This window comes from Pseudomonas sp. FG35, assembly GCF_057809295.1.
Genome location: NZ_JBMDJR010000009.1, coordinates 1 through 110,825, shown reverse-complemented (window position 1 = coordinate 110,825; position 110,825 = coordinate 1). Strand labels below are relative to the sequence as shown.

The window sequence follows — 110,825 nt, the reverse complement described above, 5'->3', positions numbered from 1 at the left end:
CGGCTGCATCCACATGACCATCCAGACCGCCGTGCTGATCGAAACCCTGGTTGCCCTGGGTGCCGAAGTACGCTGGTCGTCCTGCAACATTTTCTCGACTCAGGACCAGGCCGCTGCTTCCATCGCCGCTGCCGGCATCCCGGTTTTCGCCTGGAAAGGCGAAACTGAAGAAGAGTACGAGTGGTGCCTGGAGCAGACCATCCTGAAAGATGGCCAGCCATGGGACGCCAACATGATCCTCGACGACGGCGGCGACCTGACCGAGCTGCTGCACAAGAAATACCCACAGGTTCTGGACCGCGTCCACGGCGTGACCGAAGAAACCACCACCGGCGTGCACCGTCTGCTGGACATGCTGGCCAAGGGCGAGCTGAAAATCCCGGCCATCAACGTCAACGACTCGGTGACCAAGTCCAAGAACGACAACAAGTACGGCTGCCGTCACAGCCTGAACGATGCGATCAAGCGTGGTACCGACCACCTGCTGTCCGGCAAGCAAGCGCTGGTCATCGGTTACGGTGACGTGGGCAAGGGTTCGGCCCAGTCCCTGCGTCAGGAAGGCATGATCGTCAAAGTCTCCGAAGTCGACCCGATCTGCGCCATGCAAGCCTGCATGGACGGTTTCGAACTGGTTTCGCCGTTCATCGACGGTATCAACGACGGCACCGAAGCGAGCATCGACAAAGCGCTGCTGGGCAAGATCGACCTGATCGTGACCACCACCGGTAACGTCAACGTTTGCGACGCAAACATGCTCAAAGCCCTGAAGAAGCGCGCCGTTGTCTGCAACATCGGTCACTTCGACAATGAAATCGACACCGCTTTCATGCGCAAGAACTGGGCATGGGAAGAGGTGAAGCCACAGGTACACAAGATCCACCGTACCGGCGCTGGCTCGTTCGATCCACAGAACGACGACTACCTGATCCTGCTGGCCGAAGGCCGTCTGGTGAACCTGGGCAACGCTACCGGTCACCCAAGCCGCATCATGGACGGTTCGTTCGCCAACCAGGTTCTGGCGCAGATCTTCCTGTTCGGCCAGAAGTACGCCGACCTGTCGCCAGCCCAGAAAGCCGAGCGCCTGACCGTTGAAGTACTGCCGAAGAAACTCGACGAAGAAGTGGCCCTGGAAATGGTTCGCGGCTTCGGCGGCGTGGTCACTCAACTGACCAAGCAACAGGCTGACTACATCGGCGTGACCGTCGAAGGTCCGTTCAAGCCACACGCTTACCGCTACTAAGAGCAGCTGCGAGCTTCAAGCTTCAAGCGGCAAGCAAGGCCACAAGCCGGGCTTGCCGCGCGAAGCCCGAAAGCTCTGCCCCTATTTGTCAAAACAGTGTCAGGCCGCAAGCTTCAGGCACAAGAGACCAGCGCACCTCCGCTGCTCTTGCAGCTTGAAGCTTGCAGCTTGTAGCTGGAGGTCCCCTCCATGTCCCAAGACCGTCGCTACAGCTTCGAGTTCTTCCCGACCAAGACCGATGCTGGGCATGAAAAACTGCTCGCCACTGCCCGTCAGCTGGCCACCTATAAGCCTGACTTCTTTTCCTGCACCTACGGCGCTGGCGGTTCGACCCGTGACCGCACGCTGAACACCGTTCTGCAGCTGGAAAGCGAAGTCAAAATCCCCGCCGCACCGCACCTGTCGTGCGTCGGCGACAGCAAGGACGACCTGCGCGGCCTGCTGAACGAGTACAAGGCCGCCGGCATCAAGCGCATCGTCGCCCTGCGCGGTGACCTGCCGTCCGGCATGGGCATGACCAGCGGCGAGCTGCGTCACGCCAATGAACTGGTTGAATTCATTCGTGAAGAAACCGGCAATCATTTCCACATCGAAGTCGCCGCCTACCCGGAGATGCATCCGCAAGCGCGCAACTACGAAGACGATCTCGCCAACTTCGTGCGCAAGGCCCGTGCCGGCGCCGACAGCGCGATCACCCAGTACTTCTTCAACGCCGACAGCTACTTCTACTTCGTCGACCGTTTGCAGGCGCTGGGCGTGGACATTCCGGTGGTACCGGGGATCATGCCGATCACCAACTACAGCAAACTCGCGCGCTTCTCCGATGCCTGCGGTGCGGAAATCCCGCGCTGGATCCGCAAGCAGCTGGAAGCCTACGGCGATGACAGCCAAAGCATTCAGCGCTTTGGCGAACAAGTCGTCACGGAAATGTGCGAACGCCTGCTGCAAGGCGGCGCGCCCGGCCTGCACTTCTATTCCATGAACCAGGCCGAACCAAGCCTGGCGATCTGGAACAACCTGAAGCTGCCGCGCTAAAAAGACGTAAACGCAGAACCCGAAGATCGCAGCCACGACGGCGCCTACAGCGCTTTCGCCGCTGCGATCTTTTGCTTTTAACGCCCGAAACAGAGCTTCTGCGGCCAGTTTCTGGCTCTTTCCGGTTTCTCGTCGTAATCTCAAGCCATGCCTTTGATCACGCAGTTATTCGCCGTGCTGGTTTTTGCTTGCCTGAGCTTTGCCGCTCGGGGCGAGAAGCTGCGTATCGTCACCGAGCCGTGGGCGCCGTACGTCTATGAACAAGACGGCAAGAACCTCGGCCTGGACTACGAAACCACCGCCATCGTGTTCAAGCGTTTGGGCATCGAAGTCGAATGGCAGTTTTTGCCATGGAAACGCTGCCTGTCGATGCTCGAAACCGGTCAGGCCGACGGCGCGCTGGACATCTTCCACAGCGACGAACGCGACGCCACCCTGCTCTACCCGAGCGAACCGTTGTCGGACGTCGAATTCGTGATGTTCTATGCCAACGACCGCCCGCACCCTTTTCGCAGCCTCGAAGACCTCAAGGGTCTGACCATCGGCACCTCACCGGGCTATCTGTACAGCCCCGATTTTCGCGAATCGACCTTGTTCACTCGGGAACCGGCCCCGACCCACGAAGCCAATTTCGGCAAACTGGTGCGCGGGCGCATCGACCTGCTGATCACCGATCGCCGCGTGGGTCAGCATTTGCTCGATGAACTGGGCATTCGCGACAAGATTACTGAGAACCCGACCGTCATCAGCCGCCAGAGCCAGTTTCTGGCCGTGCGGCGCAACGCCGGGATGGATTTGCTGGTGCAGCGCTTCGGTGCCGAACTGAAGCGTTTCAAGCGCGAACCGGCCTATGCCGAGCTCAGCGCCCGCTACGGCGCGGCCCCCGCCCTGACGGCGCCGCTGGGCAACGCCACCGCCAGCGGCAAAACCGTTGAGCAGCAGGAAAGCGGCGCGCAGTGATTGCTCTGTTATACTCCGGCGTTCCCGCCAGGCTCACGCCCGGACGCCCGGAACCGTAACAGGCCTCCCGACCCGCTACAGCGCAGCTTTTCAGCCCGCGCGAGCGCTCCGGACGTGCCTTCGGAACCGCAGCAGGACCGGACGGGATTGCGTCCTCTCAAACGCCATTCGCGCCAGGCAAGACTCCCATTGGGCCAAGCCCTAACTAAAACAGGATTACTCATGTCCTTTGCTTCCCTCGGTCTCTCCGAGGCTTTGGTCCGCGCTATCGAAGACGCGGGCTATACCGAGCCTACTCCGGTGCAACAGCGGGCCATTCCCGCCGTGTTGCAAGGTCGCGACCTGATGGTTGCGGCACAGACAGGTACCGGTAAAACCGGCGGTTTCGCCCTTCCGATCCTGGAGCGGCTGTTCCCCAACGGCCACCCGGACAAGTCCCAGCGTCACGGCCCGCGCCAGCCGCGCGTGCTGGTCTTGACCCCGACCCGCGAACTCGCGGCCCAGGTTCACGACAGCTTCAAGATCTACGCCCGTGACCTGAAATTCGTCAGCGCGTGCATCTTCGGCGGCGTCGGCATGAATCCGCAGGTTCAGGCCATGTCCCGTGGCGTTGACGTGCTGGTGGCGTGCCCCGGTCGTCTGCTCGACCTGTGCGGCCAGGGCAGTGTCGATCTGTCCCATGTCGAAATCCTCGTGCTCGACGAAGCCGACCGCATGCTCGACATGGGCTTCGTCCACGACGTGAAGAAAGTCCTCGCCCGTCTGCCGGCCAAGCGCCAGAACCTGCTGTTCTCGGCGACCTTCTCCAAAGACATCACGGATCTTGCCGGCAAACTGCTGCACAACCCGGAACGCATCGAAGTGACGCCGCCGAACACCACGGTCGAGCGCATCGAACAACGCGTCTTCCGTCTGCCAGCCAGCCACAAGCGTGCACTGCTGGCCCACCTGATCACCGCTGGCGCGTGGGAACAGGTGCTGGTGTTCACCCGCACCAAGCACGGCGCCAACCGTCTGGCCGAGTACCTGGACAAACACGGCCTGCCGGCTGTGGCGATCCACGGCAACAAGAGCCAGAACGCCCGCACCAAAGCCCTGGCCGACTTCAAGGCCGGTGAAGTGCGCATTCTGGTTGCCACCGACATCGCGGCACGCGGTCTGGACATCGACCAGTTGCCACACGTGGTCAACTTCGAACTGCCGAACGTCGATGAAGACTACGTCCACCGTATCGGCCGTACCGGCCGGGCCGGTCGTTCGGGCGAGGCGATCTCGCTGGTCGCACCGGACGAAGAAAAACTGCTGAAAAGCATCGAGCGCATGACCAAGCAGAAAATCGCCGACGGCGACCTGATGGGCTTCGATGCCAGTACCATCGAGGCCGAGAAGCCTGAAGTTCGCGAGCGTCCGGACATGCGCAACCCGCGCAATGCCCGCGGCCCACGCGGTGACGGCCCGAATGGCGGCGGCGGTGGCGGCGGTCGTAAAGACAAAGGCAAAGACAAGGGCAAGGAAAAACCGGCCGGCGAACGTGGCGAGCGTCCAGCCCGTCAACAGAAGCCGCGCGAAGGCACCCCGGCCCGCGAACAACGCCAGCCAAGCCAGCCGCCACGCGCCGCTGCTGACCGTGCTCCGGACGAATTCCTCGACGACGATATCGATAACTTCGGTAACCGCGTCGACTACGTGCCGAAGCAGGCTCCGGCCGGTGGTCGCAACCGTCGTCCAGGCGCTCCGGCGCAAGGCGCAGGTTCAGGCGCACCCCGCGGCGGTCAGTCGCAAGGTCGCCAGAACGGCCCGCGTAACAGCAACGGTTCGAGCACCGGCACGCCGCCAGGCAAGCGCAGCGGCCCACGCAACGGTGCACCGCGTGACGGCCAGGGTCGTCGCGATGAAAACTCGCGCAACCGCCGCCCGGCCCGTGATGATCAGCAACGCGCTGAACCGGCCGTGCAGAACCCGCGCAGCAGCGGGCCGAAGATCATGCACAAGGAATCGAAAGCCGACCGCTTCCCGACCCCTGAGCAGCTGGATCAACTGCCAAGCCGCCCACGCGGTGAAAAACCGGCCTTACTGACCCGCAATCGCTGATTTTTCCACTGCAATGAAAAATGCCCCGGCCTGAAAACCGGGGCATTTTTTGTGCGCCGCTGAAACGAAAGTGGCGGCAGGCAATAAAAAACGCCCCCGGTCGCAAGACCGGGGGCGTTTTTGTGTGTCAGGCGAAAATTACTTCGCTTTGACGCCTTCAAACGAAATGTACAGGTCGACGTTGTCGGACTGTGGACCCAGGTCCATCATCTTGCCGAAATCAGAGCGCTTGATGCTGGTGGTGCCTTCGAAGCCAGCACGGTAGCCGCCCCATGGATCCTTGCCTTCACCCAGGAAAGTGGCCTTGACCACGATCGGCTTGGTCACGCCGTGCAGGGTCAGGTCACCGGTCACGTCGGCAGTGTCTTTGCCAGCGGCGTTCTTGCCGGTGGATTTGACGCTGGTGGAAACGAACTTGGCGTCGGCGAACTTGCCTACGTCCAGGAAGTCTTTGCTGGAGATGTGTTTGTCACGCTCGGCGTGGTTGGTGAACACGCTGGCGGTTTTCACGTCGAACTCGATCTTGCTGTCTTCAGGCTTGGCAGCGTCGAAGCTGAACTTGCCGCTGATGTCCTTGAAGGTACCGGTGATGTAGCTGTAGCCCAGGTGGCTGATCTTGAAGTCGACGAAGGCGTGCTGGCCTTCTTTGTCGACTACGTAGTCAGCGGCCATCACGTTGGCGGACAGGACGGCAGAGCCGATTGCCAGAGCGGCCAGAGTCTTTTTCAACATGCTTTGTTTTCCTTTGGAGTCGAGGTTGAACATCAGGCTTTGCGTCCCAGCATTCGTGTCAGGGTCGCATCACGATCGATAAAGTGGTGCTTCAATGCTGCCAACGCATGAAGGCCGGAAAAAATTACCAGCGCCCATGCCAGGTACAGATGAATCACACCGGCGGTATCTGCCTGATCCGGTAGTCCGGAAACCAGTGCAGGAACTTCAAACAGGCCAAACACCGGAATCCCGACACCGTCTGCGGTGGAAATCAGGTAACCGGCAATCATCACGGCGAACAGCGCAAGGTAGAGAAACCCATGGCCGAACTTGGCGCCGATGCGGGTCATGCGGCTGTAGCTCTGGAGCGTTGGCGGCGGTGGGCTGACAAAGCGCCACAACACCCGCAACACCATCACAGCCAACAGCACCAGACCGATGCTCTTGTGCAGATCCGGCGCGTCTTTGCGCCAGGTGCTGTAGTAATCCAGCCCCACCATCCACAGACCGAGCGCAAACAGCCCGAAGACCGCCAGCGCCACACCCCAGTGCATGAAGATGCTGACCCAACCGTAGCGCGAAGAAGAGTTACGTAGCTGCATTGCCCAAATCCTGTGAGAACTGCGAACCAAGACTAGCGAGTTATCTATCGAATTAAAGCGGAAAATTTCGCTTTGAAATATCGAGAAATACGATCAAGAGTCTTGAACAGGGGAGTTAAGGAAAGATTAAAGACAAAAGTGTGACTGGAGGTTAGCTGAGAGGTCTTCAAATTTCAGTGCCCGCATTGATCCCATCGCGAGCCTGCTCGCGATGGCGATCTTTCAGGCAAAAAAAAGCGCGGCCTGAAAGCCGCGCTTTTTCATTCACCGCAAAGCCTTACTGCGCTTTGGTCTCGGTGGTTGCCGCCGGTTTGGCCGCTGGCTTCTTCGCCGGTTCAGCTTTTTTCGCCGCCGGTTTGGCCGGAGCTTTTTTCGCTTCGGTCTTCGCCGCCGGTTTCTTCGCTGCTGGCTTGACTGCCGCTTTCTTCGCCGGCTCGGCTTTTACCGGAGCTGCTGGCTTCGGTGCTTCCACCGGGGCTGGCGCAGGGGCCGGAGTCGGTGCAGGCGCTGGGGCGGCTGGAGCGGGTGCCGGCTCTGGCGCTTTCACTGGCTCTGGCTTCTTGTCGTCGTCCGAACCGCCGAACAGGTTGGTGAAGAAGTTGCCTTTCTTCGCCGCCACGCCCGCACCCGCACCCGCCGCTGCGGCGGTGGCCGCTGCCGGGCCGACCTTGACCGGTTCGAAGGATTTGCCCGCCGCCAGGTCTTCAACCTGACTGGCTGCACGCTGACCGGTGCGCAGTGCGCCTTCCAGCGTGCCCGGGTACAAGGTGTCGGTGTGTTCGCCGGCAAACGCTATGCGTTGCAGCGGACGCTCCCACAGACGCCAGTATTTGCTGATCTGGCCAGGGCCGAAGGCCAGGTAAGAACCGCCGGTCGATGGATCGGTGCTGTAGCGACGGATTTCATAGCCGGTGAACGAGCCACGGGCCTGTGGATAAAACGCGTGCAGACGGATCAGCACCTGATCGACCATCTGCTTGTCGCCGAAGGCCTGCATGACGCGGGCGTTGTCGCCGGACAGGTTGATCACCACGTTCGCGCCGCCCTTCAGGGCTGGCTCGATCCACAACATGCCAAGACCGGTGTTGCTATAGATCTCGCCGGACATCCGCGCCTTGCTTTCCCACACCGGCGTCTTGAACTTCAGCATGATCTGGTCACGCCAGCCGTAGTTGGTGCCCTTGATCGCAGCCAGGTGCTGGGCGTCCAGCGCCGGAGTCAGCTGGATCTTGTTGAGGGCGCGCAACGGCACCGCCAGCACAACGTAATCGGCCTGGTAGCCAACGCTGCCGACCTTGACGGTCACGCCGTCCTTGTCCTGGGTGATGGCAGATACTGGCGAGTTGGTCTTGATGGTTTTCAGCTGTTTGACGAAGGCCTGAGCCAGCACCGGGCTGCCACCGACCAGACGCGAAGCGCGCAGGTCACGGTCGGACACGCCGCGATACACCCGGCTCTGCTGTGCGAAGTACAGCAGCGACAGGCGCGAAGGCTCGTCGTAGTGGGTGCGGATGTCCTGGTTGATCAGCTGACGTGCGGTGGCCGGCAGGTTCTGCTTGTCGAGCCAGCTCGAGACGTTGATCTGGTCCAGGGCGTGCAGGGTGTTGGTCGCGGCCGGGTTCTGCGGATCGTCGATCGAGCGCGCCAGATCGTCACGGGTTTTCTCGTAGCGCTTCAGCGCTTCGGCCGTGGCAGGTTGTTTGGTGGTCAGGTCGGCGGCGGAGAAATACTCGCCATCGATCAGGTAACCCGGGGTCCGAACGAATTCAGGCGCCGGCGTGGTGCTCAGCTTGAACGTCGAAACGTACTTGTTCAGCACCGGTTGAGTCTTGTCGTTGCCGATCCACTCGCTGGTGGCCATGCCCGAGCGACCGCCCAGGCTCGGCTTGGCTTCCAGCAGCGTGACCTGCCAGCCCTTGTTCTGCAGTTCGTAAGCCGCCGTCAGGCCCGACAGGCCGCCGCCGATCACGATTGCGGTTTTATCCTTGGCCAGCGCCGTAACGCTGAACAGCCCCAACACCACCAGCGCACAGGCGCGCAGCCAACCGACAGACATTCAGCGAACTCCGGAAAAACACGTAGGAAAATGCAGTTTTGCGGGTCAGACGACCCAAAGAACCGCGAAGAATACGTCAGCCATCAAAACGCCGCCAGCGACGTCTATCGGCCCATACAAAGTAGCTCAATCGACACAATGGGTTGTTCCGGCGCGACGCATTGCATAGGCTTGCGCGATTGTTTGCCCGCGCCTGACGCGAGCCGCCTCGAGGAGACTGAACATGGGCCTGAACAACCAGTGGATGCAACGCGATCTCGCGGTGCTGTGGCATCCCTGTACCCAGATGAAAGACCACGAACAGCTGCCGCTGATCCCGATCAAGCGCGGTGAAGGCGTCTGGCTGGAAGACTTCGAAGGCAAGCGTTATCTGGACGCGGTCAGCTCCTGGTGGGTCAACGTGTTCGGCCACGCCAACCCACGCATCAATCAGCGCATCAAGGATCAGGTCGATCAGCTGGAACACGTGATTCTGGCCGGTTTCAGCCATCAGCCAGTGATCGAGCTGTCCGAACGGCTGGTGAAGATGACGCCGGAAGGCCTGAACCGGGTGTTCTACGCCGATAACGGTTCGTCCTGCATCGAAGTCGCGCTGAAAATGAGCTTTCACTACTGGCTCAACCGCGGCCAGCCGAACAAGAAGCGCTTCGTCACCCTGACCAACAGCTACCACGGCGAAACCATGGCGGCGATGGCGGTCGGTGACGTGCCATTGTTCACCGAAACCTACAAAGCCCTGCTGATGGACACCATCAAGGTGCCGAGCCCGGATTGCTACCTGCGCCCGCAGGGCATGAGCTGGGAAGAGCATTCGCGCAACATGTTCGCGGCCATGGAACAGACGCTGGCGGAAAATCATGACAGCGTCGCGGCCGTGATCGTCGAGCCACTGATCCAGGGCGCCGGCGGCATGCGCATGTACCACCCGGTCTATCTCAAGCTGCTGCGCGAAGCCTGCGACCGTTACGGTGTGCACCTGATCCACGACGAAATCGCCGTCGGCTTCGGCCGCACCGGAACGATGTTCGCCTGCGAACAGGCCGGCATCCGCCCGGACTTCCTGTGCCTGTCGAAAGCCCTGACTGGCGGTTATCTGCCGTTGGCCACGTGCCTGACCACCGACGAGGTGTACAGCGCGTTCTACGACGATTACCCGACCCTGCGTGCGTTCCTGCATTCGCACAGCTACACCGGCAACCCGCTGGCGTGTGCGGCGGCGTTGGCGACCCTGGATATTTTCGAACAGGACAACGTGATCGAGAACAACCGGGCGCTGGCTCAACGCATGGCCTCGGCGACGGCGCATCTGGTGGATCATGCGAATGTTTCGGAAGTCCGTCAGACCGGCATGGTGCTGGCGATCGAGATGGTCAAGGACAAAGCCACGAAAGAGGCCTATCCGTGGCAGGAACGTCGCGGGTTGAAGGTGTTCCAGCATGCGCTGGAGCGCGGCGCGTTGCTGCGCCCGTTGGGCAGCGTGGTGTATTTCCTGCCGCCGTACGTGATCACCCCGGAGCAGATCGACTTCCTCGCCGAAGTCGCCAGCGAAGGCATCGACATTGCTACCCGCGACAGCGTCAGCGTGGCGGTGCCGAAAGATTTCCATCCCGGGTTCCGCGATCCGGGCTAAGCATCACTCGCCACAACAGCGATCCTGATCCAATTTTCTAGAGAACCACCATGAGACTGTCCCGCTTCTTTATCGACGCCCCGCTCAGCACCGGCGAACACGAACTGCCGGAAGCCCAGGCGCATTACATCAGCCGCGTGCTGCGCATGGCCGAGGGCGATGCGGTGCAGTTGTTCGACGGTTCAGGCCACGAGTTTCGCGGCTCCCTGGTGGAAGTCGGCAAGAAACGCGTGGTGGTGCAGATCGACGAGCAGTTCGCCGGTCAGGTCGAATCGCCGCTGAAGATCCACCTCGGCCAGGGCCTGTCCCGCGGCGAACGGATGGACTGGGCAATCCAGAAAGCCACCGAACTGGGCGTGACTGAAATCACCCCGATCTTCAGCGAGCGCTGCGAAGTCCGGCTCAAGGACGAACGCGCCGACAAACGCCTGCTGCACTGGCGCCAAGTGGCGATCAGCGCTTGCGAGCAATGCGGTCGCTCGCGAGTGCCAGTGATTCATCCACCGGTGCTGCTGGCCGACTGGCTGAAGCAGACCGAAGCCGAACTGAAACTGGTGCTGCACCCGGTGGCCGAGCCGCTGGTCAGCCATGCAAAACCATCGACCCTGGCGTTCCTGATCGGCCCGGAAGGCGGTTTGTCCGACGCCGAAGTCGAGCAAGCCAAGGCCGGCGGCTTCCACGCCGCCCGCCTCGGCCCGCGCGTGCTGCGCACCGAAACTGCGCCGGTTGTGGCGCTGGCGGTGGCGCAGCAACTGTGGGGTGATTTCTAACCCGTCACTGCACCGGATCACTGGTTGGTCTGGCGATGATTGCCTTGAGTTCGCGGGTCATCGGGAACTCAAGGTTCAGGCCCTTCGGCGGGATCGGCTGTTCGAACCACTTGCGGTAGATCCCGTTGATCTCCCCCGAGCTGTACAGGTCGGCCAGCACACCGTTGACCAGCGCGAGAAATTGCGGATCATCCTTGCGCACCATGCAGCTGTAGATTTCCCGCGATTGCTCCTCCCCCACCACGACCCAGTTATGCGGGTCGCGCGCCTTGGCCCGCTCGCCGTAAAGCAGCGCATCGTCCATGTAGAACGCCGCCGCGCGCCCTGATTGCAGCATCTGGAACGCCTCGCCGTGATCCTTGGCGCTGATCACGAACATGTTCAGTTTGTGGTCAAGGTTGTAGCTCTTCAGATAACGCTCGTTGGTGGTGCCGGCGGTGGTCACCACGTTCTTGCCACGCAGGTCATCGAAGCTTTGGATGCCGCTGTCCCTGGCGGTCAGCAACTGCCCTTTGACGTAGATGAAACCGTAGGAGAACGCGACCTGCTTCTGCCGTTCGGCGGTCACCCCGGTGGAGCCGCATTCAAGGTCGACCGTGCCGTTCTGCACCAGGGGAATCCGCGTCTGCGACGTCACCAGGTTGTACTTCACCTTCAGCTCCGGCAACGCCAGTTGCTGCTTGATACGCTCGACGATCTTGTCCGCCAGTTCCACCGAATACCCCATTGGCTGGCCGGTGTGATCGCCCACATACGAGAACGGCACCGACGCATCGCGATAACCCAGGGTGATGCTGTTGGCGCTGGCGACCTTGCCGAGCGTACCGGTCAGCGGCACTTCACTGGCCTGCGCCTGAGCGCCGAAAACCAGCGCCAGAGTGCAGCCGAGCAACGTGATTTTTTGCATTGTTATTCTCCGTTGTGGGTGGGGTGTTTTAGCAGAAACCGTCACGCCGCACGGGGATTGAACCCGTGCAGATCAATGGATGTGCGCTGCTCGCCAATCAGCTCGCTGAGCAACTGCCCGCTGCCGCAGGCCAGGGTGAAACCCAGCGCGCCGTGGCCGAGGTTGAGCCACAGGTTGCGATACGCCGTGGCGCCCAGCAGCGGAACGCCGGTGGGCGTGGCCGGGCGCATGCCGGCCCATTCGACGGCCGCATCGTAGTCGCCTGCGTCGGGAAAGGTGCCGCGGGCCTGACGTTTGATCAGCGCCAGCCGCTCGGGATCCACCGCCGGGTCGAAACCGACGATGTCGACCATCGCCGCCACGCGCAGTTGTTCGCCGATACGCGCGTAGACGATCTTGCGGTCGTAGTCGGTGATGCTCACGTCCGGCGCCCGATGCTCGCTGCCGATCGGCACGGTCAGGCTGTAGCCCTTCAGCGGGTACAACGGCAGGCGCAGGCCGGGCAGCGCCAGCAACGGGCTGCGATGGCCGGCGGCGATCACCAGTTGTTCGACCGGCAGGGTTTCGTCGCCAAGTTCAATGGCCGTGACCGCGCCGTGGTTGTGGCGAATGCCGGTGACTGCCTGCCCAAGGCGAAACTCGCAGCGACCCGACGCCTTCAATCGCGCCGCCAGCTGCTGGCAGAAGCCGTGACAGTCGCCGACTTCTTCATCCGGCGTGTAGATCGCGCCCACAAACGGCGCATCGGCCAGTGCCGGTTCCAGTCGTGCACATTCGGTGGCGGACAACACCTGTTGTTGCTGCGGATCGGCCAGACCGTTGCGTGCATGCTCGAAGCTGGCGGCATTGCGGAAGGTCACCAGTTTGCCGTTGCGCCGCCAATTGAAACCGACCAGTCCGTCGTCTTCGCGCCAGCGTTTCAGTGTGCTCTGGCTGAACAGCGCCAGACGCAACAGATGCGCGGCGTTTTCGCGGTTGACCGAGGTGCGGCACGCGGCGAGAAACGAGGCCATCCAGCGCCATTGCGCCGGGTCCAGGCGCGGGCGCAGCTTGAGCGGTGAGTCGCCGCGCAGCATCCAGCCGATTGCCTGCAACGGCACGCCGGCATCGGCCAGCGGCGCAACGTAGCGGTAGGACAACTGGCCGCCGTTGGCGAAGCTGGTTTCGCTGCCCAGCGACTGCCGCGCCTCGACCACCGTCACCTCGAAGCCGTCGCGCACCAGCGCCCAGGCCGTTGCCAGCCCGATCACGCCGCCGCCGATGATGCACACACGCTGAGCCATGTCCGTCCTTAATCGTTCTTGAAGATGAGGCCGAGGTTAGGGTGAGGTGACAGGCGCCGAACAATGAATAAAGATGCCAGACCTATAAACAAAGGTTATGGAATCGTCATGCGCCTTCGTCATATCGAGATTTTCCAGGCCATTCGCCAGACGGGCTCGGTCAGCGCCGCTGCGCAGTTGCTGCACGTCTCGCAACCGGCGGTGACCAAGGTGCTGCAGCACGCCGAGCAGCAGCTGGGCTTTCCGTTGTTTCTGCGGGTGCGCGGCAAGTTGCAGGCGACCCCGGAAGCGCTGGAACTGGAGCGCGAAGTCGATAAGGTCACCGAAAGCCTGCAAGGCGTGCGGCGTCTGGCCCAGAGCCTGCGCCGCGCACCCGGTCACAGCCTGCGGATCGGCGCGACCCCGGCGCTTGCGCTGTCGTTGCTGCCGCCGGCGATCCAGCAGTGGACAGCGCAGTTCCCGGACATCGCCTGCGAACTGTCGAGCGCCCACAGCCGCGAGCTGATGCAGAACCTGCTGATGCGCGAAGTGGACGTGGCCCTGACGTTACAGTTGCCGGATCATCCTGGGCTGAAGGCCCAGGCATTGGCCTCGGGGGTTCTGGTGGCATTGGCGCCGAGAGGTTATTGGCCGGAGGAAGATGCCGGTCAGCCGTTGCCGCTGATGGCGTTGGCCGGGGCGCCGCTGATCGGGCTGTCCAGTGCCGATCCGCTGGCCGCCCGCCTCGATAGTTATCTTGAAGCGGTCGAACCGCCGCCGCGTGTGCGGATTGCCGTGCAGACGTATTCGCTGGCGCGGGCGATGGTGGAATCCGGAGCTGGCGTGGCGGTAATCGATCCGTTCACCGCGCTGGGTGCCTCATCGGCCACCACCTCTATCCGCCCTCTCGCCCCGCCGCTACCGATCACGCTGTACGCCGTGACCCGCGCCACTGAACCTTTGCCGCACACCCTGAATGATTTGCTGCAGATCTTCAGTCAGCGCGCCCGGGAACAACTCGACCGACTGATGCGCCCTTAAAGGACATAAAACAGAATCGCCACAAAGTGCAGCAAGCTTCCGGCGATCACGAATAGATGCCAGATCCCATGGGCATGCCGCAACCGATGGTCGAGGGCAAAAAAGATGATCCCCACGGTGTACAGCACGCCGCCCGACGCCAGCCAGGCAAACCCCGCCGTCCCCAGCGCCGCGATCAACGGTTTGACCGCCACCAGCACGATCCAGCCCATCACCGCGTAGATCACGATCGACAGGATCCGCGCCTCCGAGCGCGGCTTGATCTCCTGCAGGATGCCGATCAGCGCCAGCCCCCAGACAATCCCGAACAACGTCCAGCCCCACGGCCCGCGCAAAGTCACCAGGCAGAACGGCGTGTAACTGCCGGCGATCAGCAAGTAGATCGAAAAGTGATCGACCTTCTTCATGATCGCTTTCTTGCGCCCGCGCACGCTGTGGTACACGGTGGATGCGCTGTAGAGCACCAGCAACGTAAAGGCATAAATCGCCACGCTGACAATCTTCCACGGGCTGCCGTCGAGGCTGGCAATCACCAGCATCCAGACGCCTCCGACAAACGCCGCCACCGCCCCGACCAGATGCGTCCAGGCGTTCAGTTTTTCTCCGTGATACATGTGTCGCACACCTCGATTTCATTTACCGCAGCGCGCAAGGCTCGGGCCTTGAGCGTAAAAGCGCAATGTTTCCGTTCAACACGGGCAGGCACCTGTCCTGATATTTGGGCACAATCGAGCGATACCAAGAAGAGTCCGCGCCATGCTGATCGACGAAGAATTGACCCTGAAGAAACTCGAGGTGTTCCTCGCCTTCATGCGTACCGGCAACCTCGCCCGGGCCGCCGCCGAGCTGCAGACCAGCAACGTCAGCGTGCACCGCGCGATCCATTCGCTGGAAAGCGCCCTGCGCTGTCCGCTGTTCAAGCACGAAGGGCGCAACCTGACGCCGCTGGAAAGCGCCTACGTGCTCGAGGAGCGGGCGCAGAAGCTGATTCAGGACGTGGTCGAAAGCGTACGCCTGACCCGCGAAGCCGCCGGGTTCTCGGCTGAACGCTTCAAGCTCGGCTCGCTGTATTCGCTGACGGTGAAAACCGTGCCGCAGCTGATCATGGGCCTGAAGATCCGCCGCAGCGAACTCAATATCGACCTGATCCTCGGCTCGAACATCGACCTGCTCTACAAGCTGAAAAACATGGAAGTCGACGCGATCCTGGTGTCGCTGGACGAAACCGTCAACGACCCGGACTGCGAGCAGATTCCGCTGTTTTCCGACGACATCTTCCTCGCCACCCCGGCGGATTCGCGTTTCGCGCAGCGCAGCGAAGTGGACCTGGCCGAGGTGCGCGACGAAACCTTCATCACCCTGACCCAAGGCTTCGCCACTCATCAGGACGGTATTCGGGTGTTCAGGCAGGCGGGGTTCGAGCCGAAGGTGGCGATGCAGGTCAACGACATCTTCACCCTGCTGAGCATGGTCAGCTCCGGGGTCGGTTATGCGTTGCTGCCGGGGAGGATTGCGGCGGTGTACGAGAACCGGGTGAAGCTGATTCCGTTGCAGGAGAAATACCGGTTGCAGCAGCACATCGGGGTGGTGTTTTTGAAGGCTAAAGAGCGGGATCCGAATCTGCTGGCGTTGTTGGCGGAGTGTCGGATGTATGCCAATCGCCAGTCCACCTAACGATCGTTCCCACGCTCAGCGTGGGAACGAGCTTCAGAACCTAGCCAACGATTCCGCGAACAATGAAGAACAGCAGCGAAGGCCCAAGCAGGCAGCCAAGCCCAGTGTGGAAGGTCGCGGTCAACGCCCCATAAGGCACCAACCGCCGATCCGTCGCCGCCAGCCCCGCCGTCACGCCACTCACGGTCCCGGCCAGCCCGCCAAACACCATCGCCGAGCGCGGGTTATCCAGGCCCATCCAGCGCGCCGCCACCGGCGTGCCGACCATCACCAGAATCGCCTTGATCAATCCGGTGGCAATCGACAGCGCCATCACATCCGACGTCGCGCCAATCGCTGCACCAGTCACTGGCCCGACGATGTAAGTCACCGCACCGGCGCCGATGGTGGTCATGCTCACCGCATCGCGATAACCGAACGCGTAGGCCATGCAAGCACCGACAATGAACGGCAGGATCGTGCCCAGCAGCAGCGCAATCACGCCGATCATCCCGGCCTTCTTCGCCTCGGTCGCCTGCACTTCAAACGCCGTGGCAACGATCGCGAAATCCCGCAGCATCGCGCCGCCCATCAGGCCGATGCCGGAGAACAGCGTCAGGTCCGCCAGGCCTTTCTGCCCGCCCGTCATCGTCCCGCCGACCCAGGCCAGCACCAGACCGATGACGATGGCAATCGCCGAGCCGTGAATCCGCCCGAAGGTCAGGCGTTTGGAGAGAATCACCGAAACCCACATGATCACGCCGACGAAGGCGAACGCGGTGATCAGACCGTTGTGTTCCAGACCTTTTTCAATGAGATCCCACATATCAGCGACCTCCTACAGGTGTGCCGACCGGAGAGATTTCCGTCGGCTCGTCGGGCAACGGTTCGCCCTTGTGGGTACGGCTGATCAGGGCAATCGTGCAGCCACAGACCACCACCGAACCGATCGCCGCCAGCACCGCCACCGGGCCACCGTGCAGGGCGGTGACGACGTTTTGTTGCGCGGCCATCGCCACCACCACCGGAATGTACATGGCGCCCCAGAAGCCGACGCCCATCTCGCAATCCTTGGTCATGCCGCCGCGCTTCTGCATCCACAACCGTGCGCAGATCAACAGGATCATGGCGATGCCGACCCCGCCGACGTTGGATTTGACGCCCAGAAGTACACCGAGCATGTCACCCATGATCACCCCTGCCAGCGTACAGATCGCCAGCAGCGCCACACCGTAAATAATCATTGTTGTAGTCCTCAAAGTGCATCGTCGAATGTTGTTTTTGTTGTTCGAAGCCTGAGTCGGTGGTCTAGGGTCGTCGGCCCTCCTCTTCACGCAACAGCGCCTGCAAGGTGTCGAGCCGGGCACTGTCGAAGGCAGCGACAGTCCCCTGTTCAAACACCCGGCGCGCCAGCCCGGTCAGCACCGCACCGGGCGGCAGTTCGATCTGTAAACGTACGCCGCGCTCGTAAGCGCTTTGCACGGTGCCGCGCCAGTCCACCACGCGGCACATGTTGAAGGCGAGATCGTCGCGCAGCGCTTCTACCTGGGTCACAGGCCTGGCGCGACTGCCGCTCAGGTAAGCGATTTTTGGTGATTTCAGTTCAACCCTGGTGAACGCTTCGGCGAGGGTTTGCGCGGGTTCATCCAGCAACGGGCAGTGCGACGGCACGCTGACCGCCAGCCGTTTTGCCAGACCGGCGCCACGAGCGCGTGCCAACTCGGCGACCGCTTGCATCGCCTTGTCGCTGCCGGCAATCACCACCTGGTTATCGGCGTTGATGTTGGCCAGGTATACCGGCGTTTCTGCGCCATGCACCTGCGCCAGCAGCGTTTCGACGGTGGATAATTGCAGGCCGATGATCGCGGTCATGCCGAAGCCCTGTGGATAAGCCTGCTGCATCAGCTCGCCGCGCAGGCTGACCAGATGCAGCGCATCGCTGAAGCTCAAGGCTCCGGCAACCACCGCTGCCGGGTAGGCACCGATGGACAGGCCGGCGACGTAGTCCGCTGTGAGTCCGTCCTGCAACAATCGCCGCGAGGCTGCGACCCCTGCGATCAACAGACAGAGCTGAACCGCCCGCGTGCTGCGCAACGCTTCGCTGGAATCCAACTGCAAGACATCTTCACCGAGGCTGTCGCTGGCCTCGATCAGCGTTTCCCGAGGCAAACGCTGAAGCATGCCGGGCTGTTGCGCGCCCTGACCGGGAAACACCAGCAGACTGCTCACGCTGCCTGCTCCTGCGGGTTCCACGGATCAGACACCAGACAGGCTTCACGGGCATTTTTCAACAGCACCCGCGAAGCGTTCCCGGCCCATTCGCGCAGGGCGACGGCACCGAACGGCGTCTGCAATTGCAGATCGACCCGGCAGATCGCCTGTTCAAAATACGCCACCAGTTTGCGCGCCTGGTTACGGGTGATGAGTTGCGGTGTACGCAGAATCAAGTCGAGATCGCTGCGCTCGTGCATTGCCGTAAATCCACTGGCCAGCTCAAACCCGACACTGCCACTGACACCCCAGGTCCAACCGCAATCATCGAGCACCGGCCGCAATTGCCGCAGCGCCTGCATGACCGGCAGATCACGCGCGCTCTCGACCTGACAAAGCGCTTCCGGGCTGACCCGGCAAGCAATCGAATCGACAGACATAAACGCCGCCAGCCGCTGCTCGCGAAACCGACCGCGCACGCCCACCGCCACGCATCCGTCTTCACTCAACGCCCGCCGCACCACCACCGGTTGCCCGGCAGCCAGCGAATCAATCGCCCACTGCGGCGCATCCGCCGGCAACTGCGCCGGCGTCATGCCCCACAGCAGGTCGTGGGCCAGAGGCGTGTTCACCACTGCGCCCTCAGCAATTCACGCACGCGGCTGGAGGCTTCGCGATTTTTCGCGCCGAGACGATTGCTCAAATCAGTCGCCGCAATATCGCTGATCGCTTGCTTCAAGCATTCGCTGACCCGCGCCTGATCCTCCGCCGTCGGCTGTTCGATCTGCTGCACCGACAGGGTTTCCCAGAGCAATCCGAGGCTGGCGTAGCTGTCGATGTCATAGGCCATCGGCGGCACGCTGGACGCCAGGGCTTCCAGTTCTTCGACGCTGCGCAACGTCACCCGCGCCGCCGACGCCTTGCCCATCGCATGCACCATCACCCCCGGATCACGCAGAGCGATCAAGCGGTTGGCCTGGTAGCCGTGAGCCAGAAACGCCCCGGACATGGCCTTGCCCACCAGCAGCGCAATCACCGGGTGCCCGGCCAGCCGCGCACGGGCATAAGCGTGCGCCGCACCGGCCAAAGCCTGATGAATGCCGAGGGCTTCTTCGCGGCGACCGTAGGCCTGGCTCGGCACATCGACGATGGCGATCAAGGGACGCTTTTGCGATTTGTCTTGGTCGGCGGTGATCGCGTCATCCACAGCCTTGGCCAGACCCCAGCCTTCGAGCAATCCGACTTCGCCGTTGCGGGCGCGAGGGAAACGGTTTTGCGGATCGGCGACCACCGCGATCAAGCGCCCGAGTGCCCCGTCAGCGACCTTCAGCGATGGCGGCAAACCTTCAACCGCATTCGCACCAGCGCTCAAGGCGTTGAACCAGTTCAAACCGCGCACGGAATAACCACTCATGAGCGCTCTCCTTGATACAGATCGCGAACCACCGAAGGCTCGATTTGCTTGTCAGTGTCCAGGCTCGTCAGGCGTTGCAGGAACCACTCGGCCCGTTGACTGCGCGGTTGCGCTGGCAGGCCCTGTTGCAGCAACTCGCCGACCTGCCCGCGAATCTGCGCCACGTCATCGGCGACATAGCGATCCACCAGGCCGCTGGCAAACCGTTGCTCGCCACCGGTCAGGCTCCAGATGAAGGGCCGGTCGCGGGAGTCGTATTCCTCGATCCCGGCTTCCTGCTCGATCACCTGCGGGCCGTTCAGGCCGAGGCGTGCTTCCTGGGTCACCAGCAGATAGCTGCATAGCGCGGCGGCAATCGACATCCCGCCAAAGCAACCGACGCTGCCGGCCACCACGCCAACCACCGGTTGGTGCTGCTGCAGATCGACAATCGCCGCGTGGATGTCGGCAATCGCCGCCAAGCCGAGGTTGGCTTCCTGCAAGCGCACGCCGCCGGTTTCCAGCAGCAGGATGGCGCGGGTCGGGATGCCTTTGCGGTTATCTTCGGCGGCCAGCTCCAGCGCGCCGGCGATTTTTGCGCCGCCGACTTCACCGAGGCTGCCGCCCTGAAACGCGCCTTCGATGGCGGCGATCACCACCGGTAAACCGTCGAGGCTGCCCTTGGCGATCACCACGCCGTCATCGGCTTGCGGCACCACGCCCTGACGCTCCAACCATGGCGACATGACGCGCTGGAACGGGTCGAGCAGTTCGCGGAAGGTGCCGGTGTCGAGCAAGGCTTTCGCCCGCTGCCGTGCGCCGAGTTCGACGAACGAATGTTTGTGTAGAAGCGCTGAGGTGTCAGTCATGGCCGATCTCCTCGAAGCCTTGTTCCAGGCGCAGACGCACCACGCCCGGGGTCGCGCCGAAGTCGTGGATATCGATGGCCATCGCCGGTGGCGTGGTGCCGCCGAACATCCGCGCAAACAGATGCTGCCAACGCTGCTGCGCGCCGTTGACCGAGGTCTGCACATTGATCGTCAGCTTGCCGGCCAGGCCCGGTTCGATCAGCACCTCCAGATCGCCCGAGCCGACACAACCGACCAGCGCCCGACCGCGCGGCGGCTGCCCGGCGGGGAATTCAAAGGATAAGGTTTCCATCAAAACGCTCCCTGAAGGATGCCGTCGCGCTCGATTCGATCAAGCAGCAGAGTGGCGGCGAGCAAGTCGGCGGCGCCACCGGGCGAGGCATTCAATGCGATGAGTTGTTGATCCAGTTCGTGCAGGCGACGGCGACCGGTGAGGCTGGCGCTGCCGCCGGCGTCGAGCACTGCCTGGGCGCCGTGCTGCATGGCGTGCAGGCCCTGTTCGCCGGCGCGGTACAGCACGCAGGTGTCGGCGAGGTCGGTCATGATTGCGAGCAACGCATCGAGCCGGGCGTTCTGTTCGCCATGGCCGGCGGCGCGGCTGCGTTGGAGCTGCGGCAGGCCGCGTTGCACCACCGACGGGAAGCCAAGTTGCGCTTCTTCCCGGGCACCGCGAGCGCCGTAGCGTTGAGCGACCTGTGCGCCGTGGCTCAGCGGGCGCGGCGCATAACGGTCATCGAGCAACGCCAAACGCGCAGCGCGCAGGGTGACGGCGCCAGCGCTGGTGGACTTCATATCCAGCGCAGCAGCTGTGACCAACAGGCCCAACGCCCAGATCGCCCCGCGATGGGTGTTCACACCGTGGGTGGTGGCGAGCATCGCTTGCTCGCCTTCCCGGCCGATGCGGCCGATCGCTTCGCGCAGCGGCAAGCCGATCTCGCCGAACTCGAGCGCGGCTTCGGCCATTTCCTTGAACGCCGGCCACAGCGCCAGCGCCGAGGCGTGCATCAATCCCAAATGCAGATCGGTGTGCGCACCGTTGCCGCGCCGGTCGACCAGCGCCGGTTTCGGCGACAGGTCGGCTTCGTCGATCAGCGCGTCCACCGCCAGATCCGCCAGCCGTTCCGCGAGGGTGATGGTTTTCGGTTGCAGGTTGAGTGCGTGCATTACCAGCTCCTGAACTTGGCGGGCGGGTTGTAGAGGCCGCCGGACCACTCGACCAGATCGGCCACGCTCTTCGCCGCGAGCAGTTCGCGGGTGGCGTCGGTGCGACGGATGCCGAGGTCTTCGGGCAAGGCGATCAGGCCTTCGCGGCGCATGCGTTCGGTGTCTTTCGGGTTATGGCGCAGGCCGATGGCGGTGACGCCAGCGACCGCAGCGATCATCGCCTGACGCTCTTCCAGCGAGCGCGCCTTGTACAGGTAGGCGATGCCTTCTTCGGTGAGCAGGTGAGTGACGTCGTCGCCGTAGATCATGATCGGCGCCAGCGGCATCCCGCTTTTCTTCGCCACCTCTACCGCGTCGAGGGTTTCGACGAAGGTCGGTTTGCCGCCCTCCTGGAACGTCTCGACCATCTGCACCACAAGTTTCTTGCCGCGTTCGAGCATCGGTTGCTGCGAGTCGTCGTGGCGCATGTCGAGCCACGCCGGGGTGCCGTGACGGCGACCGCGCGGATCGTGACCCATGTTCGGTGCGCCACCGAAACCGGCGAGGCGGCCTCGGGTGACGGTGGAGGAATGGCCGTCGCCATCGACCTGCAGGGTCGCGCCGATGAACAGGTCCACCGCGTACTGCCCGGCCAGTTGGCAGAACATCCGGTTGGAACGCAGCGAGCCGTCGCGGCCGGTGAAGAACACATCGGGCCGGGCGGCGATGTAGTTTTCCATGCCCAGTTCGGTGCCAAAGCAATGCACGCTTTCGACCCAGCCGCTTTCAATCGCCGGGATCAACGTCGGGTGCGGGTTGAGCGTCCAGTTGCGGCAGATCTTGCCCTTGAGGCCGAGGGATTCGCCGTAGGTCGGCAGGATCAGTTCGATGGCGGCGGTGTTGAAACCGATGCCGTGGTTCAGCGACTGCACGTTGTGTTTTTCGTAGATCCCGCGGATCGCCATCATCGCCATCAGCACGTGCACAGGCTTGATGTGCCGGGGGTCGCGCGTGAACAGCGGTTCGATGTAGAACGGCTTGTCCGCCACCACCACGAAATCCACCCACGATGCCGGAATATCCACACGAGGCAGTTCGCTGACGTCGTCCACCAGTTGATTGACCTGGACGATGACGATGCCGTCGCTGAACGCTGCCGGCTCAATCAGCGCCGGGGTGTCTTCGGTGCTCGGGCCGGTGTATATGTTGCCGGCACGGTCGGCCATGAACCCGGCCGAGAGCACGACGTTGGGGATCAGGTCCACCACCAGCCGGGCGTAGAGTTCGATGTAGGTGTGGATCGCGCCGATCTCCAGTAGACCGTCTTCGAGCAACTGGCTGATGCGCAGGCTCTGGGTACCGGCGAAGGAGAAATCGAGCTTGCGGGCGATGCCGCGTTCGAACAGGTCCAGATGCTCGGAGCGACCGACGCTGGGCATGATCATGTGCAGGTCGTGGAGCTTTTCCGGATCGGCCTTGGCCAGGGCGCGGGAAAGGAAATCCGCCTGCTTCTGGTTATTGCCCTCCAGCACCACACGGTCGCCCGGATGGATCAGCGCTTCGAGTGCCGCGACGATTTTGTCGGTAGGCAACACCGCACCGTCGGCCAGCCCGCGCACCTTGTCGAGGCGCCGCTGCTTCTCGTCACGCCGCCGCGTCCAGCGCGAGTCGGGGGAAATGGTTGTTGTCATGCTCACTCCACGGGGTTCGCTGTTGTGGAGCTACCTTAGGAGTGTCGGGTGGGGGCATCAATCAAGCGCGGTGGTGAATCATTACGGTCAGCGTAATGATCAAGAGCTGCCCTCACCCTAGCCCTCTCCCGGAGGGAGAGGGGACTGACCGTGGGATCTTAGCGAGATGCACCGAAATGAACGATTTGCTCTGAATCCATAATCAACTCGGTGGCTCAGGTCGATGGATGATCCAAGACACCTCGGTCGGCCCCCTCTCCCTCCGGGAGAGGGCTGGGGTGAGGGGGAAACGGGGCAACTCAAAATTCAAGCGAACTCAAACCAGCCCCGCATCCACCAACAACGTCTCCAATGCCAACAAATCCGGCACCTTCGCCACCTGCTCCCCGACCTGCACCGCCGCCTGCTCCAGCGCACACAGCGGCACGTCGACATAACTCAACTGGCTGTCGAGCTTGTACGAGCGCGGAATCCCCTGCACCAGCAGCGCGATGAACTTCAACTCCGGCCGCCCGCCGAGGGCATTGAGGATGACGATCCGCGCCCGTTCGCCAATGACGATCTTGTTGCCGCACGCCGACTCGAAACTCAGCAGCGGAATCTGCCGTTCACGCCAGGTCACCCGACCGAGATACCACGGTGGCGTGTCGAGGTCGAAGGCGCTGGACTGGTAGTCGATCAGCTCGGCGACGGCGACGTTGGGCAGGATCAGGTTGCGATCCGCCAGCGGCAGCAACAGCCCGGTGAGCTGACTGGCGCGTTGATTGTGCTGGCGTTCATGCATGTTTTTTGCTCCACAGGGCGATGCTTTCGAGCAGCACCGATTCCTGGTACGGCTTGCCGAGGTAGTCGTTGACGCCGATGGCCATCGCGCGGTCGCGGTGTTTCTGGCCGGTGCGCGAGGTGATCATGATGATCGGCAGGTGTTGCAGGCGTTCGTCGTGGCGCACCTGGGTCGCCACTTCGAAGCCGTCCATGCGCGGCATTTCGATGTCGAGCAGCATCAGGTCCGGCATGTGTTCTTCCAGCAGCAGCATCGCATCGACCCCGTCCTTGGCGGTCAGCACGTTCATGCCGTGGCGTTCGAGCAGACGGCTGGTGACCTTGCGCACCGTCACCGAATCGTCGACCACCATCACCAGCAACGGCTTGTGCGGTTCGCTCTCGATATCATGACTGGCCGGACGCTGCGGCAACCGCGCCTGCATCGCGCGGATCGGCGCCAGCAGGTCGAGAATCAGCACCACCCGGCCATCGCCGAGGATCGTCGCCCCGGACACGCCCTGCACCGACGCGAACTGCGGACCGAGGCTCTTGACCACGATCTCGCGGGTGCCGGCCATCGTGTCGACCTGCACCGCGATGTGCCGGTCGTTGCACTGCACCAGCAAGACCGGCACCGGCAGGCTCTGGCCTGACAGTTTTGGCCGTGGCGCGGTTTTCAGCAGCTCGCCCAGGTAGCACAGTTCATAACGCTGGCCGCCGTATTGATAACTCGGCGGATCGAGACGGAAATGCCCGTCCAGTTCATTCGGCAGCACGCGGACAATGCCGTCGATGGTGTTCAGCGGAATCGCGTATTGATCCTCACAGCACTGCACCATCAACGCACGGTTGACCGACACGGTGAACGGCAGGCGAATGCGGAAGTGCACGCCCTGCCCCGGCACCGAATCGATGCTCATGCTGCCGCCCAGTTGCCGGACTTCTTCGTGCACCACGTCCATGCCCACGCCGCGCCCGGAAATCTGGGTGATTTTCTCGGCCGTGGAAAAACCTGGCTGGAGGATGAACTGCAACACCTCGCGGTCGCTGATCTCGGCGTCCGGCGCCAGCAGGCCGCGCTTGATCGCCTTGCGCCGCACGGCGTCCAGCGGCACGCCGGCGCCGTCATCGCGGATGTCGAACACGATGTCGCCGCCCTCGCGGGACAGGTCGAGGCTGATCTGCCCTTGCGCCGGTTTGCCCGCCGCCAACCGGACTTCGGCGGACTCCAGACCATGGTCGACGGCATTACGCAACATGTGCTCCAGCGGTGCGGCCATGCGTTCGAGGACATTGCGGTCCATCTCGCCTTCGGCGTTGCCGACGCTGAACGCCACGTCCTTGCCCAGTTCTTCCGCGACCTGGCGCACGATGCGCTTCAGACGCGGCAACATGCGCTCGAACGGCACCATGCGCGTGCGCATCAGGCCTTCCTGCAACTCGGTGTTGATCCGCCCCTGCTGCTGCAACAGGTTCTCGGCGTCGTGGGTGCTCCGGTCGAGGGTTTCCTTCAAGTCCAGCAAGTCGGAAGCGGACTCGAACAGCGCTCGTGACAGTTGCTGCAACTGCGAATGACGGTCCATTTCCAGCGGGTCGAAATCTTCGTAGCCGAGGCGCTCGGCATCCACTTGCTGACGGCTGAGGATCCGCCCCTGGGTTTCGGTGTCGAGCCGGCGCAACTGGTCGCGCATGCGTTCGATGGTGGTTTCCATCTCGTGCAGGGCGGTCTGCGCATCGCTGACCTGCTGCTCGATGCGCCCACGGAAAATCGAGGTTTCGCCGGCAAGGTTGACCAGTTCATCCAGCAGCTCGGCGGAGACCTTGACCATGTCCGCCCCGGCCTCGGGCGCCGGGGCGGCAGGCTCGGCCTTGACCGCAACCGGCGGCACGGGCGCCGGGGTCTGCACAACCAGCGGATGGCTGAAATTCTGGATCGCGCTGATCAGCCGATCCGCCGGAGGACACGGCTGACCGGCGCGCACCGCGTCGAGCATCTGCGCCAAGCGGTCCTGGCCGCGTTGCAACAACGCAAACAGTTCGGCGCTGCCTTGCAGGGTGCCGGCAGACAGACTTTCGTACAGGTTTTCCAGCTCATGAGCGAGGTCGCCGATCGGGCCGATTTCCACCATCCGCGCACCGCCCTTGAGGGTGTGCAGGTCGCGCAGCAGGGTTTCCACTTCCTGGCGATTGCCGGGTTCGGCCTGCCAGCGCAGCAGCGCGGCGCCGGAGTTTTCGATGATGTCGAAACCTTCTTCGAGGAAGATTTCCAGCAGCTCCGGATCGTGTCCGGGACCGTCCTGCGTGACGGAAGCTGTCGGTGTTTCGGGACTGGCGCTCGGGCCCTGGCGAAAGCGGCGGATCGCTTCGATCAGGTCCTGCGCCGGATCCAGCGTCTGGTGCCGGTGCAATTGTTCGAGGAACTGCGCCAGACGCTCGTGGCTCTGGCGCAACAACCGCCCCAGAGCTTCGCTGTGGCTGTAACGACGATCCACCAGTCCTTGATAAAGACCTTCCAGCTCATGGGCCAGATCGCCGACCGCTGCAACCTCGGCCATCCGCGCGCCGCCCTTGAGCGTGTGCAGGTCCCGTTGCAGCGACGACAGCGGTGCGCCGTTCTCAGGATCTTTCAGCCAGCGCTGCAAGGCTTGCCCGGCGCTGTCGAGAATGTCGACCGCCTCTTCGAGGAAGATCTCGACGATCTCGTCGTCCGGCCCGCTGTCGGCGCTGTGTTGTTGCAGTTCGGCGGTGGCGCTGCCCAGTTCACGGATGCTCAGGGTGCGGCTGCCATCGCTGCGGATCAGGCCCATGGCCGACGGATCGAGGCTCTCGTCGAGCAGTTCGTGCAAGGCGAGGATGCGCTGCGGTTGCGGGGTGATTTCCTGGCCGGCGGCCAGTTCGTCGAGCATGTTGATCAGCGCTTCGTGGGCCTGCTGCGCTTCATGGAAAAACCGCTCGCTGACCGCCAGGCTGCTTTCTTCGACCGCGCCGTACAGATCGAGCAAGGCTTCACACAGCACATCCACCGGCAGCAGATCCGCCAGGTGTGCGGCTTCGCCCAGGGTAGTCAGCTCATCCAGCAGCGCGCTGAGTTCCTGACGTTCGCCGGGGTGCTGCTGCCAGCGCTGCAAGAGGTTTTCGGCGTCGAGCAGGATGTCCATGCCCTGGGCCAGGAAGTTGTTGATCAGTTGCGGATCGCGCTTGACCCGCACCGCACTGCTCGGGGCATTGAGGATCGATTCCAGACGCTCGCCGAGCAGGGTTTCGGTGCGTTTGATCAGTGACTGCGCACCGACAATCGGCGCCAGTGGATCGTGTTTGAGCTGACGCAGACCGACACGGAACAGGCCCTCGGCTTCGAGCAGCAGTTCCACTTCATCCAGGTCCAGCGCCAGTTGATGGGCCTTGAATTCCCGGGCCAGTTTATCCAGCGGCGCCGCCAGTTCGGCAATCGGTGACACCCCCGCCATCGAGGCGCTGCCCTTGAGGGTGTGCAGGGCTCGCTGCAACTCGTCGCTGGCCTGCAACGGCACATGCTCGGCAGCCTGATCGAGAAAACGATTGAGGCTGGCGAGGTGGGTTTCGGCTTCGTTGCGGAAAATCTCCAGCAACAGCGGATCGAGGGCCGCGACGTCTTCCACGTCTTCGGCAGGCAGCGGTGTGTCGCCCTTGGCCAGCGCATGGGCGCGGGCCGCCAGTTGATCGACATCGTGGCGCTGACGCTGGCCATTGGTGGCGAATTCGGCGATCAGGTCCGGCAACAACAGCAGTGTGTCGGCCAGCAACTGGCGCACCGCCGGGCCGGGCTCGACACTGTTTTCCAGCACACGGTTGAGCAGGTTTTCCACCGCCCAGGCCAGCTCGCCGAGGACCAACGCCCGCACCATCCGGCCGCTGCCCTTGAGGGTGTGGAAGGCGCGGCGCAGCTCACTGAGGGCGGCGCGGTCATCAGGCTCGGCAGACCAGCGCGGCAGGTATTCGCTCAGCACCTCGAGCACTTCACCGGTCTCTTCCAGGAACACTTCACGCAGCTCGTCGTCCACCGGTTCTTCATCGGCCGGTGGCGGCAGCAGGCTGCCCGGCGTGGTCTGCGCCGGCGGGTTGACCGCTGACACCGGACTGGCCAGCACTTCGGCCAACGACTGCACGATCTGCGGGTCGTCCAGCTCCTGCAAATCCTGCATCACCAGCGCTTCGCTGGGGCTGAGCACATCATCGAGCACCGGCACATGCGGCTCGCCGGGCTCTTCATCAGGAAAGAAACCGAGACTGGCGAGGCTTTTCTGCGCGATATCCAGCAAGTGCTCGCTGGGTGCCTGCGGGTCGCCGCTCAGGCGCTCGAGGTAGTACTCGAGGCTGGTGATGGCGTCGGCGAGGCTGTCGAGTTGCTGCCAGCCCGGCTCGTGAGGGTCGAGCAACAGATGCTCGCGGATAAATCCATTGCAGGCTTCGAGCAGGCTTGCCGCCCGCGCCAGCGGAATCATCGCCAGCGCGCCGCGCACCTGGGTCAGCAGCGCCGGCAGGCTTTGCAGTTGCTGGCGATCCCAGTCGGCGTCGATGTAGTCGACGATCATGTCCTTGGCCTGTTGCAGGCAGATGCGCGCTTCCTTGATCACGATCTGATGGATCTGCGTCAGGTCGGTGGTCGGCAGCCGCGAGTCTTCCGGGCTCTCCGGCTCCACCGTGCCAACCATCCCGGCCAGGGTCGCTTCGACGTAGAGCAAGGCGCCGGCGACGTCCATCAGCGTAGCGTCGTTCGGTTCGCGCTGGCCTTGCGCGAGGCTGAGCACCACCGCCAGTTGATCGATGATCACCTTGCGCGGCTGGCCGAAACCGAGCACCGCCAAGGTGTCGGCGATCTGCCGCAGTGGCGCCAGCAGGCTGTCCAGATCCGAGGCGTGCTGACGGTCGCTGCGCACGAACAGGTCGAGGCGTTCCTTGACCCGCACCAGTTCTTCGCACAGCGCCGCGAGCACCGAGCGCATGGCATCGCGGTCGGGGCCGGCCAGGCGCGCGCGTTCTTCGTCGACCATCGCGCTGTCGGGCAGCGCGTCGTCCAGGGAGTAGCGATCTTTCATGGTCAGCATCTGCCCGGTGGGATGTTCGGCTTTGGCGATATAAAACAGCAGGCTTTTCAGCAGTTCAGGCGGTGGCGGCTGGTTGAGGCCGGGCATGCCCTGTTCGAGCAGGCGCTTGAGTTCCTTGTCGGCGTCCTTGAACAGGCTGCGCAGGGCCGGGCTGTTGGCGATTCGCCCTTCGCGCATGCCCTCGACCAGCGCCGAGGCGACCTGCCACAACGGGCTCAGCGGCGAGTTACCGCTGATTGCTTCAAGCCGGGTAAAGACTTTGGCCAGATAAGCGAGATGCGTCTGGTCATCCTGCTCGCGGAGCAGTCCGACCAGCGCCATTTGCAGCATCTGGCGCAATTTGCGCAGCACGTTCGGCAGCTCCGCCGGCTCCAACAGTGCCAGAGTTTCCTCGCCCAACGGCGCCAGTTCGGGCAACTGCGGGCTGAACAGGCTGGTTTCCGACAACCGGCTTTCGCCTCGGGCACTGCGCAAGTCGTTGATCAGCGGCAGCACCACCAGCGGCAGGTCACGGCGGGCGCCCTGCACGCGGTCGAGGTAGATCGGCAATTGGCCCAGCGCCTGCAGCAACAAGTGCAGCGCTTCGTCACGATGGCTGACGCGGTCGTTCTGCAACGCTTCGACCAGGTGTTCCATCTCTTCGGCCAGCAGCGCCGCGCCGTAGAACTCGACCATCTGCAGGCTGCCGTGCACCTGATGGATGCAGGCCAGGCACTCGCCCAGTCCCGGCACCGACTGCGGATCGTCGAGCACGGCTTCGATGGCCTGATGCGCCTGCCTCAGCGTCTCGGCGATTTCACCCTTGACCCATTCGAGGGCCACGTAGTCGTGCCGGTCACCCATAACCACTCCGCTCGACATGAACTCGCCCGCAGGCCTCACGCCTTGTCCGCGACGGGCGCAGGCGTCGTCGGCAAGGTGAACCCGGACACCGAGCGACGCAACTGGCTGGCCATTTTCGCCAGGTTGCCGATGCTCTCGGCGGTGGCCGTGGAACCGGACGAGGTCTGCGAGGTGATCTGCTGGATCACGTTCATCGTCAGGGAAATCTGCCCGGCCGAAGACGTCTGCTGCTGCGCCGCGTTGGAAATGCTCTGAATCAGCGCCGCAAGGGTCTTGGACACGCCTTCGATTTCTTCCAGGGCCACACCGGCATCCTGCGCCAGCCGCGCGCCGCGCACCACTTCGGTGGTGGTCTGCTCCATGGAAATCACGGCTTCGTTGGTGTCGGTCTGGATCGCCCGCACCAGCGTCTCGATCTGCCGGGTCGCGGCGGACGAGCGCTCGGCCAGCCGCTGCACTTCGTCGGCCACCACGGCAAAACCGCGCCCGGCATCACCGGCCATCGACGCCTGAATCGCGGCATTGAGGGCGAGGATGTTGGTCTGGTCGGCAATGTCATCGATCAGGCTGACGATGTCGCCGATTTCCTGGGACGACTCGCCCAGACGCTTGATGCGCTTGGCGGTGTCCTGGATCTGTTCGCGAATGTTGTCCATGCCGTGGATGGTGTTGTGCACCACCTCGTTGCCCTTGTTGGCGATCTCCACCGAACGTTCGGCCACTGCCGAGGATTCGGCGGCGTTGGCCGACACCTGATCGATGGACTGAGCCATGTCGCTGATCGCGGTCGAGGCTTCGGAAATCTGCTGGGCCTGATGCTCCGAGGCCTGGGCCAGGTGCATGGCGGTGGCCTGGGTTTCCTGCACCGCAGCGGCGACCTGGCCGGCGGTGAGGTTGATGGTGGCGACCAGATCGCGCAGTTGGTCGACGGAATAGTTGATCGAGTCGGCGATGGTTCCGGTGAAGTCTTCGGTCACCGAGGCAGTCACGGTCAGGTCGCCGTCGGCGAGGTCTTCGATCTCGTCGAGCAGGCGCATGATCGCGTTCTGGTTGCGCTCGTTCTTCTCGGCGGTCTCGCGTAACTGACGGTTGGTTTCCCGGACCATGACCATGCCGATCAGAATGATCGAGGCCAGCGCCAGCAGGCCCAGCACATAACCGCCGATGGTGTCGGTGCTGCGCCCGCCTGCCAGGTTTTCGAAACGGCTGGCCAGGTGCGAGGCTTCGTCGAGCAGGGTCTGCGACAGGCTGAAGATGTTGGTGGCCGACTCACGAACCTTGAACAGCTCCGGCGAGGTTTCTAGGATTTCATCCACCGAACCGGACACGAACTGGAACAGCTCGGAAATCTCGCTCAGACGCGCACGGGCGTCGCGGTCTTCGACCTGGCTGACTTTCAGCGCCGGGTTGCCTTGCAACATGCCATTGAGCACCTGACCGAAGCGCGCGGCATCGCGACCGAAGGCGTCGGCGGCCTGCTGGGAGTTTTCATCGCCCGACAGCACGGTGTTCACCGCACCGAGAATCCGTTCGGCCAGCAGCGACTGACGCTGGGCCATCGCCACCTGCGCCGCCGGGGCACCGCGTTGCAGGAGAATCTCGACGACTTTTTCGTATTCGATCTGCAACTGCGGCACGGTTTCGGCCAGGGTCGCGGCCACCTGATGCAGGGACAGCACGGTCTGTTCGCTGGAGAGAATCGCGTCGGTGTTTTTCAGCAGGCGTTCCCAGTCCAGCTGCACGGCGCGCATTTCCGGGCGCACGACGGACGGCGCCGGCGGCAGGCCGGTGGCCGGGTCGCCCTTCTTCAGGTAGCCCCAGCGCTGGGCAAAATCGTTGCGCGCATCGCTGAGCAGCTTGAACGCGGCAGCCTTGCCGGCGGCGGCTTCGGTGGCGTTCTTGGCGATCCGCTGCGACAGCACCCGCAGCTCGCCGGCGTGGCCGATGTACTGCTTGTCGTAGTTGGCCTGGGTGTTGAGGTAAGCGAAGTTGGCGAACAGCAGCATGATGAACACGATCAGTGCGATGAACAGCACGATGATCTGCGAGCGGCTGCGCGAGCCTTCTGCGGGCTTGCCTGTTTTTGCTTTGATCATCGGTCCTCGCCTGTTAAACCGCGACGTGCATGAAACTCGGTGACTGCGCCAGCGCAAACAGGCTGAACACCCGCCAGTTCTGCTCGCGCCGGAAATACCCTTTGACGAACTCGCCCTTGGAGCCTTGCCGTTTACGGATCGAGACGGGTTCGAAACTGTCCTGCTCGAAGTGCTGCAGGCCGAAGACCTCATCGACCAGCAACCCGGCAAACACATCCTGATGCTCTACCACCAATACCCGCCGCTGTTTGCGCATCTGTGACAGCTCATGGCCGAAAAAGCCGCACAGGTCCATGACCGGCAGCAGCCGTCCGCGCAGATTGGCCACGCCCTTGACCCAAGGCTTGACGCCCGGCAACTGGGTGACGCGCAGTTCAGGCAGCACTTCGCTGACTTCGCCCATCGGCGTGACGTACCAGTGCTCGCCCAGACGAAAGCCGATGCCGCTCCAGCGATCCTGGCGCGCCGGTTGCGACGGCAGGTCCGCCGCCAGCAGGCGACAGCGCTGGTCGATCTGCCACAACAGTTCGAACGCGGTCAGCGACTCGCTCATGGCGGCGCGATCAACCGGCCAGCACGTTGTTCAGGGTCTTGATCAGCGTGTCTTCGTCGACCGGTTTGGTCAGGTAGTCCCTGGCGCCCTGGCGGGTGCCCCAGACCTTGTCGGTCTCCTGATCCTTGGTGGTGATGATGATCACCGGGATGTGGCTGGTTTCCGCATCCTTGGTCAACTGACGGGTAGCCTGGAAGCCGTTGAGGCCGGGCATGACGATGTCCATCAGCACCGCATCGGGTTTTTCCTGACGGGCCAGGGCCACGCCGTCGGCGCCGTTTTCGGCTTTCAGCACTTCGTGCCCGTGCTTTTCCAGCATGCCGGTGAGTTTGTACATTTCGGTCGGCGAATCGTCGACGATCAGGATACGTGCCATGGTCTTCCCCATTTTTCTTGTCGACACCGGGCCCGCTGGCCGAGCGTCTCTGTGCGTGTCTTACTGCGGCAAAGCGGCAGCGAAGCCCGGAACATGGGCCGAAATCGCGTCGAGCAGTTCTTCCTTGCTGAAAGGCTTGGTCAAAAATTGATCGGAACCGACAATCCGCCCCTTGGCCTTGTCGAACAGCCCGTCCCGGGACGACAGCATGATCACCGGCGTGCCCTTGAACGCGTTGTTGTTCTTGATTAAAGCGCAGGTCTGATAACCATCCAGACGCGGCATCATGATGTCGACAAAGATGATTCCGGGATGGTGATCGGCGATCTTCGCCAGGGCGTCAAAACCGTCGATTGCGGTGATGACTTCGCACCCTGCATTTTTCAACAGGGTCTCGGCGGTGCGACGAATCGTTTTCGAGTCGTCGATCACCATGACCTTCAAGGCGCTGGACTGCTGTTCCATAAGGGGGCTCTACCGTCGCCTTTGCGAATCAATTTGTCCGTTTTGCGATGACTGATGGCTGGAAACCCTTGATGCTCAAGGGCAGGGGGCGTTCTCAGCTGGTTTCCCCTCCGCGCCGGGTCTGCTGTTGTGCAGGGCAAGGCGCGAGAAGCGTGGTTTGGTCGTTCCAAATAAGCTTCGAGCAACGCAGCCCTGCACAACAGCAGGCCCGGCCCTTCGGGTTGTGCCTAAAAACGGCCCAGGCTGCGTTGCAGGCCTTGGAAAGGGAATAACCATTCCCTGCGGCCCGCGCCTTGCCTGGGCCGTTTTTAGGCGACAACGCGGAGGGGAAACCAACTGAGAACGCCCCCTGGCACGATGGGAGCCTTTTTAGCACAGTCTCCAGACGCAATCTATCGACGGGTTTTTCCTTGACCGAAAACCCGCCCGGCGCCACTCTGGCGGCACTTTTTTCATACCGATCCGGTAGCCAATTTTCGAGGAAAACCCAATGAGCGTTCGCGTCGGGATTGTCATGGACCCTATCGCCAGCATTTCCTATAAAAAGGATAGCTCGCTGGCCATGCTGCTGGCGGCGCAAAAGCGCGGCTGGGTACTGTTCTATATGGAACAGAAAGACCTTTATCAGGGTGAAGGCCAGGCACGGGCGCGGATGAAGCCGCTGAAAGTCTTCGCCAACCCGGAAAAATGGTTCGAACTGGGCACCGAGCAGGATTCGCCGCTGAGCGACCTGAACGTGATCCTGATGCGCAAGGATCCGCCGTTCGACATGGAGTTCGTCTACTCCACCTACCTGCTCGAACAGGCCGAGTCCGCCGGCGTGCTGGTGGTCAACAAGCCGCAGAGCCTGCGCGACTGCAACGAAAAACTGTTCGCCACCCTGTTCCCGCAGTGCACGCCGCCGACTGTGGTCAGCCGCCGCGCCGACGTGCTGCGTGAGTTCGCCGCCAAACATGGCGACGTGATCCTCAAGCCGCTGGACGGCATGGGCGGCACCTCGATCTTCCGTCACCGCGCCGGCGATCCGAACCTGTCGGTGATCCTGGAAACCCTGACCGCCCTCGGCGCCCAGCAGATCATGGGCCAGGCCTACCTGCCGGCGATCAAGGACGGTGACAAGCGCATCCTGATGATCGACGGCGAGCCGGTGGATTACTGCCTGGCGCGGATTCCGGCCCAGGGCGAAACCCGTGGCAACCTCGCGGCCGGCGGCCGTGGCGAAGCCCGTCCGTTGACCGACAAGGATCGCTGGATCGCCGCTCAGGTCGGCCCGACCTTGCGCGCGAAGGGCCTGCTGTTCGTCGGCCTGGACGTGATCGGCGAGCACCTGACCGAAATCAACGTCACCAGCCCGACCTGCATCCGCGAAATCGACAATGCCTTCGGCACCGACATCGGCGGGATGCTGATGGATGCGATCGAGAAAAAGCTGCAAGCTTGATGTGCATCACATGCAGCCTGTCGCTTGATGCTTGAAGCTAAAGGCGTGAAACCAACATTGCGTTATCATGCGCGGCCTGTGAAAAACGCGATGTTGGTTTTCTTGTCATGACACTTCCGTCCGATCTGCCCGCTGAACTCGCCCATAAAGGCGTGCGCCCGGTCGATCGCCTCGGATTTACCCTGTTTCTCGCGGCGCTGATCCATCTGGCGCTGCTGCTCGGCGTGGGTTTCACCATGGTCGAGCCCAAGCAGATCAGCAAAACCCTGGAAATCACCCTCGCCACCTTCAAGAGCGAAAAGAAGCCGGCGAAGGCCGATTTCCTCGCCCAGGAAAACCAGGAAGGCAGCGGCACCCTCGACAAGAAGGCGATCCCCAAGACCACCGAGGTCGCGCCGTTCCAGGCAAACGAAGTCAAGAAAGTCACCCCGCCGCCCGCCGCCAAGCCGGAAGTGCAGGAAGCCGCACCCAAAGCAGCAGTGACGACCGTCGCGCCGAAACCGAAAAAGGCGCCGACCAAGAAAGAAGAAGCCAAGACCGAGACCAAACCGACGGTCGACGCCCCGACCTTCGACAGCTCGCAGCTCTCCAGCGACATCGCCAGCCTCGAAGCCGAACTGGCCAACGAACAACAGCTGTATGCCAAGCGCCCACGCATCCACCGCCTCAGCGCCGCGTCGACCATGCGCGACAAGGGCGCCTGGTACAAGGACGAGTGGCGCAAGAAGGTCGAGCGCATCGGCAACCTCAATTACCCCGACGAAGCCCGGCGCAAGCAGATCTACGGCAATCTGCGCCTGATGGTGTCGATCAACCGCGACGGCTCGCTGTATGAAGTGCTGGTGCTGGAGTCCTCCGGCCAGCCGCTGCTGGATCAGGCAGCACAACGCATCGTGCGACTGGCAGCCCCGTTTGCACCGTTTACCGGGGACCTGTCGGACATCGACCGACTGGAAATCATCCGCACCTGGAAATTCGCCCGGGGCGACCGGCTGTCCAGTAACTGAGTCGATCTTTTGCCCGCTCCAGCTTGTCAGTTCGCCCCCCGAACGCCACACTAGCGCACATGAAAAACGTCAGCCCCAGCTACCTCAAGCATCACTTCCTGATCGCCATGCCACACATGGCCGACCCGAACTTTGCCCACACCTTGACCTACATCGTCGAGCACACGGCCAATGGCGCCATGGGGCTGGTGGTCAACCGACCGCAAGAGCTGAATCTGGCCGACATCCTCGAACAACTGCGCCCGGACATCGATCCGCCAGCGCTGTGCCAGCACGTGCCGATCTTCATCGGCGGCCCGGTGCAGACCGATCGCGGTTTTGTCCTTCACCCGGCGGGCAAGACTTTCCAGGCGACCGTCGAGCTGGAGGGCGATCTGGCCCTGTCCACCTCGCAGGACGTGCTGTTCGCCATCGCCGACGGCGTGGGCCCGGCGAAAAGCGTGATCACCCTCGGTTACGCCGGCTGGGAAGCCGGTCAGCTGGAGGCCGAACTGGCCGACAACGCCTGGCTGACCTGCCCGTACGACGCCGACATCCTGTTCAACACCAGCAGTGAACTGCGCCTGGAAGCGGCGGCCAGGCACCTGGGGATCAACCTCAGCCTGCTGACCAGCCAGGCAGGACACGCCTGATGGCCCTGCGCCTGATCCTCGGCTTCGACTACGGCACCAAACAGATCGGCGTGGCGGTCGGCCAGGTGATTACCGGCCAGGCCCGCGAACTGTGCACCTTGAAGGCGCAGAACGGTGTACCGGACTGGAATCAGGTCGAAGCCCTGATAAAGGAATGGAAACCCGACGCCGTGGTGGTCGGCCTGCCCCTGAACATGGACGGTACGCCCAGCGAGATGTGCGCCCGCGCCGAGAAATTCGCCCGTCGCCTCAATGGCCGCTTCAACCTGCCTTTCTATACCCACGACGAACGCCTGACGACCTTCGAAGCCAAGGGCGAACGACTGGTGCGCGGCGGACAGAAAGGCAGCTACCGCGATAACCCGGTGGACGCCATCGCCGCCGCCCTGCTGTTGCAAGGCTGGCTCGACGAAAACACCGCACTATTTGAATCCTGACAAGCGCTACGGCGCTTTTCTTTTGGTTACAACCCGAGCCCCGGTTCGCGAGAACCGGCTCGACCCCGAGAAGGAGCAACCATGAGCCTGCCCAATCCCGCCGATCTGATCAGCCAGATGGCGACCCGCCTCAAGGCGCACCTTGCCCAGCGTAATATCAGCGAACCGCGTTACATCGGCATCCGCACCGGCGGCGTCTGGGTCGCCCAGGCCCTGCTCGCAGAGCTGGGTAGCGACGCGCCATTGGGCACGCTGGATGTTTCCTTCTACCGCGACGACTTCAGCCAGAACGGCCTGCACCCGCAGGTGCGCCCGTCCGCCCTGCCCTTCGAAATCGAAGGCCAGCATCTGGTGCTGATCGACGACGTACTGATGAGCGGCCGGACCATCCGCGCCGCCATGAACGAACTGTTCGACTACGGCCGCCCGGCCAGCGTGACGCTGGTCTGCCTGCTGGACCTGGATGCCGGCGAACTGCCGATCCGCCCGAACGTGGTCGGCGCGACCCTGTCGCTGGCCGCCCACGAGCGGGTCAAGCTGTCCGGGCCGGAGCTGGCCCTCGAACTGCAAGACCTTGCCCTTTAATCCGCCCTATTGAGAGTCCCCCTCGCGATGACGCCTCTAGATACCAAGCGCCCGCTGCAGCTCAATGATCAGGGCCAGCTGCGCCACTTCCTCTCGCTCGACGGCCTGCGCCGCGAGTTGCTGACGGAAATCCTCGACACCGCCGACTCGTTCCTCGAAGTCGGTGCCCGGGCCGTGAAGAAGGTTCCGTTGCTGCGCGGCAAGACCGTGTGCAACGTGTTCTTCGAAAACTCGACCCGCACCCGTACCACCTTCGAACTGGCGGCCCAGCGCCTGTCGGCGGACGTGATCACCCTGAACGTGTCGACCTCTTCGGCCAGCAAGGGCGAAACCCTGCTCGACACCCTGCGCAACCTCGAGGCCATGGCCGCCGACATGTTCGTCGTGCGCCACGGTGACTCGGGCGCCGCGCACTTCATCGCCGAACATGTCTGCCCGCAAGTGGCGATCATCAACGGCGGCGACGGCCGGCACGCGCACCCGACCCAGGGCATGCTCGACATGCTGACCATCCGCCGTCACAAGGGCGGTTTCGAGAACCTCTCGGTGGCCATCGTCGGCGACATCCTGCACTCGCGGGTGGCGCGCTCGAACATGCTCGCCCTGAAGACCCTCGGCTGCCCGGATATCCGCGTGATCGCACCGAAGACCCTGCTGCCGATCGGCATCGAGCAATACGGTGTGAAGGTCTACACCGACATGACCGAAGGCCTGAAAGACGTCGACGTGGTGATCATGCTGCGCCTGCAGCGTGAGCGCATGACTGGCGGTCTGCTGCCGAGCGAAGGCGAGTTCTATCGCCTGTTCGGCCTGACCACCGCGCGCCTGGCCGGCGCCAAGCCCGATTGCATCGTCATGCACCCGGGGCCGATCAACCGCGGCGTGGAGATCGAGTCGGCGGTGGCCGACGGCCCGCACTCGGTGATCCTCAATCAAGTCACCTACGGCATCGCAATCCGTATGGCCGTGCTGTCGATGGCCATGAGCGGACAGACTGCCCAGCGCCAATTCGAGCAGGAGAACGCCCAGTGAAGCTCAGCATTCTCGGCGCCCGCGTCATCGATCCAAGCAGCGGCCTGGATCAAATCACCGATATTCACGTTGAAGCCTGCAAGATCGTCGCCCTCGGCGCTGCACCGGCCGGTTTCACCGCCGTCGAAACCATCGACGCCCAAGGCCTTGTTGCCGCTCCGGGATTGGTCGACCTCAACGTCGCCCTGCGCGAGCCGGGCTACAGCCGCAAAGGCACCATCGCCAGCGAAACCCGCGCTGCGGCGGCCGGCGGCGTGACCAGCCTGTGCTGCCCGCCGAAAACCAGACCGGTGCTCGACACCTCCGCCGTGGCCGAGCTGATCCTCGACCGCGCCCGCGAGGCCGGCAACACCAAGGTGTTCCCGATCGGGGCGCTGAGCAAAGGTCTGGATGGCGAGCAGCTTGCAGAACTCGTTGCCCTGCGCGACGCCGGTTGCGTGGCGTTCGGCAACGGCCTGGAAAGCTTCCGCAACACCCGCACCCTGTGCCGGGCGCTGGATTACGCGGCGACCTTCGACCTGACGGTGATTTTCAACTCGCAGGATCACGACCTGGCCGACGGCGGCCTGGCCCACGAAGGCGCCACCGCCAGTTTCCTCGGCCTGCCGGGCATCCCGGAAACCGCTGAAACCGTGGCCCTGGCCCGGGATCTGCTGCTGGTCGAGCAGACCGGCGTGCGTGCGCACTTCAGCCAGCTGACCAGCGCTCGCGGCGTGGCCCTGATCGCTCAGGCCCAGGCCCGTGGTTTGAAAGTCACGGCGGATGTCGCCCTGTATCAGCTGATCCTCACGGACGAAGCGCTGATCGACTTCAGCAGCCTGTATCACGTGCAACCGCCGCTGCGCACCCGTGTGGATCGCGACGGTCTGCGTGAAGCGGTGAAGTCCGGCGTGGTCTCGGCCATCTCCAGCCATCACCAGCCCCACGAGCGCGATGCCAAACTGGCACCGTTCGGCGCGACCGAGCCGGGCATCAGCAGCGTCGAACTGCTGCTGCCGCTGGCAATGACCCTGGTCGAGGATGGCCTGCTGGACCTGTCGACCCTGCTGGCCCGCCTGAGCACCGGCCCGGCCGAAGCCCTGCGCCTGCCGGCGGGCAAACTGGCGGTGGGTGGCGCGGCGGATATCGTGCTGTTCGATCCGAAGGCTTCGACCGTTGCCGGCGAAACCTGGCTGTCGAAGGGCGAGAACTGCCCGTTCCTCGGCCATAGCCTGCCAGGTGTTGTGCGTTACACGCTGGTGGATGGCCGGATCAGCCATCAGGCGTAAAAAAAATGGCGAGGGAGCCAGCTCCCTCGCCATCACTTACTGAAAGGCGCCGCGCCCTTCGGCATTACGCACGGACACCTGATCGTTCAGCGTCCAGAAGTCATACAGCACCCCCAGAAAGAACAACCCGCCGGTCAGCAGATACACCACCCCGCTGATCCACTTGCCCTGATACATCCGGTGCACGCCGAGCGCGCCGAGGAAGGTCAGGAGAATCCATGCCACGTTGTACTCGATCGGGCCCGCGGCGAAACGCAGGTCGGCTTCGCGATCCATCGCCGGGATCAGGAACACGTCGATCAGCCAGCCGATCCCCAGCAACCCGAAAGTGAAAAACCAGATCGTGCCGGTCACCGGCTTGCCGTAATAGAAGCGGTGTGAGCCTGTGAAACCGAAAATCCACAACAGGTAACCGATCACCTTGCTATGGGTGTCTTTTTCCTTCACACGGGGCAGCTGATAGCCGTTCATTAAGACCTCGATACACGCGATAGATAAATATTCTTTAATTCTTTGTGACTTTTTTACAGGTAGCCGACGTATGGCAAATGCTACCGTGTGTCCCGTCAAAGCCTTATAGCACCGGACTTCTGTCCGACAATTGCGTCTTTTTGCCGCTTATTTGGTTCCGTTGGCACCCGATTGAATCGACCAACGGCCTCGGAAGTGACAAAAAAGCTGTTATAAAGTTGCGCGCTAACACACCAAGAGCCCTGCCTAATGCGTCCATTTTTCAAGACATGGCTAACCATTTGCCTATTAATGCCACTGGCCGCCCACGCCACCAATCGTGAGCAACGTCTTCCCAACGTTAACGGTTTCACCCCTAAATCCCATGCCTCTGCTCCTTCGAACAAAGGCAAACAGGTCAAACACACCACGCTGAGCAGCACCGGCCGCAGCAAGCTGGTGCCACCGATGGCGACCAAGGAAAGCAGTAACGTCCTGAGTCGCGCGGTAAACGTCCTCGGTACGCCATACCGTTGGGGCGGCAGCAGCCCGAGTAAAGGCTTCGACTGCAGCGGTCTGGTGAAGTATGCGTTCAACGACGCCACGTTCGACCTGCCACGCACCTCGAACGCCATGGCCAGCGGTCACGGCGAGAAAGTCGAACGCAAGGACCTGAAGCCGGGCGACCTGATTTTCTTCAACATCAAGAGCCGTCGGGTCAATCACGTTGCCATCTACCTGGGCAACGACCGTTTCATCCATGCGCCACGGCGCGGCAAAGCGGTGAGCATCGACACACTGAACAAGCCGTACTGGGAAAAGCATTACGTGGTGGCCAAACGCGTATTGCCGAAAGAATCGGGGCAGATGCGCGTCGTTCAGCGCTGATTGTTCAGGTAAAAAAACGCAGCCCACGGGCTGCGTTTTTTTTGCCTAAAAGTTATCCGGCGTGCGCGCCTTCTCCCGCGCATGTTCGCGGCTGATCAAGCCTTTGGTCACCAGATCCTTCAGGCACATGTCGAGTGTCTGCATCCCCAGCGAGCCGCCGGTCTGTATCGCCGAATACATCTGCGCCACCTTGTCCTCGCGGATCAGGTTACGGATCGCCGAAGTGCCCAGCATGATCTCGTGCGCCGCCACCCGACCACCGCCGATCTTCTTGATCAGCGTCTGCGACACCACCGCCAGCAACGACTCCGAGAGCATCGAGCGCACCATGGATTTTTCGTCCCCGGGGAACACGTCCACCACCCGGTCGATAGTCTTGGCTGCCGAAGTAGTGTGCAAGGTGCCGAACACCAAGTGCCCGGTCTCGGCCGCCGTCAGCGCCAGGCGAATGGTTTCCAGATCGCGCATCTCGCCCACCAGGATCACGTCCGGGTCTTCGCGCAATGCCGAACGCAATGCGGTGGCGAAGCTACGGGTATCGCGATGGACTTCGCGCTGATTGATCAGGCATTTGCGCGATTCGTGGACAAATTCGATCGGATCTTCAATGGTCAGGATGTGGTGATGGCGATGGGTGTTGAGGTAATCGATCATTGCCGCCAGCGTCGTGGACTTGCCGGAGCCGGTCGGCCCGGTCACCAGCACCAGCCCGCGTGGCGCATCGGTGATCTTGCGAAAGACGTCGCCCATGGCGAGGTCTTCCATACTCAGCACTTTCGACGGAATGGTCCGGAACACCGCGCCAGCGCCACGGTTCTGGTTGAAGGCATTGACCCGGAAGCGCGCCACGCCGGGGACTTCGAAGGAAAAGTCGGTTTCCAGATGTTTCTCGAAGTCCACCCGCTGGGTGTCGTTCATGATGTCGTAGATCAGCTCGTGCACCTGTTTGTGATCCAGCGCCGGCAGATTGATCCGCCGCACATCGCCATCCACGCGGATCATCGGCGGCAGACCGGCCGACAGGTGCAGGTCGGAAGCGCCCTGTTTGGCGCTGAAGGCCAGCAGTTCAGTGATATCCATAGCGTCCCTCAATTCCAGTAGAATGCCGCGAACCTTCAGACCGCTGGCGCCTCTTGATGTCCACGATAGCAGACAACATTCTCCAGGTTAGTTCGCGTATTCATGCCGCCACCGCTGCCGCCGGACGCGATGAAAACAGCGTCCAGCTACTGGCCGTGAGCAAGACCAAACCGTCCGAAGCCCTGCGTGAAGCGTATGCCGCCGGCCTGCGCGACTTTGGCGAGAACTACCTGCAGGAAGCCCTGGCCAAACAGCTCGAACTGGCCGACCTGCCCTTGATCTGGCACTTCATCGGCCCCATTCAGTCGAACAAGACCCGCTCGATTGCCGAGCATTTCGCCTGGGTGCACTCCGTGGATCGTCTGAAAATCGCCCAACGCCTGTCCGAACAACGCCCGGCGGATCTGCCGCCACTGAACATCTGCATTCAGGTCAACGTCAGCGGTGAAGCCAGCAAGTCCGGCTGCACCCCGCAAGACCTGCCGGCCCTGGCCCAGGCCATCAGCGCCCTGCCGCGCCTGAAGCTGCGCGGGCTGATGGCAATTCCCGAGCCGACCGAAGATCGCGCCGAGCAGGACGCGGCATTCGCCGCCGTTCAGAAGTTGCAGGCCGGCCTCGATCTGCCGCTCGACACACTTTCCATGGGCATGAGCCACGACCTCGAGTCGGCCATTGCCCAGGGCGCGACCTGGGTCCGTATCGGTACGGCCCTGTTCGGCGCCCGTGACTATTCCCAATCTTGACCATTTCCAGATAAGGACCTGACATGAGCAACACACGTATTGCCTTTATCGGTGCCGGCAACATGGCCGCCAGCCTGATCGGCGGCCTGCGGGCCAAGGGTCTGGAAGGTGCACACATCCGCGCCAGCGATCCGGGTGAAGAAACCCGCGCCAAAGTCAGCGCCGAACACGGCATCGAAACCTTCGCCGACAACGCCCAGGCCATCGACGGCGCCGATGTAGTGGTACTGGCGGTCAAACCACAAGCCATGAAGCTGGTGTGCGAAGCGATTCGCCCGAGCCTGAAACCGAATCAACTGGTGGTGTCCATCGCCGCCGGCATCACCTGCGCCAGCATGACGGCCTGGCTCGGCGAACAGCCGATCGTGCGCTGCATGCCGAACACCCCGGCGCTGCTGCGCCAGGGCGTGAGCGGCTTGTACGCCACAGGCAAGGTGAGCGCCGAACAGCGTCAACAGGCTGAAGAACTGCTGTCCGCCGTGGGCATCGCCCTGTGGCTGAACGAAGAGCAGCAACTGGACGCGGTCACCGCTGTCTCCGGTTCCGGCCCGGCGTACTTCTTCCTGCTGATCGAAGCCATGACCGCCGCCGGCGTCAAACTCGGCCTGCCGAAGGAAACCGCCGAGCAGCTGACCTTGCAGACCGCGCTGGGCGCCGCGCAGATGGCGGTATCCAGCGACGTCGACGCGGCCGAACTGCGCCGCCGCGTGACCTCGCCGGCCGGCACCACGGAAGCTGCGATCAAATCGTTCCAGGCCGGCGGCTTCGAAGCCCTGGTGGAAAAAGCACTCGGCGCCGCCGCGCACCGCTCGGCCGAAATGGCCGAACAATTGGGCAAATAAGGAGCCTTACATGATTGGATTGAACACCGCAGCGGTCTACGTGCTGCAAACCCTCGGCAGCCTGTACCTGCTGATCGTGCTGCTGCGCTTCGTCCTGCAACTGGTGCGGGCGAACTTCTACAACCCGCTGTGCCAGTTCGTGGTCAAGGCCACCCAGCCGTTGCTCAAGCCACTGCGCCGGATCATCCCGAGCCTGTTCGGCCTCGACATGTCGTCGCTGGTGCTGGCGATCCTCGTGCAACTGGCGCTGATGGCGCTGACGCTGCTGCTGACCTACGGCACCACCGGTAACCCGATGCAACTGCTGATCTGGTCGCTGATCGGCGTGACGGCGCTGTTCCTGAAGATTTTCTTCTGGGCCATGATCATCAGCATCATCCTGTCCTGGGTCGCACCGGGCAGCCACAATCCGGGCGCCGAACTGGTGAACCAGATCTGTGAACCGGCCCTGGCGCCGTTCCGCCGCATCCTGCCGAACCTCGGTGGTCTGGATCTGTCGCCGATCTTCGCCTTCCTCGTGCTGAAGCTGATCGACATGCTGGTGATCAACAACCTCGCGGCGATGACGATGATGCCGGAAATCCTGCGCCTGCTGATGTGAGCTGGTTTCGCTGGGACGGTGACGACCTGATTCTGGAATGTCACCTGCAACCGGCCGCCCGCAGCGATGATTTCTGCGGGCTGCACGGTGATCGCCTGAAAATCCGCCTGACCGCGCCGCCGGTCGAGGGCAAGGCCAATGCGTACCTGATGGGGTTTCTGGCCAAGGCTTTTGGGGTTTCCAAAAGCCAGGTCAGTTTGCTCAGTGGTGAGCTGAACCGGCAGAAGCGGGTGAAGATCTGCTCGCCGAAGAAGTTGCCGGATCTGCCCGGACTAGTCAGCTGATCGTTCCCACGCTCTGCGTGGGAACGAGCGCAAATCAGGCCTGATCGTTGCTTGCCGCTAACCCCACCGGTCTTTAGACTTACGCCTCATTTCAACGAGAGCAGGGTCGATGCCAGCTGCCTTTCCCCCCGATTCTGTTGGTCTGGTGACGCCGCAAACGGCGCACTTCAGCGAACCGCTGGCCCTGGCCTGCGGCCGTTCGCTGGCCGATTATGACCTGATCTACGAAACCTACGGCACGCTGAACGCGCAAGCGAGCAACGCCGTACTGATTTGCCACGCCTTGTCCGGCCACCACCACGCTGCGGGTTACCACAGCGTCGACGACCGCAAGCCCGGTTGGTGGGACAGCTGCATCGGGCCCGGCAAACCGATCGACACCAACAAGTTCTTCGTGGTCAGCCTGAACAACCTCGGCGGTTGCAACGGTTCCACCGGCCCGAGCAGCCTCAACCCGGAAACCGGCAAGCCATTCGGCGCCGACTTCCCGGTGCTGACCGTGGAAGACTGGGTGCACAGCCAGGCACGTCTGGCCGATCTGCTCGGCATCGGCCAGTGGGCCGCGGTGATCGGCGGCAGCCTGGGCGGCATGCAGGCGCTGCAATGGACCATCACGTATCCGGATCGCGTTCGCCACTGCCTGGCCATCGCCTCGGCCCCCAAGCTGTCGGCGCAGAACATCGCCTTCAACGAAGTGGCGCGCCAGGCGATCCTCACTGACCCGGAATTCCACGGCGGCTCGTTCCAGGAACACGGCGTGATCCCCAAGCGCGGCCTGATGCTGGCGCGGATGGTGGGGCACATCACCTACCTGTCCGACGACTCCATGGGCGAGAAATTCGGCCGTGGCCTGAAGAGCGAAAAGCTCAACTACGACTTCCACAGCGTCGAGTTCCAGGTCGAAAGCTACCTGCGCTATCAGGGCGAAGAGTTCTCCGGGCGCTTCGATGCCAACACCTATCTGTTGATGACCAAGGCGCTGGACTACTTCGATCCGGCGGCGAACTTCAACGATAACCTGGCGAAAACCTTCGAAGGTGCAAAAGCCAAGTTCTGCGTGATGTCGTTCACCACCGACTGGCGATTCTCCCCGGCCCGCTCGCGGGAACTGGTGGACGCGCTGATGGCCGCGCGCAAGGACGTCAGCTACCTGGAAATCGACGCGCCCCAGGGCCACGACGCCTTCCTGATTCCGATCCCGCGCTACTTGCAGGCGTTCGGCAATTACATGAACCGCATTACGTTGTGAGAAAGCCATGAGAGCTGATCTGGAAATCATCCAGGAATGGATCCCCGCCGGCAGCCGCGTGCTCGACCTCGGCTGCGGTGACGGCGAATTGCTGACCTGGCTGCGCGACCACAAGCAGGTCACCGGCTACGGCCTGGAAAACGACCCGGACAACATCGCCGAGTGCGTGGCCAAGGGCATCAACGTCATCGAGCAGGACCTGGACAAGGGCCTGGGCAACTTCGCCAGCAACAGCTTCGACATCGTGGTGATGACCCAGGCCCTGCAAGCCGTGCATTACCCGGACAAGATCCTCGACGAAATGCTGCGGGTCGGTCGCCAGTGCATCATCACGTTCCCGAATTTCGGTCACTGGCGCTGCCGCTGGTACCTGGCGAGCAAGGGTCGGATGCCGGTGTCGGAATTCCTGCCGTACACCTGGTACAACACGCCGAACATCCACTTCTGTACCTTCGAAGACTTTGAAGAACTTTGTCGCGAACGTGAGGCGAAGGTCATTGATCGGCTTGCCGTGGATCAACAGCACCGCCACGGGTGGGCCAGTAAGCTATGGCCTAATCTGTTAGGTGAGATCGGTATCTACCGCGTCAGCAGCCCGGGGCTTGCGGATCACAGAATCGCGGTCTGAACCACGACATTGCGAGGAGAACGAACATGGGACGCTTGATTACCGCGCTATTGGCCGCCTGCCTGAGCCTGTCGGCCGTGGCCGCCGATGCCATCAAGGGCGAACGCAAGGAAGTGTTCGGTGATGTCACCGTGCATTACAACACCTTCAACTCGACCTTCCTGACGCCGGACATCGCCAAGGCGGCCGAGCTGATCCGCAGCAAGAACCAGGGCGTGATCAATGTCTCGGTGATCAAGGACGGCAAGCCGCTGATCGCCCAGGTCACCGGCACCGTCAAGGACTTGACCAGCCAGAGCGTGCCGCTGACTTTCCGCCAGATCACCGAACAGGGCGCGATCTACTACATCGCCCAGTACCCGGTGGAGCAGCAGGAAACCCGCACCTTTGAAATCAAGGTACAGACCGGCGACAAGATCAACACCCTCAATTTCAACCAAGAGCTTTTCCCTGGCCAATGATCAATCTCAAGCAACTCGTACTGGCCAGCCATAACGCCGGCAAACTCAAGGAACTCCAGGCCATGCTCGGCGACTCGGTGCAATTGCGCTCGATCGGCGAATTCAGCAGCGTGGAGCCGGAAGAAACCGGCCTATCGTTCGTCGAGAACGCGATCCTCAAGGCCCGCAATGCCGCGCGCATTTCCGGTCTGCCGGCGCTGGCCGACGACTCGGGTCTGGCGGTGGATTTCCTCGGCGGTGCGCCGGGCATCTACTCGGCGCGCTACGCCGACGGCAAGGGCGACGCGGCGAACAATGCCAAATTGCTCGACGCCTTGAAGGACGTGCCGGAAGCCGAACGCGGCGCGCAGTTCGTCTGCGTATTGGCGCTGGTACGTCACGCCGACGATCCACTGCCGATCCTCTGCGAAGGCCTGTGGCACGGGCGCATTCTGACCGCCGCCAGCGGTGAGCACGGTTTCGGCTACGACCCATTGTTCTGGGTGCCGGAGCGTAACGTGTCCAGCGCCGAACTGAGCCCGAGCGACAAGAACCAGATCAGCCACCGCGCCCGTGCAATGGATCTGCTGCGCCAGCGTCTGGGCTTGAAATGACCGATAGCTCCTCCGCGTCGTCGCTGATTATCGGCGGCGCCGCCTCCTCGCCTCGGGCGCCGTTGCCGACGCTGCCGCCCCTGGCGCTGTACATCCACATCCCGTGGTGTGTGCGCAAATGCCCCTATTGCGACTTCAACTCCCACACCGCCAGCCCGGTGCTGCCGGAGCAGGAGTATGTCGACGCGATGCTGGCCGACCTTGATCAGGATCTGCACGCGGTGTACGGCCGTGAGTTGAGTTCGATCTTCTTTGGCGGCGGCACGCCGAGCCTGTTCAGTGCCGAAGCCCTTGGTCGCTTGCTGGAAGGCGTCAAACAACGCATCCCGTTTGCCGATGACATCGAAATCACCCTGGAAGCCAACCCCGGGACTTTCGAGCAAGAGAAGTTCGTCGCCTACCGCAAGCTGGGAATCAATCGCCTGTCGATCGGTATCCAGAGCTTCCAGCAGGAAAAGCTCAAGGCCCTCGGCCGAATCCACAACGGCGATGAAGCCGTACGCGCCGCCGGCATGGCGCGCCAGGCCGGGTTCGATAACTTCAACCTCGACTTGATGCACGGCTTGCCGGACCAGTCACTGGACGATGCCCTGAGCGATCTGCGCCAGGCGATCGAACTGAAGCCGACGCATATTTCCTGGTATCAGCTGACACTGGAGCCGAACACCGTGTTCTGGAACCAGCCGCCGGTGCTGCCGGAAGACGACACGCTGTGGGACATTCAAGAGGCCGGGCAGGCGCTGCTGGCCGAGCACGGTTACGCGCAGTACGAAATTTCGGCCTACGCCCAACCGGGTCGACCGGCGCGGCACAACCTCAATTACTGGAGCTTCGGCGACTTCATCGGCATCGGCGCCGGCGCCCACGGCAAGCTCAGTCACCCGGACGGGCGCATCGTGCGTACCTGGAAGACACGCCTGCCGAAGGACTACCTCAACCCGGCCAAAAGCTTCCAGGCCGGCGAGAAAGCCCTGACCAACGACGAGATGCCGTTCGAGTTCCTGATGAACGCCCTGCGCCTCACCGCCGGCGTCGAATCGCGCCTGTACCCGGAGCGCACCGGCCTGTCGCTGGACACGCTTGCCGAAGGTCGGCGCGAGGCCGAACAAAGCGGTCTGTTGCAGGTCGAACCGTCACGCCTGGCGACCACAGAGCGCGGACAGCTGTTCCTCAACGACTTGCTGCAACAATTTCTGAACTGACTTCAGTCCCAAGGGAAAACGCATGGATTTGATACTCGACCTGCTCGCCACCGTCTCCCGCTGGAGCCGCAGCAACCTCTCGGAAATCGCCCTGGCGCTGGTGGGCTGCCTGCTGGTGCTGTTCGGCGCCGACTTCAAGGGCTGGGTCGAGCAACGCCTGGGCAGCATCGCCGGCGCCCTGCGCGTGCCGCTGATGGCCCTGCTGTGCATGATCGGCAGCGGCGCGGCGCTGATCTACGCGACGCCGTGGGTGGTGAAGGGGCTGAGCCAGTTCAACAACTACAGCCTGGCGCCGGTGTTGTTGGTGGTGCTTGTGTTGATTGGCGTGGTCGCGGATCGCCGCTGATTTTCAGCTACTACCCAAAACAACTGTGGGAGCCATTGGCTCCCACAGTTTTTTATTGCGTAACGTTTAAGCGAGCCTTTCGAACTTCAGATCCCACACGCCATGCCCAAGACGTTCGCCACGGCGTTCGAACTTGGTGATCGGGCGTTCGGCCGGGCGGGGTACGCACTTGCCGTCTTCGGCAAGGTTGCGATAGCCCGGGGCGACGTTCATCACTTCCAGCATGTATTCGGCGTACGGTTCCCAGTCGGTGGCCATGTGCAGAATGCCGCCAACCTTCAATTTGCTGCGCACCAGTTCAGCGAAGGACGCCTGAACGATGCGGCGCTTATGGTGACGGCTCTTGTGCCACGGATCCGGGAAGAACAGCATCAGGCGATCGAGGCTGTTGTCGGCAATGCAGCGGTTGAGCACTTCGATCGCGTCGCAGTCGTAGACCCGCAGGTTGGTCAGGCCCTGAGTCAGCACGCCGTTGAGCAGTGCGCCGACACCCGGACGGTGAACCTCGACACCGATGAAATCCTGCTCCGGCGCAGCGGCGGCCATCTCCAGCAGCGAGTGGCCCATGCCGAAACCGATCTCCAGCGAACGCGGCGCGGAACGGCCGAACACCTGGTCGAAATCCACCGGCGCATCGGCCAGCGGCAGGACGAACTTCGGCGCGCCCTGATCCAGGCCGCGCTGCTGGCCTTCGGTCATGCGCCCGGCGCGCATCACGAAACTCTTGATGCGGCGGTGTTGGCGCTCGTCGCCTTCTTCCGTCTGGATTGGCGTGTCGTTCGATTCAGTCATCAATAGCTCTTACTTGATCAGACCATCCAGCGGCGAAGAGGCGCTGGCATAGAGTTTTTTCGGCATGCGGCCGGCGAGGTAGGCCAGGCGGCCCGCGACGATCGCGTGTTTCATGGCTTCGGCCATCATGATCGGCTGCTGGGCGTGGGCGATGGCCGAGTTCATCAGCACGGCGTCACAGCCCAGTTCCATGGAGATGGTGGCGTCGGAAGCGGTACCGACACCGGCATCCACCAGCACCGGAATTTTGGCTTCTTCGAGGATGATCTGCAGGTTGTACGGGTTGCAGATCCCCAGGCCCGAACCGATCAGACCGGCCAGCGGCATCACCGCGATGCAGCCGATTTCCGCCAGTTGCCGGGCGATGATCGGGTCGTCGCTGGTGTAAACCATCACGTCGAAGCCTTCCTTGACCAGCACTTCGGCGGCCTTGAGGGTTTCGATCACGTTGGGGAACAGGGTTTTCTGGTCGGCCAGCACTTCCAGCTTCACCAGGTTGTGGCCGTCGAGCAGCTCACGGGCCAGGCGGCAGGTGCGCACGGCCTCGACCGCGTCGTAGCAGCCGGCGGTGTTCGGCAGGAAGGTGTAGCGATCCGGCGACAGCACTTCGAGCAGGTTCGGCTCGCCTTCGATCTGGCCCAGGTTGGTGCGGCGCACCGCGAAGGTGACGATCTCGGCACCCGAGGCTTCGATGGCCAGGCGGGTTTCTTCCATGTCACGGTACTTGCCGGTACCGACCAGCAAACGCGACTGGTAAGTACGGCCGGCCAGAACGAAAGGCTTGTCGCTACGAACGATGCTCATGGGGAATCCTCTGTTGGAGTGAGGGTCTTGCAGAATTGTCGGCCCATGCAGGCCTGGCGACTAGCCGCCGCCGATCGCGTGCACGACTTCGACGTTGTCGCCGTCGTTCAAAGTGGTGTCGGCATGCTGGCTGCGCGGGACGATATCCAGATTGAGTTCGACCGCGACGCGGCGTCCGGTCAGGTCCAGACGGGTCAGCAGGGCCGCAACGGTTTCACCGTCGGGCAGTTCAAAGGATTCACCGTTCAACTGAATGCGCATGCGCAACGCCGCCATCACTTTTTAGGGGGTGGCATTCTAGCCCGATCATGACCTAAAGGTCAGCACCAAGCGTCAAGCGGTTGGCTGCAGGCGCCAGGCGGCGAGTCCGAGGCACAGCCAGCCAATCAGGAACGCCAGGCCACCGAACGGGGTGATGATGCCGAGCTTGCCGATGCCGAGGGTGGTCAACAAGTACAGGCTGCCGGAGAACAGCAGGATGCCGATGGTGAACGAGATGCCGGCCCAGGCGACCAGACGCCCCTGAAGCTGCGTGGCCAGCAGCGCCACGCCGAACAGCGCCAGTGCGTGCACCAGTTGATAAGTGACGCCGGTGTGGAAGATCGCCAGGTATTCGGGTGTCAACCGGTTTTTCAGGCCATGGGCGGCGAATGCGCCGAGGCCGACACCGGTGAAACCAAAGAAGGCGGCCAGCATCAGAAAGCTACGCAGCATGTAGAACTCCAGTCAGACTCGATCGGCAGGGTCTGTATAATGGCCCGCTCAACCGGTTCGGCCAAGCCATCTCTATGCTGCGTTTATTTCTCCGTCGTTTCACGAAGGCCCTGCTCTGGTTCGCGGGCGGCAGCGTATTGCTGGTGTTGGTGTTTCGTTTCGTGCCGCCACCGGGCACGGCGCTGATGGTCGAGCGCAAGATCGAATCCTGGGTCGACGGCGAGCCGATCGATCTGCAACGCACCTGGAAGCCTTGGGACGAGATCTCCGATGACCTGAAGGTCGCGGTGATTGCCGGCGAAGACCAGAAATTCCCCGAGCACTGGGGTTTTGACCTGAGCGCGATCAAGGCAGCACTGGCCCACAACGAACTCGGCGGCTCGATCCGTGGCGCCAGCACCTTGAGCCAACAAGTGTCGAAGAACCTGTTCTTGTGGTCCGGCCGCAGTTATCTGCGCAAGGGCCTGGAGGCCTGGTTTACCGCGCTGATCGAAGTGTTCTGGCCCAAACAGCGAATTCTCGAGGTGTACCTGAACAGCGTCGAGTGGGATGACGGTGTGTTCGGCGCCGAAGCGGCGGCAAGGCATCACTTTGGCGTAGGCGCCAGGTCGCTGTCCCGGCAGCAGGCGAGTTATCTGGCGGCTGTGCTGCCGAATCCCCGGGTCTGGAGCGCCAGTCATCCGACCGCTTACGTGTCGCGCCGGGCCGGCTGGATTCGCCAGCAGATGAGCCAGCTGGGTGGCGACAGTTACCTGCTGACACTCAATGATTCGCGCCGTGCGCCTTGGGCCCAATGACGTTCTGACAGGCAAACAAAAACGCCCCGATCATCACTGATCGGGGCGTTTTTCATTGCCGGACTACCGGTTATGCGGCAATCGACAACTTGAGCTTGTTCATCGCACTCTTCTCGAGCTGACGGATCCGCTCGGCCGACACGTTGTACTTCTGCGCCAGGTCGTGCAGCGTGGCTTTCTCTTCTGCCAGCCAGCGCTGGTAGAGGATGTCGCGGCTGCGTTCGTCCAGCACTTCCAGCGCTTCGTGCAGGTTGTGATTGGAGTTGTCGCTCCAGTCGGCGTCTTCCAGTTGACGCGCCGGGTCGTACCGGTGGTCTTCCAGGTAGTTGGCCGGCGACTGGAAAGCACTGTCGTCGTCCGCTTCCGCAGCCGGGTCGAAGGCCATGTCATGGCCGGTCAGGCGACTTTCCATCTCACGCACTTCACGCGGCTCGACGCCGAGGCTTTCCGCCACACGGTGGACTTCCTCGTTGTTCAGCCAGGCCAGACGTTTCTTCTGGCTGCGCAGGTTGAAGAACAGCTTGCGCTGGGCCTTGGTGGTCGCGACTTTCACGATCCGCCAGTTGCGCAGGATGAACTCGTGAATCTCGGCCTTGATCCAGTGCACCGCGAAGGACACCAGACGCACGCCCATTTCCGGGTTGAAACGCTTCACGGCCTTCATCAGGCCGACGTTACCTTCCTGGATCAGGTCAGCCTGAGCCAGACCGTAGCCGGAATAGCTACGGGCGATGTGTACGACAAACCGCAGGTGGGCGAGCACCATCTGCCGAGCCGCCCCCAGATCCTGCTCATAGTAGAGACTCTCGGCCAGTTCACGCTCCTGCTCCGGCGTCAGCAATGGAATGCTGTTGACGGTGTGCACGTAGGCTTCCAGGTTTGCGCCTGGAACCAATGCATACGCAGGTTGCAAAGAATTGGACATACGGAAAAACCTCCGACTTACATACTCATGCTTTTCAGCATTGCGAAAAATTGACCGGAAACTCAAATGAAAGTTTCCTTAACCACTGAAAGGTCAATCACGCGCAAAAAAAGATTCTACTTCGGCGCCAGCTCCCTGAGATGACGTGCGACTGCAATCCATGCACCGATATAACCCAACAGCACCGCGCCAAGCAAGAGCGACAGACCGTCGGCAACCGGCACGCCGGCCAGTGCGAAATCACTGCCGTACAAGCCGGCCAGCCCGACCACCGCGTCGTTCAGCCAGTTCAGGCCGAACGCCAAAACACCCCAGGACAGCAGCCCCGCACCGAAGCCATACAGCGCGCCCATATAAAGGAAGGGACGACGCACATAACTGTCGGTGCCGCCAACGAGTTTAATCACTTCTATCTCGGTGCGGCGGTTTTCAATATGAAGACGAATGGTATTGCCTATCACCAAAAGTAATGCGGAAACCAGCAACACCGTCAGACCGAACACGAAACGGTCGCCGAGCTTGAGGATGGCGGCCAGACGCTCGACCCAGACTAGATCAAGTTGCGCCTGTTGTACCTTGGGCAGCTCGGAAAGTTTTTGTCTTAATGCTTCCAGGGTCGACTTGTCGACCTCGTTCGGCGTCACCAGCACTACGCCCGGCAGCGGGTTTTCCGGCAGCTCGCGCAGGGCTTCGCCCAGGCCGGACTGCTGCTGGAACTCTTCCAGCGCCTGATCGCGGCCGACATATTCGGCATCAGCTACGCCCGGCATGCCCTTGATCTGGTCGCGCAATGCTTCGCCCTGAGCCGGAGTCGCCTCGAGCTCCAGGTACAGCGAGATCTGCGCCGCGCGCTGCCACGAGCCGCCCAGGCGCTCGACATTGTTCAGCAACAACGAAAGGCCCATCGGCAGACTCAGCGCAACGGCCATCACCATGCAGGTGAAGAAGCTGCCGATCGGCTGCTTGCCGAGACGGCGCAGGCTGTCGATCCAGCTGGCGCGATGGCTTTCGATCCAGGCACGGAACAACGTGGCGAAATCCGGGCCGTCGTCATCGTCGTGCTTTTTCTTCTTTGGCGGTTGCGGATCGGCGGCCTTCGGGGCCACGCGCTCGGAAACCTTCGGACTGCGTGTTGCACTCATACGCCGGCCTCCCCGTCGCCGATCAATCGGCCGCGTTGCAGGGTCAGCATGCGATGGCGCATGCGCGCAATCAGCGCCAAGTCGTGACTGGCGATCAGCACGCTGGTGCCCAGACGGTTGATGTCTTCGAACACGCCCATGATCTCGGCCGCCAGACGCGGGTCGAGGTTACCGGTCGGTTCGTCCGCCAACAGCAGTGCCGGACGGTGAACGATGGCACGGGCAATGCCGACGCGCTGTTGCTGTCCGGTGGACAGGTCGCCCGGATACAGCTCGGCCTTGTCCGACAGGGCCACACGCTCCAGCGCCGAATCGACGCGCTTGGCGATTTCGACCTTGGACAGCCCGAGAATCTGCAACGGCAGCGCGACGTTGTTGAACACCGTGCGATCGAACAGCAGTTGATGGTTCTGGAACACCACGCCGATCTGCCGACGCAGGAACGGAATCTGCGCATTGCTGATGGTGCTCAGGTCTTGTCCGGCGAGCAGCAGCTTGCCACTGGTCGGACGTTCCATCGCCAGCAGCAGGCGTAACAGAGTGGATTTACCGGCACCGGAGTGGCCGGTGACAAACAGGAACTCGCCGCGACGGACTCGAAAGCTCAGCTCATGCAAGCCGACGTGACCGTTCGGGTAGCGCTTACCGACCTGTTCGAAACGAATCATGAACGCTCCCGCTCGGCAAACAGTGCCTGGACAAAGGGTTCGGCTTCAAAGGTACGCAGATCGTCGATGCCTTCACCGACGCCGATATAGCGGATCGGCAGGCCGAACTGCTTGGCCAGGGCGAAAATCACCCCGCCCTTGGCGGTGCCGTCGAGCTTGGTCAGCGCCAGGCCGGTCAGTTCGACGGTCTGGTTGAATTGCTTGGCCTGGTTGATGGCGTTCTGGCCGGTGCCGGCGTCGAGCACCAGCAGCACTTCGTGCGGCGCATCGGCGTCGAGCTTGCCGATCACCCGGCGAACCTTTTTCAGTTCTTCCATCAGGTTGTCTTTGGTGTGCAGACGACCGGCGGTGTCGGCGATCAGCACGTCGATGCCACGAGCCTTGGCGGCCTGCACGGCGTCGAAGATCACCGAAGCCGAGTCCGCGCCCGTGTGCTGGGCGATTACCGGAATCTTGTTGCGCTCGCCCCAGACCTGCAACTGCTCGACAGCCGCAGCACGGAAGGTATCACCGGCGGCCAGCATGACTTTCTTGCCTTCCAGCTGCAGTTTCTTCGCCAGTTTGCCGATGGTGGTGGTCTTGCCGGCGCCGTTGACGCCGACCACCAGAATCACGAACGGCTTGTTCCGGGAAGCGATCTTCAGCGGCTGCTCGACCGGTTTGAGCATTGCGGCCAGCTCGGCCTGCAGGGATTTGTACAGGGCGTCGGAATCGGCCAGCTCTTTACGTGCGACCTTCTGGGTCAGGCGCTGGATGATCACCGAAGTCGCCTCGACGCCAACGTCGGCCGTCAGCAGGCGGGTTTCGAGATCGTCGAGCAGATCGTCATCGATGGCTTTCTTGCCGAGGAACAGGCTGGCCATGCCCTCGCCGATACTGGCGCTGGTCTTGGACAGGCCCTGCTTGAGACGGGCGAAGAAGCCGGCCTTGGTTTCCTCGGTACGCGGAGCCTCGACCTGGGTTTCAACCTGGGATTCCACTGGCGCTACGGCGACAGGTGCAGGTGCAGGTGCAGGTGCAGGTGCAGGTGCAGGTGCAGGTGCAGGCTCGGGCACTTCGACAATCGGAGCAACCGGAGCAGCAACCACAGGTTCTGGAATGAAAGGAGCAGCTTCCACCACCGGCGCCTGAACAGGCTCTGGCGTGAACGCCACCGGCGCAGGAATCGGCGGCGTAACGTGCGGCGCGGCCTCTTCGACCAGCGCCACCGGCTCTTCCGCCACCGGCAATGTCAGCCACGGTTCGCTGGCCGGGGTCAGCGGCAACTCGGCGGCAGCCGGCGCTTCTGGATCGGCCTCGGCCACCGGTTGCAGCACCGGCTCGGCGATCGGCAGCACGACCGGTGCCGGCGCTTCTTCTAATACGGGAGCAGGCGCAGGGGCCGGCTCAGGAATGGCAGTCGGCTGTTCGACGACGGGTTCCTGCGGTTTCTTGCGCAGCCATCCGAACAGGCTTTTCTTCTCGCCAGCCGCAGCTGGGGTCTTCTTGTCGTCGTTGGAACCAAACATGGAGGACGGCTATCTCACGGTAGCGACGCGCCACAGGGGCGCCCCGGCAAATAAATATTCGATGCAGAACAGACTGTGTTTCACCCAGCTTGTTCACGCGCAACATTTTGTCGAGGCACCAACGGCACCTCAAAGGAATCGTTTTAATGAAGGACTGGCCGGCAAAATCGGCGAAAAAGCGAAGTTTAGCTGATAAACCAAAGCCTTCTGCCGCAAACCCATACAACCTGATCAGGTTTCAAAACCGGATAGGCGTGGTCGCCGGTAAAACGGATCAGTATCCTAGCACCCTCTCGCCCGCCGACGCTAAGACCAAGCGGGCAGCCCAACAGGTTTAAAAACGAATGAATGCTCTAGCCCGCCGCGCCGCAGGCCTGCTGCTCAGCACAGTCTGCCTGCCCCTTTCGGCCCTGGCGGCCGACCCGCAACCGACACACGAATTCACCCTCGACAACGGCCTGAAGGTCGTCGTGCGCGAAGACCATCGCGCGCCGGTGGTGGTGTCGCAGGTCTGGTACAAGGTTGGTTCCAGCTACGAAACCCCGGGCCAGACCGGTCTGTCCCACGCCCTCGAGCACATGATGTTCAAGGGCAGCGAGAAAGTCGGCCCCGGCGAAGCCTCGCTGATCCTGCGTGACCTCGGCGCCGAAGAGAACGCGTTCACCAGCGACGACTTCACCGCTTATTACCAGGTGCTGGCCCGTGACCGTCTGGGCGTGGCCTTCGAACTGGAAGCCGACCGCATGGCCAACCTGCGCCTGCCGGCCGACGAGTTCGCCAAGGAAATCGAAGTCATCAAGGAAGAGCGCCGTCTGCGCACCGACGACAAGCCGATGGCCAAGGCCTACGAGCGCTACAAGGCCATGGCCTACCCGGCCAGCGGTTACCACACGCCGACCATCGGCTGGATGGCTGACCTTGAGCGGATGAAAGTCGAAGAACTGCGTCACTGGTATCAGTCCTGGTACGTGCCGAACAACGCCACGCTGGTGGTGGTCGGCGACGTGACACCGGACGAGGTGAAGACCCTCGCCCAGCGCTACTTCGGGCCGATCCCGAAACGCGACGTGCCGCCGGCGAAAAAGCCGCTGGAACTGGCCGAACCGGGTGAACGCCAGATCACCCTGCACGTGCAGACTCAACTGCCGAGCCTGATGCTCGGTTTCAACGTCCCGAGCATCGCCACCGCCGAAGACAAACGCTCGGTCAACGCCTTGCGCCTGATCTCGGCGTTGCTGGACGGCGGCTACAGCGGCCGCATCCCGACTCAACTGGAGCGCGGCGAAGAGCTGGTGTCCGGCGGCTCGTCGAGTTACGACGCCTACACCCGCGGTGACAGCCTGTTCACCCTGTCGGCCACGCCGAACACCCAGAAGAAAAAGACCATCGCCCAGGCGGAAGCCGGCCTGTGGAAACTGCTGGAGCAGCTGAAAACCAGCGCACCGTCCGCCGAAGAGCTGGAACGCGTACGTGCGCAGGTCATCGCCGGCCTGGTCTTCGAGCGTGATTCGATCACCAGCCAGGCCACCGCCATCGGCCAGCTGGAGACCGTCGGTCTGTCGTGGAAGCTGATGGACACCGAACTGGCCGACCTGGAAAGCGTCACCCCGCAAGACATCCAGAACGCCGCCAAGCTGTATTTCACCCGCGAACGTCTCAGCGTCGCCCACGTCCTGCCTCTGGAGACGACTCATGAGTGAGCGCAAAACCCCACGTCTGCTGCTCGGCCTGATCGCCGTGGCCATCATCGGCTCGGCTGCGTTCTATCTGGTGCCGAGCGACAACACCAAGGCCAGCGAAGCGCTGGATAACGCCAAGTCCAGCCAGAAGCTGCAATCGCTGGCCGAACTCGACGGCAAGGCCCCGGCCAGCCGCAAGCTCGACGTGCAGACCTGGAACACCGCCGAAGGCGCCAAGGTGATGTTCGTCGAAGCCCGCGAACTGCCGATGTTCGACATGCGCCTGATCTTTTCCGCCGGCAGCAGCCAGGACGGCAACGCGCCAGGTCTGGCCCTGCTGACCAACGCCATGCTCAACGAAGGTGTGGCGGGCAAGGATGTCGGCGCCATCGCCCAAGGTTTCGAAGGCCTGGGCGCGGATTTCGGCAACGGCGCCTATAAGGACATGGCCATCGCGTCGCTGCGCAGCCTGAGCGCCGCCGACAAACGCGAGCCGGCGCTGAAACTGTTCTCGGAAGTGGTGGGCAAACCGACCTTCCCGGCCGATTCCTTCGCGCGCATCAAGAACCAGATGCTCGCCGGTTTCGAATACCAGAAACAGAACCCCGGCAAACTCGCCAGCCTGGAACTGATGAAGCGTCTGTACGGCGATCACCCGTACGCCCATTCCAGCGACGGCAACGCGCAAAGCGTACCGAAGATCACGCTGGCGCAACTGCGTGAGTTCCACGCCAAGGCCTATGCGGCCGGCAACGTGGTGATTGCGCTGGTCGGCGATCTGTCCCGCAGCGAAGCCGAGGCGATTGCCAATCAGGTGTCCGCTGCGCTGCCCAAAGGCCCGGCGCTGGCGAAAGTCGAGCAACCGACCGAGCCGAAAGCCGGCATCGGCCACATCGAGTTTCCGTCGAAGCAGACCAACCTGATGATCGCGCAACTGGGCATCGACCGTGACGACCCGGACTACGCCGCGCTGTCGATGGGCAACCAGATCCTCGGCGGTGGCGGTTTCGGCACCCGGCTGATGAGCGAGGTGCGTGAGAAGCGCGGCCTGACCTACGGCGTGTATTCGGCCTTCAGCCCGATGCAGGCTCGTGGCCCGTTCATGATCAACCTGCAGACCCGCGCGGAAATGAGCGAAGGCACCCTGAAACTGGTGCAGGATGTGCTCGCCGACTACCTCAAGACCGGCCCGACCCAGAAAGAACTGGACGACGCCAAGCGCGAACTGGCCGGCAGCTTCCCGCTGTCCACCGCAAGCAATGCCGATATCGTCGGTCAGCTCGGCGCCATGGGGTTCTACAACCTGCCGCTGAGCTATCTGGACGACTTCATGCGTCAGTCCCAGAGCCTGACGGTCGAGCAGGTTCGCGACGTTCTGAACAAACACTTGAGCACGGATAAACTGGTCATCGTCAGCGCTGGCCCGACCGTGCCGCAAAAGCCGTTACCGGCCCCATCTGATAAACCTGCCGAGCAGCCGCTCGGGGTTCCGGAGCATTAATGGCCAGTCCAAAGAAACCTGTACAAAAACTGCACAACGGTGTGAACCAGTTGCGCATCATCGGCGGCGAATGGCGCAGCCGAAAGCTGAGCTTCCCTGATGCGCCGGGTCTGCGCCCGACGCCGGACCGGGTGCGTGAAACCCTGTTCAACTGGCTCGCGCCGTACGTTGCCGGGGCCAAGGTACTCGACCCGTTCGCCGGCAGCGGCGCGCTGTTTCTCGAAGCGCTGTCCCGTGGCGCGGCCATGGGCCAGGCGCTGGATGCCAGCCACGTCGCGGTCTCCAGCCTGAAAGAACACCTCGGCACCCTGCGCTGCACCAACGGCCAGGTGCAGACCGCCGACGCGCTGCGCTACCTGGAAACCCAGACCGCAACCGCGTTCGATCTGGTATTCCTCGACCCCCCGTTCAACCAGAACCTGCTGCCAGCGGTGTGCACGCTGCTGGAAGAGCGCCAATGGCTGGCCGATGATTCGTGGATCTACACTGAAAGCGAAACCGCGCCATCGACCCTCGGCCTGCCGGGCAACTGGCGCCTGCACCGCGAGCAGAAATCCGGGCGGGTGTACTACGCGTTGTGGCAACGTATGGCAGTGATCGCCGGTTAACCGACCGGCCTGAAAAAGCGGCGAGTCTCAGCCGAGGCTCGCTGCGCTGCATCGAGAGCAATCGTGTCCCCTTCGTCAAAAACGTTCATCCCCGCCTTCGGCCTCGGCAATCCGCACCTGCAAACCTTGTGGGGGCCGCTGTGGCGTAAAACCGTGCACCTTGATCGCCAGCGCGAACGGCTGTGGCTGGACGACGGCGACTTTCTGGATCTGGACTGGTATGGCCCGCACAGTGCCGAGGCGCCATTGGTGCTGGTATTGCACGGGCTGACCGGTTCTTCCAATTCGCCTTACGTGGCCGGAATCCAGGCAGCGCTCGCCGCGCAAGGCTGGGCCAGTGTTGCGCTGAACTGGCGCGGCTGCTCCGGCGAGCCGAACCTGTTGCCGCGCAGCTACCATTCCGGCGCCAGCGAAGACCTCGCCGAAACCCTCCGCCACCTGAAGGCCAAGCGGCCACTGGCGCCGTTGTATGCGGTCGGCTATTCCCTCGGCGGCAACGTGCTGCTCAAGCATCTGGGGGAAACCGGCAGCGCCAGCGGCGTGCTCGGTGCGGTGGCGGTGTCGGTGCCGTTTCGCCTGGATCAATGTGCCGACCGTATCGGCCAGGGTTTCTCGAAGGTCTATCAGGCGCACTTCATGCGCGAGATGGTCGCCTACATCAAGAACAAGCAGCGCCAGTTCCAGCACGACGGCCGCGAGGATGGTCTCGCTGCACTGGCGGCCCTCGGCTCGCTGGAAAACATGCGCACCTTCTGGGATTTCGATGGCCGGGTGACCGCGCCTCTGCACGGTTTCGCCGATGCCGAGGATTACTATCGCCGCGCGTCGAGCCGTTACTTTCTCGGCGAGATTCGCACGCCGACCCTGATCATTCAGGCGGCCGACGACCCGTTCGTGTTCCCCCACAGCCTGCCTTCGGCCAATGAGTTGTCGGCCACGACCCAGTTCGAATTGCAGAATAAGGGCGGGCATGTCGGCTTCGTCGACGGCACACTCCGCCAGCCGGGTTATTACCTGGAGCGACGGATTCCACAGTGGCTGGCCGACGCGGGGCGCGAGTGAGTCATGAGCGACCAGGGCGAGTCGATCCGTTTCTGGCAGGCCGCGCCTCTGGCCGGGGTCGAGCTGTTGACCGCGCGCTACATCGAGCATCGTTTTGCCCCGCACGTCCACGACGGTTATGTGATCGGCATGATCATGGCCGGCGCCCAGCGCTACCGTTATCGCGGCGCCGAACACCTGGCGGGCAGCGGTACGCTGGTGCTGATCAATCCGGACGAAGTGCATAACGGCCACAAGGGCACCGAGGATGGCTGGCTATATCGGGCGTTTTACCCCGACACCGGGCAGATCGTCGCGCTGTTGAATGAACTGGAACTGCCGACCGCACCGATGCCGGCCTTCGGTGCGACGCTGTATCGCGATCCGGATCTGGTCAACGGTTTCTGTCAGTTGCATCGCTTGCTGGAAAGCCCCGCCACCGCGTTGCAACAGCAAACGGTGTGGCGGGAAATGATGATGCTGCTGTTGCAGCGCCACGCGGCGGTGCAGATCAACGGCAAGCCCGGCAAAGAGCACCGCGCAGTGGCGATGGCCAAGGAGTTGCTGCACGCGCAACTGGCGGCGCCGCCCTCGCTGGAAGAACTGGCGGCGGCCGTGAACCTCTCGCCCTTCCACTTCGCCCGGGTGTTCCGCCGCGCCACCGGCATGCCGCCGCACAGCTGGCTGATGCAGCAGCGGATCGCCCGCGCACGGGGCTTGTTACAGAGCGGCTGCCTGCCGGTGGAAGTCGCCACGCAGTTGGGGTTTGCCGACCAGAGCCATCTGAGCCGGCAGTTCAAACAGGTTTATGGCGTAGGCCCGGCGGCCTATCGCAGCGCGCGACTGGATCGCTGATCGCTTATTCGCCCGTAGCGATACCGCGCCCCGGATCGTTGATCCACTCGCTCCAGGATCCGGCATACAGCGAACCCAACGGATAACCCGCCAGGCAGAGGGCGAAAAGGTTGTGACACGCCGTCACCCCGGAACCGCAGTAAGCCACCAGATCGCTCGGCGAACGCTCGCCGAGTTTCGCGGCGAAACGCTGTTTGAGCTGATCAGCCGGCAGGAAACGCCCATCACTGCCCAGGTTGTCGGTAAACGCCGCGCATTGCGCGCCGGGAATGTGCCCGGCGATCGGGTCGATCGGCTCCACTTCGCCCTTGAAGCGCGGCAAGGCGCGGGCATCGAGCAGGGTCAGGGCCGGCTGGCCGAGGCGCTGCTGCAATTGCTCGGCGCTGAGCAGCAGGCTCATGTCCGGCTGGCCGCTGAAGCTGCCCCGGCCCGCTGACGGTGGATCAAGACTCAACGGCAATCCCGCCGCATGCCAGGCCTTGAGCCCGCCATCGAGAATGAACACGCCGTCGCGCTTGCCCAGCCACGCCAGCAACCACCAGGCCCGCGCCGCATAGGCGCCGGGGCCGTCGTCATACAAAACCACGTCACTGTCATTGTTGATGCCGAATGCTTGCAGGCGTTCGATCAGCGCCGCCGGCTCCGGCAGCGGATGGCGACCGGTCACGCCCTTGGTCACCGGGCCGCTGAGGTCGCGCTCAAGATCGGCGAAATGTGCCCCGGCAATGTGCCCCTCGGCGTAGCTGCGCTGGCCGTAATCCGGGTCTTCGAGGGCAAAACGGCAGTCGAGAATCACCAGCCCCGGTTGCGCCTTGCGGGCATCCAGTGCGGTCGGGCTGATCAGTTGCGCAATCGGCATAGCGAACGACTCCAGTGAGGAAATGGAATTACGGTCTTTCTTCGAGGGCCTGGGCCAGCGGCACGTAGAACTCTTCGAACAAGGCGTTGACCTCATCGCGGGCCTGCTCGGTGACGAACCCTGCTTCCAGCACCAACACTTGATACACGCCACGCTTGATGGCCTGTTCACTGAGGTAATTGGAGTTCTCCCGGGTCGTGCACAGGAAGCGCACCCACGAGGTGAGGATGATCCACGCGTTGAGGGTCAGGGATTCGATCTGCACTCGGTCCATCTTCAGGATCCCGGCAGCGACAAAGCCTTCGTAGATCGCTGCGCCCTGGATTACGCAGCGCTGGGAGAAGCGGCGATAACGCGCGGCCAGATCCGGATCACTGTCGAGCAAGTGTTCGAGATCGCGGTGCAGAAAGCGGTAGCGCCACATCGCCGACAGCAATTCCTTGAGATAGAAGCGCTTGTCTTCGACCGTCGCGGCACGCCCCTGGGGCGGACGCAGAAAGCTGTCCACCAGGCTTTCGTACTCACTGAACAGCACGGCGATGATCGCCTGCTTGTTGGGGAAGTGGTAGTACAGATTGCCCGGAGAAATCTCCATGTGGGCGGCGATGTGATTGGTGCTGATGCTGCGCTCGCCCTGCTGATTGAACAGCTCAAGGCTGTTCTGCACGATGCGCTCGCTGGTTTTGATCCGTGGGGCCATGGCTTGAGCTTTAATTCAGAGTGCGTTGGGGGGCATCTTACGACCTAACCGGAACGGGATAAAACCAGGATGCGCAAGGAAGCCATTTGACTTTCTAGAGCAATGACTCTAAAAAGCTCGTCATAACAATACCTACGGAGCTGACAATGACTGCCGATATTGCCTACCTGCAAACGCTGCAACAGCCGCTGGAAGAGCTCAACCGGCTGTTCAACGCGCAGCGCGCCGCCTACGCCGCCAACCCGATGCCGCCTGCAACCCAGCGCCAGCAATGGCTCAAGGCCCTGCGCGATTTGCTGAGCAGCGAACGGCAGGCCCTGATCGACGCCATCAGCTCCGACTTCAGCCACCGCAGCGCCGATGAAACCCTGCTCGCCGAACTGATGCCGAGCCTGCACGGCATTCACTACGCCAGCCAGCACATCAGCCAATGGATGAAACCTTCGCGGCGAAAAGTCGGCGTCGCTTTCCAACCGGCATCGGCGAAAGTCGTGTACCAGCCGCTGGGCGTGGTCGGCGTCATCGTGCCGTGGAACTACCCGCTGTTCCTTGCAATCGGCCCGTTGACCGGCGCCCTCGCGGCCGGCAACCGGGTGATGCTCAAGCTCAGCGAATCGACCCCGGCCACCGGCCTGTTGCTCAAGGAATTGCTGGCGCGGATCTTCCCCGAAGATCTGGTGTGCGTGGTGCTCGGCGAGGCTGATGTCGGCGTGGCGTTTTCGAAAATGCGTTTCGACCACTTGCTGTTCACCGGTTCCACCAGCGTCGGCAAGCACGTGATGCGGGCAGCGGCAGAGAACCTGACGCCGGTGACCCTGGAGCTGGGCGGCAAATCCCCGGCCATCGTCTCCCACGACGTACCGCTCAAGGACGCCGCCGAACGCATCGCCTTCGGCAAGACCCTCAACGCCGGGCAGACCTGCGTTGCCCCTGACTACGTGCTGGTGCCGGAAGCGCGCATCGGTGGTTTCGTCGAAGCCTATCGCCAGGCCGTGCGCGGGTTTTATCCGACGCTTGCCGACAACCCGGACTACACCGCCATCATCAACGAGCGCCAACTGGCGCGACTGAACAGCTACCTCAGCGACGCCACCAGCAAGGGCGCGCTGCTGATTCCGCTGTTCGACCAGGGCCAGGGCCGGCGCATGCCCCACAGCCTGCTGCTGAATGTCAGCGACGAGATGACGGTGATGCAGGACGAAATCTTCGGCCCGCTGCTGCCGATCGTGCCGTATCAGGATCTGGATCAGGCATTTGCTTACATCAATCAGCGGCCACGTCCTCTGGCTCTTTACTACTTCGGCTACGACAAACGCGAACAGCAGCGCGTACTCAGCGAAACCCATTCCGGTGGCGTCTGCCTCAACGACACGCTGCTGCACGTGGCGCAGGACGACATGCCGTTCGGCGGCATCGGCCCGTCAGGCATGGGCCATTACCACGGGCACGAAGGTTTCCTGACGTTCAGCAAGGCCAAGGGCGTGCTGGTCAAACAGCGCTTCAACGCGGCGAAGCTGATCTACCCGCCCTACGGCAAATCCATTCAGAAACTGATCCAGAAACTGTTCATTCGCTAACGTCACCGCCGGGTAATAACAACAATGCACCCAAGCCTGACCGAAACACCTGCCCTGTCGCGCCGCGGCCTGCTGAAATTCAGCCTGGGCGCCACGGCTTTCCTCGCCACCGCTGGCCTTGGTGCCAGTCTCAGCGGCTGTTCGTCGAGCGTATCGGCCAATGGATTCACCACGTTGCGCAGCGGTGATCTGCTGTTTCTGCGCGCGCTGATTCCGGTGATGCTGGATGGCGCCGTTGCTGCGGAAAAGATGCCCGCCGCTGTCGATGGAACCCTGAAGTCGCTGGATTACAGCCTCGACCACCTGTCGCCGGAAATGCTCAAGCTCACCCGGCAACTGTTCGATGTGCTGGGCATGGCCGTGACGCGCGGGCCATTGACCGGAATCTGGGGCAGTTGGGAAAACGCCAGCCCCGAAGCGATCCGCCACTTCCTCGAACGTTGGGAAAACAGCTCGCTGAACCTGCTGCGCATGGGCCACAGCTCATTGCTGCAAATGGTGATGATGGCCTGGTACACCCGCACCGAATCCTGGGCCCATTGCGGTTACCCTGGCCCACCCGCCGTTTGAGCCCGGCGACCCACGCAAAACAATAATAAGAGAACCTGATCGATGCCCGTACCCGACCCGTTTCGCGAAGGCCTCGCCCGTGGCTGGAAAACCTACAACGGCGCGCAACTCACCGAGGACCTGACCCTGGAAGCCGATGTCGCCATCATCGGCAGCGGCGCCGGTGGCGGCACCACGGCGGAAATCCTCAGCGCCGCCGGCTATAAAGTGCTACTGATCGAAGAAGGCCCGCTCAAGACCAGCAGCGATTTCAAACTGCTGGAAGACCAGGCCTACAGCAGCCTCTATCAGGAAGGCATCGGCCGCATGAGCAAGGACGGCGCGATCACCATCCTTCAGGGCCGCGCAGTCGGCGGCACCACGCTGATCAACTGGACATCGAGTTTTCGCACCCCCGAGCCGACCCTCGAACACTGGGCCAAAGAACACAACGTCAAAGGCCACAGCGCCGCCGACATGGCGCCGTGGTTCGAGAAAATGGAGCAGCGACTCGGCGTCGCCCCGTGGATGGTGCCGCCCAACGCCAACAACGATGTGATCCGCAAAGGCTGCGAACAACTCGGCTACAGCTGGCACGTGATCCCGCGCAACGTGCGCGGCTGCTGGAACCTCGGCTATTGCGGCATGGGCTGTCCGACCAACGCCAAGCAATCGATGATGGTCACGACCATTCCGGCAACCCTGGAAAAGGGCGGAGAATTGCTTTATCTGGCCCGGGCCGAAAAGCTGTTGATCAACGGCGACAAGGTCATCGGCCTGCAATGCGTGGCGATGGACGAACGTTGCGTCGAGCCGACTGGACGCACGATCACCGTCAAGGCACGGCATTACGTGCTGGCCGGCGGCGGGATCAACAGCCCGGCGCTGCTGATGCGTTCGGACGCACCGGATCCGCACAAACGCCTGGGCAAGCGCACCTTCCTGCATCTGGTGAACATGTCCGCCGGGCGTTTCGACGAGGTCATCAACCCGTTCTACGGTGCGCCGCAGTCGATTTACTCGGACCATTTCCAGTGGAAGGACGGCACCACCGGCCCGATGGCCTACAAACTCGAAGTGCCGCCGCTGCACCCGGCGTTGGCCGCCACGTTGCTCGGTGGTTTTGGTCAGGAAAGCGCGCAACACATGGCGGACCTGCCGCACACCCACGCGATGCTGGCCTTGCTGCGTGACGGTTTTCACCCGGACAGTCAGGGCGGCAGCGTCGAGCTGCGCGGTGACGGCTCGCCGGTGCTCGACTATCAGGTGTCGCCTTACACCTGGCAGGGTCTGCGCCGGTCTTTCCACAGCATGGCCGAGATCCAGTTCGCCGGTGGCGCCAAAGCGGTGATGCCGATGCACGCCGATGCGCGCTACGTGAACAGCCTGGCCGAGGCCCGCTCATTGATCGACAGCCTGAGTCTGGAGTTGTATCGCACGCGTCTGGGCAGCGCCCACGTCATGGGCGGTTGCGCCATGGGCGAGGACCCGAAAACCGCCGTCACCGACAGCCTCGGCCGCCATCATCAACTGCGCAATCTGTCGATTCATGACGGCTCGCTGTTCCCCACCAGCATCGGCGCCAACCCGCAGTTGTCGGTGTATGGTCTGACGGCGCAACTGGCGACATCCCTCGGCGAACGGTTGAGAAACCCGTGAAAAAGACGAAATTTCCGATCGTCTATAGTGCTTTCTTACCCAACAGGCGACTTTCCCCACCGGGACGGCTGCGATACCATCCGACTCCCCAACGGATTCCCGCCAGGACGACGCGATGAACCGAGTGTTGTACCCAGGTACCTTCGACCCTATTACCAAGGGCCATGGCGATCTGGTCGAACGCGCCTCGCGCCTGTTCGACCATGTGATCATCGCCGTCGCCGCCAGCCCCAAAAAGAATCCGCTGTTCCCGCTGGAACAACGGGTCGAGCTGGCCCGCGAGGTCACCAAACACCTGCCGAACGTGGAAGTGGTCGGCTTTTCGACGCTGCTGGCGCATTTTGCCAAAGAGCAGAACGCCAACGTGTTCCTGCGTGGCCTGCGCGCGGTGTCGGACTTCGAGTACGAATTCCAGCTGGCCAACATGAACCGCCAGTTGGCGCCGGATGTGGAGAGCCTGTTTCTCACCCCGTCCGAGCGTTATTCGTTCATTTCCTCGACCCTGGTGCGGGAAATCGCGGCCCTGGGCGGCGACATCAGCAAGTTCGTCCACCCGGCGGTGGCCGACGCCCTGACCCTGCGCTTCAAGAAGTAACGACCGTTCAAACGGCGCCCGCGTGCACTACGGGCGCCAATGCGGCACAATTGCGCGCATTGATTCATAGCGCCCGGGCTCCCCGCCCCGGCTGGAGTTAGCATGTCCCTGATCATCACCGACGATTGCATCAACTGCGACGTCTGCGAACCCGAGTGCCCGAACGCCGCCATCTCCCAAGGCGAAGAGATCTACGTGATCGACCCGAACCTGTGCACCCAATGCGTCGGCCACTACGACGAGCCGCAGTGCCAGCAGGTCTGTCCGGTGGATTGCATTCCACTGGACGAAGCCCATCCGGAGACTGAAGAACAGTTGATGGAGAAGTACCGCAAGATCACCGGCAAGGCTTGAGCCACTGAATCCGATCGCAGCTCCCGGCTGCGATCGCGTCATTCACGCTGCTCGAATCCCTCTCCGGTGCAGCCCAGGCAACGCACGAACGCCGCTTTCGCCGGCGCCACCACCAACGCCTCCCCGGCATCGCCAATCCCGCCACCCAGCGCGGTGAACGGCAACGACACGACGAACGCCCCGGCACCGATCACCGTTGCCACCACCAGTAACGGTCGGGCAATCAGCAGGTCACCGAGCATGGCGTAGGCCGGTGGATTCTGGATGGCGTAACGAGGATCACCGCTGCCGCCTTCCGTTGCCTGAACGGTCAGGCTCAAGCACAGCAGCGATGCAACGATGAGGGTTTGCAACAACTTCATGGCACGATCCTTCGGGCTGAACAGTGAGACAACTCACTATAGACCGTAGGACTTTTTCGGCTGCCTTGCTCAGCTCTGACAGCGCGGACACCAGACGCTGGCGCGCTGGCCGAGCTTCATTTCCCGCAGCCCCGTGCCGCAAACCTTGCAATGCTCGCCACCGCGACCGTAGACAAACAGTTCCTGCTGGAAATACCCCGGCTGCCCGTCGCCACCAATGAAGTCGCGCAACGTGGTGCCGCCGCGCTCAATGGCCGCCGCGAGGATGCGTTTGATCTCGATCGCCAGCTTCAGATAGCGCGCCCGGGAAATGCCCTTGGCCTCTCGCCGCGGATCGATACCGGCGGCGAACAACGCCTCGGTCGCGTAGATATTGCCGACCCCCACCACCACCGCGTTGTCCATGATGAACGGCTTGACCGCCATCGAGCGCCCGCGTGACAGCTGATACAACCGCTCGCCATCGAACAGATCGGTCAACGGCTCCGGCCCCAGGCGAATCAGCAATTCGTGATTGAGCGGGTCGTTGCTCCAGAGCATCGCTCCGAAGCGCCGTGGATCGGTGTAGCGCAGGGCCAGGCCCGACTCCAGTTCGATATCGACATGCTCATGCTTGGCCGCCGGCATCCCGACCTCAACCAGCCGCAGGTTGCCCGACATGCCCAAGTGGCTGATCAGCGTGCCAACTTCGGCGTTGATCAGCAGATACTTGGCGCGCCGCTCGACCAGCACGATGCGCTGCCCGGACAGGCGCACATCGAGGTCTTCGGGAATCGGCCAGCGCAGCCGCCGGTCACGCACGATCACCCGGCTGACGCGCTGGCCCTCCAGGTGCGGAGCAATACCGCGGCGGGTGGTTTCGACTTCCGGCAGTTCAGGCATCAGTTCCTCGAATCATCAGCTTCTTAAATCAGTGCGCGCCAAGTTCGCGGATCGTCTGCTTCAACGTTTCGAAGTCGTAATCCGAGAGACCGATGTATTCGAGCACCAGCGGCCCGACGGCCTGCCATTCGAAGTCTTCGGTCTGGTTGCCCAGCACCCGGTACGACGCGCAGATGTGCTCGGCCATTTTCAGGATCGCCAGCAGGTTTTTCATCTGACTGTTGCGCGAAGTCTCATCGCTGAAGATCGCCAGGGCATTGTGGTGATTGGCGATGGCCGCGCTGACGTGTTCCGGCAGGCGCCAGGACTTCGCGGTGTAGTAACCGACCACCGAGTGATTGGTGTTGTAGACGTCGTTCTCGGTGTCCACGACCCGGCGCTCGGCACTCGCGTTGGCGTAGGCCTTTTCGAGCGTCGTCATGTAATCCGGGAAACGCTGAAGCATCAGCGGCACGCCGCAGTCGTGGAACAGACCCAAGGCATAAGCCTCGTCGCTGGCCTCGGTGCCGACGCGCTTGGCCAGGGTCAGGCAGGTCATGGCCACGTCCTGGGCGGTGTCCCAGAAACGGTTGAGGGTGACGATGGTGTCGTCGTTCATTTCACCCTTGATCGACATCGCGTTGATCAGATTGATGATCGAGCGACTGCCCAACAGATTCACCGCGCGCTTGATCGAGGTGATCTTGTTGCTCAGGCCGTAATAGGGCGAATTGACGATTTTCAGCAGCGAGCCGGACAGGCCGGGATCCTGGGAGATCAGCTTGGCGATCGTCTCCAGGTCCGGGTCGGGCATGTACTGCTCCATTTGCAGATCCACCATGATCTGCGGCTGCGCGGGCACGCTGATGCCTTGCAGGGACTGTTGAATCTGTTCGGTGGTCAGCTCTTGGGACATAAGTACACACTCTGGGACAGGCGGCGATTCTAACCTCTAAAAACCGACGGACGACACACCAGCGGGCAATTCGCAGGAACTTTCACTTTCCCCCAGCCTTCGGAATCTGTAGTGCCCGGAACAGATCTGCATCGGTCTCGGGCAGTAATTCCAACAGACTCAGGAGCTTAACGATGGCGACTTCTCTCAGCGGCAAGCGCGTCGCTTTTCTGGTAACCGATGGTTTCGAGCAGGTTGAACTGACTGGCCCCAAACAGGCATTGGAGCAGGCCGGAGCGCAGGTTGACATCCTCTCTGCCGAAGCCGGCAGCGTCAAAGGCTGGAATCACGATAAACCGGCGGACGACTTCAAGGTCGACCAGACCTTCAAGGGCGCAAGCATCGATCAATACGATGCCGTGGTGCTCCCGGGCGGTGTGCAGAACTCTGACACCATCCGCATCGACCAGGACGCCCAGCATCTGGTCAAGACCGGTGCCTCCGCCGGCAAACCGATCGCAGTGATCTGCCATGGCAGCTGGCTGCTGATTTCGGCAGGACTGGTCAATGGCAAGACCATGACCAGCTACAAGACCGTCAAGGACGATCTGGTCAACGCGGGGGCGAACTGGGTTGATCAGGAGGTCGTAAAAGACAGACACCTGATCAGCAGCCGCCAACCAGACGATATTCCGGCGTTCAGCAATGCGCTGATCGACGCGTTGTCGGCATAGGGCATAAACGCGTGGAGACGGGGCGGGCCCGCTCGTGATGAGGTCAGCCGCGTTTCATCGCACGCCAAACCCGGCATAGGGCGCAACACGGTATACTCCCGCTCTTTTTTCCGGAGCGACGTCATGTCCCTGCCTAGCTTGCGCCTCAAAGCCAACGCCGACCGTCGCCTGCGCGCCGGTCACCTGTGGATCTACAGCAACGAAATCGACGTGGCCGCGACCCCGTTGCACGGCTTCAAGGCCGGCGACCAGGCGGTCCTCGAAGCCGCCGGCGGCAAGCCGCTGGGCATCGTCGCCATGAGCCCGAACAACTTGATCTGCGCGCGCCTGCTGTCGCGCGACATCAAGCTGGCGCTGGACAAGTCGCTGCTGGTGCATCGCCTGAACGTGGCCCTGTCGCTGCGCGAGCGTCTGTTCGACAAGCCGTTCTATCGCCTGGTCTACGGTGATTCCGACCTGCTGCCGGGCCTGGTGGTCGATCGTTTCGGCGACATCCTCGTGGTGCAGCTCGCCTCGGCGACCATGGAAGCGCATAAAGATGACGTGATCGCGGCGCTGACCCAAGTGCTCAAGCCAAGCGGCATCCTGTTCAAGAACGACTCCGCCGCCCGCGATGCCGAAGGCCTCGAGCGTTACACCGAAACCGTCTTCGGCCTGGTGCCGGAGTGGGTGGCGCTGGAAGAGAACGGCGTGAAATTCGAAGCGCCGGTGGTTCAAGGTCAGAAAACCGGCTGGTTCTACGACCACCGCATGAACCGTGCCCGCCTGGCCCCTTACGCCAAAGGCAAACGCGTGCTGGACCTGTACAGCTACATCGGTGGCTGGGGCGTGCAAGCCGCCGCATTCGGCGCCAGCGAAGTGTTCTGTGTCGACGCATCGGGTTTCGCCCTCGACGGCGTTGAGCGCAATGCCGCACTGAACGGTTTCGCCGACAAGATGACCTGCATCGAAGGCGACGTCTTCGAAGCCCTGAAGGAACTCAAGGCCAGCGAAGAGCGCTTCGACGTGATCGTTGCCGACCCGCCTGCGTTCATCAAACGCAAGAAAGACCTGAAAAACGGTGAAGGCGCGTACCGTCGCCTGAACGAGCAAGCCATGCGCCTGCTCAACAAGGACGGCATCCTGTTCAGCGCTTCGTGCTCGATGCACCTGCCGGAAGATGACCTGCAGAACATCCTGCTGACCAGCGCCCGTCACCTGGACCGCAACATCCAGCTGCTGGAGCGTGGTGGCCAAGGCCCGGATCACCCGGTACACCCGGCCATCCCGGAAACCCGCTACATCAAGAGCATCACCTGCCGCCTGCTGCCCAACAGCTGACAGACGCACGGCGTTGAAGCTATCGAAAGGGGAGCCCACGGCTCCCCTTCTTTTTGTCCTGAACTTTGCTTTCCTACATTTATCGTCCTGCAGACGTGCAGGATATTTCCGCGAATACTTTATTTACTGAAATTCAACTTACAAACTCAATTCCCACCAAAGATCACTCCGACAAAATTACTGGACAATTCCTACTTAATATTTGCTTGCGATTAATCCATTACAAACTATTATTAAGTCGTCACCACGGAGGTGACACCCACTAACCACGAAGCAACAATGAACAAGGAGTTCAATCATGAAAGCAATTACTCTGGAATCCCGCACCCTTGCAAACCTGGCTTTTCTGATCGCACCTAAAGCCCGTTAAGTAAGGTGGGCGCTGGGTATAGCCGGCTACCCAGCGCCTCTGACAAAGCACCTATCCAGAGCAGCGTGCCCCAACATGCATATAAACCCTTATTTATTCATACTGCCACGAACGCCCGGCCAGATAGTCTGGAATTACAAAGACCATACTCAACATGAACTTGATCTTGAATATGCATCCCGACTGGCGCAACTTGTCCACGACCCTGACCTATATGACAACAGCAACATAATAGACACACAGTTATTAAATGCCGGAATACTGACTTCTTCAAAAATTCCGACACCTGTCTGGGGCTGGGATGAACTGTCCAGGATCTACCATATCGGGACTCGGAATATTCCGTGCGAACACACGCCCCGAAACATTCAGGAATGGTGCAGGCAATACCTCGAGCACTGCAACACAGTGCTTGCCACTCCACCGTCGGCCGACATCCCTGCGGATACCTGTCCGAACCCACTCATCGCCCTGCCCGAACCGCTGGCACTGAAGGACGACAGCCTGTCGAGTGCACTGATCCGGCGAAAGACCTGCCGATCCTTCATCGGTGCCGCCGTGTCGCTGGACGATGTCGGCACCTTGCTTTACCTGTCCCTCGGCTACCTGCGAGAACGCGAAGCCGATTTCGACGACAGCATCGCCGACGGACTTGGCGCGCGGCGCAGCAGCCCTTCCGGGGGCGGGCTCAATGCCTGCGCCGGGTTCGTGTTTGTACAGAACGTCGACGGATTGACGCCTGGGGTTTATGTCTACCACCCCGCCGAACACGCCCTGAGCTTCATCAACCCTTTGCCCGACACTGCACCTGGCAATCTGCTGGGGGGCCAGCATTTCATCAATAACCTGCCATTGGGGCTGTTCATCACCGCCCGCTTCGACCGGCTCTGGTGGAAATACCCGCACTCGCGCGCCTATCGAATGGCGTTCGTCGAAGCCGGGCACCTTTCGCAGACGTTTCAACTGGTGGCTACAGCGCTGGGCATGAACACCTGGCTGACGGGTGCGTTTTCCGATGATCAGGTCGAAACGTTGCTGAAGCTCGATAACAATGCGGAACAACCCTTGTTCTTCGTCGGCTGCGGGGAAAGCGACGGTCAGGCGATGTGTCAGGAAATGCGCGACCTGCTGCATGAGACACACCCATGAGCACCCTCGCCCCGGAACCGGTCTTTCAGTTCACCCTGAGTGACTGGAACACCCGCGCCACGGTCCGCACCAGCCCTCACGAATACCGGTTGCCGGACAACGTCCAGGAACAACTGGAGACCCGGTACTGGTTTCCGCCAACGTTCCTGCCCTATCTGGCCCACCCGGCCATTGAAGCAGCGGGCCGATCGATGCTGCATCGGCTTACTGCCGGGCATCTGGTGCATTTTCTCGACTACACCACGTTGCTTGAACACCGGATCGTCAATCGCGCGGTCGAAACCATCGTCCACGGGGAACTGCCGGTCGCGGTGCCGGCGTCGATGAAAACCGCCGCACTCCAGCTGTACACCGACGAGGGCTATCACGCGCTGTTTTCCAGTCAGGTGGCGGAGCAGATCGCCAGCCTCTACGCCATCGCCGGGCGCCCGGTCATGCCCAGACGGATCACCCGGATGAACCTGCTGATCGCACGCACCGGGCAGGAGCAACGTCCGCTGGCGTGCTTTCTTCTGGGTTTCGTTTCGGAAACCATCATTGCCCGTGAACTGCTGGATGTCTGCCGCGACAGTCTCGTCTCCGGCGTCAACGACATGTTGCGCGATCACCTCACAGACGAGGCGCGCCACAGCCGCTATTTCACCGAAGTGTTCCACTACCTCTGGTTGCACCTGAACCCGCGACAGCGAACGTTTACCGCGACGACCTTGCTCGACATTCTGGAAATCTTCTTCGACGTGGATGAGCACTGGCTCCAGGAAAGCCTCCGCGGCGCGGGTATTGCAAACACGACGGTGAGGGAGATTCTCGGCACGATGACAACGGCGCAAGCCCGTCGGCAGCGGGCACGGGCCGGCAGCCTCGCCACATTGAGCGCATTGAAAAAAGCCGGATTTTTTACCGAACCTCAAAACCAGACACTATTTGCCAGGGCAGGACTGATCGATGGATGACGGACAATCTGTGGTGACCCGACGACAGCGGCGCGGGGCTGTCAGTCTGTTGCTGGCAATGGTGTTGCTCGGTGTCTTTCCCTTGGATGTCCTGCTGCCTTCGTTCCCGGCCCTGGCCGAACACTTTCGCCGCACCCCGGCGGACATCGCCCTGTCGGTCAGCCTGTTTGCGGTCGGGATTGCCTTCGCCCAGTTGCTGATCGGGCCGCTGTCGGATGTGATCGGACGCAAGGGACTGCTGCTCGCCGGCATGAGCGTTTCCATACTCGGTGCCCTCGGGTGCGTGATGACCTCGGACTATTCGCTGTTTCTGATTTTTCGGGTGGTGCAGGCGCTGGGGTGCGGTTGCTTCGTGCTGTCACAGGCGCTGGTGCAGGACCTGTTTGAAGGCGAGCAACGTGATCGCCTGAGGATCCTGATGGTGACCGCCGGCGGGATTTTCATCTCGGTATCGCCGCTGGCTGGCACCTTTCTTCAGGCGACATTGGGCTGGCGCGGCAGTTTCTGGGTATTCATCGCATTATCAGCCGCAGTGCTGCTCAAGGCCTGGATGTTTCTGGAGAACTCCCGACCGAGCGCCAGCGGCACACGTACGAACTTCCTCACGGCCTATCGACGGGTTCTGGGAGATTTCGACTTCGTCGGTTACTGGCTGATTTCAGCGTTTGCATTCGCCTGCCACTTTTCATTCATCGTGATCTCGCCGCTGATCTTCATGGATCGGCTGCAACTGACCGCTTACGAATTTTCGTTGATCCTGCTGATCTACGGTGCGGCTTACGTCACCGGGGGCATCCTCGCCAGCGTGCTGAGCAGGCGTATCAACAGCGGCCAGCAGATGGTCGTCGGCCTGAGCCTGATCCTGTTCGCCGGCGTGGCCATGCTGTACCTGGCGTCGAACTTTGCACTGGCTCCGGCGACCGTGCTGATCCCGATGCTGATCTGCACCGCCGGCACCACCATTGCCCGGCCGGCGGCCACGTCCCGGGCCATGAGTCTGTTTCCGGAAAACGCCGGCACCTCGGCCTCGGCCGGCAGCACGATCATTTTCATCTGCGGCGGCTTGATCAGTGCCTTGATCAGCCTGAGCCCGACCAATCTGCAATCCACGCTGGGCTACAGCTTCGTGATACTCAGCGGGGTGGCACTGGCAATGAACGCGCGGATCAGCCGGCGCAACGATCTCGAGGGGCAACCGGACAGCGATTAATCCTGCCGGTCGTCATCCCGCACGCTTCGTCAGCACTGGAACAACGCTTTGCGCCATTCCCTCCTGACGCCAGCGGTGTAGAATCGCGAGATTCATCGCCATTCATCCCCGGCGGGTTTATGAGCTCAGGCTGAGACCAGCGGCGATCCCGCAACGTCATCGGCAACATCAGGACACACGGCCATTTCTGAGTGTTCCAGACGTCAATAGAAGCTCACTCCCCTTTGATACCTGATTAGCCGCCCGGAGTGCTCCATGCCAGATTACCGCTCGAAAACATCCACCCACGGCCGCAACATGGCCGGCGCCCGCGCACTGTGGCGCGCCACCGGGATGAAAGATGACGACTTCAAGAAGCCGATCATCGCCATTGCCAACTCCTTCACCCAGTTCGTCCCGGGCCACGTCCACCTGAAGGACCTCGGCCAGCTGGTTGCCCGTGAGATCGAACGCGCTGGCGGCGTTGCAAAAGAATTCAACACCATCGCCGTGGATGACGGCATCGCCATGGGCCACGACGGCATGCTCTATTCGCTGCCGAGCCGCGAGATCATCGCCGACTCCGTCGAGTACATGGTCAACGCCCACTGCGCCGACGCCATCGTCTGCATCTCGAACTGCGACAAGATCACCCCCGGCATGCTGATGGCCGCGCTGCGCCTGAACATCCCGGTGATCTTCGTCTCCGGCGGTCCGATGGAAGCCGGCAAGACCAAACTGGCCAGCCACGGTCTCGACCTCGTCGACGCCATGGTCATCGCCGCCGACTCCAGCGCTTCTGACGAGAAGGTTGCCGAGTACGAGCGCAGCGCCTGCCCGACCTGCGGTTCGTGCTCCGGCATGTTCACCGCCAACTCGATGAACTGCCTGACCGAGGCCCTGGGCCTTGCATTGCCGGGCAACGGTTCGACCCTGGCCACCCACAGCGACCGCGAACAGCTGTTCCTGCAGGCCGGCCGTACCATCGTCGAGCTGTGCAAACGCTACTACGGCGAGAACGACGAGTCGGTACTGCCGCGCAACATCGCCAACTTCAAGGCGTTCGAGAACGCGATGATGCTCGACATCGCCATGGGCGGTTCGACCAACACCATCCTGCACTTGCTGGCCGCAGCCCAGGAAGCAGAGATCGACTTCGACCTGCGTGACATTGATCGTCTGTCGCGCAAGGTGCCGCAACTGTGCAAGGTCGCGCCGAACATCCAGAAGTACCACATGGAAGACGTGCACCGCGCCGGCGGCATCTTCAGCATTCTCGGTTCGCTGGCCCGTGGCGGCCTGCTGCACACCGACCTGCCGACCGTGCACAGTCGCAGCATGGAAGAAGCCATCGCCAAATGGGACATCACCCAGACCGACGATGAAGCCGTGCATCATTTCTTCAAGGCCGGCCCGGCCGGCATTCCGACGCAGACCGCGTTCAGCCAGTCGACCCGCTGGGAAACCCTGGACGACGACCGTGAAAACGGCTGCATCCGCAGCTTTGAACACGCTTATTCGAAAGAAGGCGGCCTGGCCGTGCTGTACGGCAACATCGCCCTGGACGGCTGCGTGGTGAAAACCGCCGGTGTCGACGAGTCGATCCACGTGTTCGAAGGCAACGCGAAGATCTTCGAAAGCCAGGACAGCGCCGTACGCGGCATCCTCGCCGACGAAGTAAAGGAAGGCGACATCGTCATCATTCGCTACGAAGGCCCGAAAGGCGGCCCGGGCATGCAGGAAATGCTCTATCCGACCTCGTACCTGAAATCCAAAGGCCTGGGCAAAGCCTGCGCCCTGCTGACCGACGGTCGTTTCTCCGGCGGTACGTCCGGCTTGTCCATCGGCCACGCTTCGCCAGAGGCTGCGGCCGGCGGCGCGATCGGCCTGGTACAGGACGGCGACAAGGTGCTGATCGACATTCCGAACCGTTCGATCAACCTGCTGATCAGCGACGAAGAACTGGCGGCACGCCGGGTCGAGCAGGACAAGAAAGGCTGGAAACCGGTCGAACAGCGTCCACGCAAAGTGACCACCGCCCTCAAGGCCTACGCCCTGCTGGCGACCAGCGCCGACAAGGGTGCTGTGCGTAACAAGGCGATGCTCGACGGGCTGTAAGCGTCAAATCGCAGAAACAAAAATGCCCCGCCAAGTGCGGGGCATTTTTTTGCCTTCAGGTTTACTGAATTTCTTCCGGTTTGACGATCACCCAGTTCTTGTCCGCCGTCACCGGCAAACCTTCTTTCGCCTGGGCCGCCGCGTGCTTGGCCATCATGCCCTGAATCTGGGTCATGTACTTGTCCTTGCGGTTGACCCACAAGTGAATGCCACCCTTGGCCACGTCCACATCGTGGAACAGCATGTAGCCGTCGCTGGTCGGCGTGTCGCCACCCACCAGTACCGGTTTTTTCCACTCGTCGATGTAGGTCAGGATCGCCGCGTGCTTGCCGGCCATCCAGGTCGCCGGGGTCCACAGGTACGGGGTCAGTTCGAGGCCGAGGTTGGCTTTCTCGTCATATTTGCCGGCGGTAATCTGCTTGCGCGCGGTGGTCAGCTCGCCGGTTTCGCGGTTCTTCAGCAAGGTGGTCACGCCGATCACGTTCTGCGGTTTGACGTTGTAGCCGTACTTCGGATCCGCCGCGACCATCCGCACCAGTTCTTCGGAGGCGGCGGTCATCACGTAGACCTCGATGCCGTTCTCCATCAGCTTGTTGTACAGCTCTTTCTGGCCAGTGAAGATCTTCGGCGGATTCACATCCAGGTTCTTGACCACATCACCTTCGTAATAGGTCGCCGGCACCGGTTTGCCCGAGGCCATCAGCTCATCGACGTAGCCCTTGAGTTCCTTGAGGGTGAAGCCGGAAAACACCTGCGCGACCCATGGATAGCAGACCATGTCGTCGACTTCGCAGAGGCGGTAGTAGTAGCTGAACAGGCTTTCCTTGTGGTCGGCGGTGTCCTTGAACGGCATCAGTTTCAGGGAGGGGTCGAGCTTGTCACGGGTGATCAGGCCCTTGTTTTCCATGAACGGCAGCAACGACTCTTCGAGGTCGTAGCGGTAACTGGTGTTGTCCATGTCGAACACCGCGTAGTTACCCTTGTTGGCGTTGGCGGCGATCATCGCGTCCAGCGCCTTGGCCTGATCGGCCGGCCAGTGTTTCAGGTCGGTGGCGAATGCCTGAGTGGCCAGGCCCATCCCCACAGTCAGTGCGACAGCCAGAAATTTCGGTGTGAACTTCATTGGCGCTTTCTCCCTGGGTCAAAGAAATCGACGCTAACAAATATGTGTGACAGTCCTCGTCTGTCAGCGACCGTCCACGTCCGTTTCGCGCCAGTTGCATCCCCGAGAGCGACACCCGCTTATTCCAAAAACGACGGATCACCTTCGATTTCGGTATTAAATCATTGGAAATCAAACTGTTAGGCTTGCCGGTTCGCAACAGCCCCGGAAGGTTGTTGGCACAGTCTTTTCTGGAGTTCTCATGAATCTGCCCCTGATTCTCAACTTGCTGGTGTTCCTCGCCCTGCTCTTCGGTCTGGCGCAAACCCGTCACACCTCGTGGAGCCTGGCGAAAAAAGTCCTGCTCGCGCTGGTGCTGGGCGTGGCATTCGGCATCGCGTTGCACACGATCTACGGTGCCGGCAACCCGGTGTTGAAAGCCTCGATCGGCTGGTTCGATCTGGTCGGCAATGGTTACGTGCAACTGCTGCAAATGATCGTGATCCCGCTGGTGTTCGCCTCGATCCTCAGCGCCGTGGCCCGTCTGCACAACGCTTCGTCGCTGGGCAAGATCAGCTTCCTGACCATCGGCACGCTGCTGTTCACCACCGCGATTGCCGCGCTGATCGGCATCGGCCTGACCAACCTGTTCGGCCTGACCGCCGAAGGCCTGGTTGCCGGCACGCAGGAAATGGCCCGTCTGCAAACCATTCAGACCGACTACGCGGGCAAGGTCGCCGACCTGAATGTGCCGCAACTGCTGCTGTCGTTCATCCCGCAGAACCCGTTCGCCGACCTGGCCCGGGCCAAGCCGACCTCGATCATCAGCGTGGTGATTTTCGCTGCGTTCCTGGGGGTTGCCGCGCTGCAACTGCTCAAGGATGACGTCGAGAAAGGTCAGAAAGTGATCAACGCCATCGACACCCTGCAAGCCTGGGTGATGCGTCTGGTGCGTCTTGTGATGAAGCTGACCCCGTACGGCGTGCTGGCGCTGATGACCAAAGTGGTGGCCGGTTCCAACCTGCAGGACATCATCAAGCTCGGCAGTTTCGTAGTGGTGTCGTACCTCGGCCTGGGCCTAATGTTTGTGGTGCACGGCTTGCTGGTGTCGGCGGCCGGGATCAACCCGCTGCGTTTCTTCCGCAAGATCTGGCCGGTGCTGACATTTGCGTTCACCAGCCGCTCCAGCGCCGCGAGCATCCCGCTGAGTATCGAAGCGCAGACCCGTCGTCTGGGCATTCCGCAATCGGTGGCAAGCTTCGCTGCTTCGTTCGGCGCGACCATCGGCCAGAACGGCTGCGCCGGTCTGTACCCGGCGATGTTGGCGGTGATGGTTGCGCCAACCGTCGGCATCAACCCGCTGGATCCGCTGTGGATCGCGACGCTGGTGGCGATCGTGACCCTGAGTTCGGCCGGTGTGGCGGGCGTGGGTGGCGGTGCGACCTTCGCCGCGCTGATCGTGCTGCCGGCCATGGGCTTGCCGGTTTCGCTGGTGGCGTTGCTGATTTCGGTAGAGCCGCTGATCGACATGGGTCGCACGGCGCTGAACGTGAGCGGTTCGATCACCGCTGGCGCGATTACCAGCCAGGTGATGCAGCAGACCGACAAGGCACTGCTGGATGCCGATGAGCATGCGGAGCTTGCTCAGGCTTGATTGACGTTGTGGCGAGGGAGCGTGCTCCCTCGCCCCAGGTTCAGGCTTTTTCCCAGACTTCGAAATTGTAAGCCGGTTTGTCGCCTTCAGCCGGATTCGGCACGTTCGACACCAGCTTCCACTGGTTCAGATCGAACTCCGGAAACCACGCATCGCCTTCCGGGCTCAGTGCCACACGGGTCAGATACAGACGATCCGCCTGCGCCAGCCCCTGCGCATACAACTGCGCCCCGCCAATCAGCATCAACTCATCGACGCCCTGATCTTTCGCCCATTCTTCGGCGCGAACCACGGCCGCTTCCAGCGACGGATAGACTTCCGCGCCCTCCAGCACCAGACCGGCCTGACGGCTGACCACGATATTCAGACGGCCCGGCAACGGGCGACCCAGCGAGTCCCAGGTCTTGCGGCCCATGATGATCGGCTTGCCGAGCGTCGTGGCCTTGAAGTATTTGAAGTCCCCCGGCAGGTGCCAGGGCATGCTGTTGTCGACGCCGATCACACGGTTTTCACCGAGGGCTGCAATCAGGCTGAGGGGGAGTGATTTAGTCATGCCGGCGAGGATACCAGAGCCGCCCTTACCCCGATAAGCGCCACAGCGGTTATGCTCACGGCTCAATCAAGCAACGGGATGCCGCGTGACTGAACTGACTTCACTGCAAAACCTCTGGCTCACCGAAACCGTGCGTCTGCGCGAAGAACACGCAGGCCCGCTGGACGATCTGGAAGCCAATCGCCTGGCCCGCGCGGGTGGCGGCGATCTGCCGGGACGCATTCAACGCCGCGCCCTGTGGCTGGCCGAGCGCGATGGCCTGACCTCCGCACTCAAGCACTGGCTGCAAGGCGCCCGTCTGGCGCTGGTGCTGCTGGCGATCTTCGCCATATTGAGCGGCGCAGGGCTGGCCTTCGCCGCACTGGGCCAGACGCCGGTCAATGTGTTCTGGGCCCTGGGCAGTCTGCTGGGGTTGAATCTGATTCTGCTGCTGAGCTGGTCGCTGGGGCTGATCTTCACTGGCGAACACGGCGCCACCCTTGGCCGCTTGTGGCTGTGGCTCAGTGAAAAACTCGCCCGGGATGCCAAGGCTGCCCAACTGGCGCCGGCCCTGCTGTTGATGTTGCAACGCAAGAAGCTCAATCGCTGGGCGCTCGGCACGCTGGTCAACGGCCTGTGGCTACTGGCGATGTTCAGCGCGCTGGTTTTGCTGCTGACGCTGATGGCGACCCGGCGCTACGGCTTCGTCTGGGAAACCACGATTCTCAGCGCCGACACGTTCATCAACATGACCCAGGCCCTCGGCGCATTGCCGGCGCTGCTGGGCTTCAACGTGCCGACCGTGGACATGATCCGCGCCAGCGGCGACACCGCGCTGAACATCGAAAGCGCCCGTCAGACCTGGGCGACCTGGCTGGTCGGCGTGCTGGTGGTGTACGGCGTACTGCCGCGCCTGCTGTTGGCGCTGTTTTGTTTCTGGCGCTGGAACAGCGGCAAAGCGGCGTTGCGGCTGGACCTGAACCTCCCCGGCTACGCCCAACTGCGCGAACGCCTGATGCCGACCAGCGAACGCCTCGGCATCACCGACCCGGAGCCTGCGCAATTGCACCGCGTCGAAAGCACCGTGGGCGAACACGCCAGCGACGGCGCGCTGCTCGTGGCAATCGAACTCGACGACCAACACTCATGGCCGCCGACGCTGCCGAAAAACGTCAGCAACGCTGGCATCCTCGACAGTCGCGAATCGCGCAACAAACTGCTCGAACAGCTCAGCCGTTTTCCGCCGGCGCGCCTCGCGATCGCCTGCGACCCACGGCGTTCGCCGGATCGCGGCAGCCTGGCGCTGATTGCCGAGCTGGCGCGCAATGCCACTGCGACCCGTGTCTGGTTGTTGCAGGCGCCGCAAGGACAAGCGCTGGACGCCGAACGCCTCGGTGACTGGCACGTGGCGTTGCAACAACTGGAACTGCCGTTCGCCGATTGCGCCCCGTTGAACTGGCTGGAGCACGGACATGACTGATGCCTGGAAAGCGCCGCTGAAACTGGCGGTGGTCGGCCACACCAACGTCGGCAAGACTTCGCTGCTGCGCACCCTGACCCGCGACGTCGGATTCGGCGAAGTCTCCCATCGCCCGAGCACCACGCGGCATGTCGAAGGTGCACGGTTGTCAGTGGATGGCGAACCGTTGCTCGACCTCTACGACACGCCCGGTCTGGAGGACGCCATCGCCCTGCTGGATTTTCTCGAGCGTCTGGAACGTCCCGGCGAACGCCTCGACGGCCCGGCACGGCTGGCGCGGTTTCTCGACGGCAGCGAAGCGCGCCAGCGCTTCGAACAGGAAGCCAAAGTCCTGCGGCAACTGCTCGATTCCGATGCCGGCCTGTACGTGATTGACGCCCGCGAACCGGTGCTGGCCAAGTACCGCGACGAACTGGAAGTGCTGGCCAGTTGCGGCAAGCCGCTGCTGCCGGTGCTGAATTTCGTCAGCAGCGCCAACCATCGCGAACCGGACTGGCGTGAAGCCCTGGCGCGCCTCGGCCTGCACGCGCTGGTGCGTTTCGACAGCGTCGCCCCGCCGGAGGATGGTGAGCGTCGGTTGTATGAAAGCCTCGCTCTGTTGCTGGAGAACGCCCGCCCACAACTTGAACGCCTGATCGCCGATCAACAGGCCCAACGCCTGGCCCGCGAGCAAAGCGCCGCACGCTTGATCGCCGAACTGTTGATCGACTGCGCCGCGTGCCGACGCAGTGTGGCGAGCAACGCCGAACAGGAACAACAGGCCATCAGCGAACTGCGCAAAGCCGTGCGCCAGCGCGAACAACGCTGCGTCGAGGCGCTGCTCAAGCTCTACGCCTTCCGCCCGCAGGACGCCGCCGCCAGCGACCTGCCGCTGCTCGACGGACGCTGGGGCGACGATCTGTTCAACCCGGAAACCCTCAAGCAACTCGGCGTGCGGGTCGGCGGCGGGATTGCCGCCGGAGCCGCAGCCGGTGCGGGTGTGGATTTGCTGGTCGGCGGCATCACCCTGGGTGCCGCCGCCCTGGCCGGTGCCATTGCCGGCGGCGCCCTGCAAACTGCCCGCAGCTACGGCAACCGCCTGCTCGGCAAGATCAAAGGGCAGCGAGAGCTGACGGTCGACGACAACGTGTTGCGCCTGCTGGCCCTGCGTCAGCGGCAACTGCTGCAAGCGCTGAACGCCCGAGGCCATGCGGCGCTGGACAGCATTCAGGTGGCAACGCCGCAGGACAAGACCTGGCGCGAAGGCAAGCTGCCGGAGGCGCTGAACATTGCCCGGGCCCACCCGCAATGGTCGTCGCTCAACCCGCATCCGAAACTGAATCAGGCCCAGCGTCAGGAACAGATCGATGAACTGGTCGGCAAGGTCCTCGAACTCTAGAACCAGCCGAGCTTGAGGAACTGTTTGACCAGCGCCGTCACCCGGCTGCGATCGGTGCGATTGGCGCGCCCGTCGTTGTCGACATCCGAACACAGGACAACTTCGAAGCGGCCATCGTTATCCAGGTCGTGGACGGCGGCTTTGTAAGCGATGGTTTCGCCCTGGTGAAAGTGCAGCCTCACTGATTCCGGCGTTCCATCGCTGCCGGGGTTCAGAGCGAAGATCCGCAGATGTCGCGTGTCCTCGTCGGCCGCGTTGAACCAGGCGCATTTCAGATAGGTTCGGGTGAAGCTGCGCAGTTGCGCGACTTCACGGGCAGAGGCTTCGCGCCAATCCTGTTCGGTGTGATGAAAGCGCAACTGGACAGTGTCCCCTGCGCCGCTGCCGGACCGATCCCGGGCAATCACTTTCATAAAACGCATCCGTGCGCTCCTTCGGCAAAAAACCAGTCTGGGCCGAAGGGGCAACACGCGCCATGCACCGTTTCCCGGTTTGGCGTAAGAAGGTTCAGCGCGCCTCGCGGGACAGCACGGTAAAAGCCTTGCCCTTCAACAACGCAAGATCCATCACCGGCACAGCCATCTCCTTCGCCAGCTCATCCCACTGGCGCATCCGCAGGCTGACGGCGCACAACGGATCGCGCTCGAACGCATCGGCTTCAGCCTCGGTCATCACTCCGCCCTGATATTCCAGGGTGCGGCGGCTGGCTTCGCTCAAGCGGTGGTAATAGCTCGGATCCCTGAGCGTCAGATAGCGCTTGGCCTGGACGTGATATTCCACCAGCCGCGCCATGCGTTCGCTGAAGCCGGCCTCACGCAAGTAATCCGCGCCGAGGCGTTCGTGGCTGACCACGCCGTAACCGCCCATATTCTCCGCGCCTTCGGCACACAAATGGCCGATGTCGTGGAAGAACGCAGCGAGCACCACTTCGTCGTCAAAGCCTTCGGCAATGGCCAGTTGCGCTGCCTGGGACATGTGCTCGATCTGCGACACCGGTTCGCCGATGTAGTCGCTGGCGCCGAAGCGCTCATAGAGGCCGAACACCCGATCGATGACTTGCTCGTGAATCAACATCAGCGCTCTCCAAAAAGCTGTGCAACATTGCCCTCGGCCATGGCCGGGCCAACGCTCATGCCGACGCCGCTGTGCATCAGCGCCACACTCAGCCCCGGCGCCGGACGCAGGAATGAAAACGGCCCCGGACCACGGGAACCATAGACACCCTGCCAGCGCTCGACCACTTGCACCTTGCAGCCGAGGGTCTGCTCGGCCAGTTCGAGCATCCAGTTGTCGACCTGCTCGGCGTTGAACGGTGATGGATCGCTGCCGTAATGGTGCGAATCGCCGATGATCAGCTCGCCATAAGGTGTCGGGCTGATCAGCAGGTGAATGCCGTTTGCCTGCAGGTGCGGTTGTTCGCGCAGAATTTGCGCCTGCACTTCCGCGGCTTCCGGCAGGTCAGCGAAGGCGCCGTAGTGCACGCAGCTGAGGCCGGTGAGCAAGGCGTGTTGCAAGTTCAGGTCGATCTGCGGCCGGGCGCGGAGCATTTGCAGGCGGCAGATTTGCGGGTCGAGGGCGGCGATCGGCTCGGCCAGCAAGGTCTGATAGTCGTGGCCGGAGCAGACGATGATCTGTTCGGCGGAGAAGATCCCGGCGGTACTGTGCAGGCGCCCCGGTTCGACGTCGCGCACCAGCGTCGAGAAGTGAAACTCGACCTTGAGTTCGCGACGCAGGTATTCGATCAGCGCCGGAATCGCTTCCCGGGAATACAGCTGCTGATCGTCCATGCCATGCAGCGCGGCGCGGTGATGGCTGAACTGACCGCCGTACAAATCGCGCAACGCGGCACCGCGCAGCAGCTCGACGCGATAGTCGTGCTCGACGGCGCGCCCGGCGCAGAAGGCTTCGAGCAGAAGCTCTTCGGCTTCGGTGCGGGCGAACAGGTACGAGCCGTTGCGCTTGAGTTGCAGGCCGGCGAGCTGCGCCCACTGGCCCCAGATGTCGCGGCTGGCCTTGGCCAGTTCGAGCATCGGACCCGGTGGCTGACCGGTGACCAGCGCCTGGCCGAAGTTGCGCACCGAAGCGCCGAGTGGCGTGGCGGTGCGCTCGAAAACCGTGACCTTGAGACCGCGCCGGGCGGCGGCATAAGCGTGGGACAGGCCCAGGATGCCGGCGCCGACGATCAGCAAGTCTTTGTGTTGTGCCATTGAGAGGTGCTCTGAAGTGCGAGACCGCCATCGCTGGCAAGCCAGCTCCCACATTGCCCGGTGCGGAACACACATTGTGTGAACGCAGCCAAACCTGTGGGAGCTGGCTTGCCAGCGATGGGGCCCTGTCAGTCGATGAAGAACTTACTTGGCCGCGACTTTCTCGGACTTGCCGTCATAGCGCTTGCGCCATTCGCTCAGGATCTCGTCGCGGTTCTTCGAAGCCCAGGCGAAGTCGTTCTTGATCAGGCGCTGCTCGTAATCGGCCGGCAGTTCGGTCTGCGGCTTGGCGATGCCCGGTTGGGCGAGGACGGCAAAGTTTTCCTTGTACAGGTCCATCGCCGGGGCGCTGGCGGAGAAGTCGGCCAGTTTCTTCGCGGCTTCTTCATGCGGCGTGCCTTTGATCACGGCGGTCGCTTCGATCTCCCAGCCCAGGCCTTCCTTCGGCAGGATGATGTCCAGCGGCGCGCCCTGACGCTTGAGCTGAACGGCCGGGTATTCGAAGGAAATGCCGATCGGGAATTCGCCCGCCGCCGCCAGTTTGCAAGGCTTGGAACCGGAGTGAACGTACTGGCCGATGTTCTGGTGCAGGCCGTCCATGTAGGCCCAGCCCTGTTTCTCGCCGAAGGTTTGCAGCCAGGCGCTGACGTCGAGGAAACCGGTGCCGGACGAAGCCGGGTTCGGCATCACGATCTTGCCTTTGTACTCAGGCTTGGTCAGGTCCTGCCAGCTCACCGGTTTGCTCAGGCCCTGTTTCTCGGCCTCGACGGTGTTGAAGCAAATCGTCGCGGCCCAGACGTCCATGCCGACCCAGGCTGGCGGGTTGGCGGCGTCGCGGTAGTTCGCGCCGATCTTGCCCAGATCCTTCGGCGCATAGCTTTGCAGCATGCCTTGTTGATCGAGGATCGCCAGGCTCGATGCTGCCAGGCCCCACACCGCGTCAGCCTGCGGGCGATCCTTTTCGGCCAGCAGTTTGGCGGTGATGATCCCGGTGGAGTCGCGCACCCACTTGATCTCGACGTCCGGGTTGGCCTTTTCGAAGGCCTCTTTGTAGGACTTCAACTGCTCGGCTTCGAGGGCGGTGTACACCGTCAACTCGGTTTTTGCCGCGAAGGCATTCAGGCTGAAAGCAGCGAGCACAGCAGCGGCCAGGGCCATAGGCTTGAACATGATCGTTTTCCTGTCGGTGAGTTGAGGCTGAAGGGATAAGTCGTGGATCAGTGGCCGGGCGCCGTTTGCCGCCAGGCCTGGGAACGGCGCAGCAAGCCGCGCGAAGCCCACGCCAGCAGCAAGGACACGCCCGCCGAGGTGAACAGAATCAGGGTCGACATCGCCGCCGCGCCGCCGACGTTGCCGGCGTCATCCATGTTCAGCACCGCCACCGCCGCAAGGATGGTGTCGGGGCTGTAGAGGAAGATCGCGGCGGACACGGTGGTCATGGCCGAGACGAACAGGTAGCGCACGATGTCCAGCAGCGCCGGCAGACAGATCGGCACGGTGACCCGCAGGTAATGCCGGTAAAGCGGCACCTTGAGCGACAGCGCGGCGGCTTCGAACTCGGCGTCGAGCTGACGCAGCGCGGTGGTGGCAGTCATCTGCGCAGTGGTCAAATAGTGAGCAATGGTGCAGACGATCAGCAGGGTCATGGTCCCGTACAGCACGTGCAGCGGGTTGCCGGTCAGGTTGAAGAAGAAGACATAACCCAGACCCAGCACCAGCCCCGGTACCGCCATCGGTACGAAACTGAGCATGCGCAGCGTCAGATTCAGCCCGCGCTGGCTGCGGGTCTTTTCCATCAGGTAGGCGCCGGTAAAGATCAGCACGCTGCCGATCAACGCCGTGCCCAGCGCCATCTTCAAACTGTTGCCGTAGGCCAGCAAACCACCGCCGGCGGTCTCGTTGAATTGATAGTGGTTGAGCGACAGCGACAGGTTGTACGGCCAGAACTTCACCAGCGACGAGAACACCGCCATGCCGAACACCAGCAGCAACGCGGCGCTGATCAGCAGGACCACGCTGAGATAAAAGGCATCGCGCTTCCTAGATGGCGCCGGTTTGAAAACTTGGGCACGGCCGCTCATGGCGTCGCCGTGACGCCTGCGCAGCCAGGCATCGACGCCGAAGCTGAACAGCGCCGGCAGCAGCAGAACCATGCCGATCAACGCGCCGCGACCGAACTGCTGCTGGCCGACCACCGCTTTGTAGGCTTCCAGCGCCAGCACCTGATAGTCGCCACCGACCACCACCGGCACACCGAAATCGGTGATGGTCAGGGTGAACACCAGACAGAACGCGGCAAACACGGCCTGACGGGTCGCCGGCCAGGTGATGCTGCGGAAGGCTTTCGCAGGACTGGCGCCCATGCTCGACGCAGCGTCGAACAATCGCGCGTCCGCCAGCGACAGGGCTGACAGCAAAATCATCAAGGCGTGTGGGAAGGTGTAGATCACCTCACCCAGAACAATCCCCCAGAAACCGTAGATGTTGTCCGACAGCAGCCCGCGCAACATCCCCTGATTGCCGAACAGATAGACCAACGCGATCCCCGGCAACATCGATGGCGCCATCAGCGGCAGCAACGAAATTCCGCGCCAGAGGCCTTTGCCGGGAATCAGCGTGCGCTGCAAGGCGTAGGCAAACAGGTAGGCCAGCGGTACGACGATGGCCGCGACGCTGAGGGAAACTTTCAGGCTGTTACCGAGCAGCCAGTGGAAATTGTCGCTGGTCACCAACTCCTTGGCGGCGAGCCAGCCACCGCCCTGCCCGGCTTCGCTGCTGAAGCCGCGCCAGAAGATCGCCAGCAATGGCAACAGCACCGCCACACCGAGCAGCACCAGCAGCAGGAGTTTGCCGCCGAGGACGAAGATCCGGTCGCCGACCTCGGCCCCGGACACCTGCCGCGCGTGCTTGTGCGGTAGCGGCAGTGCGAGGTTGCTGTTCATCAGGCAAACACCTGCAAGCAGCGTGGCGGTAAGGCGACCATGATCTGCTGGGCGCCGAGGCGCGGCATGGCTTCCGGTGCCAGTTCGGCGAGCAAGGCGTGGCCGGGCAATTGATCGAGCTCGAAGCTCATGCGGCAGCGGTTGCCGAGGAAAGTGATCTCGCGGACTTTGGCCGGGAACAGGTTTTCCTCATGTACCAGCGGATTGACGTTGATCGCTTCCGGGCGGCAGAACAGTCGACCCGACGGACTGTGGACGCTGCCGTCGGCCAGGCGCAGGTTCATCCCGCCGACCTTGGCGTGGCTGTCGCTGCTGCGCTGGAACGGCAGCCAGTTGCCTTGGCCGACAAACTCGGCCACGAACGGAGTGGCCGGGCGGTTGTAGATGTCCTGCGGGGTGGCGTACTGCTCGACCTTGCCGTTGTTCATCACGGCGATGCGGTCGGCCATCAGCATGGCTTCGTCCTGATTGTGGGTGACCATCAGGGTGGTGATGCCGAGGTTGCGTTGCAGTTGGCGCAGCTCGGTGCACAGATGCTCGCGGACCCGGGCGTCGAGGGCCGACATCGGTTCGTCGAGCAACAGCAGCGACGGCGCGGGGGCCAGGGCGCGGGCCAGTGCCACCCGTTGCTGCTGGCCGCCGGACAATTGGCCCGGGTACTTTTTCTCACTGCCGGTGAGGCCGACCAGTTCCAGCATCTGACCGACGCGACGGCGCACTTCATCGCGACCGCTGCCGGCGAGGCCGTAGGCAATGTTCGCTTCAACGGTCAGATTGGGGAACAGCGCGTACGACTGGAACAGGATGCCGTAGTCACGAGCCTGGGGCGCGAGGTGGGAAACGTCGCGCTCGCCGAGGTACAACTCGCCGCTGTCCTGTTTCTCCAGGCCGGCGATGCAACGCAACAATGTTGTCTTGCCACAGCCCGATGGGCCGAGCAGGCACACCAGCTCACCGGCCGCGACATCGAGGGAGACGTTATCCAGCGCCGTGAAGGCGCCGAAGCGCTTCTGCACGCCGCGCACTTTCATCGGTGCGCCGGGGTTGGTCAGGGCAGTTGCGATTGCAGGATTCATGGACAGGCCTCATCAAGCAGATGAGACGAATCCTAGAGTTGTAATGCGTCGGTCATATGGCAGTGAGGCAAAAACGACCGATAGTGGTATTCAGGGATTTTGGTTGATCAGGCCGGGGACATTTCCTGCGCCAGTCCGAGAAACGCCGCCGGCAACCGGGCGTTCTTGCGTTCCTTGAGGCAGTAGAGGTATTCGGGAATCTGCGGCGCATTCTCCAGGGTCAGCACCCGCAACTGCGGATCGTGCGGCACTTCCTGGCGGGCGATGATGCTGATGCCGATGTTGCGCAGCACCGCTTCGCGGATCGATTCGCGGCTGCCGATTTCCAGCAACGGGCCGAAACTGACGCCGGCGCTGGCCAGCAACTCTTCGGTGAGCCGTCGAGTGGTCGAACCCGGTTCGCGCATCAGCAAGGTATGTCCGGCCAGCGCGCTCAGCGTCACATGGTCGTGCGCCGCCAGCGGATGATTGCGATGCACCGCCAGCACCAGCGGGTCGCTGCCGAGCACCCGGCGGATCAGCCGGGCATCGTCGAGCAATTGCGACGACGCCGCGACATCCACCCGATAATCCTCCAGCGCTTCGAGCACCTGCTGCGAGTTGCCGATTTCCACCGACACCTCCACCTGCGGCAGGCGCTCGCGGAAGGTCTTCACCAGATCGAGGATGTAATACGGCGCGGTGGCGGCGATGCGCAGCGCACCCTGCACCTGGCCACTGTTGCGCAGGAAGAATTCGATGTCGGCCTCCTGCTGCAACAACGCCTTGACCATCGGCAACAGCCGCGCACCTTCGTCGCTGACACTCAGGCGCCGGCCGCCACGGTAGAACAGCTCTACCGAATACTGGCTTTCCAGATTGCGGATCTGGGTGGTCACGGTCGGTTGGCTGAGGCCGAGCTTTTTCGCCGCCAGCGTGATGCTGCCCAAGCGGGCCACCATGTAAAACGCTTTCAGCTCGGCACTCAGCACAACCGCCCCTCTTCCTCTATTTGCGCAGCAGGCGCAAACCGTTGAACACCACCAGCAGGCTCACGCCCATGTCGGCAAACACCGCCATCCACATGGTGGCGAGCCCGGCGAAGGTTACCCCAAGAAAGATCGCTTTGATCACCAGCGCCAGTGCGATGTTCTGTTTCAGGATAGCGGCGGTATGACGCGACAGGCTGATGAAGGCCGGTATCTTGCGCAGATCGTCGTCCATCAGGGCGACATCGGCGGTTTCGATCGCCGTATCGGTGCCGGCCGCCGCCATCGCAAAACCGATCTCGGCCCGAGCCAGTGCCGGTGCGTCGTTGATGCCGTCGCCGACCATGCCGACCCGGCGCCCTTTGGCGTAAAGGTCTTCGATGGCTTGCAGTTTGTCGGTCGGCAGCAAGTCGCCCTTGGCCTGATCGATCCCGACCTGCGCCGCAATCGCTTGCGCGGTGTGGACGTTGTCGCCGGTCAGCATCAGGGTTTTCACGCCCAGATCGTGCAGTTGGCGGATCGCTTCGCGGCTGGTTTCCTTGACCGTGTCGGCCACGGCGAACAGCGCCAGCGGGCCGGAGCTGTCGAGCAGCAACACCACGGACTTGCCTTGTTTCTCCAGTGCGAACAGCTTTTCTTCCAGTTGCGGCGAACACAGGCCCAGTTCTTCCACCAGTCGGTGGTTGCCCAAGTGGTAGACCTGACCGTTGACCTCGCCTTTTACCCCACGGCCAGCCAGCGCTTCGAAGTTATCCACAAGCAGAGCCGCGAAACCTTTATCCACAGCCGCGTTGGCGATGGCCAGCGATACGGGGTGATCGGAGCGACCGGCCAGCGCGGCGGCAATGGCCGGGGCCGTGGCGTCGGCGGTCGGGTCGAGGGACAGGTAATCGGTCTGTACCGGTTTGCCGTGGGTGATGGTGCCGGTCTTGTCGAGGGCCAGATAGTCGAGCTTGAAACCGCCCTCCAGGTACACGCCGCCCTTGACCAGAATGCCTTTGCGCGCTGCTGCCGCAAGGCCGCTGACGATGGTCACCGGGGTGGAAATCACCAGCGCACACGGGCAAGCGACCACCAGCAGCACCAGCGCGCGATAAATCCAGTCGAACCACGCGGCGGCCATGAACAGCGGCGGGATGATCGCCACGGCCAGGGCCAGGACGAAGACCACCGGGGTGTAGATTTTCGAGAACTGATCGACGAAACGCTGGGTCGGCGCCCGCGCGCCTTGCGCCTGCTCCACGGCGTGGATGATTCGCGCCAGGGTGGAATTGTTCGCCGCTGCGGTCACCGAATATTCCAGAGAACCGGCCTGGTTGATGGTGCCGGCGAACACTTTGTCGCCGACGGTTTTTTCCACCGGCAGGCTTTCACCGGTGATCGGCGCCTGATCGATGGTCGAACTGCCGCTGACGACTTCACCGTCCAACGCGATGCGTTCACCGGGTTTCACCCGCACGCGGGCGCCGAGATCGATGCTTTTCACATCCAGTTCGACCCAGTTGCCGTCAGCCTGCAACACAGTCGCCTGCTCCGGCGTCATTTGCATCAAACCGCTGATGGCGTTGCGTGCGCGGTCCAGCGAGCGCGCTTCGATCAGCTCGGCCACGGTGAACAGGAACATCACCATCGCCGCTTCCGGCCACTGGCCGATCAACACGGCGCCGGTCACGGCGATGCTCATCAGGGCGTTGATGTTGAGGTTACGGTTCTTCAGGGCGATCCAGCCCTTCTTGTAGGTGGTGAGGCCGCCGCTGAGGATGGAAATCAGCGCGATGATTGCCACCACCCAGGTCGGCGCGGCGCTGGTGAAGTGGATCACTTCGGCAGCGAGCGCACCGACGCCGGACAGCGCCAGTGGCCACCAATGTTTTTTCACCGGCGCTGCAACCGGCGCTTCAACGCCCGCCTCCAGCGGCTCGGCCTGCATGCCGAGGGATTTGATCGCGTCGATGATTGGCGCGGTGTCCCGCAGATTGTGGGTCACGCCGAGCACGCGATTGATCAGGTTGAATTCCAGCTGCTGGATCCCGGCCAGTTTGCCGAGCTTGTTCTGGATCAGCGTCTGTTCGGTCGGGCAGTCCATCGCCTCGATGCGGAAGCTGCTCAGCCGGGCATCGGCGCTTTTTGCCTCGCTCAGTTGCACCAGTGACGGCGCCGCGGCTTTCGACGAGCAGCAGGCGTCTTCACTCGAATGAACCGGCGCAGGCGCAACGGTTTTCGACCCGCAACAGGAATCGCCGGCGTAGGCATGTTTATGCACAGGCTGCAGTGTGTGACTGTGATCGTGCCCGTCGCCGGGCTTGTGGGTGTGCAGGGAATCGCTCATTGGTCGCGTCCATGAAGGTGCCTGTTGCCAAGTAAAGACCCTGTAGCCACTATAGGGTCAAGCACCCTTTTGGAGATTGCCGTCATGAAGATCGGAGAACTGGCGAAACAGACCGATTGCGCCGTGGAAACCATCCGCTACTACGAGCGTGAAAACCTGCTGCCGGAACCGGCCCGCAGCGATGGCAACTACCGCGTCTACACCCAGGCCCACGCCGAGCGCCTGACTTTCATCCGCAACTGCCGCACCCTCGACATGACACTCGAAGAAATCCGCAGCCTGCTCGCCTTGCGCGACAGCCCGCAGGATCAATGCGAAAGCGTGAATGCGCTGATCGACGAGCACATCCAGCACGTAAAGGCGCGAATCGATGGGTTACTGGCGTTGCAGACGCAACTGCTCGAGCTGCGCCAGCGCTGTGGCGAAGGGCCGGAGGCGGATCAGTGCGGGATCCTGCAGCGGCTGGAAGTCAGTGGCGGAGTTGTGGCGACGGAGGTTGAGCATTCGCATGTGGGCAGAAGCCACGGTCATTAAGCGCCAGAAACAACGGAGGGAGCCATTTGGCTCCCTCCGTTGTTTGTCACTCGTGCTTCAGACCGCCATCGGCGCGGTCATCGGCGCATGGTGCTCGTAGCCTTCCAGCGAGAAGTCACTCGGCTCCACCAGTTCCAGCCATTCCGGCTGATAAACACCGGTCTTGGCAAACTCCGGCACGCGATCCGAAATCTTCAGTTTCGGCATGGCGAACGGCTCGCGCTTGAGCTGTTCGTTGAGCATGTCCAGGTGGTTTTCGTAGACGTGGGCATCACCAATGAAATAGGTGAACCAGCGCGGCGTGTAGCCGGTCAGGCGACCGATCAGGCTCAGCAGCGCGGCACCTTCGGTGAGGTTGAACGGCGTGCCCAGGCCCAGGTCGTTGGAGCGGATGTAGAGGGTCAGGGAGATTTCCTTGGTCTCGACATTCGGGTGGAACTGGTACAGCAGATGGCACGGCGGCAGGGCCATTTCATCGAGCTGGGCGCAGTTCCAGCCGTGGAACAGGATGCGCCGGCTGCCCGGGTCCTTGATGATCGTGTCGACGCACTGGCGCACCTGATCGATGGCTTTGTACAAGACCACGTAGGCCTGGCCGTCTTCTTCGCCCTGGGCAATCTGCTTGTAACCGTTGCTCAGGGTTTGTTCGATGGCGGCGGTGTTGCTCAGCGGGATCTGCTTGTACGCCGGCCATTTGCGCCATTGCACGCCGTAGATCTCGCCGAGGTCGTCTTCGCCCTGGCGGAACGGGTTGGCCAGCCACTGGGCGTTTTCGTTGGCGTTCTGATCCCAGACCTTGCAGCCCAGCGCACGGAATTCGGCGGCGTTGTTCACGCCACGCAGAAAGCCGCACATCTCGCCGATGGCCGATTTGAAGGCCATCTTGCGGGTGGTGATCGCCGGGAAACCTTCCTGCAGATCGAAGCGCAGCATGGCGCCCGGAAAGCTGATGGTGTTCACGCCGGTACGGTTGGCCTGTTTGGTGCCGTTGTTGATGACGTGCGACACCAGATCGAGATATTGCTTCATGAGTTACCTGTGTCCTTGAGCCCCGGCAGACATCGCCGGGGTTCGAATATTTAAGCTGTCGGTGCAACCGGCGCCGCCGGGGCGCGGTGGTAGGCCAGCCAGATCAGGAACAGCCCGCCGATGATCATCGGTACGCAGAGTACCTGACCCATGGTCAGCCAGTTCCAGGCCAGATAGCCCAGTTGCGCGTCCGGCACGCGGACGAATTCGACGATGAAACGGAAGATGCCATAGAACAGCGCGAACATGCCCGAGACCGCCATGGTCGGCCGCGGCTTGCGCGAGAACAGCCAGAGGATCAGGAACAGCGCCACGCCTTCCAGTGCGAACTGATACAGCTGCGACGGGTGACGCGGCAGTTGCGCCGGGTCGCTGAACGGCGGGAATACCATGGCCCACGGCACGTCGGTGGCCTTGCCCCACAGCTCGGCGTTGATGAAGTTGCCGATGCGTCCGGCGCCCAGACCGATCGGCACCATCGGCGCGACGAAGTCCATCAGCTGGAAGAACGACTTGCCGTTACGCTTGCCGAACCACAGCGCGGCCAGCATCACGCCGATGAAACCGCCGTGGAACGACATGCCGCCCTTCCACACTTCGAAAATCAGCGTCGGGTTGGCCAGGTAAGCGCTCAGGTCGTAGAACAGCACATAACCCAGACGCCCGCCGACAATCACCCCCATCGACAGCCAGAACACCAGGTCGGACAGCTTTTCCTTGGTCCAGGTCGGGTCGAAACGGTTGAGCCGGCGCGATGCCAGCAGCCACGCGCCGCCGATGCCGACCAGGTACATCAGGCCGTACCAGTGGATTTTCAGCGGACCGATGGCCAAAGCCACCGGATCGATCTGCGGGTAAGGCAGCATTGCGACTCCTCGTTAGCATTCAAATCTTCAAAAATTCCCGGGCGACGCTGTCACCTCAGGATTAAGCCAGGATTGCGACCTGCCAAAACAGACGGCTCAGAACAGAAAGCTCAGGCCCACGCAAAACAGCAAAGCCGCGAACAGCCGTTTCAGCAACTTCGGCGACAACCTGTGCGCCAGCCGCGCGCCGAGACGGGCGAACACCATGCTGGTCAGGGCAATGCCCAAAAGCGCCGGCAAATACACAAAACCGACACTATGGGCCGGCAGCAACGGATCATGCCAGCCCAGAATCATGAAACTTATGGCACTGGCGACGGCAATCGGCAGGCCACAGGCCGACGAGGTCGCCACCGCCTGCTGCATCGGCACGCTGCGCCAGGTCAGGAACGGCACGGTCAGCGAGCCGCCGCCAATCCCGAAAATCGCCGACGCCCAGCCGATCACACTGCCGGCCATGGTCAGACCGAGTTTGCCCGGCACCGTTCGGCTGGCCTTGGGTTTGACATCCAGCGCCAGTTGCGCCGCGATCACCAGGGCGAACACACCGATGATCTTTTGCAGGTTCGGGCCGGAGATCGCTTCGGCGGTCAATGCACCGAAACCGGCGCCGAGCAGAATGCCCACGGTCATCCAGCGGAAGATCGGCCAGCGCACCGCGCGGCGTCGATGGTGTTCGCGCACGGCATTGACCGAGGTGAAGATGATCGTCGCCAGAGACGTGCCGACCGCCAGATGGGTCAGGATCGACGGATCGAAGCCCTGCAAGGTGAAACTGAACACCAGCACCGGGACGATGATGATCCCGCCGCCCACCCCGAACAGCCCGGCCAGTACGCCCGCACAGGCGCCCAGCGCCAGATAGAGCAGAAATTCCATGACTGCCTCCCAAGGCGCGCCCCCAAAACCGGAGCGGCATGGTAACGGATGGATACCCTTCGGCTCCACTGGCGATGGATGCACGGACGATGTCTGCGTAGAGTGGGCAAAAAACACACAAGGACCACCTTATGTGCCTGATTGTTTTCGCCTGGCGGCCGGGGCATGCCCAGCCGCTGATCGTCGCGGCCAACCGTGACGAATTCTACGCCCGGCCCAGCCTGCCGCTGGCCCAGTGGCCCGAGTCGCCGCATGTTCATGCCGGGCGGGATCTTGAGGCCGGGGGCACCTGGCTCGGTCTTGGCGCCAACGGTCGTTTTGCGGCGCTGACCAACATTCGCGATCCGCATCAGCCGCCGGCTCGACGTTCTCGGGGCGAGCTGGTGGCGGGATTTCTGACCGGAAACCTGTCGATCGATGACTACTTGTCCGACGTTGTCGCCCGTTCGCCGGACTATGCCGGCTTCAACCTGCTGCTGGGCAATGCCAACGAGCTGTGGCACTTCAATGCGCGGTCATCGGAACCGGTGATGTTGCAGCCCGGCGTCTATGGTCTGTCCAACGCCGGGCTGGATACGCCGTGGCCGAAACTGCTCAAGGCCAAGGCGGCATTGAGTGCGGTGCTGGATGATCCGCAGCCCGAGCGGTTGTTGGCTTTATTGAGTGATGCGCAAACGGCACCGTTTGCTGATCTACCGGATACCGGTGTGGGATTGGCGACCGAGTCGCTGTTGTCGAGTGTGTTTATTGCCAGCCAGAGCTATGGGACTCGGGCGAGTACGGCGCTGATTGTGCAGGCGGACGGGACGCGGCGGATGATCGAGCGCAGTTTCGGGCCGTATGGCGGGCATCTGGGGGAAGTGGAGATCGACCTATGAAGATCGCAGCCCGAAGGCTGCGATCTTGTCTTTCTAGAGCGGTTTGACCGCCGCCGGATTGACCATCTTCGCCAGACCGAGGTTCTTCAGCGCCAGTTGCAGCGAGCTGTGGATGACCTGCGGGTTGTCGATGGTCATCAGTTCCGCCAGCAGATCCTTGGCCTTGCTCAGGTGGATCTGGCGCAGCATCCATTTCACCTTCGGCAGGTTGGTGGCGTTCATCGACAGGCTGTCGAAACCCATCGCCATCAACAGCACCGCTGCCGCCGGGTCACCAGCCATCTCGCCGCAGATGCTCACCGGCTTGCCTTCGGCATGGGCGTCGCGTACCACGGTTTGCAGGGCTTGCAGCACCGCCGGGTGCAGGTAGTCGTAGAGATCGGCCACCCGTGGGTTGTTGCGGTCCACCGCCAGCAGGTACTGGGTCAGGTCGTTGGAGCCGACCGACAGGAAGTCCACCATCCGCGCCAGCTCTTTGGTCTGGTAGACCGCCGCCGGAATTTCAATCATCACGCCCACCGGCGGCATCGGCACGTCGGTGCCTTCGTCGCGCACTTCGCCCCAGGCCCGGTGGATCAGGTGCAGCGCCTCTTCGAGCTCGTGGATGCCGGAGATCATCGGCAGCAGGATTCGCAGGTTGTTCAGGCCTTCGCTGGCCTTGAGCATCGCGCGGGTCTGCACCAGGAAGATTTCCGGGTGGTCGAGGGTGACGCGGATCCCGCGCCAGCCGAGGAACGGGTTGTCTTCCTTGATCGGGAAGTACGACAGCGACTTGTCGCCGCCGATGTCCAGGCTGCGCATGGTCACCGGTTGCGGGTGGAACGCGGCGAGCTGCTCGCGGTAGATCGCCAGTTGTTCCTTCTCGCTCGGGAAGCGCTGGTTGATCATGAATGGCACTTCGGTGCGGTACAGACCAACGCCTTCGGCGCCGCGCTTCTGCGCCCGCGCCACATCGGCCAGCAGGCCGGTGTTGACCCATAGCGGCATGCGATGACCATCGAGGGTCACGCACGGCAGGTCGCGCAGGGTATCGAGCCCCAGCGCCAGTTGCTTCTCTTCCTCCACCACCTCGGTGAACTGCTTGCGCAGCACTTCGCTGGGGTTGGTGTAGACCTCGCCTCGTGTGCCATCGACGATCATTTCGATGCCGTCGACCTTGGCGTACGGCAGGTCGACCAGACCCATGACCGTCGGAATGCCCATGGCCCGGGCGAGAATCGCGACGTGCGAGTTCCCCGAACCAAGCACCGATACCAGACCGACCAGCGTGCCTTCCGGCACCTCGCCGAGCATCGCCGGCGTCAGTTCTTCGCTGACCAGAATGGTCTTTTCCGGGTAGACCAGGTTCTGCTGCCGCTCTTCCTGCAGATAGGCGAGCAGGCGTCGGCCCAGGTCCTTGACGTCCGATGCCCGCTCACGCAGGTACTCGTCGTCCATCAAATCGAAACGGTTGACGTGATCGGTCACGACCTGACGCAACGCGCCCTGGGCCCACTGCCCGGTCTTGATCACGTTGGTGATTTCGCTGCCCAGCGAGGCATCGTCAAGCATCATCAGATAGACATCGAACAGGGCGCGCTCTTCCGGACGCAGCTGGGTCGCGAGTTTGGCCGACAACGCACGCATGTCGGCGCGCACGCCTTCAATGGCGGTCTTGAACAGCGCCAGTTCCGCGTCGATGTCGGTGATGGTCTTGTCCGGCACCACGTCCAGATCCGCCGGTGGCAACATGACCACCGCGGTACCGACCGCCGCACCCGGTGAACCCGGCACGCCGACGAACTTGGCTTCCTGGATGCCCTTACCCTGACGGCCAAGACCACGGATGGAACCTGTGGCCTCGGCGTGAGCGATTACGCCCGCGAGCTGCGCGCTCATGGTCACGAGGAAGGCTTCTTCACCCTCATCGAACTGGCGGCGTTCTTTCTGCTGGATGACCAACACGCCGACGACGCGGCGGTGGTGAATGATCGGCGCCCCGAGGAACGAGGCGTAGCGCTCCTCGCCGGTTTCGGCGAAGTAACGGTAGCGCGGGTGATCCGCGGCGTTTTCGAGGTTCAGGGGTTCTTCACGCGTGCCGACCAGGCCGACCAGACCTTCGTTGGGTGCCATGCTGACCTTGCCGATCGAGCGCTTGTTCAAGCCCTCGGTGGCCATCAGCACGAAGCGGTTGGTCTCTGGATCAAGCAGGTAGACCGAGCAGACCTGGCTGCCCATGGCCTCTTTGACGCGCAACACAATAATCCCCAACGCCGCCTTGAGATCCTTGGCGGAGTTAACTTCCTGGACGATCTTGCGCAGCGTATTGAGCATGGCTCGGGGTCGAACTCCGTCGTCAGTCGCGCGCTAAAAGGCGCGGGGCAAGCTCTTTGAGAGCGCGGCGATACACTTCGCGCTTGAATGTCACCACCTGGCCCAACGGATACCAATAACTGACCCAGCGCCAGCCATCGAACTCCGGTTTACCGGTCAAATCCATCCGCACCCGCTGCTCGTTGGAGATCAGGCGCAGGAGAAACCACTTCTGTTTCTGGCCGATGCACAGCGGTTGGCTGTGGGTTCGCACCAGACGTTGCGGCAAACGATAGCGCAACCAGCCCCGGGTACAGGCGAGAATTTCAACATCTTCGCGTTCCAGGCCAACTTCTTCGTTCAGCTCGCGGTACAAGGCGTCTTCCGGCGTCTCCTCGGGATTGATTCCCCCCTGTGGAAACTGCCAGGCATCCTGATTGATACGGCGAGCCCATAGCACCTGGCCGGCGTCATTCGTCAGAATGATCCCGACATTAGGGCGGAAACCATCGGGGTCGATCACGGCAACAACCTCGCAAACGCATGTCGCCGCATTGTTCCACAAAGGTTGTGAAGGCGGCAACGAAGGTTCCGAGCTTATGTGCACTCTTGTGAAAAGACCGTATTCTTGTGGCCTTTTTACTGACTTTTCAGCGGGTAACTGCAATGCGCCTGGCTTTATTCGATTTGGACAACACCCTTCTGGGCGGCGACAGCGATCACGCTTGGGGCGATTATCTGTGCGAACGCGGCTTCCTCGACCCGATCGCCTACAAGGCACGCAACGACGAGTTCTATCAGGATTACCTGGCCGGCAAACTGGATAACGCGGCCTACCTGAACTTCTGCCTGGAAATCCTCGGCCGCACCGAAATGGCCGTGCTTGAGCAATGGCACAACGATTACATGCGCGACTGCATCGAGCCGATCGTTCTGCCCAAGGCGCTCGATCTGCTGAAAAAGCACCGCGACGCCGGCGACAAACTGGTGATCATCACCGCCACCAACCGCTTCGTCACCGCGCCGATTGCGGTGCGCCTGGGCGTCGAAACCCTGATCGCCACCGAGTGCGAAATGCAGGACGGCCGCTACACCGGACGCAGCACCGACGTGCCGTGCTTCCGCGAAGGCAAGGTGACGCGCCTGAACCGCTGGCTGGAGGAAACCGGGCATTCGCTGGAAGGCAGCTATTTCTACAGCGACTCGATGAATGACCTGCCACTGCTGGAGCAGGTGGCGAATCCTGTGGCGGTCGATCCGGATCCGAACCTGCGGGCCGAAGCCGAGAAGCGCGGCTGGCCCGTCATAAGCCTGCGCGGCTGATATCGCCATCGCTGGCAAGACCAGCTCCCACAAGGAATTTGTGAACGCCTCAGATCAATGTGGGAGCGAGCCTGCTCGCGAACGGGGTCGACGCGGTCCCAAGCCTTAAACCGGCTTCGCCCCCATCAACGCCGCAATGGCCAGAAATCCGACGCCGCTGACAATTGCCAGCGCCAGATTGAATTTCCGGTTGCCGACCCCGCTGGTCCATAGCCGATTAAGCCGAACAAGCAGCCAGACCGCGCTGAATGTGGCCACGGCATAGATCACGCTGGACCCCAGAATCCAAAACTGTCCCAACGGCCAGCCAATCAGGTGCACCAACCACCAGCCGGTGAAAGGCATGCTGAGCACGCCGATCAGCATCAGACACCAGACGAACAACCAGGGTCGCTGCATCGTGCTGGCCGGCCCCTCGCTGCGATTACGCCAGGAAACAGCGGCGAGCCCCAGCCCGCTCGCCAGTATCACCACGGTCGCCGCGACGTGAAGGACTTTCAGGGTGGTCAGGGTTTCCATGAATTTCTCTTTCCTTGGGCCATACCCATCAGCGTAGCCGTTCAGCCAAGAAACAGCTGATAGGCCGGGTTGTCGCTTTCGTCCCAGTATGGGTAGCCGATTTCCTCAAGGGCTGCGGGCACCAGATGACGCTCGTCGTGGGGCACTTGCAGACCCGCCACCACACGACCGTCCGCTGCACCGTGGTTGCGGTAGTGGAACATCGAGATGTTCCAGCGCCCGCCGAGCTTGTTGAGGAAGTTGAACAGCGCGCCCGGACGCTCCGGGAACTCGAATCGCAGCACCACTTCATCGACCACGTGCGCGGCGCGACCGCCGACCATGTGGCGAATGTGCAGTTTGGCCAGTTCGTTGTCGGTCAGGTCGAGCACCGGGAAACCCTGCTCGGTCAGGCTCGCCAGCAGTGCGCTGCGCGGGTCGTTGTCCGGGTGGGTCTGCACGCCGACGAAGATGTGCGCTTCGCTGCCATTGTTGTAGCGGTAGTTGAATTCGGTGATCTGGCGCTTGCCGATGGCCTCGCAGAAGGCCTTGAAGCTGCCGGCCTTCTCCGGGATGGTCACGGCGATGATCGCTTCGCGGCCTTCACCCAGTTCGGCGCGCTCGGCAACGTGGCGCAAACGGTCGAAGTTGACGTTGGCCCCGGAGTCGATGGCCACGAAGGTCTGGCCGCTGACACCGCGCTGCTCGACATATTTCTTGATCCCGGCCACGCCCAGGGCGCCGGCCGGTTCGGTGATCGAACGGGTGTCGTCGTAGATGTCCTTGATCGCCGCACAGATTTCGTCGGTGCTGACGGTGATCACCTCGTCGACGTAGTCCTTGCAGATGTCGAAGGTGTGCTGGCCGATCTGCGCCACCGCCACGCCATCGGCGAAGATGCCTACGGTCGGCAGCACCACGCGTTCGCCTGCCGCCATCGCCGCTTGCAGGCAGTTGGAGTCGTCGGGCTCGACGCCGATGACTTTGATGTCCGGGCGCAGGTATTTCACGTACGCCGCGATGCCGGCGATCAGACCGCCGCCGCCCACCGGTACGAAAATCGCATCCAGCGGCTGCGGGTGCTGGCGCAGGATTTCCATCGCCACAGTGCCCTGCCCGGCAATCGTGTGCGGATCGTCGTACGGGTGGATGTAGACGTAGCCTTTTTCATCGACCAGTTTCAGCGAGTAGGCCAGGGCTTCCGGGAAGGAATCGCCGTGCAGCACGACCTTGCCGCCACGCGAGCGCACGCCTTCGACCTTGATCTCCGGGGTGGTCTTGGGCATCACGATGGTCGCTTTCACGCCCAGCACTTTCGCCGCCAGGGCCAGGCCCTGCGCGTGGTTGCCCGCCGACGCGGTGACCACACCGCGCGCGCGCTCTTCGTCGCTCAACTGGGTCAGCTTGTTGTAGGCGCCGCGAATCTTGAACGAGAACACCGGCTGCAAGTCTTCGCGCTTGAGCCAGATGTCGTTGCCCAGCCGCTCAGAGAGCTGGCGGGCGTTCTGCAGCGGGGTTTCTACGGCAACGTCATAAACGCGCGAGGTGAGGATCTTCTTGACGTACTGTTCGAGCATCGGAAAGCATCACTGAGCGGGTTGGGCAGGGCCAACGAGTCTAACCCGGGTTTCGGCCGGACGACCACACGAATCCCGAGGTTTTAGCCCGGCCTGAGGCTATAATGCCGGCCTTTCCGTTCTTACCTTGCCCGCTTCCGGAGCCCGCATGACCCAGGATCAACTCAAACAGGCCGTGGCCCAGGCCGCCGTCGACTTCATCCTTCCGAAACTCGACGACAAGAGCATCGTCGGCGTCGGCACCGGCTCCACCGCCAACTGCTTCATCGATGCCCTCGCCCAGCACAAGGGCGCTTTCGATGGCGCGGTCGCGAGCTCCGAAGCCACCGCTGCGCGCCTCAAGGGCCATGGGATTCCGGTGTATGAGCTGAACACCGTGAGCAACCTGGAGTTCTACGTCGACGGTGCCGATGAAAGCGACGAGCACCTGAACCTGATCAAGGGCGGCGGCGCAGCCCTGACCCGCGAGAAGATCGTCGCCGCCGTGGCCCAGACCTTCATCTGCATCGCCGACGCCAGCAAACTGGTGCCAGTGCTGGGCGCGTTCCCGCTGCCGGTGGAAGTGATCCCGATGGCCCGCAGCCATGTGGCCCGCCAACTGGTGAAGCTGGGCGGTGACCCGGTCTACCGCGAAGGCGTGCTGACCGACAACGGCAACATCATCCTCGACGTGCACAACCTGCAGATCACCAACCCGGTGGAACTGGAAGCGCAGATCAACGCGATCGTCGGCGTGGTCACCAACGGTCTGTTTGCGGCGCGTCCGGCGGATCTGTTGTTGCTGGGCACCAGCGAAGGTGTGAAGACCCTCAAAGCTGAATAACCAGGCTGCCCACATTTTTATGGGCGGATGAAAAACCTGTGGGAGCGAGCTTGCTCGCTCCCACATTTGGTTTTTTGGGGTATCAGTCAGTTCTGCGCAGGCTTTCTGAAGACATAAAACAGATTCGGCTCGCTCACCAGATACAACGTCCCGTCATCATCCATCGCGATACCTTCCGCCTGCGGCACGGTTTTCTTCAGGCCCTGCCGGCCACCGTTCAACGACATGGTGCTCAACGGGCGCCCGTCCACATCCAGCTCCAGAATCAGCCTTGACTCATCGGACAGCGCCAGCAAATGGCCGCTGCGCTCGTCGTATTGCAGGCTCGACAGATCGCGCACGAACATCCCGGCATCGCGCTTGGGATTGTTGATCACGTGTACTGCGTAGGACTTTTCCGGATTGAAGTGCGGGAAACCGTGCACTTCATAAATCAGCATCGGATCCCGCTCCTTGGCCACGAACAGGCGTTTGCCCACCGAGTCGTAAGCCAGGCCTTCAAAGCCCTTGTTGCCGCTCATGTGCACACCGAGGGTCATTTGCTCGGCATCCGCTGCATCAAGGAACGTGGTGTCGTGCTCCAGGCGAATCTTGATCAGCCGCTGCTGGCGCTCGTCGGTGATCACGTAGGTGTCGGCACTGATGAACTCCACCGCCTCCGGATCGCCAAAGCCGATCAAGGCGACACGGCGCAGGATCGTGCCGTCCAGCGACAGCTCGATCAGTTCGGCATTCTTGTTGGTTACGGTGAACAGGCTTTTGCGCACCGGATCGTAAGTCAGCGCCGAGACATCGTCGTCCAGCCCGTCGATGACCTTCGCTTCGATCTCCACCCGATACTGATCCAGCCCGATCGCCTCGCTGCTCATCGGTTGCCAGAGCGCATGCAGGTTGAACCAGGCACGCTCGAACAGACGCATGTATTGGCCGATCGCAATCAGCGCGATCAGGGCAATCACCGACAGGATGATGAATAGAGGCTTAGGACGGGCAAGTCGACGCATTCGGGGCAGGCTCGGTATCAAAACAGGCGGATGAAATATCACGCCTGTCTGAACTGAAGCTTAATGGCCACTTGCCTCAAGCCACAACTCCACAGATCTGCAATTGCTGTAGGAGTCGTTACTTCTGCTTTTCGAAGCGGTAGAACAGGTTCGGCTCACTGACCATGTACAGCGTGCCCGAGTCGTCCATGGTCACGCCTTCGGCGCGGGGAATGGTTTTCTTCAAACCGTTGAAACCGCCGAGCAGGGTCATGAAGCTGACTTGTTCGCCCTTCTCGTCCAGCTCCAGCAACAGGTGCGAATCGGCAGACAGCACCAGGGTGTGCCCGGTGCGCGGGTCGATCGCCAGGGCCGACAGATTGCGAATATCGAGTTCGTCGCTGTCGAGTTTCTGCTTGTCGCCCTTGAGGGTCTGGCTGCCGTCGCTTTTCCAGGTGAACAGCGCCGGCGGACGCTCCTCGCCCAGCAGCAGTTGCTGGTTGCGGGCGTCCCAGGTGATGGCTTCGAAGGCCTTGTTCTGATCTTTCGACGGGCCGAGGTCGTATTTAGGGAAATCGTCACGCTTGAGTTCGCGGGTCTGGGCATCGACCTTGACGATGGAGAGCAGGTGCTCGCGCTCATCGACAATCGCCATCAAGCCGTTCTCCATCACCGTCAGGCCTTCCGGATTGCTCCAGCCTACCAGCGGCATCTTGCGCAGCACGTCACCCTGCAGGGTCAGCTCCACCAGAAACGGATTCTTGCCCATCACTGAAAACAGGGTTTTGGTCTGCGGATTGTAGGACAGGTCCGAAGCTTCGTCCTTTTCCATGCCCGGCAGCAGCTTGGCGTCGATGACCACCCGGTAGTCCGGGAGCCAGACGCTTTCCTGTTTCTCGGCCGGGCTTTCGAAACGCTCCAGCACCCACAACAGGCCACGGTCATCCCAATGCATGGCAAACGCCAGCCCGTACGCAGCGGCGGCTACCAACAAAAGCCAGGAATACCAACGCAGAGCGAAGCGTGAACGGCGAGCAGGTTTGAGCTGAGTTTGAGATGACATCGAAGGACGCGTTCCGAAAATTCAGGCTACGGGTAATAGCACAAAGAGGCCGGCTCAGACGCCAGAATGACCGGAATTATCCGGACAGGATGTGAAAAAAACGGTAAATGGCTGGAATGCCTTATGTGTTTGCGAGCTGCAACACAAAACAAATGTGGGAGCGAGCTCGCTCCCACTGTTTTACTCAGAATTGCAGTCAGCGAACGCTGCTGGTGAAGCGGCTGGCGCCGGGCAGTTCCAGCACGATCTCATCGCCGACATTCAACGGACCAACGCCCACTGGCGTACCGGTCAGGATCACGTCACCGGCCTGCAGCGAGAAGCAGCCGGCCATGTGCTGGATCATCGGCACGATCGGGTTGAGCATCGCGCTGCTGTTGCCGTCTTGGCGCACTTCGCCGTTGATGGTCAGGCGGATACCGATGTCGGTCAGGTCGGCGAAGGTGCTGCCGACCACGAACGGTGCAATCACCGCCGCGCCGTCGAACGACTTGGCGATTTCCCACGGCAGACCCTTGGACTTGAGCTCGGCCTGCTTGTCGCGCAGGGTCAGGTCCAGCGCCGGGGCGAAACCGGAGATCGCGTCCAGCACTTCTTCACGGCTCGGTTTGGTCGACAGCGGTTTGCCGATCAACACGGCGATTTCCGCCTCGTAATGCACCGAGCCACGCTCGGTCGGAATGCTGAAACCGCCTTCCAGCGGCACCACGCAACTGCCGGGCTTGATGAACAGCAACGGCTCGGTAGGCACCGGGTTGTCCAGTTCCTTGGCGTGTTCGGCGTAGTTACGGCCGATGCACACCACTTTCCCCAGCGGAAAATGAATCCGCGTACCGTCGACATACTGGTGCTGATAGCTCATTACCGACTCCTGCCTTCATTGATTCATCAGGGATTGCCAATCAAACCGCGAAAATCTTGCCCGGGTTCATGATGCCGTTCGGGTCGAACACCGCCTTGACCGCTTTCATGTATTCGATTTCCACCGGTGAGCGGCTGTAGGTCAGGTAGTCGCGCTTGGTCATGCCCACGCCGTGTTCGGCGGAAATCGAACCGTTGTACTTCTCGACGGTTTCGAACACCCACTTGTTGACGGTGGCGCACTTGGCGAAAAACTCGTCCTTGCTCAGGTTGTCCGGCTTGAGGATGTTCAGGTGCAGGTTGCCGTCGCCGATGTGGCCGAACCAGACGATTTCGAAATCCGGGTAATGTTCGCCGACGATCGCATCGATTTCCTGCAAAAATGCAGGGACTTTCGAGACGGTGACCGAGATGTCGTTCTTGTACGGTGTCCAGTGGGAGATGGTTTCGGAGATGTACTCGCGCAGCTTCCACAGGTTCTGCAACTGGGTTTCGCTCTGGCTCATCACGCCGTCCAGCACCCAACCCTGCTCCACGCAGTGTTCGAAGGTTTCCAGGGCGGTGTTGGCCACTTCTTCGGTGGTCGCCTCGAATTCCAGCAAGGCATAGAACGGGCAGTCGGTTTCGAACGGCGCCGGGACATCGCCACGGCCCATGACCTTGGCCAGGGCCTTGTCGGAGAAGAATTCGAACGCAGTCAGGTCGAGCCGGCCCTGAAAGGCGTGCAGTACCGGCATGATTGAATCGAAATCGGCGGTGCCGAGGACCATTGCGGTCAGGTTTTTCGGCGCACGGTCCAGACGCATGGTGGCCTCGACCACGAAACCCAGGGTGCCTTCGGCGCCGATGAACAGCTGGCGCAGGTCATATCCGGTGGCGTTCTTGATCAGGTCTTTGTTCAGTTCCAGCACATCGCCCTTGCCGGTCACGACTTTCATGCCTGCGACCCAGTTGCGGGTCATGCCGTAGCGAATGACCTTGATCCCGCCGGCATTGGTGCCGATGTTGCCGCCAATCTGACTGGAACCGGCCGAAGCGAAGTCCACCGGGTAGTACAAGTCATGTTCTTCGGCCGCGTTCTGCAATTGCTCGGTGACCACGCCCGGCTGACAGACGGCGGTGCGGTCGGTCAGGTTGATGTCGAGAATCTGATTCATGTAGTCGAACGACACGACCACTTCGCCATTGGCCGCCACGGCTGCGGCGGAGAGCCCCGTGCGCCCGCCCGACGGCACCAGCGCCACTTTGTGTTCGTTGGCCCAGCGGACGACGGCCTGCACCTGCTCGATGGTCTTGGGAAACACGATGGCGCTGGGCGCCGGGGCGAAGTGTTTGGTCCAGTCCTTGCCGTAAGCGTTCAAGGAGTCGGCATCGGTCAGGACTTTGCCAGGCTCGACCAGGGTCTTCAGTTCATCAATCAGGGCAGGATTGGTCATCGACGGAACTCTCGAACAATTCATGGTCATCCTGAGAACGCTTCACGTCGCAGGAATGAGTGTTTAGCGGGGTGGCTATGCTAGCATACCGACCCCGCAGGCCAGTGCCCAAGGCCGGTTCTGCGGTGACGGCTTTCTTGTCGTCCAGGTCAATGTCTGTTGACCATTTCCTGCCATTTTTCTCCGGGATACAGGTTTACGCAGATGAGCAAGACTTCTCTCGATAAGAGCAAGATCAAGTTCCTTCTTCTCGAAGGCGTCCACCAATCGGCTGTCGACGTCCTCAAGGCGGCGGGCTACACCAGCATCGAATACCTGACAGGCTCCCTGCCGGAAGCCCAGCTCAAGGAAAAGATCGCTGACGCTCACTTCATCGGCATTCGTTCGCGCACCCAACTGACCGAAGAGATCTTCGATCACGCGAAGAAACTGGTCGCGGTCGGCTGTTTCTGCATCGGCACCAACCAGGTTGACCTGGAAGCGGCCCGCGAGCGCGGCATCGCCGTGTTCAACGCGCCGTACTCCAACACCCGCTCCGTGGCCGAGCTGGTGCTGGCCGAAGCGATCCTGCTGCTGCGCGGCATCCCTGAGAAAAACGCGTCCTGCCACCGTGGCGGCTGGATCAAGTCCGCAGCCAACTCCTTCGAGATCCGTGGCAAGAAACTGGGCATCGTCGGCTACGGCTCGATCGGTACTCAGCTGTCGGTCCTGGCTGAAGGTCTGGGCATGCAGGTGTTCTTCTACGACACCGTGACCAAGCTGCCACTGGGCAACGCGACCCAGGTCGGCAACCTGCACGAGCTGCTGGGCATGTCCGACATCGTCACCCTGCACGTTCCGGAAACCGCTGCGACCCAGTGGATGATCGGCGAGAAGGAAATCCGCGCCATCAAGAAGGGCGGCATCCTGATCAACGCTGCACGCGGCACCGTGGTCGAGCTGGATCACCTCGCCGCTGCGATCAAGGACAAGCACCTGATCGGCGCCGCCATCGACGTGTTCCCGGTCGAGCCGCGTTCCAACGACGAAGAGTTCGAAAGCCCGCTGCGTGGCCTGGACAACGTGATCCTGACCCCGCACATCGGCGGTTCCACCGCTGAAGCACAGGCCAACATCGGTCTGGAAGTGGCAGAAAAACTGGTCAAGTACAGCGACAACGGTACTTCGGTATCGTCCGTGAACTTCCCGGAAGTGGCCCTGCCGGCTCACCCTGGCAAGCACCGCCTGCTGCACATCCACGAGAACATTCCGGGTGTGATGAGCGAGATCAACAAGGTCTTCGCCGAAAACGGCATCAACATCTCCGGTCAGTTCCTGCAGACCAACGAGAAGGTCGGCTACGTGGTGATCGACGTCGACGCCGAGTACTCGGACCTGGCGCAAGAGAAGCTGCAGCACATCAACGGCACCATCCGTAGCCGTGTGTTGTTCTGATCAAGCGTTGAGCGACAAAAAAGGGAGCCTTCGGGCTCCCTTTTTAATGCACGTGTCTCGTCCTGAATAAGGTTTACACCTTCTGACCCATTCTCAGGAGGGAGTAATGAATACAGGAAAAAGGCGCAGTCAGCGTGATTACACGCGGACCTTTAAATTGTCGGTCGTCGATCAGGTCGAAAAA

Annotated in this window: 109 protein-coding genes (1 of these 109 running past the window's edge); 52 read left to right on the top strand and 57 right to left on the bottom strand. The window is 62.3% G+C overall.

The genetic code is table 11. From position 1 onward, the window contains the following. The 4 genes from ahcY to rhlE2 form a co-directional block, all read left to right on the top strand. On the top strand, window positions 1–1,240 hold the 3' portion of the coding sequence (gene ahcY, locus ACODTD_RS18815) for an adenosylhomocysteinase (protein ID WP_039767963.1). Its footprint begins 170 nt before the window's first position; only the last 1,240 of its 1,410 coding nucleotides appear in the window; its start codon lies off the left edge, out of view; the stop codon is at window positions 1,238–1,240. A 189-nt stretch (window positions 1,241–1,429) separates the two neighbouring features. After that, window positions 1,430–2,275 carry a methylenetetrahydrofolate reductase [NAD(P)H] gene (metF, locus tag ACODTD_RS18810; protein ID WP_011336340.1) on the top strand — a complete coding sequence of 282 codons (846 nt, stop codon included), beginning with the start codon at window positions 1,430–1,432 and terminating at the stop codon, window positions 2,273–2,275. 147 nt (window positions 2,276–2,422) lie between these two features. Next, window positions 2,423–3,235, top strand: a complete 813-nt coding sequence (locus ACODTD_RS18805; protein WP_285354355.1) for a substrate-binding periplasmic protein — start codon at window positions 2,423–2,425, stop codon at window positions 3,233–3,235. A 222-nt stretch (window positions 3,236–3,457) separates the two neighbouring features. Then, entirely contained in the window at window positions 3,458–5,326 is a 1,869-nt protein-coding gene (gene rhlE2, locus ACODTD_RS18800; RefSeq protein WP_197867230.1) for an RNA helicase RhlE2, read from the top strand. A 138-nt stretch (window positions 5,327–5,464) separates the two neighbouring features. Here the strand turns inward: rhlE2 and ACODTD_RS18795 are convergent, their stop codons facing one another. The 3 genes from ACODTD_RS18795 to ACODTD_RS18785 form a co-directional block, all read right to left on the bottom strand. Continuing rightward, complete coding sequence (locus ACODTD_RS18795) at window positions 5,465–6,058, bottom strand: YceI family protein (RefSeq protein WP_041475619.1); 594 nt, start codon at window positions 6,056–6,058, stop codon at window positions 5,465–5,467. A gap of 32 nt (window positions 6,059–6,090) precedes the next feature. Further along, complete coding sequence (locus tag ACODTD_RS18790) at window positions 6,091–6,642, bottom strand: cytochrome b (protein ID WP_011336344.1); 552 nt, start codon at window positions 6,640–6,642, stop codon at window positions 6,091–6,093. 277 nt (window positions 6,643–6,919) lie between these two features. Beyond that, on the bottom strand, window positions 6,920–8,698 hold the full coding sequence (locus ACODTD_RS18785) for a flavin monoamine oxidase family protein (RefSeq protein WP_221615973.1): 1,779 nt from the start codon (window positions 8,696–8,698) through the stop codon (window positions 6,920–6,922). Between the two features lie 223 nt (window positions 8,699–8,921). Between ACODTD_RS18785 and ACODTD_RS18780 the strand changes: the two genes are divergently transcribed. Together ACODTD_RS18780 and ACODTD_RS18775 are read left to right on the top strand one after the other, a co-directional pair. Further along, window positions 8,922–10,328, top strand: coding sequence for an adenosylmethionine--8-amino-7-oxononanoate transaminase (locus ACODTD_RS18780; protein ID WP_489105091.1), 1,407 nt, complete (start codon window positions 8,922–8,924; stop codon window positions 10,326–10,328). A gap of 50 nt (window positions 10,329–10,378) precedes the next feature. Then, on the top strand, window positions 10,379–11,098 hold the full coding sequence (locus tag ACODTD_RS18775; RefSeq protein WP_011336347.1) for a 16S rRNA (uracil(1498)-N(3))-methyltransferase: 720 nt from the start codon (window positions 10,379–10,381) through the stop codon (window positions 11,096–11,098). Window positions 11,099–11,102: 4 nt separating this feature from the next. Here the strand turns inward: ACODTD_RS18775 and ACODTD_RS18770 are convergent, their stop codons facing one another. Further along, window positions 11,103–12,005, bottom strand: coding sequence for a transporter substrate-binding domain-containing protein (locus ACODTD_RS18770; RefSeq protein WP_011336348.1), 903 nt, complete (start codon window positions 12,003–12,005; stop codon window positions 11,103–11,105). A gap of 41 nt (window positions 12,006–12,046) precedes the next feature. Continuing rightward, window positions 12,047–13,288, bottom strand: coding sequence for a D-amino acid dehydrogenase (locus ACODTD_RS18765; RefSeq protein WP_011336349.1), 1,242 nt, complete (start codon window positions 13,286–13,288; stop codon window positions 12,047–12,049). A 108-nt stretch (window positions 13,289–13,396) separates the two neighbouring features. Here ACODTD_RS18765 and ACODTD_RS18760 point away from each other — a divergent pair, with 108 nt between their 5' ends. Then, window positions 13,397–14,308 (top strand): LysR family transcriptional regulator, encoded by a 912-nt coding sequence (locus tag ACODTD_RS18760; RefSeq protein ID WP_011336350.1) that lies wholly within the window; start codon window positions 13,397–13,399, stop codon window positions 14,306–14,308. Here ACODTD_RS18760 and trhA read toward each other — a convergent pair. Then, complete coding sequence (gene trhA, locus ACODTD_RS18755) at window positions 14,305–14,922, bottom strand: PAQR family membrane homeostasis protein TrhA (protein WP_011336351.1); 618 nt, start codon at window positions 14,920–14,922, stop codon at window positions 14,305–14,307. The two genes, ACODTD_RS18760 and trhA, sit on opposite strands and share 4 nt — an antisense overlap. A 142-nt stretch (window positions 14,923–15,064) precedes the next feature. Here trhA and ACODTD_RS18750 point away from each other — a divergent pair, with 142 nt between their 5' ends. Continuing rightward, window positions 15,065–15,982, top strand: a complete 918-nt coding sequence (locus ACODTD_RS18750) for a LysR family transcriptional regulator (RefSeq protein ID WP_011336352.1) — start codon at window positions 15,065–15,067, stop codon at window positions 15,980–15,982. A 40-nt stretch (window positions 15,983–16,022) separates the two neighbouring features. Here ACODTD_RS18750 and madM read toward each other — a convergent pair whose 3' ends face one another. From madM to pilG, 15 genes are all read right to left on the bottom strand, one after another. After that, window positions 16,023–16,787, bottom strand: coding sequence for a malonate transporter subunit MadM (gene madM, locus ACODTD_RS18745; protein ID WP_007953314.1), 765 nt, complete (start codon window positions 16,785–16,787; stop codon window positions 16,023–16,025). Between the two features lies 1 nt (window position 16,788). After that, window positions 16,789–17,205 carry a malonate transporter subunit MadL gene (madL, locus tag ACODTD_RS18740; RefSeq protein ID WP_011336353.1) on the bottom strand — a complete coding sequence of 139 codons (417 nt, stop codon included), beginning with the start codon at window positions 17,203–17,205 and terminating at the stop codon, window positions 16,789–16,791. 64 nt (window positions 17,206–17,269) lie between these two features. Next, a complete protein-coding gene (gene mdcH / locus ACODTD_RS18735) occupies window positions 17,270–18,190 on the bottom strand; it encodes a malonate decarboxylase subunit epsilon (protein WP_221615972.1) in 921 nt (306 codons plus the stop codon). Then, a complete protein-coding gene (locus tag ACODTD_RS18730) occupies window positions 18,187–18,807 on the bottom strand; it encodes a malonate decarboxylase holo-ACP synthase (RefSeq protein WP_011336355.1) in 621 nt (206 codons plus the stop codon). Before ACODTD_RS18730 ends, mdcH begins: the two co-directional genes overlap by 4 nt. Then, on the bottom strand, window positions 18,801–19,586 hold the full coding sequence (mdcE, locus tag ACODTD_RS18725; RefSeq protein ID WP_221615970.1) for a biotin-independent malonate decarboxylase subunit gamma: 786 nt from the start codon (window positions 19,584–19,586) through the stop codon (window positions 18,801–18,803). Before mdcE ends, ACODTD_RS18730 begins: the two co-directional genes overlap by 7 nt. Further along, the gene (locus ACODTD_RS18720; protein WP_201816605.1) at window positions 19,583–20,434 is read right to left on the bottom strand and encodes a biotin-independent malonate decarboxylase subunit beta; all 852 of its coding nucleotides are present in this window, start codon (window positions 20,432–20,434) and stop codon (window positions 19,583–19,585) included. The genes mdcE and ACODTD_RS18720 overlap by 4 nt, the downstream gene beginning before the upstream one ends. After that, window positions 20,427–20,726 (bottom strand): malonate decarboxylase subunit delta, encoded by a 300-nt coding sequence (locus tag ACODTD_RS18715; protein ID WP_201816608.1) that lies wholly within the window; start codon window positions 20,724–20,726, stop codon window positions 20,427–20,429. Before ACODTD_RS18715 ends, ACODTD_RS18720 begins: the two co-directional genes overlap by 8 nt. Further along, window positions 20,726–21,598, bottom strand: a complete 873-nt coding sequence (locus ACODTD_RS18710; RefSeq protein WP_201816611.1) for a triphosphoribosyl-dephospho-CoA synthase — start codon at window positions 21,596–21,598, stop codon at window positions 20,726–20,728. Before ACODTD_RS18710 ends, ACODTD_RS18715 begins: the two co-directional genes overlap by 1 nt. Beyond that, window positions 21,598–23,268: a malonate decarboxylase subunit alpha gene (gene mdcA / locus ACODTD_RS18705; RefSeq protein WP_011336360.1), complete on the bottom strand. Its 1,671-nt coding sequence runs from the start codon at window positions 23,266–23,268 to the stop codon at window positions 21,598–21,600. The genes ACODTD_RS18710 and mdcA overlap by 1 nt, the downstream gene beginning before the upstream one ends. 316 nt (window positions 23,269–23,584) lie before the next feature. Then, a complete protein-coding gene (locus ACODTD_RS18700; RefSeq protein ID WP_064600064.1) occupies window positions 23,585–24,052 on the bottom strand; it encodes a chemotaxis protein CheW in 468 nt (155 codons plus the stop codon). Then, on the bottom strand, window positions 24,045–29,960 hold the full coding sequence (locus ACODTD_RS18695) for an Hpt domain-containing protein (RefSeq protein ID WP_489105090.1): 5,916 nt from the start codon (window positions 29,958–29,960) through the stop codon (window positions 24,045–24,047). Before ACODTD_RS18695 ends, ACODTD_RS18700 begins: the two co-directional genes overlap by 8 nt. A 35-nt stretch (window positions 29,961–29,995) precedes the next feature. Beyond that, window positions 29,996–32,056 (bottom strand): methyl-accepting chemotaxis protein, encoded by a 2,061-nt coding sequence (locus ACODTD_RS18690; RefSeq protein WP_011336363.1) that lies wholly within the window; start codon window positions 32,054–32,056, stop codon window positions 29,996–29,998. Between the two features lie 13 nt (window positions 32,057–32,069). Beyond that, window positions 32,070–32,609 carry a chemotaxis protein CheW gene (locus ACODTD_RS18685; protein ID WP_489105089.1) on the bottom strand — a complete coding sequence of 180 codons (540 nt, stop codon included), beginning with the start codon at window positions 32,607–32,609 and terminating at the stop codon, window positions 32,070–32,072. A 10-nt stretch (window positions 32,610–32,619) separates the two neighbouring features. After that, entirely contained in the window at window positions 32,620–32,985 is a 366-nt protein-coding gene (gene pilH, locus ACODTD_RS18680; RefSeq protein WP_011336365.1) for a twitching motility response regulator PilH, read from the bottom strand. Between the two features lie 60 nt (window positions 32,986–33,045). Continuing rightward, a complete protein-coding gene (pilG, locus tag ACODTD_RS18675; RefSeq protein WP_007953330.1) occupies window positions 33,046–33,450 on the bottom strand; it encodes a twitching motility response regulator PilG in 405 nt (134 codons plus the stop codon). Between the two features lie 490 nt (window positions 33,451–33,940). Here pilG and gshB point away from each other — a divergent pair, with 490 nt between their 5' ends. The 7 genes from gshB (at window position 33,941) to ACODTD_RS18640 (ending at window position 39,852) form a co-directional block, all read left to right on the top strand. Then, a complete protein-coding gene (gshB, locus tag ACODTD_RS18670) occupies window positions 33,941–34,891 on the top strand; it encodes a glutathione synthase (RefSeq protein WP_011336366.1) in 951 nt (316 codons plus the stop codon). A gap of 107 nt (window positions 34,892–34,998) precedes the next feature. Further along, window positions 34,999–35,898, top strand: coding sequence for an energy transducer TonB (locus ACODTD_RS18665; protein WP_011336367.1), 900 nt, complete (start codon window positions 34,999–35,001; stop codon window positions 35,896–35,898). 59 nt (window positions 35,899–35,957) lie between these two features. Further along, window positions 35,958–36,530 carry a YqgE/AlgH family protein gene (locus tag ACODTD_RS18660; RefSeq protein ID WP_011336368.1) on the top strand — a complete coding sequence of 191 codons (573 nt, stop codon included), beginning with the start codon at window positions 35,958–35,960 and terminating at the stop codon, window positions 36,528–36,530. Then, window positions 36,530–36,967 (top strand): Holliday junction resolvase RuvX, encoded by a 438-nt coding sequence (ruvX, locus tag ACODTD_RS18655; RefSeq protein WP_007953334.1) that lies wholly within the window; start codon window positions 36,530–36,532, stop codon window positions 36,965–36,967. The genes ACODTD_RS18660 and ruvX overlap by 1 nt, the downstream gene beginning before the upstream one ends. Window positions 36,968–37,048: 81 nt before the next feature. Continuing rightward, window positions 37,049–37,552 (top strand): bifunctional pyr operon transcriptional regulator/uracil phosphoribosyltransferase PyrR, encoded by a 504-nt coding sequence (gene pyrR, locus ACODTD_RS18650; RefSeq protein WP_011336369.1) that lies wholly within the window; start codon window positions 37,049–37,051, stop codon window positions 37,550–37,552. Between the two features lie 27 nt (window positions 37,553–37,579). After that, window positions 37,580–38,584 carry an aspartate carbamoyltransferase catalytic subunit gene (locus ACODTD_RS18645; RefSeq protein WP_007913665.1) on the top strand — a complete coding sequence of 335 codons (1,005 nt, stop codon included), beginning with the start codon at window positions 37,580–37,582 and terminating at the stop codon, window positions 38,582–38,584. Then, the gene (locus tag ACODTD_RS18640; RefSeq protein WP_285354350.1) at window positions 38,581–39,852 is read left to right on the top strand and encodes a dihydroorotase; all 1,272 of its coding nucleotides are present in this window, start codon (window positions 38,581–38,583) and stop codon (window positions 39,850–39,852) included. The genes ACODTD_RS18645 and ACODTD_RS18640 overlap by 4 nt, the downstream gene beginning before the upstream one ends. Before the next feature lie 36 nt (window positions 39,853–39,888). Here the strand turns inward: ACODTD_RS18640 and ACODTD_RS18635 are convergent, their stop codons facing one another. Beyond that, window positions 39,889–40,323: an NINE protein gene (locus ACODTD_RS18635; protein ID WP_007953343.1), complete on the bottom strand. Its 435-nt coding sequence runs from the start codon at window positions 40,321–40,323 to the stop codon at window positions 39,889–39,891. 249 nt (window positions 40,324–40,572) lie between these two features. Here ACODTD_RS18635 and ACODTD_RS18630 point away from each other — a divergent pair, with 249 nt between their 5' ends. Next, window positions 40,573–41,190 carry a C40 family peptidase gene (locus ACODTD_RS18630; RefSeq protein WP_108563468.1) on the top strand — a complete coding sequence of 206 codons (618 nt, stop codon included), beginning with the start codon at window positions 40,573–40,575 and terminating at the stop codon, window positions 41,188–41,190. Window positions 41,191–41,235: 45 nt separating this feature from the next. Here the strand turns inward: ACODTD_RS18630 and ACODTD_RS18625 are convergent, their stop codons facing one another. After that, window positions 41,236–42,270, bottom strand: coding sequence for a type IV pilus twitching motility protein PilT (locus ACODTD_RS18625; protein WP_007953348.1), 1,035 nt, complete (start codon window positions 42,268–42,270; stop codon window positions 41,236–41,238). A 56-nt stretch (window positions 42,271–42,326) separates the two neighbouring features. Between ACODTD_RS18625 and ACODTD_RS18620 the strand changes: the two genes are divergently transcribed. The 10 genes from ACODTD_RS18620 (at window position 42,327) to ACODTD_RS18575 (ending at window position 49,219) form a co-directional block, all read left to right on the top strand. Next, window positions 42,327–43,013: a YggS family pyridoxal phosphate-dependent enzyme gene (locus ACODTD_RS18620; RefSeq protein ID WP_108563470.1), complete on the top strand. Its 687-nt coding sequence runs from the start codon at window positions 42,327–42,329 to the stop codon at window positions 43,011–43,013. A gap of 23 nt (window positions 43,014–43,036) precedes the next feature. After that, window positions 43,037–43,855 carry a pyrroline-5-carboxylate reductase gene (proC, locus tag ACODTD_RS18615; RefSeq protein WP_221615964.1) on the top strand — a complete coding sequence of 273 codons (819 nt, stop codon included), beginning with the start codon at window positions 43,037–43,039 and terminating at the stop codon, window positions 43,853–43,855. Between the two features lie 10 nt (window positions 43,856–43,865). Next, window positions 43,866–44,456, top strand: coding sequence for a YggT family protein (locus ACODTD_RS18610; RefSeq protein ID WP_489105088.1), 591 nt, complete (start codon window positions 43,866–43,868; stop codon window positions 44,454–44,456). Continuing rightward, complete coding sequence (locus tag ACODTD_RS18605) at window positions 44,453–44,740, top strand: DUF167 domain-containing protein (RefSeq protein WP_039767931.1); 288 nt, start codon at window positions 44,453–44,455, stop codon at window positions 44,738–44,740. Before ACODTD_RS18610 ends, ACODTD_RS18605 begins: the two co-directional genes overlap by 4 nt. A 109-nt stretch (window positions 44,741–44,849) precedes the next feature. Next, window positions 44,850–45,989, top strand: a complete 1,140-nt coding sequence (metX, locus tag ACODTD_RS18600) for a homoserine O-succinyltransferase MetX (RefSeq protein ID WP_011336376.1) — start codon at window positions 44,850–44,852, stop codon at window positions 45,987–45,989. A 7-nt stretch (window positions 45,990–45,996) separates the two neighbouring features. Beyond that, the gene (gene metW / locus ACODTD_RS18595; RefSeq protein ID WP_011336377.1) at window positions 45,997–46,617 is read left to right on the top strand and encodes a methionine biosynthesis protein MetW; all 621 of its coding nucleotides are present in this window, start codon (window positions 45,997–45,999) and stop codon (window positions 46,615–46,617) included. Between the two features lie 26 nt (window positions 46,618–46,643). Beyond that, window positions 46,644–47,078 carry a DUF4426 domain-containing protein gene (locus ACODTD_RS18590; RefSeq protein WP_011336378.1) on the top strand — a complete coding sequence of 145 codons (435 nt, stop codon included), beginning with the start codon at window positions 46,644–46,646 and terminating at the stop codon, window positions 47,076–47,078. Beyond that, window positions 47,075–47,671, top strand: coding sequence for an RdgB/HAM1 family non-canonical purine NTP pyrophosphatase (rdgB, locus tag ACODTD_RS18585; RefSeq protein ID WP_011336379.1), 597 nt, complete (start codon window positions 47,075–47,077; stop codon window positions 47,669–47,671). Before ACODTD_RS18590 ends, rdgB begins: the two co-directional genes overlap by 4 nt. Then, window positions 47,668–48,873, top strand: coding sequence for a radical SAM family heme chaperone HemW (hemW, locus tag ACODTD_RS18580; RefSeq protein WP_260411757.1), 1,206 nt, complete (start codon window positions 47,668–47,670; stop codon window positions 48,871–48,873). The genes rdgB and hemW overlap by 4 nt, the downstream gene beginning before the upstream one ends. Window positions 48,874–48,895: 22 nt before the next feature. Further along, window positions 48,896–49,219, top strand: a complete 324-nt coding sequence (locus ACODTD_RS18575) for a DUF3392 domain-containing protein (protein WP_011336381.1) — start codon at window positions 48,896–48,898, stop codon at window positions 49,217–49,219. 66 nt (window positions 49,220–49,285) lie between these two features. On the opposite strand, the gene trmB is transcribed toward ACODTD_RS18575, so the two are convergent. From trmB to ACODTD_RS18555, 4 genes are all read right to left on the bottom strand, one after another. Continuing rightward, window positions 49,286–50,011, bottom strand: coding sequence for a tRNA (guanosine(46)-N7)-methyltransferase TrmB (trmB, locus tag ACODTD_RS18570; RefSeq protein ID WP_285354349.1), 726 nt, complete (start codon window positions 50,009–50,011; stop codon window positions 49,286–49,288). Between the two features lie 9 nt (window positions 50,012–50,020). Further along, window positions 50,021–50,815 carry a thiazole synthase gene (locus ACODTD_RS18565; RefSeq protein WP_007953385.1) on the bottom strand — a complete coding sequence of 265 codons (795 nt, stop codon included), beginning with the start codon at window positions 50,813–50,815 and terminating at the stop codon, window positions 50,021–50,023. 60 nt (window positions 50,816–50,875) lie between these two features. Beyond that, window positions 50,876–51,076 (bottom strand): sulfur carrier protein ThiS, encoded by a 201-nt coding sequence (thiS, locus tag ACODTD_RS18560; protein WP_007953386.1) that lies wholly within the window; start codon window positions 51,074–51,076, stop codon window positions 50,876–50,878. Window positions 51,077–51,148: 72 nt separating this feature from the next. Further along, window positions 51,149–51,529 carry a DUF423 domain-containing protein gene (locus tag ACODTD_RS18555; protein WP_011336384.1) on the bottom strand — a complete coding sequence of 127 codons (381 nt, stop codon included), beginning with the start codon at window positions 51,527–51,529 and terminating at the stop codon, window positions 51,149–51,151. A 74-nt stretch (window positions 51,530–51,603) separates the two neighbouring features. Between ACODTD_RS18555 and mtgA the strand changes: the two genes are divergently transcribed. Beyond that, window positions 51,604–52,326 (top strand): monofunctional biosynthetic peptidoglycan transglycosylase, encoded by a 723-nt coding sequence (gene mtgA, locus ACODTD_RS18550; protein WP_007953390.1) that lies wholly within the window; start codon window positions 51,604–51,606, stop codon window positions 52,324–52,326. Window positions 52,327–52,396: 70 nt separating this feature from the next. Here mtgA and rpoH read toward each other — a convergent pair whose 3' ends face one another. From rpoH to ftsY, 4 genes are all read right to left on the bottom strand, one after another. After that, window positions 52,397–53,251: an RNA polymerase sigma factor RpoH gene (gene rpoH / locus ACODTD_RS18545; RefSeq protein WP_007953393.1), complete on the bottom strand. Its 855-nt coding sequence runs from the start codon at window positions 53,249–53,251 to the stop codon at window positions 52,397–52,399. Between the two features lie 116 nt (window positions 53,252–53,367). Then, on the bottom strand, window positions 53,368–54,393 hold the full coding sequence (gene ftsX / locus ACODTD_RS18540; RefSeq protein WP_064380089.1) for a permease-like cell division protein FtsX: 1,026 nt from the start codon (window positions 54,391–54,393) through the stop codon (window positions 53,368–53,370). Continuing rightward, entirely contained in the window at window positions 54,390–55,061 is a 672-nt protein-coding gene (ftsE, locus tag ACODTD_RS18535) for a cell division ATP-binding protein FtsE (protein ID WP_007953396.1), read from the bottom strand. The genes ftsX and ftsE overlap by 4 nt, the downstream gene beginning before the upstream one ends. Then, window positions 55,058–56,569, bottom strand: a complete 1,512-nt coding sequence (gene ftsY / locus ACODTD_RS18530) for a signal recognition particle-docking protein FtsY (protein ID WP_489105087.1) — start codon at window positions 56,567–56,569, stop codon at window positions 55,058–55,060. Before ftsY ends, ftsE begins: the two co-directional genes overlap by 4 nt. Here ftsY and ACODTD_RS18525 point away from each other — a divergent pair. The 6 genes from ACODTD_RS18525 to ACODTD_RS18500 all read left to right on the top strand — a co-directional run bounded on the left by ACODTD_RS18525 (window position 56,568) and on the right by ACODTD_RS18500 (window position 62,253). Next, the gene (locus ACODTD_RS18525) at window positions 56,568–56,762 is read left to right on the top strand and encodes a hypothetical protein (RefSeq protein WP_080511029.1); all 195 of its coding nucleotides are present in this window, start codon (window positions 56,568–56,570) and stop codon (window positions 56,760–56,762) included. The two genes, ftsY and ACODTD_RS18525, sit on opposite strands and share 2 nt — an antisense overlap. A 151-nt stretch (window positions 56,763–56,913) precedes the next feature. Beyond that, window positions 56,914–58,269, top strand: a complete 1,356-nt coding sequence (locus tag ACODTD_RS18520) for a M16 family metallopeptidase (RefSeq protein WP_285354347.1) — start codon at window positions 56,914–56,916, stop codon at window positions 58,267–58,269. After that, complete coding sequence (locus ACODTD_RS18515) at window positions 58,262–59,749, top strand: M16 family metallopeptidase (protein WP_285354346.1); 1,488 nt, start codon at window positions 58,262–58,264, stop codon at window positions 59,747–59,749. Before ACODTD_RS18520 ends, ACODTD_RS18515 begins: the two co-directional genes overlap by 8 nt. Then, window positions 59,749–60,357 (top strand): 16S rRNA (guanine(966)-N(2))-methyltransferase RsmD, encoded by a 609-nt coding sequence (gene rsmD / locus ACODTD_RS18510; RefSeq protein ID WP_064380079.1) that lies wholly within the window; start codon window positions 59,749–59,751, stop codon window positions 60,355–60,357. Before ACODTD_RS18515 ends, rsmD begins: the two co-directional genes overlap by 1 nt. Before the next feature lie 63 nt (window positions 60,358–60,420). Further along, window positions 60,421–61,419, top strand: a complete 999-nt coding sequence (locus ACODTD_RS18505; protein WP_011336390.1) for a hydrolase — start codon at window positions 60,421–60,423, stop codon at window positions 61,417–61,419. Window positions 61,420–61,422: 3 nt separating this feature from the next. Next, entirely contained in the window at window positions 61,423–62,253 is an 831-nt protein-coding gene (locus ACODTD_RS18500) for a helix-turn-helix domain-containing protein (RefSeq protein ID WP_489105086.1), read from the top strand. 4 nt (window positions 62,254–62,257) lie between these two features. On the opposite strand, the gene ACODTD_RS18495 is transcribed toward ACODTD_RS18500, so the two are convergent. Both ACODTD_RS18495 and ACODTD_RS18490 read right to left on the bottom strand, forming a co-directional pair. Further along, complete coding sequence (locus ACODTD_RS18495) at window positions 62,258–63,112, bottom strand: sulfurtransferase (protein ID WP_489105085.1); 855 nt, start codon at window positions 63,110–63,112, stop codon at window positions 62,258–62,260. A 28-nt stretch (window positions 63,113–63,140) separates the two neighbouring features. Then, window positions 63,141–63,812: a TetR/AcrR family transcriptional regulator gene (locus ACODTD_RS18490; RefSeq protein WP_011336393.1), complete on the bottom strand. Its 672-nt coding sequence runs from the start codon at window positions 63,810–63,812 to the stop codon at window positions 63,141–63,143. Window positions 63,813–63,958: 146 nt separating this feature from the next. On the opposite strand from ACODTD_RS18490, the gene ACODTD_RS18485 reads away from it, so the two are divergent. The 5 genes from ACODTD_RS18485 to ACODTD_RS18465 all read left to right on the top strand — a co-directional run bounded on the left by ACODTD_RS18485 (window position 63,959) and on the right by ACODTD_RS18465 (window position 68,546). Next, window positions 63,959–65,389 (top strand): coniferyl aldehyde dehydrogenase, encoded by a 1,431-nt coding sequence (locus ACODTD_RS18485; protein WP_236192212.1) that lies wholly within the window; start codon window positions 63,959–63,961, stop codon window positions 65,387–65,389. 24 nt (window positions 65,390–65,413) lie between these two features. After that, a complete protein-coding gene (locus ACODTD_RS18480; protein ID WP_489105084.1) occupies window positions 65,414–65,959 on the top strand; it encodes a twin-arginine translocation pathway signal protein in 546 nt (181 codons plus the stop codon). A gap of 42 nt (window positions 65,960–66,001) precedes the next feature. Continuing rightward, entirely contained in the window at window positions 66,002–67,597 is a 1,596-nt protein-coding gene (locus ACODTD_RS18475) for a GMC family oxidoreductase (RefSeq protein WP_489105083.1), read from the top strand. A gap of 115 nt (window positions 67,598–67,712) precedes the next feature. Next, the gene (gene coaD, locus ACODTD_RS18470; RefSeq protein WP_003229157.1) at window positions 67,713–68,192 is read left to right on the top strand and encodes a pantetheine-phosphate adenylyltransferase; all 480 of its coding nucleotides are present in this window, start codon (window positions 67,713–67,715) and stop codon (window positions 68,190–68,192) included. A 102-nt stretch (window positions 68,193–68,294) separates the two neighbouring features. Then, complete coding sequence (locus ACODTD_RS18465; protein WP_003195146.1) at window positions 68,295–68,546, top strand: YfhL family 4Fe-4S dicluster ferredoxin; 252 nt, start codon at window positions 68,295–68,297, stop codon at window positions 68,544–68,546. 38 nt (window positions 68,547–68,584) lie between these two features. On the opposite strand, the gene ACODTD_RS18460 is transcribed toward ACODTD_RS18465, so the two are convergent. The 3 genes from ACODTD_RS18460 to ACODTD_RS18450 all read right to left on the bottom strand — a co-directional run bounded on the left by ACODTD_RS18460 (window position 68,585) and on the right by ACODTD_RS18450 (window position 70,631). After that, window positions 68,585–68,908 (bottom strand): multidrug transporter, encoded by a 324-nt coding sequence (locus tag ACODTD_RS18460; RefSeq protein ID WP_489105082.1) that lies wholly within the window; start codon window positions 68,906–68,908, stop codon window positions 68,585–68,587. A gap of 69 nt (window positions 68,909–68,977) precedes the next feature. Continuing rightward, window positions 68,978–69,790 (bottom strand): bifunctional DNA-formamidopyrimidine glycosylase/DNA-(apurinic or apyrimidinic site) lyase, encoded by an 813-nt coding sequence (gene mutM / locus ACODTD_RS18455; protein WP_011336398.1) that lies wholly within the window; start codon window positions 69,788–69,790, stop codon window positions 68,978–68,980. A gap of 28 nt (window positions 69,791–69,818) precedes the next feature. After that, a complete protein-coding gene (locus ACODTD_RS18450; protein WP_176247728.1) occupies window positions 69,819–70,631 on the bottom strand; it encodes an HDOD domain-containing protein in 813 nt (270 codons plus the stop codon). Between the two features lie 227 nt (window positions 70,632–70,858). On the opposite strand from ACODTD_RS18450, the gene ACODTD_RS18445 reads away from it, so the two are divergent. The 6 genes from ACODTD_RS18445 to ilvD all read left to right on the top strand — a co-directional run bounded on the left by ACODTD_RS18445 (window position 70,859) and on the right by ilvD (window position 78,497). Continuing rightward, complete coding sequence (locus tag ACODTD_RS18445) at window positions 70,859–71,398, top strand: type 1 glutamine amidotransferase domain-containing protein (protein WP_201816650.1); 540 nt, start codon at window positions 70,859–70,861, stop codon at window positions 71,396–71,398. Window positions 71,399–71,521: 123 nt separating this feature from the next. Further along, window positions 71,522–72,718 carry a class I SAM-dependent rRNA methyltransferase gene (locus ACODTD_RS18440; protein WP_011336401.1) on the top strand — a complete coding sequence of 399 codons (1,197 nt, stop codon included), beginning with the start codon at window positions 71,522–71,524 and terminating at the stop codon, window positions 72,716–72,718. Between the two features lie 445 nt (window positions 72,719–73,163). Then, window positions 73,164–74,237, top strand: a complete 1,074-nt coding sequence (locus tag ACODTD_RS18435; RefSeq protein WP_489105081.1) for a SagB family peptide dehydrogenase — start codon at window positions 73,164–73,166, stop codon at window positions 74,235–74,237. Beyond that, window positions 74,234–75,190, top strand: a complete 957-nt coding sequence (locus ACODTD_RS18430; protein WP_221615955.1) for a diiron oxygenase — start codon at window positions 74,234–74,236, stop codon at window positions 75,188–75,190. Before ACODTD_RS18435 ends, ACODTD_RS18430 begins: the two co-directional genes overlap by 4 nt. Next, window positions 75,183–76,400 carry a multidrug effflux MFS transporter gene (locus tag ACODTD_RS18425; protein ID WP_011336404.1) on the top strand — a complete coding sequence of 406 codons (1,218 nt, stop codon included), beginning with the start codon at window positions 75,183–75,185 and terminating at the stop codon, window positions 76,398–76,400. The genes ACODTD_RS18430 and ACODTD_RS18425 overlap by 8 nt, the downstream gene beginning before the upstream one ends. A gap of 255 nt (window positions 76,401–76,655) precedes the next feature. Continuing rightward, the gene (gene ilvD, locus ACODTD_RS18420; RefSeq protein ID WP_011336405.1) at window positions 76,656–78,497 is read left to right on the top strand and encodes a dihydroxy-acid dehydratase; all 1,842 of its coding nucleotides are present in this window, start codon (window positions 76,656–76,658) and stop codon (window positions 78,495–78,497) included. Between the two features lie 61 nt (window positions 78,498–78,558). Here the strand turns inward: ilvD and ACODTD_RS18415 are convergent, their stop codons facing one another. Beyond that, window positions 78,559–79,620 carry an HAD family hydrolase gene (locus ACODTD_RS18415; protein WP_011336406.1) on the bottom strand — a complete coding sequence of 354 codons (1,062 nt, stop codon included), beginning with the start codon at window positions 79,618–79,620 and terminating at the stop codon, window positions 78,559–78,561. Between the two features lie 241 nt (window positions 79,621–79,861). Here ACODTD_RS18415 and ACODTD_RS18410 point away from each other — a divergent pair, with 241 nt between their 5' ends. Then, window positions 79,862–81,253, top strand: coding sequence for an L-cystine transporter (locus tag ACODTD_RS18410; RefSeq protein ID WP_011336407.1), 1,392 nt, complete (start codon window positions 79,862–79,864; stop codon window positions 81,251–81,253). A gap of 40 nt (window positions 81,254–81,293) precedes the next feature. On the opposite strand, the gene ACODTD_RS18405 is transcribed toward ACODTD_RS18410, so the two are convergent. Further along, window positions 81,294–81,806, bottom strand: coding sequence for a dihydrofolate reductase (locus ACODTD_RS18405; protein ID WP_011336408.1), 513 nt, complete (start codon window positions 81,804–81,806; stop codon window positions 81,294–81,296). Window positions 81,807–81,891: 85 nt separating this feature from the next. On the opposite strand from ACODTD_RS18405, the gene ACODTD_RS18400 reads away from it, so the two are divergent. Together ACODTD_RS18400 and ACODTD_RS18395 are read left to right on the top strand one after the other, a co-directional pair. Continuing rightward, entirely contained in the window at window positions 81,892–83,265 is a 1,374-nt protein-coding gene (locus ACODTD_RS18400; protein WP_489105080.1) for a DUF2868 domain-containing protein, read from the top strand. Then, a complete protein-coding gene (locus ACODTD_RS18395) occupies window positions 83,258–84,643 on the top strand; it encodes a GTPase/DUF3482 domain-containing protein (protein WP_011336410.1) in 1,386 nt (461 codons plus the stop codon). The genes ACODTD_RS18400 and ACODTD_RS18395 overlap by 8 nt, the downstream gene beginning before the upstream one ends. Here ACODTD_RS18395 and ACODTD_RS18390 read toward each other — a convergent pair. The 8 genes from ACODTD_RS18390 to ACODTD_RS18355 form a co-directional block, all read right to left on the bottom strand. Further along, on the bottom strand, window positions 84,640–85,065 hold the full coding sequence (locus ACODTD_RS18390) for a hypothetical protein (protein ID WP_064380040.1): 426 nt from the start codon (window positions 85,063–85,065) through the stop codon (window positions 84,640–84,642). The genes ACODTD_RS18395 and ACODTD_RS18390 overlap by 4 nt on opposite strands. An 85-nt stretch (window positions 85,066–85,150) precedes the next feature. Continuing rightward, on the bottom strand, window positions 85,151–85,717 hold the full coding sequence (locus ACODTD_RS18385) for a phosphonate degradation HD-domain oxygenase (protein WP_236195675.1): 567 nt from the start codon (window positions 85,715–85,717) through the stop codon (window positions 85,151–85,153). Beyond that, window positions 85,717–86,850: a TIGR03364 family FAD-dependent oxidoreductase gene (locus tag ACODTD_RS18380; RefSeq protein ID WP_285354341.1), complete on the bottom strand. Its 1,134-nt coding sequence runs from the start codon at window positions 86,848–86,850 to the stop codon at window positions 85,717–85,719. The genes ACODTD_RS18385 and ACODTD_RS18380 overlap by 1 nt, the downstream gene beginning before the upstream one ends. A 144-nt stretch (window positions 86,851–86,994) precedes the next feature. Beyond that, on the bottom strand, window positions 86,995–88,020 hold the full coding sequence (locus tag ACODTD_RS18375) for a putative 2-aminoethylphosphonate ABC transporter substrate-binding protein (protein ID WP_011336414.1): 1,026 nt from the start codon (window positions 88,018–88,020) through the stop codon (window positions 86,995–86,997). A gap of 47 nt (window positions 88,021–88,067) precedes the next feature. Next, window positions 88,068–89,792, bottom strand: coding sequence for a putative 2-aminoethylphosphonate ABC transporter permease subunit (locus tag ACODTD_RS18370; protein WP_011336415.1), 1,725 nt, complete (start codon window positions 89,790–89,792; stop codon window positions 88,068–88,070). Continuing rightward, window positions 89,792–90,868 (bottom strand): putative 2-aminoethylphosphonate ABC transporter ATP-binding protein, encoded by a 1,077-nt coding sequence (locus ACODTD_RS18365; protein WP_221615950.1) that lies wholly within the window; start codon window positions 90,866–90,868, stop codon window positions 89,792–89,794. Before ACODTD_RS18365 ends, ACODTD_RS18370 begins: the two co-directional genes overlap by 1 nt. A gap of 107 nt (window positions 90,869–90,975) precedes the next feature. Beyond that, window positions 90,976–91,839 carry a LysR family transcriptional regulator gene (locus tag ACODTD_RS18360; protein ID WP_011336417.1) on the bottom strand — a complete coding sequence of 288 codons (864 nt, stop codon included), beginning with the start codon at window positions 91,837–91,839 and terminating at the stop codon, window positions 90,976–90,978. Window positions 91,840–91,855: 16 nt separating this feature from the next. Continuing rightward, on the bottom strand, window positions 91,856–94,165 hold the full coding sequence (locus ACODTD_RS18355) for a heavy metal translocating P-type ATPase (RefSeq protein ID WP_489105079.1): 2,310 nt from the start codon (window positions 94,163–94,165) through the stop codon (window positions 91,856–91,858). An 84-nt stretch (window positions 94,166–94,249) separates the two neighbouring features. Between ACODTD_RS18355 and cadR the strand changes: the two genes are divergently transcribed. Then, on the top strand, window positions 94,250–94,699 hold the full coding sequence (gene cadR / locus ACODTD_RS18350; protein WP_011336419.1) for a Cd(II)/Pb(II)-responsive transcriptional regulator: 450 nt from the start codon (window positions 94,250–94,252) through the stop codon (window positions 94,697–94,699). 57 nt (window positions 94,700–94,756) lie between these two features. On the opposite strand, the gene ACODTD_RS18345 is transcribed toward cadR, so the two are convergent. From ACODTD_RS18345 to ACODTD_RS18335, 3 genes are all read right to left on the bottom strand, one after another. Continuing rightward, a complete protein-coding gene (locus tag ACODTD_RS18345) occupies window positions 94,757–95,728 on the bottom strand; it encodes a thymidylate synthase (protein ID WP_011336420.1) in 972 nt (323 codons plus the stop codon). Between the two features lie 50 nt (window positions 95,729–95,778). After that, window positions 95,779–96,594, bottom strand: coding sequence for a prolipoprotein diacylglyceryl transferase (lgt, locus tag ACODTD_RS18340; RefSeq protein ID WP_039767887.1), 816 nt, complete (start codon window positions 96,592–96,594; stop codon window positions 95,779–95,781). A 96-nt stretch (window positions 96,595–96,690) separates the two neighbouring features. Then, window positions 96,691–97,473, bottom strand: coding sequence for a sulfite exporter TauE/SafE family protein (locus tag ACODTD_RS18335; RefSeq protein ID WP_201820517.1), 783 nt, complete (start codon window positions 97,471–97,473; stop codon window positions 96,691–96,693). A 131-nt stretch (window positions 97,474–97,604) separates the two neighbouring features. Between ACODTD_RS18335 and ACODTD_RS18330 the strand changes: the two genes are divergently transcribed. Continuing rightward, on the top strand, window positions 97,605–98,351 hold the full coding sequence (locus ACODTD_RS18330) for an NRDE family protein (protein WP_011336422.1): 747 nt from the start codon (window positions 97,605–97,607) through the stop codon (window positions 98,349–98,351). Window positions 98,352–98,384: 33 nt separating this feature from the next. Here the strand turns inward: ACODTD_RS18330 and ptsP are convergent, their stop codons facing one another. After that, window positions 98,385–100,664 (bottom strand): phosphoenolpyruvate--protein phosphotransferase, encoded by a 2,280-nt coding sequence (gene ptsP, locus ACODTD_RS18325; protein WP_011336423.1) that lies wholly within the window; start codon window positions 100,662–100,664, stop codon window positions 98,385–98,387. Between the two features lie 22 nt (window positions 100,665–100,686). Continuing rightward, complete coding sequence (locus ACODTD_RS18320) at window positions 100,687–101,166, bottom strand: RNA pyrophosphohydrolase (RefSeq protein ID WP_003229203.1); 480 nt, start codon at window positions 101,164–101,166, stop codon at window positions 100,687–100,689. Window positions 101,167–101,309: 143 nt separating this feature from the next. Between ACODTD_RS18320 and ACODTD_RS18315 the strand changes: the two genes are divergently transcribed. Continuing rightward, entirely contained in the window at window positions 101,310–101,966 is a 657-nt protein-coding gene (locus tag ACODTD_RS18315) for a histidinol-phosphatase (RefSeq protein WP_221615944.1), read from the top strand. Window positions 101,967–102,071: 105 nt separating this feature from the next. On the opposite strand, the gene ACODTD_RS18310 is transcribed toward ACODTD_RS18315, so the two are convergent. Further along, the gene (locus tag ACODTD_RS18310) at window positions 102,072–102,485 is read right to left on the bottom strand and encodes a DUF2269 family protein (RefSeq protein WP_011336425.1); all 414 of its coding nucleotides are present in this window, start codon (window positions 102,483–102,485) and stop codon (window positions 102,072–102,074) included. Window positions 102,486–102,526: 41 nt separating this feature from the next. After that, window positions 102,527–104,041, bottom strand: coding sequence for a threonine ammonia-lyase, biosynthetic (gene ilvA, locus ACODTD_RS18305; protein WP_011336426.1), 1,515 nt, complete (start codon window positions 104,039–104,041; stop codon window positions 102,527–102,529). Window positions 104,042–104,189: 148 nt separating this feature from the next. Here ilvA and rpiA point away from each other — a divergent pair, with 148 nt between their 5' ends. Beyond that, the gene (rpiA, locus tag ACODTD_RS18300; RefSeq protein WP_007953476.1) at window positions 104,190–104,864 is read left to right on the top strand and encodes a ribose-5-phosphate isomerase RpiA; all 675 of its coding nucleotides are present in this window, start codon (window positions 104,190–104,192) and stop codon (window positions 104,862–104,864) included. 86 nt (window positions 104,865–104,950) lie between these two features. Here the strand turns inward: rpiA and ACODTD_RS18295 are convergent, their stop codons facing one another. The 4 genes from ACODTD_RS18295 to ACODTD_RS18280 all read right to left on the bottom strand — a co-directional run bounded on the left by ACODTD_RS18295 (window position 104,951) and on the right by ACODTD_RS18280 (window position 109,207). Continuing rightward, a complete protein-coding gene (locus tag ACODTD_RS18295; protein ID WP_064380018.1) occupies window positions 104,951–105,868 on the bottom strand; it encodes an SdiA-regulated domain-containing protein in 918 nt (305 codons plus the stop codon). 118 nt (window positions 105,869–105,986) lie between these two features. Continuing rightward, window positions 105,987–106,910: an SdiA-regulated domain-containing protein gene (locus ACODTD_RS18290; RefSeq protein ID WP_221615943.1), complete on the bottom strand. Its 924-nt coding sequence runs from the start codon at window positions 106,908–106,910 to the stop codon at window positions 105,987–105,989. Between the two features lie 196 nt (window positions 106,911–107,106). Next, on the bottom strand, window positions 107,107–107,772 hold the full coding sequence (locus ACODTD_RS18285) for a fumarylacetoacetate hydrolase family protein (RefSeq protein ID WP_007953483.1): 666 nt from the start codon (window positions 107,770–107,772) through the stop codon (window positions 107,107–107,109). A 40-nt stretch (window positions 107,773–107,812) separates the two neighbouring features. After that, window positions 107,813–109,207 (bottom strand): FAD-binding oxidoreductase, encoded by a 1,395-nt coding sequence (locus ACODTD_RS18280; protein ID WP_039765411.1) that lies wholly within the window; start codon window positions 109,205–109,207, stop codon window positions 107,813–107,815. 204 nt (window positions 109,208–109,411) lie between these two features. Between ACODTD_RS18280 and serA the strand changes: the two genes are divergently transcribed. Further along, a complete protein-coding gene (gene serA / locus ACODTD_RS18275) occupies window positions 109,412–110,641 on the top strand; it encodes a phosphoglycerate dehydrogenase (RefSeq protein ID WP_085612011.1) in 1,230 nt (409 codons plus the stop codon). Window positions 110,642–110,825 lie beyond the last annotated feature (184 nt).

What these genes read in the sequence shown, in the direction of transcription:
- metF (WP_011336340.1), top strand. Translation starts at nt 1,430, where the DNA reads ATGTCCCAAGACCGTCGCTACAGCTTCGAGTTCTTCCCGACCAAGACC.
- ACODTD_RS18805 (WP_285354355.1), top strand. Translation starts at nt 2,423, where the DNA reads ATGCCTTTGATCACGCAGTTATTCGCCGTGCTGGTTTTTGCTTGCCTG.
- rhlE2 (WP_197867230.1), top strand. Translation starts at nt 3,458, where the DNA reads ATGTCCTTTGCTTCCCTCGGTCTCTCCGAGGCTTTGGTCCGCGCTATC.
- ACODTD_RS18795 (WP_041475619.1), bottom strand. Translation starts at nt 6,058, where the DNA reads ATGTTGAAAAAGACTCTGGCCGCTCTGGCAATCGGCTCTGCCGTCCTG.
- ACODTD_RS18790 (WP_011336344.1), bottom strand. Translation starts at nt 6,642, where the DNA reads ATGCAGCTACGTAACTCTTCTTCGCGCTACGGTTGGGTCAGCATCTTC.
- ACODTD_RS18785 (WP_221615973.1), bottom strand. Translation starts at nt 8,698, where the DNA reads ATGTCTGTCGGTTGGCTGCGCGCCTGTGCGCTGGTGGTGTTGGGGCTG.
- ACODTD_RS18780 (WP_489105091.1), top strand. Translation starts at nt 8,922, where the DNA reads ATGGGCCTGAACAACCAGTGGATGCAACGCGATCTCGCGGTGCTGTGG.
- ACODTD_RS18775 (WP_011336347.1), top strand. Translation starts at nt 10,379, where the DNA reads ATGAGACTGTCCCGCTTCTTTATCGACGCCCCGCTCAGCACCGGCGAA.
- ACODTD_RS18770 (WP_011336348.1), bottom strand. Translation starts at nt 12,005, where the DNA reads ATGCAAAAAATCACGTTGCTCGGCTGCACTCTGGCGCTGGTTTTCGGC.
- ACODTD_RS18765 (WP_011336349.1), bottom strand. Translation starts at nt 13,288, where the DNA reads ATGGCTCAGCGTGTGTGCATCATCGGCGGCGGCGTGATCGGGCTGGCA.
- ACODTD_RS18760 (WP_011336350.1), top strand. Translation starts at nt 13,397, where the DNA reads ATGCGCCTTCGTCATATCGAGATTTTCCAGGCCATTCGCCAGACGGGC.
- trhA (WP_011336351.1), bottom strand. Translation starts at nt 14,922, where the DNA reads ATGTATCACGGAGAAAAACTGAACGCCTGGACGCATCTGGTCGGGGCG.
- ACODTD_RS18750 (WP_011336352.1), top strand. Translation starts at nt 15,065, where the DNA reads ATGCTGATCGACGAAGAATTGACCCTGAAGAAACTCGAGGTGTTCCTC.
- madM (WP_007953314.1), bottom strand. Translation starts at nt 16,787, where the DNA reads ATGTGGGATCTCATTGAAAAAGGTCTGGAACACAACGGTCTGATCACC.
- madL (WP_011336353.1), bottom strand. Translation starts at nt 17,205, where the DNA reads ATGATTATTTACGGTGTGGCGCTGCTGGCGATCTGTACGCTGGCAGGG.
- mdcE (WP_221615970.1), bottom strand. Translation starts at nt 19,586, where the DNA reads ATGAGTGGTTATTCCGTGCGCGGTTTGAACTGGTTCAACGCCTTGAGC.
- ACODTD_RS18720 (WP_201816605.1), bottom strand. Translation starts at nt 20,434, where the DNA reads ATGACTGACACCTCAGCGCTTCTACACAAACATTCGTTCGTCGAACTC.
- ACODTD_RS18715 (WP_201816608.1), bottom strand. Translation starts at nt 20,726, where the DNA reads ATGGAAACCTTATCCTTTGAATTCCCCGCCGGGCAGCCGCCGCGCGGT.
- ACODTD_RS18710 (WP_201816611.1), bottom strand. Translation starts at nt 21,598, where the DNA reads ATGCACGCACTCAACCTGCAACCGAAAACCATCACCCTCGCGGAACGG.
- mdcA (WP_011336360.1), bottom strand. Translation starts at nt 23,268, where the DNA reads ATGACAACAACCATTTCCCCCGACTCGCGCTGGACGCGGCGGCGTGAC.
- ACODTD_RS18700 (WP_064600064.1), bottom strand. Translation starts at nt 24,052, where the DNA reads ATGCATGAACGCCAGCACAATCAACGCGCCAGTCAGCTCACCGGGCTG.
- ACODTD_RS18695 (WP_489105090.1), bottom strand. Translation starts at nt 29,960, where the DNA reads ATGGGTGACCGGCACGACTACGTGGCCCTCGAATGGGTCAAGGGTGAA.
- ACODTD_RS18690 (WP_011336363.1), bottom strand. Translation starts at nt 32,056, where the DNA reads ATGATCAAAGCAAAAACAGGCAAGCCCGCAGAAGGCTCGCGCAGCCGC.
- ACODTD_RS18685 (WP_489105089.1), bottom strand. Translation starts at nt 32,609, where the DNA reads ATGAGCGAGTCGCTGACCGCGTTCGAACTGTTGTGGCAGATCGACCAG.
- pilH (WP_011336365.1), bottom strand. Translation starts at nt 32,985, where the DNA reads ATGGCACGTATCCTGATCGTCGACGATTCGCCGACCGAAATGTACAAA.
- pilG (WP_007953330.1), bottom strand. Translation starts at nt 33,450, where the DNA reads ATGGAACAGCAGTCCAGCGCCTTGAAGGTCATGGTGATCGACGACTCG.
- gshB (WP_011336366.1), top strand. Translation starts at nt 33,941, where the DNA reads ATGAGCGTTCGCGTCGGGATTGTCATGGACCCTATCGCCAGCATTTCC.
- ACODTD_RS18665 (WP_011336367.1), top strand. Translation starts at nt 34,999, where the DNA reads ATGACACTTCCGTCCGATCTGCCCGCTGAACTCGCCCATAAAGGCGTG.
- ACODTD_RS18660 (WP_011336368.1), top strand. Translation starts at nt 35,958, where the DNA reads ATGAAAAACGTCAGCCCCAGCTACCTCAAGCATCACTTCCTGATCGCC.
- ruvX (WP_007953334.1), top strand. Translation starts at nt 36,530, where the DNA reads ATGGCCCTGCGCCTGATCCTCGGCTTCGACTACGGCACCAAACAGATC.
- pyrR (WP_011336369.1), top strand. Translation starts at nt 37,049, where the DNA reads ATGAGCCTGCCCAATCCCGCCGATCTGATCAGCCAGATGGCGACCCGC.
- ACODTD_RS18645 (WP_007913665.1), top strand. Translation starts at nt 37,580, where the DNA reads ATGACGCCTCTAGATACCAAGCGCCCGCTGCAGCTCAATGATCAGGGC.
- ACODTD_RS18635 (WP_007953343.1), bottom strand. Translation starts at nt 40,323, where the DNA reads ATGAACGGCTATCAGCTGCCCCGTGTGAAGGAAAAAGACACCCATAGC.
- ACODTD_RS18630 (WP_108563468.1), top strand. Translation starts at nt 40,573, where the DNA reads ATGCGTCCATTTTTCAAGACATGGCTAACCATTTGCCTATTAATGCCA.
- ACODTD_RS18625 (WP_007953348.1), bottom strand. Translation starts at nt 42,270, where the DNA reads ATGGATATCACTGAACTGCTGGCCTTCAGCGCCAAACAGGGCGCTTCC.
- ACODTD_RS18620 (WP_108563470.1), top strand. Translation starts at nt 42,327, where the DNA reads ATGTCCACGATAGCAGACAACATTCTCCAGGTTAGTTCGCGTATTCAT.
- proC (WP_221615964.1), top strand. Translation starts at nt 43,037, where the DNA reads ATGAGCAACACACGTATTGCCTTTATCGGTGCCGGCAACATGGCCGCC.
- ACODTD_RS18610 (WP_489105088.1), top strand. Translation starts at nt 43,866, where the DNA reads ATGATTGGATTGAACACCGCAGCGGTCTACGTGCTGCAAACCCTCGGC.
- metX (WP_011336376.1), top strand. Translation starts at nt 44,850, where the DNA reads ATGCCAGCTGCCTTTCCCCCCGATTCTGTTGGTCTGGTGACGCCGCAA.
- metW (WP_011336377.1), top strand. Translation starts at nt 45,997, where the DNA reads ATGAGAGCTGATCTGGAAATCATCCAGGAATGGATCCCCGCCGGCAGC.
- ACODTD_RS18590 (WP_011336378.1), top strand. Translation starts at nt 46,644, where the DNA reads ATGGGACGCTTGATTACCGCGCTATTGGCCGCCTGCCTGAGCCTGTCG.
- rdgB (WP_011336379.1), top strand. Translation starts at nt 47,075, where the DNA reads ATGATCAATCTCAAGCAACTCGTACTGGCCAGCCATAACGCCGGCAAA.
- hemW (WP_260411757.1), top strand. Translation starts at nt 47,668, where the DNA reads ATGACCGATAGCTCCTCCGCGTCGTCGCTGATTATCGGCGGCGCCGCC.
- ACODTD_RS18575 (WP_011336381.1), top strand. Translation starts at nt 48,896, where the DNA reads ATGGATTTGATACTCGACCTGCTCGCCACCGTCTCCCGCTGGAGCCGC.
- trmB (WP_285354349.1), bottom strand. Translation starts at nt 50,011, where the DNA reads ATGACTGAATCGAACGACACGCCAATCCAGACGGAAGAAGGCGACGAG.
- ACODTD_RS18565 (WP_007953385.1), bottom strand. Translation starts at nt 50,815, where the DNA reads ATGAGCATCGTTCGTAGCGACAAGCCTTTCGTTCTGGCCGGCCGTACT.
- thiS (WP_007953386.1), bottom strand. Translation starts at nt 51,076, where the DNA reads ATGCGCATTCAGTTGAACGGTGAATCCTTTGAACTGCCCGACGGTGAA.
- ACODTD_RS18555 (WP_011336384.1), bottom strand. Translation starts at nt 51,529, where the DNA reads ATGCTGCGTAGCTTTCTGATGCTGGCCGCCTTCTTTGGTTTCACCGGT.
- mtgA (WP_007953390.1), top strand. Translation starts at nt 51,604, where the DNA reads ATGCTGCGTTTATTTCTCCGTCGTTTCACGAAGGCCCTGCTCTGGTTC.
- rpoH (WP_007953393.1), bottom strand. Translation starts at nt 53,251, where the DNA reads ATGTCCAATTCTTTGCAACCTGCGTATGCATTGGTTCCAGGCGCAAAC.
- ftsX (WP_064380089.1), bottom strand. Translation starts at nt 54,393, where the DNA reads ATGAGTGCAACACGCAGTCCGAAGGTTTCCGAGCGCGTGGCCCCGAAG.
- ftsE (WP_007953396.1), bottom strand. Translation starts at nt 55,061, where the DNA reads ATGATTCGTTTCGAACAGGTCGGTAAGCGCTACCCGAACGGTCACGTC.
- ACODTD_RS18525 (WP_080511029.1), top strand. Translation starts at nt 56,568, where the DNA reads ATGGAGGACGGCTATCTCACGGTAGCGACGCGCCACAGGGGCGCCCCG.
- ftsY (WP_489105087.1), bottom strand. Translation starts at nt 56,569, where the DNA reads ATGTTTGGTTCCAACGACGACAAGAAGACCCCAGCTGCGGCTGGCGAG.
- ACODTD_RS18520 (WP_285354347.1), top strand. Translation starts at nt 56,914, where the DNA reads ATGAATGCTCTAGCCCGCCGCGCCGCAGGCCTGCTGCTCAGCACAGTC.
- ACODTD_RS18515 (WP_285354346.1), top strand. Translation starts at nt 58,262, where the DNA reads ATGAGTGAGCGCAAAACCCCACGTCTGCTGCTCGGCCTGATCGCCGTG.
- rsmD (WP_064380079.1), top strand. Translation starts at nt 59,749, where the DNA reads ATGGCCAGTCCAAAGAAACCTGTACAAAAACTGCACAACGGTGTGAAC.
- ACODTD_RS18500 (WP_489105086.1), top strand. Translation starts at nt 61,423, where the DNA reads ATGAGCGACCAGGGCGAGTCGATCCGTTTCTGGCAGGCCGCGCCTCTG.
- ACODTD_RS18495 (WP_489105085.1), bottom strand. Translation starts at nt 63,112, where the DNA reads ATGCCGATTGCGCAACTGATCAGCCCGACCGCACTGGATGCCCGCAAG.
- ACODTD_RS18490 (WP_011336393.1), bottom strand. Translation starts at nt 63,812, where the DNA reads ATGGCCCCACGGATCAAAACCAGCGAGCGCATCGTGCAGAACAGCCTT.
- ACODTD_RS18485 (WP_236192212.1), top strand. Translation starts at nt 63,959, where the DNA reads ATGACTGCCGATATTGCCTACCTGCAAACGCTGCAACAGCCGCTGGAA.
- ACODTD_RS18480 (WP_489105084.1), top strand. Translation starts at nt 65,414, where the DNA reads ATGCACCCAAGCCTGACCGAAACACCTGCCCTGTCGCGCCGCGGCCTG.
- ACODTD_RS18475 (WP_489105083.1), top strand. Translation starts at nt 66,002, where the DNA reads ATGCCCGTACCCGACCCGTTTCGCGAAGGCCTCGCCCGTGGCTGGAAA.
- coaD (WP_003229157.1), top strand. Translation starts at nt 67,713, where the DNA reads ATGAACCGAGTGTTGTACCCAGGTACCTTCGACCCTATTACCAAGGGC.
- ACODTD_RS18465 (WP_003195146.1), top strand. Translation starts at nt 68,295, where the DNA reads ATGTCCCTGATCATCACCGACGATTGCATCAACTGCGACGTCTGCGAA.
- ACODTD_RS18460 (WP_489105082.1), bottom strand. Translation starts at nt 68,908, where the DNA reads ATGAAGTTGTTGCAAACCCTCATCGTTGCATCGCTGCTGTGCTTGAGC.
- mutM (WP_011336398.1), bottom strand. Translation starts at nt 69,790, where the DNA reads ATGCCTGAACTGCCGGAAGTCGAAACCACCCGCCGCGGTATTGCTCCG.
- ACODTD_RS18445 (WP_201816650.1), top strand. Translation starts at nt 70,859, where the DNA reads ATGGCGACTTCTCTCAGCGGCAAGCGCGTCGCTTTTCTGGTAACCGAT.
- ACODTD_RS18440 (WP_011336401.1), top strand. Translation starts at nt 71,522, where the DNA reads ATGTCCCTGCCTAGCTTGCGCCTCAAAGCCAACGCCGACCGTCGCCTG.
- ACODTD_RS18435 (WP_489105081.1), top strand. Translation starts at nt 73,164, where the DNA reads ATGCATATAAACCCTTATTTATTCATACTGCCACGAACGCCCGGCCAG.
- ACODTD_RS18430 (WP_221615955.1), top strand. Translation starts at nt 74,234, where the DNA reads ATGAGCACCCTCGCCCCGGAACCGGTCTTTCAGTTCACCCTGAGTGAC.
- ACODTD_RS18425 (WP_011336404.1), top strand. Translation starts at nt 75,183, where the DNA reads ATGGATGACGGACAATCTGTGGTGACCCGACGACAGCGGCGCGGGGCT.
- ilvD (WP_011336405.1), top strand. Translation starts at nt 76,656, where the DNA reads ATGCCAGATTACCGCTCGAAAACATCCACCCACGGCCGCAACATGGCC.
- ACODTD_RS18415 (WP_011336406.1), bottom strand. Translation starts at nt 79,620, where the DNA reads ATGAAGTTCACACCGAAATTTCTGGCTGTCGCACTGACTGTGGGGATG.
- ACODTD_RS18410 (WP_011336407.1), top strand. Translation starts at nt 79,862, where the DNA reads ATGAATCTGCCCCTGATTCTCAACTTGCTGGTGTTCCTCGCCCTGCTC.
- ACODTD_RS18405 (WP_011336408.1), bottom strand. Translation starts at nt 81,806, where the DNA reads ATGACTAAATCACTCCCCCTCAGCCTGATTGCAGCCCTCGGTGAAAAC.
- ACODTD_RS18395 (WP_011336410.1), top strand. Translation starts at nt 83,258, where the DNA reads ATGACTGATGCCTGGAAAGCGCCGCTGAAACTGGCGGTGGTCGGCCAC.
- ACODTD_RS18390 (WP_064380040.1), bottom strand. Translation starts at nt 85,065, where the DNA reads ATGCGTTTTATGAAAGTGATTGCCCGGGATCGGTCCGGCAGCGGCGCA.
- ACODTD_RS18385 (WP_236195675.1), bottom strand. Translation starts at nt 85,717, where the DNA reads ATGTTGATTCACGAGCAAGTCATCGATCGGGTGTTCGGCCTCTATGAG.
- ACODTD_RS18380 (WP_285354341.1), bottom strand. Translation starts at nt 86,850, where the DNA reads ATGGCACAACACAAAGACTTGCTGATCGTCGGCGCCGGCATCCTGGGC.
- ACODTD_RS18375 (WP_011336414.1), bottom strand. Translation starts at nt 88,020, where the DNA reads ATGTTCAAGCCTATGGCCCTGGCCGCTGCTGTGCTCGCTGCTTTCAGC.
- ACODTD_RS18370 (WP_011336415.1), bottom strand. Translation starts at nt 89,792, where the DNA reads ATGAACAGCAACCTCGCACTGCCGCTACCGCACAAGCACGCGCGGCAG.
- ACODTD_RS18365 (WP_221615950.1), bottom strand. Translation starts at nt 90,868, where the DNA reads ATGAATCCTGCAATCGCAACTGCCCTGACCAACCCCGGCGCACCGATG.
- ACODTD_RS18355 (WP_489105079.1), bottom strand. Translation starts at nt 94,165, where the DNA reads ATGAGCGATTCCCTGCACACCCACAAGCCCGGCGACGGGCACGATCAC.
- cadR (WP_011336419.1), top strand. Translation starts at nt 94,250, where the DNA reads ATGAAGATCGGAGAACTGGCGAAACAGACCGATTGCGCCGTGGAAACC.
- ACODTD_RS18345 (WP_011336420.1), bottom strand. Translation starts at nt 95,728, where the DNA reads ATGAAGCAATATCTCGATCTGGTGTCGCACGTCATCAACAACGGCACC.
- lgt (WP_039767887.1), bottom strand. Translation starts at nt 96,594, where the DNA reads ATGCTGCCTTACCCGCAGATCGATCCGGTGGCTTTGGCCATCGGTCCG.
- ACODTD_RS18335 (WP_201820517.1), bottom strand. Translation starts at nt 97,473, where the DNA reads ATGGAATTTCTGCTCTATCTGGCGCTGGGCGCCTGTGCGGGCGTACTG.
- ACODTD_RS18330 (WP_011336422.1), top strand. Translation starts at nt 97,605, where the DNA reads ATGTGCCTGATTGTTTTCGCCTGGCGGCCGGGGCATGCCCAGCCGCTG.
- ptsP (WP_011336423.1), bottom strand. Translation starts at nt 100,664, where the DNA reads ATGCTCAATACGCTGCGCAAGATCGTCCAGGAAGTTAACTCCGCCAAG.
- ACODTD_RS18315 (WP_221615944.1), top strand. Translation starts at nt 101,310, where the DNA reads ATGCGCCTGGCTTTATTCGATTTGGACAACACCCTTCTGGGCGGCGAC.
- ACODTD_RS18310 (WP_011336425.1), bottom strand. Translation starts at nt 102,485, where the DNA reads ATGGAAACCCTGACCACCCTGAAAGTCCTTCACGTCGCGGCGACCGTG.
- ilvA (WP_011336426.1), bottom strand. Translation starts at nt 104,041, where the DNA reads ATGCTCGAACAGTACGTCAAGAAGATCCTCACCTCGCGCGTTTATGAC.
- rpiA (WP_007953476.1), top strand. Translation starts at nt 104,190, where the DNA reads ATGACCCAGGATCAACTCAAACAGGCCGTGGCCCAGGCCGCCGTCGAC.
- ACODTD_RS18295 (WP_064380018.1), bottom strand. Translation starts at nt 105,868, where the DNA reads ATGCGTCGACTTGCCCGTCCTAAGCCTCTATTCATCATCCTGTCGGTG.
- ACODTD_RS18290 (WP_221615943.1), bottom strand. Translation starts at nt 106,910, where the DNA reads ATGTCATCTCAAACTCAGCTCAAACCTGCTCGCCGTTCACGCTTCGCT.
- ACODTD_RS18285 (WP_007953483.1), bottom strand. Translation starts at nt 107,772, where the DNA reads ATGAGCTATCAGCACCAGTATGTCGACGGTACGCGGATTCATTTTCCG.
- ACODTD_RS18280 (WP_039765411.1), bottom strand. Translation starts at nt 109,207, where the DNA reads ATGACCAATCCTGCCCTGATTGATGAACTGAAGACCCTGGTCGAGCCT.
- serA (WP_085612011.1), top strand. Translation starts at nt 109,412, where the DNA reads ATGAGCAAGACTTCTCTCGATAAGAGCAAGATCAAGTTCCTTCTTCTC.